The organism is Bacillus cereus group sp. MYBK30-2, assembly GCF_051915945.1.
Classification (GTDB): domain Bacteria; phylum Bacillota; class Bacilli; order Bacillales; family Bacillaceae_G; genus Bacillus_A; species Bacillus_A paramycoides.
On record NZ_JBQAFR010000001.1, the window covers coordinates 631,430 to 746,772 of the forward strand.

The following is a 115,343-nucleotide window of genomic DNA, read 5'->3' on the forward strand; positions in this document are numbered from 1 at the left end:
ATATGACCTACTCCTAGAATAATAGGCCTTTCAAATCAATATAGTATCATAAAATATAAAAAATAGTCGAATTTATTTTTTCTTTTGACTATTTAAAAGCAAGTCAAATAAATTAATATTAAGATTTTTAAATATTAATAGGTTTATTATATAAAAATAGTGCTTTCTAATTAACTTTTACTAATAGAAATGCACCATTTATAAAATTATTATTCATTTATTCTTTTGCGCCTTCAAGTCGTTCCTTCGTATTAATTTCTTCTCCCTTTATACGCTTTTCAAACGTCTTTCTCCAACTAGCTGAAAGTGCATTTACTTCTAAAATTCTTTTGAGTCCTTCAAAGTTTTGTTTTTCTTTATGCATTATGCGATTAGCAAACGAAACTGACACACCTTTTGGATCAGACTTCAACAACTTTAAAGTATCAACTGGCGATATCCATCCTTCTTTTAATACTCGAAAATAAAACCCTGTATATCCTGTATCTTGAAAATATAATGGTAACTTTGGAATGTTATATTTCTTCGCTAATTTAAAACATGGTTGTCTTGGCTGCGTTATTTGTACAGTCGCTTTTCCAAATTGAAACGTGTCCCCGATACAAACATCCTCTTCACGCATTCCTCTTACTGTTATGTTTTCACCGAAAGCCCCATATACAAGTTCTTGATTCAACTCTTTTTCCCAGTACGGATAGTGGTCACCAGAATAAACACAAACCGCTTTATCTACCCCTCCATGATGAACTAAATCCGCCTGTCCATCTCCATTAAACTTTAAAAATGATAAAAAAACAGGTTCCTTTACTTGCTTTTTATTTATCCCTGTTTGAATTAACTTCCCACCATACATAACCCCTTTTGGCAGTCCTATATTTAGAGATAATACTTCATACGCTTGAGGAAAAAGAATTCTTTCGGGGAATTCGTTAAATTGTTACTTTTGTATATATAAGGAAAAAAACAGCTAACTGAATAAAGATGAGAATGTTTGGAACTACAATAAACAGGTCAAATAATAAAAAGGCAAACAAAATACACATAAATAAACCTAAATGGTAAATCTTCAGTCGGTTCTTGACAAATCGATATTTATGAAAAACAAACGTAGTTGACAAGAAATAGATAAAAGTAGATACGAAAACTAAAATTACTAAAAATAAATAATGAATATCCTGCGAAAACGCTAATTGAATAGCCGACGCAATCATGCTTAAAGACATATAAATGAATAGGTGCCCATAAATAATTGCTTGCCCAGTAGTTTCCATTTCTTTATCAACCTTTTTTTCAACATTATCGAAATATTGCCACCACATGGTAATAACAATTGTAAATGATACAAGCACAAAGCTAATTGCATCCCAACTCCCTTTTTCTGGGCGCAAAACAGCAATTAAGCTGACAATTGATTCTCCAAATAAAATAATGGTAAAAAGTCCAAATCTTTCTAATAAATGCGGGGTATTTGTCGGTGCTTTAATCAAGTATCTTCGACCGAAAATAGGGACAATGGTATCAATAAAAATCCCCAGATATAAAATAAGATATCGAACCCACGAATCAAGGAAAATAGAACATAAAGATACTGCAATTCCTATTAAAAATCCATATCCTAAATATTCAGCTGCCTTTTTACGTGAGCCATTTTCTTGCTTGCTAATCCATATATATTGCATAGATGTAAAAAATCGAATGCCAACATACCCTATAAGGAAGGAGACATAATACTGATCAAAATTCACAGATAGGCTGGCCGTCATTAAAATGATAAAAAGCATTTGCATAATCATAAACCATCGTTGAGCGACACATTCTTTACCAAACCTGTTAACGTATAAAGATTGACCTACCCATGCCCACCAAATAGGAACGAAAATTAATACAAATTTTAACAAATATTCGAATGGAATAATTCCATGTTCCAAATGGAGCAACAAATGTGTCGCTTTTGAAATAGCAGCCACAAAAATCAAATCAAAAAACAGCTCCAGCCACGTTACTTTTTTCTCTTCCATCAATGCTTTCCTCCTACAAAATTTTTATGCCTAACCTTTGATCGATACATCAAGAGAACTTATTTCCCAAAACAGAAAACATTGTAGAACAGAAATGGCTCTTCAGATTCATCATGGGGATATTGGGATAGTGATAATGGGTGTGATAGTAGTAGTGATAGTGGATGTGGCAGTTCAGGAGATGGCGGAGGCGATAGCTGCACCAGTAGGTGGTCATCTAGCTGATCGTGGATGGACTCGGCTTGCCACTGGGATAGCTCTCGCTGTTGTTATCGTTTCTTTATTACTACCACTCATGATTCAGGGTAGTTCACCCGTTGGAATAGCTGTTTTAGTAGTTGCAGCTATTCTTTTGGACATGGGAGTATCCGCAAACCTTGTGCTTAGTCAACGTTTGATTTTCTCTTTGAAGCCAGAAATTCGTAGTCGATTAAACGGGTTATTCATGGCTATTTTCTTTTTGGGTGGTGCTGTAGGATCCTCTATCGGAGGATGGGCATACGCCTCAGGTGGATGTAGTTTAGTATTATGGATAGGAATCACTTTTCCGGTCATAGCACTGCTTTATTTTGCCACAGAGAAATAGTTCTTTAATCAAACTTTAGCAGTCAGGATTCGTCTGACTGCCTATTTTTTGTATGTCCGGGCTTTAAAGATTAATTGCAATTGTTTTGAGGTTTTTGCAGCAGAACCAGATTTTTTGTCTCTATCGCTGTAAGGAGACAAAGCTCACCATTTGACACTCGCACCCCTAAAGGGGCAAGCTGACTAACGTCAGTGGGATTCTTGCTACCAAAGACGAAGTCCATTTCTGGTATCGCTGACGCGCAAGATTGCGGTGTGCCATCACCACTCTCACGACAGACCGTATAGGTGTATAGGTTCGTGAGCTACGGTACTATAACCATACCGTACAGATCGTTGCGTGTTCATATGTTTTAGCGTCTTGTTCTTGACGACACATATCATTTTACCGATAGCGTGAATTCGGCTATCGAACTCCATATGATATCTTGTTTTCAAGGAACACATAGGCGTTTTAAAGACTTGTACTTGTCTATAGTTCAATTATAAACAAAAAACAAATGTTTTTCTATGAAAAAGCGATACTTTCATCCCATGCCTAAAGGCGGACTAAAGTCCGATATGTACTTTCCCGCATCGCGAAATCTGTAAAATGTGTTCAAATTGTATCTAAACGTTATGGAGAGGCCTAGTACGTGGAATTGAAGCCATACATATGATGAAAAAAGAGTAAGTTCATCAAGGGGGAAGTCTGCCCAAAATCGAAAAGAATTCATTGATAAACTGTTTGGCATCGCAGCATACTCCGTAAGTTAGCAAGAAATTCATGACCTATGTTTTTTTGAAATCATCTTTGTACCAGAACCTTTCCGAGTAACGGTGTTTCTTTAGTACCAAACTGAAACGAGCATTAAGTTCTTTGACTTAATGCTCGTTTTTGTGATCCTATTACCATTACTATTTGGGTCCATCCTCGACCCCAAACCCTTATTAGAAAGCAAAGCAAGTACAACCAATACCCCATTTAGTTCCATCTTTTCCTATTACGGTATGAGTGTGTTGATGGAGAGGGTTACTACAACGATGTGACTTGTGATCATGGGCATCGCGAGAAAGTATATTGTGGGCTAGATTAGCCCCACCATAACCATATACTCCCGTCGGTGCCCAATCAGGTGATGCTGGCGGTAATTCAGGTGACAAATTTTTAAATTCATCATTTCCATAAACAACCTGCCCACCCATAATGGTGAGTAATGATTCAAGGTCTTTGATTTCTTCTTCTGGCACAGTAAAATAGTCAGCAGACAATACAGCAATATCAGCAAACTGACCTACTGCAAGGCTTCCCTTTTTCCCTTCATCACCAGAGAACCACGCACTTCCTTTGGAATATAGCTCCAGGGCTACTTTTCTGTCAAGTTTATTCTTTTCATCGTATATCGAAAGACCACCAATGGTTTTTCCGGCAACCATCCAGTAAAGAGCAACCCAAGGGTTATAGCTAGAAACTCTGGTTGCATCACTACCGGCGCCAACAGGTATACCCAGGTCTAGCATACGATAAATCGGAGGAGTACGCTTTGCCGCTTCCTTTCCGTATAGATCAACAAAGTATTCACCTTGGAAAGCCATGCGGTCTTGTATGGCAATACCTCCATTTAAAGCCTTAACACGTTCCATACTACGATCTGAGATTGTTTCTGCATGGTCAAACCACCACCGTAGACCATTAAAAGGAATTTCTCTGTTGACTTCCTCAAAAACATCTAAGAAACGTGTTATTGACTCGTCATAAGTTGCATGTAAACGGAATGGCCAACGGTTTTCCACCAATAGAGAAATTACTTTCTTTAAGTCAGCTTCCATCATCGTAGTTAGTTCGGGCCGCGGCATTTGAAATTTTTCAAAATCGGCTGCCGAGAATACTAACATTTCTCCGGCACCATTCATTTTATACTTATCATTCCCTTGACCCGGAGAAACAATTTTGGCCCATGAAGCAAAGTCTTCATATTCATGATTTGGATTTTGCGTAAATAGATTATACGCTATACGCAAAGTTAATTGATCCTTCTCGGCTAAATGTTCAACAACTTTGTAATCATCAGGATAATTTTGGAATCCACCACCTGCATCAATGGCGCTTGTGATACCTAATCTATTTAATTCGCGCATAAAATGGCGAGTTGAGTTAATCTGGTCGTCAAAATTAAGTTTTGGTGCTCTACCCAAACTTGAATAAAGAAGAGCAGCGTCAGGATAGGCAAGTAAAAGACCCGTTGGATTACCTCGTTTATCCCGCTCAATTAAACTGCTCGGAGGGTCTGGGGTATCTTTTGTGTATCCCAGTGCGCGCAGCCCTGCACGATTTACAAGTGCTCTATCGTATAGATGTAGCACAAAGACAGGCGTGTCTTCAGAAACAGCATTAATCTCTTCCAAAGTTGGCATCCGTCTTTCTTTAAATTGAAATTCAGACCAACCTCCAACTACTCTCACCCACTGAGGGGCAGGTGTACGCCTTGCCTGCTCTCTAAGCATTTCCAGAGCAATAGCAAGTGATGGCACACCTTCCCAACGCAATTCCATATTATAATGAAGACCGCCACGAATAACGTGTATATGAGAGTCATTCAAGCCCGGAATAGCTCTCTTTCTTTTAAGGTCTATTTTTTTGGTTTTTTCTGTAGCACTATTAAGAAGCTCATCTCCACCTACGGCAGTGACTAAACCATCAGTTATGGCGATAGCCGATACCTCAGGTTGAGATGGGTCAAGGGTAGTGATTTTTCCGTTATATAAGATCATATCCGGTAGATTCATGTTCACACCTCGTCTACTTCCTATTATTTTGTAACCAGGGATGAAATATTTTAGCGAGAATCGGCATTACTACCCATGATAGCAAGGACACTATACATGCAGCCACACAAAAAGCTGACAAAATGGTATTCATGTTTATTATAATAGGCCCTAACAACATAGGAACCAAAATGCTAAGAGGCCATACACCAAGAAGGGTAACAATAGACATTTTCCATGTTGGCGGTGGAACTGGCGTTTTCGGAGTAACAAACCAATACGCCAAACTGCTTTCAGTTTTGTAAGTTGGATTAATAGCTTGAAATCGTTCTGCCTTTTTTAACAAATCTCGACGAATATCTGATTCTTGCCAAGCACGTAGATGCTCATACGTATCAAAGCGAAATACAACAGTATACTCTCTGGATCCGTTATTGGGGACTATTAGATTTACGCCCAAATGCCCAGGAAATTTAGTAGCGACAGCTTCGATTTCATGTCTCCACGCTTCAAACTGTTTTTCTCTATCCTCTTGAATTTCCCATGTAACAATCGTTGTTACTGGTCCGCCAACATCCATCGTGTTCCCTGTATGAGCTACTCCTTCTTGTTTCACTTTTTTCTGCTTGCAAGCGCACCATGTACCATAGTATATGCGTATTCCACGCCTTGACCATAAGCGCCCGTGTGCTCTTTCACAATTTCCATAACATCATCATAAGTGTCTTTGCGTGCCCAGTCACGTTGGTATTCAAGTAAAACTTGAAGTGCTGTCAATGGAATTGCCCCAGCTTGTTCTACACGACGCATAGCAGCGTTATGCGCTGTCAAACTAGTACCACCTGAAGCATCTTCAACTGCGTAACATTCATAGCCAGCTTTAATTGCTTCAAGCACAGGGAATGCAAGGCAAACTTCGGTCCAAAGTGCTGCAAATATCAATTTCTTTCTACCTGTTGCTTTAACTGCCTCAACAAATTTTGAATCTTCCCAAGAGTTCATTGAACTACGTTCTATAAGGTCATGGTTTGGGAATATGTCAAGAATTTGTGGCCAAAAATAACCAGAAAAGCTGCGTGTTTCAACTGTAGTAAGAATAGTAGGTACGTTAAAAATTTTTGCTGATTTAGCAAGCAATATAACGTTATTAAACAATGTTTGTCTGTCAATGCTTGCAACTCCAAAAGTCATTTGAGGCTGAAAATCGATCAAAATTACTGCACTGTTCTCCGGTGTTAACAATTCTAAATTACTCATAATAAAACACTCCTTTTTTAATTTTGTTTCAAACTTAATAGTTTTTTGGAACAAAATTGTTCTTAAAGTAATTATTTATACATTAGAAATCCAATAAATTTGAAGAACAGTAGTTTAAAAACCTAAATGAATTCAGAGATATTATTGAATCATGGCGAATTGAGTACACTACCGTTCGTCTACATAGCTCTTTTAGTGTTATTTTACTTGGCTAAAATCTCTTTGAGCTCCCCTATAGCTTCCAATGATATTTTGATAACCGGGAAGATTGTTAGAAAGTAAGGCTCCAAAGCCTTCCACGTCATTTCGCCAGTCACGTTGTAATTCTGCTGCAATGCTAAACCAGTTCATTAATTGGACCCCTCCATGAGCCATACGTATAAGGGCAGAATCTGCAACTTGTTTACTGAAAGTTCCTGATGCATCGGTTACAACGAACACCTCATATCCCGCGTTTACAGCCGATAGTGCCGGGAACGCAACACAAACATCAGTAACAACTCCTGCGATAATTAATTGTTTTTTACCTGTCGCTTCAATGGCTTTAACAAACTCTTCATTGTCCCATGCATTAATTTGTCCAGGCCGAGCTATTTTGGGCGCATCAGGAAAGAGCTCGACCAATTCTTGCATTAACGGGCCATTAGGTCCATTTTCAAAGCTTGTCGTTAAAATAACTGGTAAATCAAAAAACTTAGCGGTGTTAGCAAGAGCCAAAACATTGTTCTTGAATTCATCAACACTATAGTCACGCACCAAGCCGGAAATAAGACCAGTTTGATGATCCACTAGAAGAACAGCTGCATCATTTTTATTAAGACGAGAATAAAGATCAGACATTTTATAATCCCCCTTTAATTAATATAATCGAAGAAAGTTTATATATCGGTAAATTCACCTTAAACTCCTTCATTTATAACCACAATATCCTTATTGTATATTGTTTTCTGTTAATTTAGAATATTAATGACATTATTAACGATTATATCTATATTGAGAAATTTATTGGAAAATTAATTATAAATATTTAAAAAACGAAAGTAAACTTTTACATATTAGTTTACTTTCAATACACTTGTTAACTAAATATTTTTCAGCAAAATAAATTGATTTTTTTCTATCCCTCGTGAATTTCTTTAATACTTTTTCCTTCTAAAAACGCATGTCCCGTTTTAATTTTTTCTACTGTTTCAAATCCATACTTTTCATACACTTTTTCTACTTTTTCGTTAATTGGGATCACCCAAAGATTATCTAGTCCTCTATTCATTACTTCACTTTGAATAAAGTGAATAAGTTCACCTATTAACCCTTTACCTCTAAACTTTTCAATTGTAGCTACACTTTCCATTCGGGCTTGTTTTTCATGTTCAAAAATACAAGCGATGGCACATGCTACTCCATTGTATCTAAGTAGATAGTGAGTGAATGCTGGATGTTGGAATTCATCTTGAAAAACTTTTTTTCTAACTTCGCCCCCTAACTCTTTTATACTACATTCAATATCTAAAGCTTCATCAAAATTTAACTCAGATACCTTTTCAATAGTAACTTTTTCATTTTTATCTTTTTTAGTTAATTTCTTGTTCCATAATTGGACTGGACTTATTAATTCTTCAAATCCAAAATTCTTTATTTGTAATTCAGAAATCAGTTTTTCTTGCATATCTAAGTTGTATATATAAAATCTAGGTACTATATTTTTAGTTTTATAAAAATGCACTACTTCATCTACTATCATTTGTGGATTTAAACTTATTACACTTACATGTGCATGATTTGCATCATAATAATATGGGTTACTTTCATTACAAAATATAGACTCCCATGATTTCTCTATTCGGCTAGTAAAGGTTTCAAGATATGCAAAATCAAGCTCAAGAACATTTTTTAAACTAGTCATATGATATTCCCTCTTCTCTATTTATTTCTTCAATATCTTCTTTACTTTATTATACATTCAAATATTTTAATTTTCAGTTTTTTTGATTAAAATATTTCCAAGAAAAAATGAATGTAAACTTTCAACTATTAGTTTACATTCAAATCCCTTTGAATATTGAATTTCCGATGTTTTTCCGTATTTCGAAGAAAACACCAACAAAAGTATACATTCAAATCGTTAGCTTTATTGATCTTATGAAATGATGCTTATTTCCGTTCGTTGTGTTCGTTTGTTTTGTTAGCACAGATTTAATTTATCAATTCTATTAAATATGTATATTTAACTATTACGTATTTAAAACGAATTCATATACTCTAGTAGACTACTAGAAGGGAGGCGTATACATGACAAGCTGTATTCTATTCATAAATGGCCAACCTTTTGTAGTTCCCTCAGTAGCTGGAATCAAAATTGCTAGACTTGAGATTTCTCTTGAAATAGCATTGACTTTAATAGCATTAGGAATTCCAATTTCTTCTTAATTAACCGATTCCGATTCCAAAAGAGGGCTTCTGCTCTCTTTTTTTATTTATCCTTATCTTCCCTTAACAAATAAGACCAAAAAATTCTTGAACAAAAAAAAGTGCTTTTCCCCAAAGCACTCTTCCAAAGGGATTTACCAATCCCAACGGTCATCGCGATCGAAGTCACGATCACGGTTACGTCTGCGACGACATTCATCACAATCGCAGTCACGATCACGTCTACAACGACGATCATCAAAATCGAAGTCACAGTCACGGTCACGTCTGCGACGACATTCATCACAATCGCAGTCACGGTCACGTCTACAACGACGATCATCAAAATCTCTGAAGTTCTCAAAACGACAATCATCTCTCATGAATATAAGTTCCCCCCTCATATTAAATAGAATTTATTATATTCTATGTTTAAAAGTAGAAAACAGCTTGTTTACTAGTCTATCTTCTTTCTCTATTTTCATTAACAACAAACAAGGCGTCACCCAGATCAAGGCAGCACCTACGATAATTGCTATTGGGGGTTACCATACATGCCCATCAAGTTAACATAACCCCACTTATCAGTAGTTCATATATCTAGAAATCTAGAAAAGGTCGCTTCAGATTTTCTGAAGTGACTTTTCGTTCACATAATCAGTATTATCAGTAGTTAGTCTGCCTAATTTCAAATGAGAATAAGCTCTTTTATTTTCTTTAAGCATAACATGTAAAAGAATATAAAATATTTATAAAAAGTAGGTGCAAACATGACATTAGATTCTCACCGTATTATAGGTTTCCCTGGAATGGGTATGGGCGGTTTCCCTAGAATTGATATACCAGCTATCTATAACCTTGATTTTTAATACCTTATATTTGAATGTAGATGACAATAGATAAGATTAACCCTCGCATCACCTGTTAGAGTCATCTTACCTATTGCCATCTATTAACTTGTACCAACTTTTTTACATAACATCACTTATTGGGGTAGTAACAGGGTTGCTGTCATAGACCGCAAAGTATAATCCAATAAAATTATAAAAAGTTTATGGTAATCATTTTGGCAATTATTTTTAGTAAGATTGTATGCCATTGATATCAAAAACTTTAATTAAGATTAAATTAGTTACAAAAATTATGGTTTTTGGTAACCAATTCACTTATTTTATATGATTTGAAGAGTTTACTTTGCGGTTCATAGCAACAACCTTGTCATTACCCCCTATTGAGGGAAATAATCCTTCTGATGTATCGAAGTATATTGCAGTTATAGGCTCTATAACTTGGAATGATTACGATCTTTGGTGGGCATCAATGGTTACCATGAGAATAAATTTTAACTACGATTACTATTTAACTTCTAGTGGTCAGAAAAGATTTACAGGAGCTTCAAAAATTAATTCATTTCACCTAAATCATTGACTTCACACCAATTCTCCTGATATCTTCAAAATTATCAAGAAAAGTATACATTCAAAACACTATAAACAAAGAGATCAAAACCATATCTTATTGATGTCCAACAACATTATATAAATTAATAAACATATCTACTTTTAAAAACAAAATAAGATAAAAGTCCTCTTCTCTTATCTTATTTTATTTTTAAAAGGCATTAAGAAATTCGTTGAACACTAATAACATCTAGCCTTGTCACATTGAAGTTTGCATTATTATCAACCCAAATAAGAAATCCATCTTCTACACGAATAAAAACTCCTGTTCCATCAACCTGATCTCCACCTGAAAAGACTCTGATTTTATCACCTTCTCTAAAACCATTTAATCCTCTTCTTCCTAAATCACCCAATCTCCCCCCTTCAAAATTTCTATTTTTTTTATTCGTCTTCGTCTATTACATTCATCACATTCACATCTATCCTCAAAAGACATCTAACATAACCCCATTTCCGATAAATTTATTTACACCATATTCTATGAAATTCATAAATTAATTGATTAGGCTTTCTTCCTCTATTAAATGTCTAGTTTATTAATTTATTAAAAATAAAATATATTAATTATGATAATTGTACAAGCTATTTTTTAGTACTTACATAAGCTATCAATAGGATGATAAACATCCCAACATAACCCTTTTCCGGGTTCTGGTGCAAAAATAAAATAAAAGAGAATAAAGCACATATATCCCTAACGGAATCGTATCTTATGGTGCAAGTCCAAACAATTGATGGATGAATTCTTTCTGATTTTGGACAGACTGGTCCCGTAAATCAAGCTGTTCTTTTTTAATCATATGCATGGCTTCTACCCCAGAAAGAATGGATGTAGCTGTGTCAAAATATTTGAGCCCTAGCATAGAACGGATTCGCTTCTTTATAAAGCGATGATCTTGTTCTACTATGTTATTCAAGTACTTTTGTTGTCTAAGTTGCATACCATCAGGTATGCTTTTTTCTTTTTTTAACTGTTCAATCGCTATAGGATAAGCTGGGTTCTTATCGACAGTTATAACACGCGGCTTTGAAACATGAAAAGACCGCAAAGCTTTCTTGAAAAAGCGCTTTACAGCCTTTTGGTCTCTTGTTTTGTTTAGGAAAAAATCAATTGTGTTTCCTTTCGAATCAACAACACGATACAAATACATCCATTGACCTTTTACTTTGATATATGTTTCATCGACTCTCCAAGAGTCATTTGTTTGTTTGAGGTGACGACGAATTCGTTTGTCCAATTCAGGACCATACTGATGAACCCAACGCATAATCGTTGTATGAGAAATGGATAAACCCAGTTCTTCTAGCATTTCCACCAAATCACGAAAACTGAGGTTGTACCGTAGGTACCATCTTACCGTTAACAAAATAATATCAGGCTGATAATGCTTCCATTTGAATACATTTTCCTTTTCCATACCAATCACGCACTCTTTCTAAAGTAATAGTAACAGTATATCCAAGATTTATAGATTCATTGCAATTGTCCTTAAGTTTTTGCACCAGAACCCTTGATATTAATGCGGAAAGATCCTTATATAATCTCGATATATTGCATTATTTTCTAATTCTAAAACAGTTTAGTTATTGAACTTTACTTGATTAAATTTGGTAATAAATGCTTTTAATTTCCATTTATAAATTGACTATGTATCTATTTAAGAGTAAAATCATTTATGGATAATCATTATCCATAAATGATCATGTTTTAAGGAAGGTTAACTTATGCGAATAAAATCTGGAATGGAACAAGCTGTTTATACTTTACTTTTATTAACAAGGGTGCCTGACCGTACTACTCTAACTTCAGAAGCAATCAGTGAGCGTTTAGATGTATCCCCATCCTATTTGAAAAAATTGATGAGATCGCTGGTACAGGCAGGGTTAGTAGAATCAATAACAGGGACGAAAGGAGGATTTTCATTAGCAAGATCTCCAAAAGAGATTAATTTGTATGATATTTTCCAAGCAGTCGAAGGAAGAGGTTCTTTTTATCAGGGAAAAGGCATGGATATAGCTGTCTTTGATTCGAAAAAATCCCATCTCCAGGAAGACTGTGTTTTAGCAAGGGTTATGAAAAAAGTAGAAGATAAGTGGGCTCAAGCAATGAGTGAAGAAACCTTAGCAACATTAATGGAACAAATCGAAGGATTTTATGATGTAGAAATAGTGGACAAGTGGATTCGAGAGAAAACTTTAATGAATTAAAGTTTTCATAAAACCGAATCGTAACTTTATTTTTAGGAATCTATCGTAGTTTTTTCTTAAAAACTCGTGAGTTGTGATGCAATCCAAACGAAGTGAGAATCGCCCCCCTAATAAATTAATCTTTATAAATATACAAATTGTTGTCTTAACTTCACAATTTGTATATTTATTACTGTTTTATAGTGTAAAGATCTTAAATTTTAATTCACCTCGTGAAATAAAATTTTTATAAACCTAAGAAAGCAACTGAATGGAGGTTTTGGTTAGAAATGAAATTACAGCGTACTGATGATATAAACCTGGAAGCATCCGAAATTCAAACACAATCTTCTACTGGTATTTGGAAACTTGTTGTCCTAGCAATGGGGTTTGTAATGGCAACACTTGATACTACAGTGGTAAATGTCGCAATTGCAGATATTCAAAACTCCCTTGAAATTAGTTTTACTGGAATCACCTGGGTTGTTGATGGCTATATTTTGACATTTGCCTCTTTTTTACTTGCGGGAGGTTCACTAGCCAATCGCTATGGTGCAAAAAATATTTACATACTTGGTTTATGTTTCTTTGTACTTGCATCACTATTATGTGCTGTGGCACAGACTGCCGATGTTCTTATAGCAGCCCGTCTTCTTCAAGGTGCTGGAGCAGCTTTATTTATGCCAAGTTCTCTTAGTCTACTTGCACTTTCTTATACAGATGAGAAACAAAGAGCCAAAATGTTTGGTATCTGGGCAGCCATAGTCTCTACATCTGCAGGCTTAGGTCCTTTTGTTGGTGGGGTACTAGTAGATATGACTGGATGGCAAAGTATCTTTATTATTAATCTCCCTATCGGTATGATTAGCCTCTTTTTTACTTACCGAATCATCGCTCAGTCACCTCGTGTACAGGGTAAATTAAATTTTACTAGTCATGGTTTAGGTATTATCACATTAGCATGTTTTTGTTTTACCCTAATTGAAGGTCCTTCAATGGGTTGGTTCTCTCTTCCAATTGTTAGTTCAACCAGTATAGCGGTTTTGAGTGCAATCCTTTTTATTGCAAGAGAACGGAAAACAGAAAATCAAATTATTCCAAGTCAATTATTTAGGGATTCTCGTTTTTCTGCCGCAAATATGGTAGGCTTTTTACTCAATTTTTCTCTTTTTGGTGGAGTCTTCATGCTGAGTCTATTTTTGCAAGAAGCTCGTGGTGCAAGTCCTTTTATGGCCGGATTACAGTTATTGCCTATGATGGCGGTCTTTGTGGTGGGCAACCTTCTGTTTGCTAAAGTAGCTACCCGTCTAGGTTCAAGACTACCTATGCTCTTGGCTCTATTTACAGCCGGACTTGGATCATTGTTGTTAGTAATTTTCATTTCTCCATCTATGCCATATTGGTTATTAGCAATTATTTTCTCAATAATCAATTTAGGAGTAGGTGTCACGGTTCCTGCAATGACTGCAATCGTTATGCAAGCAGCAGGACCATCCCATGCAAATATGGCTGGGGCAACCTTGAATGCAAATCGACAAATTGGTGCTTTGGTTGGTGTGGCAGTTATGGGTGTTGTCATTCATTTATCAGAAGGCTGGTATAATAGTGCAAGCAATACATTCATAACTATGACTATTGCTTATTTAACAGCATCACTTTTAGTATGGCGGTTCATTCGAACAGAAACTAAAACATAATTCAATAACAGTATTAAACCATTTCTTAAATATTTATATTATAGGTGCTAACCTAATGCTCATCAAATCAAGAAAAAAAGTCATCCCCAAAATGATAAAATAGGCTTCTTTGTTACAAGAAAGCCTGAAAATTTCGTTCTAGGGGTGACCTGTTTCCTTAGCTTGATAGCGATGTGGCGGTACCCCATTGTCAAAACTTTAACTTTAAACCGAAACCAATTTTAGAAATTAGTACGATGGAATCTTTGATTCAAATGGTTTCAAAAGGTATGGGAATTACAGTGTTACCAAAACCGTATATAGACTTTTTGCAAAACGAACACATTCAGGCCATTAAAATTGAAAACCCCATTCCAACAATAGATATAGGACTTATTTTTAGAAAAGATAAATATATGTGCGCTGCAACCCGTGAATTTATTGAACAACTAAAAATAACAGTACATTCTCTACAAAAATAAACATAAAAAAAAGATTATTCTATGAAGCTGATGCACAACGACTTAATAGAATAATCTCTTTTCATTACGAAATAAAGTGAAACTTTAATCAGTGGGGGTTTTGTTCATCCCCCACTGATTATTAGCCCACACCAATCAGGATTTTTCGGGCAGCCCGATTCCCACCTAACTTCTTTGCTTTACAGGCGAATTTTGAGGTGGGGGTCTTACGGATAAAACTGATACGTATAAATTCATATAATTTTAGTGTACCTTTTTAGAGATTGGAATATATTTTGTAAAATATGCCCCCACTAGCAATAATACGATTGAAAATAGCCAAGTAAAAACACCTCCAAAATGAAGCCAATATGCAAACAAATTTAAGATTGCAATTAAAAAGCAACAAATAGAAGTTAATGCACTTTTCAATCCTTTTATCCCTGCTTTTTTTCTTTTTTGATAAGTTATATACATCGAAGCGACTAGAAAAAAGATAAGAACAATTGGTAACATAGCTTGTAGCAATAATAATTCCTCCTGTCTATTTCGCCCCTTCATTTTACCATCTTATTCCTTTTTAATCTTTAGGAATCCATTCATTTTTGTCTTCTCTCCAAAAATCAGTATATTTACTATTTTTAAAGTTCACATTCACCTCGGAAAACGGAAGGCTCTCTCCAACTTTCAATGAGTACCACTCGTTCAAAAGTGGCGATCCGAAGCAAATATTCAATGTACGATCCTGTAAATCAAATAATACAGAATGCAAAGTCCCGAACCACTCTTCATAATTATGTACTGTCAGCCCTTTAGGATATTCACATTCTACCAAACTTTTTAAAGAATCTGTGCTAATTTGTTCACCTTGATTTAAATAGTCTTGTAATATTTGATATCTCTTAGTAGACTGTTCTAGCCTTCTATTATTTAACTTTTTAATGGATGAACTAACCGCATGATTCGTAGATACAATAAAAGCATGATTATTATCTTCAATTGTTGTTATGGATATATGCCCGTCAAATATTTCAATATGTGCTGCATTTAAAGGATCAGCTACAATAATATTAATATTACTTGCAATTGGCATTTCGTCTATTAGTGACTTAGCCTCCTGTACATTTTTGCATTTCTCCAATAATACTCGAATTACCGCAAAACATTGTAAACCACTTACCATTGACTTTCTTAAACCTTCAATATTTCCTACTGGTTGCCCACATGCTGAAAATGTAACAGATAACCCATGCTCGTTAACTCCTTCTGTTCGTCCGAAATATTGAGTAGAAAAACCACTATGTACATACGCACCTTCAACATGCGTCGAGCAAAAACGCATATCATCTATTTTTGGTGATAAATCATAATTTCTTAATACATACGTATGCTCTGAATCCGTCTTTTGTGGTAATACTGCACAATGACTACAACCTGCCTTTAATAGTGTTTGATAATAATACATCATATTTCTAGAAGGAATTTTTAACACTTCACAAAACCCTTCAATTTCTTCATTAATTCCTGAACAATATTGATTTAATACATTTCTAGATTCTGTCCAGTGGTTATCTGATATTAAATGTTCTTGCTGTATAAATTGTGGAATGAGATACGGATGATTTTTCACAAACTCCCCTTGCTGTTTTCCAATTTCATAATTACTTCCTTTTAGCGATGAAAAGTACCCCTTTACTTGATATTCCATAATATCCCCCTCACATTGAATATATCCATATACTACCAAAATACTTTTGTTCATTCTTGATGTTTTTTGCTATTCCTCCATCACAACCACGTTTTTCCTTTTCAAAAGGCATTATTTGCTGTCTAATTAAAACCTTGTTAAGATTACCTTAAGAACAAATTTTTAAAGAATTGTAAAGATAAATACAACATTTCAAAACTAGATTAAATAAATTCAAATGGATAATACTCTACATTGAAACTTCTTATTGGCAATCAACTATTTATTGAAACGAGCAAACTTGTATTTATAGGATTACAAATAGCCGCATTGTACAATTAAAGAATAAGTTGTTTTAATCATCCATTTATCAGGAGAAAAGGAGTACTTTTTAATGAGTAATAGCAAACCAATTGACGAATTAACTATTGAAGACTTAAAACAAAACCCAATATGGGAATGGGCAATAGATGAAGAGGAAAACGAAGAGTGCGATGAGACGTGGGTAAAACCCGTGGAAACAATAAATTTTACAGAAGAGTTAAACGGTTCAATAGTATCGGGAGAATTAATACTAAATAATGGAGAGAAATTTCCTATGATGTGTAGTATTGATATTGAAAATAACGAGGTATTAATTAGTTCCGTTGTTTTTTATAACGAACAAGCAGATGAGTATATTGCTATAGAAGATGTAGTAAAAAAGGTCGAAATGCCTTTAACAATTAATATTAACCTTACAATTAACGGCAAGCCTAGAGCTTTAAAATTCTCTGCAGATAAAGTTGATATTTATAAAAATACTATAAAAACTAACTTCAATTAAAATTTAATTGAAGTTAGGAAAATACTCATTAAGAAAAAAACTGGGAAACCATAATAATTAACGGTTTCCCAGAAACTCTTACAGTTTCTAATTTCCAAATAACCCCACGCTAAATAATGCCCTTTTCCACCAATGTTTCTGCGATTTGGATTGAGTTCCAAGCGGCACCTTTTAATAAATTATCAGAAACTATCCAAAGATGGAATCCTTTTGGTGTATCAGGATCTTTGCGTATTCTACCTACAAATGTTTCCCTTTTCCCCTCTGCATATAATGGCATTGGATAAATTTGTTCACTAGGATTATCTTGTAAAATAACACCTGGTGCATTCAATAGTACTTCTTTAATTTCTGCAACGGTCGCTTCTTTTTCAAGTTCAATATAAACCGATTCTGAATGCCCAGATACAACTGGAACTCGGACGCAAGTGGCTGCCATTCTTAAATTTGGATCTTCTAAAATTTTCTTCGTTTCTTGAATCATCTTTACTTCTTCGAATGTAAAATCATTGTCTGTAAATAGATCCACTTGAGGCAATACATTAAACGCAATTGGATAATGTTTTTTATCTTTTTTTACGGGCAATATATCGCTCTTCACCTCATCACCTGCAAGTATTGACTTAGCCTGTTCTTTTAATTCATGAATCGCATGAATTCCTGAGCCTGATACAGCTTGATATGTGGAAACGATTATCCGTTCTAAACCGAATGACTTTCGAATCGGCTGAAGGGCCGTTACCATCTGTAGCGCTGAGCAATTCGGAACTGCAATGATACCTTTATGCTCCTTTAAAGTGTGTGCATTTACTTCTGGAACAACGAGCGGTACATCATGTGCCATTCGGTACTCACTTGTGTTGTCAATTACGATCGCACCGCTAGATACTGCGTGATTTACAAATTGTCTAGAAACTTCTCCACCAGCGCTAAAAAATGCAATATCTACCCCTTCAAAACTAGTTGTTTTTGCCTCTTGTATAATAATCTCTTGCCCTTTAAATTGTACTGTTTTACCAGCAGAGCGTTTTGACGAAAGCAATGTAACTTCTATTATATTAAACTTTGTTTCTCGTTCTAACAGTTCAATAATTTTTTGACCTACTGCACCTGTAGCCCCAACTATAGCTACATGATAGCCCTTTTCACTCATGTTTTCTCCTCCAATATCGCTTGAATGAATTTCTCCACAATTTAATTTTAAAAGAAATTTAATCATTTGAAAAATTGAAATACATGATATAATCATTCACAAATCATGATAATAAAAGAGGTATCATTTATGGAAATAAGGCATGTTAAAACATTTTGTGCCATTGTTAAATATGGTGGGTTTTCCAAAGCTGCTCATGCATTAGGTTATGCGCAATCTACTGTTACAGCGCACATTAAAGCATTAGAAAATGATTTACACATTCCTCTTTTTGATCGTTTAGGGAAAAAAGTACTTCTTACAAAAGCAGGTCATCAATTTCATCCGTACGCATTAGAATTACTTACTATTTATGAAAAAGCGCAAGAAATCCCTCAAAGTAATGATTATTTGGAAGGGACATTAACTATTACGTCTAACGAATCATTAGCAGTATATCGTTTACCACCATTATTACGTACTTACAAACAGGAACATCCGAAAGTAAATATCGTTCTTGAAACAAATACAAATGAACAAGCAATGAAAAAACTACATGAAGGAGAAACCGATATTATCTTCTTAATTGGAGAAACTATAGAACATAATGATTTTATTACACATACTTTTTGTAATGAAGTATTTGGATGGATTTTACCTGCTCATTCCCCTGCCAACACTGATCCATTCCGTTTATTACAGGAAACTCAGTTTATATTTACAGAACAAAGTTGCGGCTATAGACCGATGGTAGATCGTTATTTACGTCAAAGCGGGAATATTCCTGATAAAACATTTGAGACTTCCAATGTTGAAGTGATTAAACAATCCGTTATGTGCGAGTTAGGAATCTCTATTCTCCCTTACATCGTTGTAAAAGAAAATTGTCAAAAAGAGCAACTATATTTTCACCCTATCGAAACTCCAGCAGTCATTCAAAGTCATGTGATCTATCATAAAACTAGATGGATATCACCCATTTTACAATCGTTTCTTACACTATTAAAAAAGATATAAGTATAATAGAAACAGTATTAAAGAAAAAATGAGTTGATACCCTTTGAAGAATATCAACTCATTTTTCTAAAAGATAACTTAGATACTCATCTTCTTTTTATTAGATGTTTCCTTTTCTTTAACTAGAACATATACGATTGGAAGAACAAGTAAACTAGCAATTGCACACATTATTCCTAAAGAAGAAAACGGTAATCCATTACTTACAGCAAGTGAAGCTACTCCCGAAGCAATAGTCATACCAATATACATGGCAGAACTATTTAATGCCATAACAGTCCCTCGCACGGCTGGTTTTAATTCTGAAATTAAAGCCGTTAATGAAGCTTGACCAAATCCAATAAATAAACTCCAAATTATATGTACAGCAATTGCAATTCCCAACTTTTCTATAGAAAGTGAGAATATCATCACGCTAATCGAAACTACAATACTAGCAATGGAAACAACGTTTCTTTTCCCAATTTTATCAGCTAACTTTCCCCCAAGTATATTCCCAGCCACACTACCTACTCCAGCAAGAAAAATGACAATACCAATTTCGCCAACGGATAATCCAAAGTTTTTCCCATAATAAACACCTATGTATGAAAACATTCCATGCAATCCAATTGTCCATAGAAACGTTGCTAATAATGCATATAAAACAGGTACATTTACTATAACCATTTTTAATGATGCAATCATCGCTTTCATTGCAGAAACACGCACCTCATTTCTCGGTTTTTCATTTTCCAATAGCTGATTTACTAGTAATGCAATAAATAAAGTTACTATTCCTACACTATAAAATGTCCACTGCCAATTTCCTATTTCAGATAAAAATGCCCCTATAGGTACACCAATTACTGTCGAGCCTACCATTGCTCCCATAATCATTCCCATTGCTTTTCCCCTTGACTCATATGTTACTTTATCTCCTACTAATGCAAATATACTTGGCATAACCATCGCGCCGGATAAACCTGTTAAACCACGGAATATTAAAAGAACTTCAAAACTCTTTGCTACTCCTGTACAAAATGTAGAAACTGAAAAAATAACAAACCCAATTACAATCATACGTTTCCTTCCTACTTTATCAGACATAGGCCCGAATAAAGGTGCTGTTATTCCATAAAAAAGAGCGTAAATAGTAATTAAAAGTCCTCCACTCCCATCAGGAATACTCATTGTTTCTGTAATAGTTGGTAATAAAGGTGCCACAAGCAATGAATCTAGCCCAATAAAAAATGCCACAATTGCCAAAATACGTATCATTGAATTTACTTCCATATAATACTCCCCCTTTATTTCATATATGAAATAAACATCTATAATTACCCTCCTTCTTTTTGTTGCATCAGTTATTATTTCATATATGAAGTATTTATATAAATAAAAATGCAACAGAGTGTTACATTTTTATTATATTTAATTCAAATGCTTCTTCCACTTTATTAACAAAGCTTCCAAATGCTCTTCTTCCTCTTTCGTAAAACAACCACAGTTCTCTTTTAAAAAATCACCATATTGCACATCTACTTGATTTTTTGTTTCTTCACCTTTTTTAGTTAAATAAACAAGTGTTTCACGTTGGTCATTTGGATTCTTCTCTGTCATAACATAACCATCCCGCTTCATCCGTTGAATCATTGTTGTCATATTACTTGGAACACATCCCATGTTTTCAATTAACTTAGACATAGAAACTTTCCCAGATTTCGCAAGTACTTGAATTACTCCAAATTGAACATAACTTATATCATACTGTTCAATTGCTTTATCTAAATTTTTTTGTAGTAGATGGTAAACATCACGAATATTTCCGTATAACTCCCTGTTATTCATATGTATTTTATAAGCCTTTCTATATTATTTCATATATGAATCATATTCCCATTTATTTCTAATGTCAATAAAAAACACCTTTGCGCTTTTAACAACAAAGATGTTTCAAAATCGATATGTATCTTATTTATTAGGTTGTCCCCCACCTGCAATTAATTTACTTCCTGAATATGTACCTTTTTGCATAAATACTTGATTAATTAATTCTTTTTGTTCCGCTTGTGACATAATTCCTTTTCCTTCTCCTAAATTCCCGCTTTGCAATTTCCAAATCTTGTTGTGATCAGCATCGACCTTTTCATATTTTCCTTGTTTCCATCGTTCTAAAATATCTATATATGCACTTCTTTGTACAAGATCATTGCTATTTACAATATCAAGTAAACTTTCAATACGTTCTTGTGTGATAAAAATATAGCCCCACTTTTGATCTGCTTTCGTTTTTTGATGTGTCATTTCATGTAATGCAGTCTGTATGTTCTCATCAGTCCATTTAAAATTTTTATTAAATCCACTGTTCGGTAACGAATAATTCCCATTTTCTAAAAGCTTTGCATCTTCCGCTTTTACATTACTATCAGCTAACACTTCTACTGCCGGAGCTGCCGGCGATGTCTTTTTTGCTGTCGGTTTACTATGATTCATATAATACAGCATACCATACGTTAAACCTACTCCAACTACCGCCATCCCAGCTATAATCCCTAATATTTTAAATAGTGTTTTCATCCCGCTTGTTTCCTCCCAAATATCCCTATTCATAGTTTATATCTATCAAAAACAGATGTAGCATCTCTTTTTTTACAATTTACTTCCATTCATTTCCTCACACTAATTAACATAAACAAAATTATTACTTTCCAAAAATGTAGCAACGCCATCCTCATCGTTACTTTTTGCAATAAATTTAGCGACTGATTTTAATTCCTCAACAGCATTGTTCATCGCTACACCAATACCGCACTTCTCTATCATTTCCATATCATTATAGTCATCTCCAAATGCAATTACGTCAGATTCTTCACAATTAAGGTGCTGAAGAACATGTTGAATACTATTCCATTTTGAAACTTCCGCATGCATAATTTGACACAATGTTCCGTTATCTGTAATGACTGCATTACATTCGACAGGAAGTTCTTTAATTAAATTCTTATTTATTGAATCCTTTGTACAAAGAATCACTTTAAAAGCTTCTTTGAAGTCTAGCTCTCTTACATCTATAACTTCATTCGGCACATTGCCAAAGTAATCAGTAACATCAAAATTTGAGTACAGCTTATCATTTATTTCAATGCAAATATTATTTAAGTTATACTTTTTTGCTTTTTCTATAATTTCTAAAATGACATTTCTAGAAATCTCCTTTTTATACAAAGTATCATTACCTTTAAGTACAAGAGCCCCGTTATAACAAATGATAATATCATTCTTTAGTATATTAGGAATATACTGGTTAATGGCTCTTGGAGGTCTTGCCGTGGCAAAAATCAGTTCACTCCCTTTATTTTTACATTCCCTCAAAATATTAATAGATTTCTCTGAAATGGTTTTATCACTTCTTAATAGAGTCCCATCTAGATCCGAAATAATAACTTTCTTCATGCTTAAATTTAGTCTCCTTTCACCAGTAATAATTAGTTACTTTAATAGAATTATTTCAATAAACCTTTTAATACTTTTGATACACCTATTCCTCCTAAACTACATAGCAAAGCTTTTATAGATTTCCTTATATTGTATTTCTTTTCTAAGTAAATTAAAAGATTATTCTGTCGAATGACCAAATTTTATTTCTTACAATTATACTTACTTTAACTTTATGCCAGGTTAATACATAAAGTAGATGTATACATATTGCATTTAAATAAAAAAACAACGGGTGCCTTATAAGACACCCGTCGCTTTTTAATATGCACGATTCTCTTTTAACCACTTCGTAATAGCATCTAGCCTCGAAACATCAAAACGTCTTTCTTCATTCACTTTCAAGTCCTTTAACCTTTTCACAATTTCCAATTCATTATTTCTTACGCTTTTCGCTTCGATTAACTTGCAGCACCCTTCTGTAACGTTATTTAAATTTTCATAATAACGCTGGAACGGTTTAGCTATATGTAAATGTTTTTCAAAGTTGCTTCTTTTTCTCCTCCTATCAGACTCTTTCCGTTTTCTAAGCTCTTCATCACTCGTATATAAATAAAAATATTGATCCGGAAAACCAATTTCTTCATTAATCATCTTTTCTTTATAAAAGTTTTTTATTAAAGATAACGGCTGATTAAATATATCAAAATGGAAACACCAATTATAACTAAGTGGCTGATAAATATCCCCATCAAGTACTACTAACTCATATTGCTGCGACTTCTGCATTGCTATATTCCAGCGCTCTACTTGTTTTTCAAAATACCATGTTCTATGTTCATTTTTTGGTCTTTCAAATAAAAAATTAACCTCAGGTATAATATAAGCACCATAATTTTTTTCTAATTCACGACACGTTGTACTCTTACCAACAGCACTAGCTCCTTCAAACGCTAAAATCCCCATAGTTTCTCCCACTTTCATTAACTAAAATCTCGTTGTTTCGCTTTTCTACCCCATAACTGTCTCCATAAAACAATTGAAGCGATAGAGAGCATAATTGTTGTAATAATACTACCTTCAATTCCGAATGAGCCTCCATGCAACATTTCTGGTCCATTTGTTATAGACTTAAAAATTGGAGTGGAATATACAGTTGTACCACTAACCGCAAAACCATATACATTATATTGAGCCCAGTTCCAAATTGAGTGCCATGCACATATTCCCCACAGGCCATCTTCTTTCAATACGTATAAAGCTGCGAAAACACCAACTAATATTATATTCGATATAGATAATATTGTAATTCCTGGATTGAGTAGATGAAGAAACCCAAATAAAAAAGAAGTAACAATTATTCCAACCCATATACGACTTCTAACAGAAAGAACCGGGAATAACCAACCTCGTACAATAATTTCTTCCGTTGCCCCTTGTATTAAAAATGCAACTAAAGATCCTACTATTCCTACTATCACTGTTGAGGTAATATGTTGTACTTGTAATTTTACACTTCCCATTAATAGTAGTAAAATAACTGGTATTGAAATAAATACAAACCCTATTAACGCACCTTTCAAATACTTTCTCATCCATTGCTCTTTCCAAAAACCAATGGACGAAAAAGGTCTTTTTTCTACAAAACGAACCCATATAAATAAAATGAATATAGCTCCTCCAAATGTTAACAGCATTCTAACATTATCATAAATCCCTTTCATGAATGTCGTTTCAGCCTTCGGTAAAAACAGCATAAACAGCATAAAAAATTCGCCCAAAGTCAAAAATATAATAGCTAATATTACAGCAAAAATAGGGTGTACTTTTCTCTTCCCTATTTTTGCTGCCTCAATGATATTAAATGAATCATTTTTCAACTCTCTCTCCTCCTTTTATAATATTTAATTACCACCAATAGATAAACCATATTTTACCATAAATAATACATTATTAATATTTGCTCTACATTTTTTCTTACATCAATTTTTTGCATAAATTCAAATTAGGAATAATATATAAATAAAAAAGATGTCTTTGTGCCTTTTGCTATAAATCCACCTGTTTTTTCTTGATTTTTCCAACACTTGCTATTTCACACCATTTGTTGTAAGATAGTAATTAAGGTCAATTTAACACTATATTTTCTTTGCATATTATCAAGTATCAATCAGGGATATTTTGTACTCCTTATGGGTTTTTGATAATATGTGAACTTTTATTTTCATTCAAATAAGGCCGATCATATTGTAATCTTTTTAAATTTTAGGAGGCATTACCATGACATTAACAGGTAAAGTAAAATGGTTTAACAGCGAAAAAGGTTTCGGTTTCATCGAAGTTGCAGACGGTAACGACGTATTCGTTCACTTCTCAGCTATCACTGGCGACGGCTTCAAGTCTCTTGACGAAGGTCAAGAAGTTAGCTTTGAAGTTGAAGACGGTAACCGTGGACCTCAAGCTAAAAACGTTGTAAAGCTATAATTTAAACAATAAAAAGGTTGTTACCAGCTCGGTTAACAACCTTTTTAATATATAACTAAAATTTTTTACATAAAAGGAGTGGTTACATGTATCGCAATCGAAAGAACGATGTAGCAGAAGTACCACCAGAACAAACCCCTGTCTGGGAATGTGAATCAGAGGATTGTTTAGGATGGATGAGAAAGAACTTTTCATTTGAAGAAGAGCCTAAATGCCCTTTATGTAAAAGTAGCATGAAAAGCGGAGAACGTTTATTACCTAAGTTAGGTTAATTTTTACATGCCCCTCTTATTTTAATAAGAGGGGCTTTTTATTAATAATGAAAATCCTCAACATCTGTTCTTACAATAGAATACATTAATGCATCATGCTGTTTATTTCCTTGATGAATATATCCACGTAACAGCCCTTCCTTTTGGAAACCTAATTTAGATAACATGTTACACGAAGTTATATTTTCAGGATATGTAATAGCTCCAATTCTAAATAAACCTAAATCGCGAAATCCATAAGTAATAATTTCTCGAGCAGCTTCAGAAGCATAACCATTCCCCCAATAATGAGGATGCAAATCATATCCAATTTCTGAACGTTTACTCCAAAGTTGTAAATTATTTAATCCAATTGTCCCTACTAAAGTATTTGTATCTTTTAATACAATCCCCCAACGTATTGCCTTTTTCTCAAAGTAATTTTTCGAAAAAGATTCAATCATACGTGAAGCTTGTCCAAACTCAGTAAAAGAATTCATACCGTAATAACACGTTACCTCATCCAATGAAAATATTTCATATATTTTTTGACAATAAGATTGTTCTATTTCAACTAAGCGCAAGCGTTCTGTTTCTAACATAGGAAATGCCATAGGATCACTCCTTTCTCTCTACTAATTTATTATAGCAGAAAAAATATTTATAATTAGGAAAGTCCTCAATGTCCCACTAATCAAACATTTTTAATGACGTTTATCCTTTTTATTCTATATGAACTAATGGTATACCTTCTTGCCCTTTGATTACCATTCAGGCCGCATGCTATACTTTAATTATCAAGAACTGTAAAGAGGTTGTTTTTATGACAAAATATAATTATTTTACATACGCTCTCATGAACACAATTATCTTTTTACCTTATTTCCTTTTTATCATTATTGGAAATTCATACAACACAATTTTATATAGATGGTTCCCTCTCATTATCTTCTACACTTTTAAATATACAGGCGCTTTTCTTATTCATTCTTTTAAAACAAAAATAAACGCACGTGAACAATTATTACACTTTCTTGCGCTTGCGATAATCGGAACTTTTTGCGGATCTTTAGCTACTTTTTCAACAATTTGGATTGAACTCTCTGCCCTTTTTATGGGAATCGCATCAAGTATTTTATTACCACTTTATACAACAACTCAATATCATGAAAAATTTTTATTTGGTAGTAAAATGAAAATGAATCAATATCTTTTTGCGCTATTAACAGTTATATTGATTGTTCCACTTATTTTATTTACTGCTAATTCTAATCATCCAAGTTTAGCTTTTATATTTTACGGAATCGCTCTTTGTATTTGTTACTTATCCTTAAGAAAAATGCCAACATACGAAGTCACAATAGAGAACTCATTCTATTTTTCAGTGCCTTCATTTTTCTTATTCATTCTCTTTACTACGCTACTTTTCCTTATGAAAGCGACTCGTGAAATAAATTTACAACTGCTACTTGTACTATTAATCGTCACCATCCTTGTTGCAATAGCACTACTAACTGTATACATCACTAAAGTAAAATTTCAGTTTCAATTACCTAAGTTTATTTATTACTTTGGATTTACACAAGGAATGATCGTTAATTTTTTCTTATTGTACGGCACATTCTTTGCACTGTCACAGGAAAGCAGCACTTTCATGATTTATGGCGTTTATTTACCATATGGAATCGGGATTATTTTATCCTTATTTTTAGGATCCAAACTATTCCATCACTTTAACTCTTATCACCCGATAACAGTAACAAATGTGGGCGCATTATTAGGTATACTATGTACAATACTATCATGGACATTACCAATCGGTGGTTTACTAGTCGGTTTCTTCTCATCTTTACAAGCAAGACAATTAAATCGTTTCGCATACGCCGCTACTAGTTCCCTTAAAGATTCTAGCTTATTACTTCGTAATCGCTGGTCTAAACTAGGAAGTATGATAAATCAAATTTTATTAATTACGTTTATATTAGTACTTAGTTTCATTTATCGTATACCATTAAATGACGTATTCGTAGTCCTTACTGGGAAAGGAATCCATAACGAAATTCCGATGTTCCCTGTTTTAATAACAGTCAATATTGTCATTTGTTTTATTATTGGTAGCTTATTAATATTTGGCTCTTGGAAATTAGAAAAAACAAAGAGATGATTTTCTCTTTGTTTTTTCTTTATACGCAACTAACACCCAATAACAACGTGCTGTTTGTCTCCATTCTCACTTAAAAATCCGGTAAGTCTGAGAAGTGTATCTAACTCATTAACGAAGAGATAGACACAGGTGTATTTTTCCCCTGCAAAAACAACCTCCTAAATTATAACATATACTTTTATGTTATAATTTAGGAGGTTGCAACTCTTCTTACGGAGGTGTATAAACTTTATGTATATTTTCATTGGCTTAGCACTTCTATTTATTTTACTCATTTTTTTATTCGCAAAAAAATTCACACCAAACTCATTCATGATGACAAGTTTTAAAGGAAATAGCTTTAAGACATTTTCAATTGGTATTTTAATCGCTGCCGCACTTTCTCTTTCATACGGAATTTATCACGCAGTAACGTATCAACCTAGTCATTTAGATATACAATTACAATTACAAAATCACACTGTTTTCGGTAATGTTGGCGAATTCGGTTATTTCTCAGAAGAATTACTGAAAAAAGATGTAAAAACTAAAGTGTATTTTGTTTCTTGGGAACCAATACATTTAGAACACCCGCAAATAAAAATCGACTATCCTTCAGGTAAACAAGAAATTTGGACACCTACTATATCGTCCATATCTACAAGTAAGTTAAAAGAAAAACATAAAATTGAAGAAATTTATCAACTATCACCATACACCTTTAAAGAATCTGGAAAGGTAACATTAACAATTCAGCAAGATAACAAAACAAATAAAAAAATAATACTTACCGTAAAATAAAAACATCCCTCTTTTTTTACTGGAGGGATGTTTTTGTTTATGTATTTTAAAACTACTCATTATGCGTTTCACTTAATTTTAGCAATTATTTCATTGGCCGTATTCTTTCCGTTTCCAATACAAGCACCAATTCCTACGCCGTAATATGAAGCGCCAGCTAAATATACATTTGGATAAAGAGCTGCTAATTTTTCTTGTAATGCTTGAACAGCTTGGTTATGTTCTAAATGATATTTCGGCATTAAATCTTTCCAATTTGTAACTTCAATTACTTCCGGCTCGCCTTTAATTCCGAGGCTCTTTTCAATATCATATAAAGCAACTCGTACTAATTCTTCTTCACTATAATTTTTAATCGTTTCATATACTGGATTTGTGCTCTTATAAAACATTCTTACTAACAATTTTTGTTTACTAGACGTGTGTTTCCACTTCCGACTCGTCCATGTACAAGCATCACAATGCAAATCACTATTTTCTGAAACGATAAACCCTGTACCATCTGCCGGTAGTTGTTCATCTGGTATGTCAAAACCTAAGTAAATACTAATAAGAGACGAGTTTTTAAACTTATTAAACTGCTCATTTAACTCATTAGAATGTAATAAGGTTTGTGCGATATCATGCGGAGCTGCTAAAACGACATAATCCGCTTGTATTGCCTCATGATTTGCAAAAGAAATCTCATATTGATCATCTTTTTTACTTACCGTTGTCGTTACAACGCCTTTTTTAATTTCAGTTTCATTAAGCACCTCTTCTAAGCGATTAATAATCACAGAAAGTCCACTTTTAAATGATACAAACTTCTTATTTCCTGCTGACTGAAACTGTTTTTTATTCTCTTCAAAACCTTTAATAATACTTCCGTATTTATTCTTATAGTCCAGTAAATAAGGCAATGTAGATGCCATTGTAAGCTCATTCAATTTACCAGAATATACACCTGAAAGCACAGGAGCGATTTGTTTTTCAACTAACTCTTCCCCTAAGAAACTTTCTAAAAATACAGCAAGTGATGTATCCTTCGTAAACTCTTTATTTTTCGTTATAAAATCTTTTAAAGCAACAATTTTCCCTTTTGTTGAGACTAGCGTACTGCTAAATAATGATTCAACACTCATAGGGATCCCAAATATAGTGTCAGACGGAATGGGATGTAATATGTTATTAGAATATATGTAGGAAATACCTGTTTCGTTATATACCATTTCATCTTCTAGATTCAATTCTTTTACAAGCGGCATAACATATTCATTACGAGCAACGATAGAATCTGCCCCTGATTCCATAATAAAATCATTTTCTTCCACACTGTGGATCTTACCACCTAAATACTCTTCTTTCTCAATAAGGATTAAATTCAAATCTATATTATAATCCTTCTTTAATTTTTCTAAATAAAACATAGTAGAAAGTCCAGTAATACCTCCACCGATGACAACGACTGTTTTCATATATGCTGCGCTCCTAACCGATACAATTAATAAATCCTATATTATTATACCCAAAAATCATCATACTCGACTAGCAGCTTGCGCATTCTGTAAGAAATTAGACAATATATTCGAATACATTTCTGGTTGATTGCTATGTACTAGATGACCTGCAAACGGAATAACCGCAATATGTATATTATTATTTAATTGTTTAAAAGTTGTAGCAGCTATAACTTCATCTTCCGAATCTCCTCCGACAATACACAGTGTAGGTACTTGAAGATTAGCTACATCACTCGTATCATGGAATGGGTACCAATCCTTAACTTGCCACGATTCAAGTAATGCTTTCCAATCGCTTTTCACATGAATTTGATTCATATATGTTACAAATTCTTCATTTTCAAACAATCGCTTATGATATTTCGCCTCTTGTATCTCGCGTTCTTCCCAATTTTCTGACTTAACTGGATATATACCTGAAAATGTTAATGTTTTTACCTTATTCGGATATTTCTTTGCAAATAGTAATGCTACTAATCCCCCCAATGAAACGCCTGCTATATGACAGCTACTAATTTGTAAAGATTCTAGCGTATCATTCAAATCATCAGCAGAGCAAAGAAAATAGTTATCTAATGTACCTCCTGATTCTCCATGCCCTCTCAAATCAGGACGGATTACTTTATACTGTTTTTCTGTAAAAAATTCTGCCTGTTCTTCAAACTCTACTAAACCTGTCATTCCACCTGAATGTAAAAGCACAATTGGTTCACCTTCGCCTGAAATATGCGTATGTAAAATCATTTATCTCCCTCCGTTTAGATGGAATATTCTGTTTATTGATAGTATATCGAACATATTTCTAAATTACCATATAAAAAAGAACTATAACATATACAAACCATGTCATAGTTCTTTCTATTTTAAAAACATAAACCAATTTATTAATTTGTCAATTTCTTGGCTAAGTGCTATTACTTTTTCGTCTTGAAGTCCATAATTTGAGACTAGATTCAATAATTCTTCTTTTTTCACTTCAATTACTTTCTCTAACTTTACTATTTCCATTTCGTCTTTATTCGCTCCAATTTCAAAATATATGTATTTTAGTATAGCCTACTTACATAGTAAGTAAAAGTATAATGCATATGTAAAATATTACATTTTTGAAAAAAATACACTAAAAACAAAAAAGAGATTTACACTAAGCCCCTTATTACAGATCATTATAATTTTCTACCATATTTAGTATGTAACAAATAATGTACAATTTCGATACGTTTCACCTCTGCCAAGGCCTTAAAAATTTTCACTCTTTGTTCATCTGAATTTTTTGTTTGATAGTCATGGAACTATCTTATTTTTGTTTATTTCTTTTATCAAATTTTTCGCCTTTAAATATTCTCATTATTTCGTTTTTTATTGACGAAAATGAATTTTAAGTGTATATTTGCCTTAGGTAAACAATATTTACCTAGCGAAAAAAATACACACGCATATTTAGGTACTTCAAGATTTCTATCATGTTATTCCTTTGTAGCCCTCTATAATTTTAGAGGGCTACTCCCCATTTTATTTAATATTTTTAACTTAATGACGGGGTTAACACAAATAAGATGTGGTTCATTTCATCACTTTTATTCAAAAAGCGATGTTTCACATTAGGAGGAATACGTACGACATCTCCTTCCTCTAAAAAATATTCATTCCCTTCTAATTCAACATATACTTCCCCTTTCATTACAACAGCAATTTCTTCCTTATCTTCGTGGGAATAGTGACTTTCTGTTGTATTTGCATATCCATTTAAATCCATCATTAACATTTCAATACGAGCTTTCATAAAATCTGGTGTTAATACATCGTAAACAATGTGATCATTATTTTCTCGATAAACCTTTTTACGATCCTTTTTCTTTGAAATGAGCGAATCTGTATCAATATCGTTAATAAAAAGAGTAAATAATGGTACATTTAATGCTTTCGCTATTAATTCCAATACATTTAAAGAAGGATTTGCATGTCCTCTTTCAATTTGACTAATTAGTGAAGTACTGATTCCTGCATAATCAGCAAACTCACGAATTGTCATATTATTTTTCTTACGATAACTCAATACAGTCTGTCCGAGTCGATAATGTATCATAGTAAAAACTTCCTTTCGTCCATCATATTGTATGTTTCGTTCCTTATGTGCTGACATACTAAACAAAAACAAATAATCCTTCCTTATCTCATCCAAGACTTATATACTTACTTTTGTACATTATATCTTATTTAGTTTATTATAATAAACAATCTATCGGAGGGACAAACTATGAGATCCCCTTTTCTTTCATATTTTATATTATTTTTCGGTGTATTCGCCTTATCAACTTCAGCAATTTTTGTAAAATTAGCGGATGCTCCTGCTGCAATCATCGCATTTTACCGATTATTTTTTGCGACGCTAATTCTTTTACCGTTTCTCATGTTTAATACAAAAAATCGAATTGAACTGTGCTCATTATCAAAAAAACAATGGGGATTCGGTCTTTTATCAGGACTATTTCTAGCTGCACATTATGTACTTTGGTTTGAATCATTACAGTATACTTCTGTAGCTAGTTCTACAGTTATCGTAACTTTGCAACCTTTATTTTCAATGGTCGGAGGTTATTTTTTATTTAAGGAAAGGTTTACGAAAGGTGCAATTATAGGCTGCCTCATTGCAATTTCAGGAAGTATCGTAATCGGATGGCAAGATTTCCAAATTAGTGGCGAAGCTTTATATGGAGATATTTTAGCTTTTATAGCAGCCGGAATCATAACAGCTTACTTTTTCATTAGTCAACACGTTCGTAAAAATTTATCTCTTATACCCTATTCAGTAATAAGTTATGGCAGTAGCTCACTCCTACTCGGCATATTTGCTTATACGCAGCAGTCATCTTTCTTCAATTACTCTGCACAAACATGGTGGTCCTTTTTAGGTCTAGCATTCATTGCGACGATCTTAGGACAAACAATTTTCAATTGGTTATTAAAATGGATGAGTACTACAGTTATTTCAATGAGTATATTAGGAGAAACGATTGGAACTTGTATATTAGCATATTTCATTTTGAATGAAACGATATCATTGCAACAAGGTACAGGGATTTCACTTATTTTCATTGGTTTAAGCTTATTTTTACTTCAGCCAAAGTTACCGAATCGTGATTAATAATAAAAAAGCATGACATAGATTTGTCATGCTTTTTCTTGTACTAAAATTGACATTTTATTGACTATGTACAATCAAACCATTTGGTCTAAAACGACTCATCATAATTTCATTAACAAATTTCCCATGAGCCTTCAAATTCCCAATCTTTACACCCTCTTCAATAAATCCAAACTTTTCATATAATGCTTTCGCTCCGGGATTCGTGTCTAATACCCCAAGTTCTACTCGCTCTAACATTAACCAATTGTCAGCAAGGTCAAGCATTTTTGTAAGTAACGCTTTTCCAATTCCTTTATTGTGATATTCGCTATCTACTCCAATGAATAAATCTCCCGAGTGAGATCTACGTCCTGGACTTTGGGTTAAACCGACAAATCCAACAACTTCTCCATCATATTCTGCAACAAATTCAAATTGGTTCGGTGCTAAATTTCGAATTCTATTCTCCATCGCATCTACACGCATACTAGGTAAGAAAACCATATAAGGTAACACATCATCATGAATGCATATACGATGAATTGCTCTAGCATCTTGTATTTCTACTGCTCTAATGTTAATCCCCATCTTTTCCCCTCCATTCAAATAATCATATGTACATTCTAATACGCAATGTAAAAATCCTTTTTTACCTCAATTAATCATGTCATTTTTATATAATTATTTCAGTATAATAACGTTTTTCAAACCCAGCACTCTTAGCTCTACCACTTAGAAAAATCCACGCGACCTTTATTTTAACTATTCACCCGATTATACAATTCAAGTAGTTCCTCTACAGGAATATTATTTATTTTCATACCGGTTATATCACTATTTTGTATTTCAACATTATTAAGATTGCAATTAATTACTTTACTACCTTCAAGATCGCATCTTTCAAAAGAAATTGACTCCTTCTCCTCTCCAAGGCTTGTATTTTTAAATTGAACTCCACCTAAAGTCACCAAATTAAATTTACTGCCTGAAAGATTTAAATCTGAATATGAGGAGTTCCTTAGATTAATATTTTTAAACTTTGATTGACTTAAATTACAATTACTCATGTTCATATGCATTACATTGCTATTAATGAATGAGCTATCTTTTAAATTCACTTGATAATACTCTGTATTTGCCAAATTACAGTTTTCGTATTGTCCACTTTTCATATCTTTATTTTTAACTAAGTTCTCTTCACTTGAAGATGTATTTATTCTTTTTACATAGCAAAACTCATCTTCCATTTCAAAAATTGTTTCATAGCCCATTTTTTTATAAAAATGGTGATTATTAATTTGTCTACTAGACGTCTCAAGATCCCAAATCCTTACGCTTGGAAACTCTTCTTCTATTAAATCGATAACTTGTGATCCAATTCCTTTCCCTTGATGAATAGGATCTACAAATATACGATCTATTCTACCGTAAGACTTACCAGAAATCGTAACTATAATTCCACCGACAATTTCTTCATCCAGTATAACTTTAAAATAATTCAATTCTTCAATCGAATATATAGTCATCTCAACTGAAGAATATCCTGGTGGTTGAATGTTATAATCTATAATTTTCTCTTGATCAGGCAACCATTGTTTTGCTTCTTCATCGAATGTTCTTTTCATTATTTCTGTTAACTTTTCAGCATCTAAAATTGTAGCTTTTTCAATAGATATTATCGTCATTTCATTTTCCCCTTAATTTTCATAAATAACTTATGTGAACAAATTAGTTACTAGTTTACTTTCGTTTTAATAGCTTTCCCCATTATTACATACGGAGCATTATCTTTACTTGGATGAAATGGTTCCAATACGTTCACCCAATCTAATTTTTCATATAAAGAACGCGCCTTTTGATTGTTTATTTGTGTAGTTAATACACTCGTTCTATTTGGAATTCCTTCTAATAATCCATTATGTAATTTCGTCCCAAGCCCCTCATTTCGATATTTTGGGTGAACTGCTAACTCTACAAATTCAAAACAATCTTGTAGCCATCGTTCTACTTGTTCCGAATTTAATGCTTCTCTCATTAATTGATTATAGTACTGTCCTTCCAACGAGCGATAACCATAAGTAAAACCAATTACTTCATTTTCATCATTTATTGCTACTGCTCCTTTAAAATCTGTATATCCCATATGTCTTATAATTCGTTCTACCATTTCATCAAAATTTGTTTTATCAAATACTTTACAATATAGTTTTGCCATATTAATAATTATGGCTTCATCTTTTCGTATAGGTAATATTGTCATTTTTCCACTCCTATTTTTAGTGATTGTATTTACCAACACTTGTAAATAATTATAAAATAAAGAATATTAAAACGGAATATTTATCTTCTTATTCATTTACAAAATACAATAAACCTGCACAATAAAAAGCCCTGGAGCATATTCATAAAAAAATTCATGCTTCAGAGCTTTTGTATATTTCATGTTATTCATTCATTAAGCGCCTTCTGTACCATAATCTTCAATTGTTAACTTAACATTATATTTAATTGGAGTCTTACTAAACACTTTATCCCAATCCTTTTCAACTTTCTTCCATACTTTTGGATACTTGATTTTCAAACTAGTATTAAAGCCAGCAACATCAGTTTTATATTCCTTTTGAATTTTTTGTAATGTATGCTTCACTAACTGCCTCACTTCCTGTTGGGCAGCTTGCTCCGCCCTTTTGAGAAATGTATTTTTAAAAGTTTCCTCTGACTCAGCCCAGTTTTCGGATAATCGCCCCACAGACTGAATATTTACATCAAAAGAGATTTTATTTCCTTTAACATGGGGCTTAATTTTACTTTTCATAGATTTCACTTCATACATAATAAGTTTTTTCGTCTTTTTATCAAAACTTTTCACCAGACCACTTTTCCCTTTTCCAGTTATCCACATTAAGCCTTCCAATTCATTCTCGTTTAAAAAGCCACGAAGTTTTTTTGTACGCCCCTTAATTACAGCAGCACCAATATATTTCACTTCTCCATTTATGGAAATTACATTCGGTAAAAGAAAACTCGCCCCAGATTTCACCTTTCCTGGTAATTTAGCAAGCGGCATAGGTGGTAAAATTCGTGAGGATCTATATTGATTATCCTCAATTTCAATTAAGCGAAATGCTGGAATTTCCCCTGATTCTTTTGATTTTAACGCATCACTAGCCTGTCCTCTACTAACCATAACAAAACAACTAGGTCTCATCTCATTATCCCGAATATAGATGTCCAATAACTGTGTTAAATTATATGTTCGGGCAATACTTTCGCTTACCACTATCACTTTCGTATGATGAAAAATGATAGGCCTTTGCCTTCTTAACGCAACTTCACGAATTGATTGATGAAGTGAATCTCCTGTTTCTGCAACATTCATGTAAGCTTTTTGTTGTGATACTCCACCTTTTCCTCCGTCAGACGATGATTGTGCTTTAACGAATTGAAAGGTGGTTGTTATCAAATTCTTCTTCTTATATCCTCCGCCCTTTTCTTCGATTTCTTTCTCAATCTTTGTTTCTTTTTCTTTATCAATTGCTAAACCTACAGCGAAACCTAGTTCCTCAATTTCATGACTACTCCAGCATCCTGTAAGTAATAGGAGAAAAGCAATTAACGTGAATCCTATAAAAAATTTTCTATTTTTAATACTTTGGCTCATGCCTGTTTTTCCTCCCCTTCGAAATCATAAAGAGAAGAAATGGAAGAATGCCAAATAAAATTATCGCTGCATTACTAAGCATATTTCCAAATTCAAATAACTCATTGATATTTTTCGGAATTTCAGCAACAAGATATATTACTGGGAGTAATCCATACAAAAAAGAATGAATATTTTTATTAAAGAGCTGCGCTAACCCTAAAGCAGCTGCATAATAGCAAATTGTATACGTTGCAAAGATTTGCATAATCCATATCACTAGTAACAAAGATTCAAACCGTTCAAAAATTAAGCCTTGAATTTCAAAACTTCTCATAAGGTCAATTGTCGGCCATGTTCTCACCAATACACCATCGATAGAAAACGCTCCTATAACCATTACAACTGTAATAACATAAAAAAGTAAAGGAATCGTAGTGCCAATTATAACAACTTTTACAGCTTGAGACGGTTTCTTCATAAATGCTAAAAGTAACAACATAATTTCTGCTCCCGAATATGCCATAGTTGTTGTTTTTAGACCTTTTAGTACAGGAACAATCCCTAATCCTAATACAGGACGAAGATTATCGAGTTCAAATATTCCAATGCTCATAAAAGATGTCACTAAAAATATAAAAACTGTAATCGGAAAAATAATTTCAAATAAACGTGCTATCGCATTTATTCCGCCTAGATTTAAATAAAGACTTATCCACATGAATGGCATAAGAATAGCCCAGTCAGGCGTACCTTCTAGTAGAAAAAAACTTGTTATACCTTCCAACGTTCTAAGTTCAAATGAAGAAAGTGTAAAAAAGTAACTAATAATCAATAAACTAAGTAACACCCCAAACCATTTTCCTACAATTTCTTGACTATACTGATAAAATGTTTTTTCAGGAAATTGTTGACTTAACTTTACGATAATTACACCCGCAACCATCGCAATTAATCCACCTAAAATAACAGTTATCCAAACATCAGGTGTTTGCACTTTCTCAGCCGCGGTTCTAGGCAGGGTGAGAATTCCGATAGCAAGTATATAATTGATAAGAATAACAATTGCTTGGGAAGTGGGAATTTTGTCCTTTGAGTTCGTAATCATTCCTCTTCACTTCCTTTCCGTACATAGTCTTTTAAATTCAACATTTTCGGACGCCGCTTCATCATCTGAATTGGCATACGAACCATAAAATCCTTCCAATCAGTAAATTGATATAAGACAGCCGGGCTAGCATAAGGTACACCAAAACTTTTAAGCCTTGCAATATGACTGCATATAAAGAGGAAAAACAGAATAACTCCATATAATCCAAATATTGCGGCGGAAAACATTGCTACAAAGCGAAGAATACGTAATGGAATTGCTGTACTATAATGCGAAAGTGCAAAAGAAGAAATAGCTGTGGCCGCCACAACAATTACCATTATTGGACTCACAATTCCAGCTGATACAGCAGCTTGCCCAATGATTAATCCTCCTACAATTCCCATCGCTGAACCAATCGGCTTAGGTAGTCGTAACCCTGCTTCTCGTAAAATTTCGATAGCAATCTCCATAAATAGCGCTTCTATAATTGCAGGAAACGGGACGCCTTCCCGCCCTCCTATAATTGAAATTGCTAACTTAGTCGGAATCAATCCAGGATGAAATGAAATAAATGAAATGTACAGAGCGGGAGCAAAAAGAGAAATAACAGCTGTTCCAAAACGTAATAAACGAATAAGCGTACCTGGAATCCAACGTTCATAATAATCTTCTGGTGATTGCATCATCATACTAAATGTAACCGGAACAATTAACGCAAAAGGTGTTCCATCCAATAGAATTGCAACCCTTCCCTCCATTAGTGCAGCGATTACTTTATCAGGGCGTTCCGTACTCTGTACTTGCGGAAAAGGACTAAGATAATTATCTTCAATAAGTTGTTCTACATAACCTGACTCTGGCACATTATCAATATTAATTTTCTGAATTCTCTTTTTAACTTCCTCTACTAATTCCGAATCAGCAATCTCTTTCATAAAGGCAACAACCAATTCTTTTTTTGCTCGTTCTCCCACATGAAACTTTATTAAAGATAATCCTTCGTTTTCACCATGTAACCGTAACAAAGCAGTATTATCCGACAAAACTTCTGTGAAACCTACCCGTGGACCTCTGACCGTCCCCTCTGATATCGGCTCTTCAACATTGCGTGTTTTTCCTTTTTTTGTATTAAGTATTAATACATCTGATAGTCCATCAATTAATAACGCCGTTGAACCCATTAACACCTTTGACATCATTTTTTGCACAGATTGCACTTCTTCTACTCCACTAATAGGAAGAACTCGATTTTTAATAAACTCTTTTGAAACACTATCTTTCATATTAGATGATTCATCTTTATACTCATCAGGAAAATTACACATTAATGATTTCATAATGTGCATATCAATAAGATCTTTATTTGACAGCCCTTCTATAAAAACAAGAACTGCTCGAATGTTTGTCCCACCTATGTTAAAATCTCGACAATAAACGTCCGAGTTATCAAGTGCTTCTTTTTTTATAGTCTCCAAATCTAAGTTAAAATCACCTGTAAAGTAGTCTTGAGAAACTTTAGTAGGCTTATCCTCATATGTATTACCCTGTCCTTGTGTTTGATTAGCCATTGAATCCTGTGCTTTCACCTTCATCACTCTTTCTCTAAAAAGCTTCCAGTTACATTAGAACCTATTAACTTTTTTTCCTAGTACTTCCCTTCTTTGAGTATCCATATTTTTTCTTCGATTGAATCTAATATTAATCCCTCAATTAGTTCGTTGTATTATTCTTTTTCTAATGTACGAATCCAACTGAAAAATCTTGAAATCATATATGGAATAACAAGTACGATAAAGGCTTGTATAAAAATTTTCCACTCTGGAACATAAAAAATAATTGTTTCCCACATTTTAATCATCCTATAACAACATATAATATAGAAAATTTCCCACTCAATGGAATTTCTTAAAAGTTATTATGTCTGATAAGAAAATTTTAATTCACTTAGCACTTCGTCATTCATAGTTTTCATTATTTATATTGAATATTCAATATAAATAATAATTAATCTGCCCTAAATATAATTAAAAGGTTGCCTTAAAATCAGTTTCACTGACTTAGTCGGCAACCTTCTTTTTATAAATTATCTTCTTTTTGTAATCGCTTTTCTTCTTTCCAAAGTTTTCCTGGCCAAAAAGCAAAACGTCCTAATACAACTGTAATTGCTGGTACTAATAATGGTCTTACAATAAACGTATCTAGTAATATGCCAATTGCAGTCACAATTCCGAATTGAACAAGAACTTGGATTGGCAACGTACCTAACACTGCAAAAGTTCCCGCTAAAATTAAACCTGCTGATGTAATCACACTTCCTGTTTGCATAACACCATTTTTCACTGCATCTAAATGATTTTGTTTTTTTCTGTTTTTCCATATTTCAGAAATCATAAAGATGTTATAGTCTTCTCCTAAGGCAACTAAAAATACAAATGCATATAACGGGATCGCACCTTGTATTGCAGGAGCCCCCATACCAAAATGAAGTAAAATCCACCCTGCTCCTAAGGCAGAGAAAAATGATAAAACAACTGTTACAATTAAGTAAATCATCGCAACGATTGAACGTAAATACACGAGTAAAAGTAGAGCTATGATACTAATCATAACCGGAATAATTACTGCTTCATCACGCTCAGTAATTTGCTTTGTATCATATAAGGAAGCTGTTTCTCCTCCAATCCACAAATGATTCTTAGCGTTAGAAATGCCTTCTTCTTTTAATACCTTTTCTACACTATTTTTTAATTTAGGGATTTGATCTAATGCTTCTATAGAATATGGATTTTCCGCTAAAGAAACTTCATACATTTGCAATTGATTGTTCTCTTTTCCCCTCATTGGTTCTTTCACTTTATTAACAAAAGATAATTTCTCTAATTCTTGTTTAATAGATAAATCTTTTCCTTTTGAATCAACTACAATCTTTACTGGTGCTAATTCTCCAGCTGAAAAATGATCAGAAATTAATGTAAATCCTTCGCGTGATGGCATATCTTTCGGGAAGGATTCTAACAAATCGTATGTGTATTGAATACGTGGTACAAATGAAGCCAATCCTCCTAATAAAAATACGGTTAGCATGATAATTGTCCACGGTTTACGTACAACAATATCGCTAAGCTTTTTACTAAAGGCCCCCTTTGTAATTTTTACTTTTACTACTTTCTTTTTTTTATTTGCATACTCTTCATTCATTTCATCAGTTCTCGGTATAAATGGGAAAAATGCAGCTCTACCGAAAATTAATAATAATGCCGGAAGAATTGTTAATGCAGCAATTCCCATGATGAAAACAGCGACACTAAATGGGACTGCAAATCGATGAAAAGCTCCATAATGTGCAAGTAATAATGTTCCTAACCCTAGTACTACAGTTAGTGCACTCATGATAATCGCTCCGCCTGATGCTTTTATCGCAAGTTGCAATGCTTTATATTTACTTTTCTCTTCTAATAAGTACTCTCTATACCTTGAAATAAGAAATAAACAATAGTCCGTTCCTGCTCCAAATAGTAAAACTGTCATAATCGATATAGCTTGTGCATCAACTTTAATCCATCCATTGTCTGCTAAAAAGCCCAGTGTCGGACTGATAATTCCATATGCAAAGCCCACAACAAGTAAAGGTAAGATTGCTAAAATTGGAGAGCGATACAATAAAATTAATAAAACCAACACAAGTAGTACAGTAGCAACTAATAATTTCACATCAGCTTGACTAAATAAACTTACCGCATCCGTTTGAATACCTACAGGTCCAGATAATCGAACATGTAAGCCAGAGTCACTAATTTTTTGTTTAAATGGATCTTCATCCACCTTACTATTCACTATTTTTCGTAACTCTTCTAAATTACCTTTTAATACATCCGTTCCAGCAGTTTTATTAAAGAATACTGGTGTGACAAATGATGTACCATCTTTTGATGCACTTTTTGAAAGTACTTGCTCAGGGATTGTATCAAATGGTGGTAACAATGATTGTTCTTTTAAAGGATCAATTTTTAACTGTTTATAAACGTCCTGTATTAATTTGTAGTCTTTTGACTGCAATCCACCATCTCTATGCCATACAATTAACAACGGGTTTCCTGCATTATTCGGAAACTCTTTTTTCATAAGTGCTTCCGCTTGTTGTGACATAGCTGTTTCAGGTAGATTCTTCGGATTAGGATCCTTTGTACTATTTACTTGGGGCAACGTAAATGAAAGTACTAATGTAATAAGAATCCATACCGCTAATGTTATCCATTGCGTATGCTTCCCTGCTACAAGCTTCCCTAACGTGCTTAACTGGTGTTTTTTCATAAAAACCCACCTTCCTTTTTTCTCCCACTATTAATTATATATACTGGTCAGTTAATTAATCAAGAATGCTTAAAAATTATGTTATAATAACCTCAATAATTAATGTCAGGAGCGAATGTATTTGGAACAAAAACAGCGTCCTCTCGGAAGGCCCCGTCAAAATAAAAATACAAAGGCTACAAAGGAACTAATTTTAGAAGGTGCAACTCGATTATTTCTCACACAAAATTATCAAGTAGTTTCGATGGATGAGGTCGCGAAAGAATGTGGCGTTACAAAGGCAACTGTCTACTATTACTACTCAACAAAAGCTGATTTATTTACCGCTACAATGATTCAAATGATGGTGCGTATAAGAGAAAATATGGATCAAATACTCTCTACAAATAAGACTTTAGAAGATAGATTATTGGACTTTGCTAAAGTATACTTACACGCAACGATGGACATTGATATGAAAAATTTTATGAAAGATGCAAAACTCTCTTTATCTGAAGAACAATTGAAAGAATTGAAAAATGCTGAAGATAAAATGTATGAAGTATTGGAAAAAGTAATCTATAACGCAATGCACAATGAAGAAATACAAAAAGGAAATCCTAAATTAGCTGCTCATGCTTTCGTAGCATTATTATCGATTGGAAATTATAAGGATGAGAATCACAATCCTATTCTTGTAGATATAGATGACTTAGCAAAACAAATTGTTTCGTTTTATTGGAATGGATTAAGTAACTAATATCGAATTAAAAATAGTTTAAGATTTACTTAATACAAAAGTAACTGTTTGCTTAAAACATGATTTGATTAATTAAATGTTGTTAACTTAAATAAAAGAGCATGTTATTGAAAAGTAATGTTCAAAACATGCTCTTATTTATTGTAATTAATAAGTTTCTTTATATAAAAAGTTGTTCATTGTTAATAATAACTTCACAAGAAATGATAATTTGTTATTATCATTCCCTATAATCTTTGGATTTGCTCATTAATTCCCCCCCTACTTAACCCTCCGTGGTAACAAACTACTGATTCAATATCTAGATCTAAATATTTCTTCAAAGACTGTTGTGCTTCTTTTATATCCAAAGTAGTTTGGGCATGAACTCCCCCTAGAACACCGTTTACACTATACATTGAATCCCCAGCAATAAGAATTTTACTTTGTTTCAAGTATAAGCTAATATGCCCAGGAGTGTGTCCCGGGGTATGAATAATAAGAATCCCGCCACAATACGGAAGTTCTTGACCGTCAATCAAAGTATCACTCACTTTTCCTTTCGGTGGATTCTCTACGTTTGCACCCTTCAATAAATGTAAATCCCCCTCAATATAAGGCTTATCTAGCCCGTGAGAATAAACTTTAATATTGCTTCCACAGTTTTGTAATAGTTCAGGAAGACTACCTATATGATCTATATCCTGATGCGTCAAAATCACGACGTTAAGTTTATCAAGCGGCACTCCAACCTTATCCATTGCTACTCGTATATCTTCAATTTGTCCAGGGAATCCAGTATCTATTAAAACTGCCATATCATCATCCCACAAAAGAATTGGATGAATAATATACCCATGAAATTCAAGATGCAACATCTCTACTCCCTTAGCAATCTCCATAACTTTAGTCCCCTTTATAATTAGATTTTTGAACTCTAAAAATAGTTTTGACTACAAAAAAATTTATTAAATAAAGCCCCCTATCGTTTAATATATTTCGTCATTCCAATCGAAAATTCCTCAAATCCAATAGATTCATAGTACGGCTTCAAATCCTCAACACACATAAGTTGAGGAATAACTCTATTTTGTTCACAGTACCTGTTTAATCGTTCTACTATTTCCTTTCCAATTCCTTTGGACTGATATTCCGGTAATACACATACTCCGCAAATAATACCAGTAATTACACCATCTGATATAACGCGCCCCATCCCTACTAATTTTTTGTTATCATAAACATAAATTGCATACCAACTTTGTATACACATTCGTTCTAACTCGTTAACCGTTAATTTAAGAGAATTCCACCCCAAAGATTCATACAAGGCTAATAATTCATTAAAATCTTTATGGGGTTCAATTGTGTACTTTAAAATAGTTTTCATGTAAATACTCCCTATTATCCTTTGGCTTCTATTCCACTAAATTACTCTGTAAAAACTCTTTTGACCGGCGTTAAACTGACTAGAACAATACTTCAATAAGTAAAAATAAAATTCCTTCTCTTTAAAAACACAATGAACTAAATACAATTGATTCCATATATATTTCTCTATTTATTATTTGTTTAGTATATCGTGAGTGTAATTATCAGTTTTAATCTGGTGAAAAAGGTATATCAAGATTTACGAAATTTTAGTTTCAGTAATAGTAGATAAACGGAACTGACATATAGGACATGTAATAACCATTCTTAATATGAGCGGTGACAAAGGGAAAAGACTCCTTGTAAAGAAATTGGATACTATCTAGCTTCTCATGGTGAGCGAGTGCTTTTAATTGATGTAGACCCTTAAGCAACCCTAACACAATCAATCTTTTAGAAAATTAGTATAAACATATCTATGGATGTGAAAGTGAATAAAACAAGAATTTTCACGTTTGTACGTCTAGTATTAATATGGTGATTATATATTTAAAAGTTGCACATTATTATTGGTTAGAATATTGAGAGATATTAATAGGGCAGCATAATGGAGGAATCTTTACCGCAATAATTACAACACAAACAAAAAAAGCCGCTTTTGCGACTCATGAACTTATAGAACTAACGCATGTGTTAGTTGAATTACTTATCGTTTAATCGCATCAACAATTAGTGATGGAAAACCAAGTTTATCTCCTTTATTTCTAGAGTCATACCTTTTTGAACGGAAAATAACACCATCGTTAGCATCCCATTCGTTGTAAAAAAATTGTCCATTTTCATCACAATATTCAAGTAAAACTACTTCAAATCCAGCAGTTTCAAACATTTCAGTTAATGTTTTATAATTATGAACTATTTTATGGCTTGCAGCTGGATGGTCTTTAGGTCCAGGTCCGCCTACTTTAACGATATTTTGGTAGGTTTCATCTGGGAAAAATGCATCAGGGACACCACAACGAATATGGCCTGATGGTTTTAAAAATTCATAACAAATTTTAGCCGCTTTTACACCTTCTTCAAAAGTAAGATGTTCCCATACATGCTCAGCTAAAATGGCTGTAATAGAATTATATTCAAATCGTTCTTCCCAAGTAGTTTCAATTAATAAGTTAAGTTCATCTTCTTTAGTTTGAATCCAACCTGGATTATTGTTAAATGCTCCAGCTCCAACTACTACTTTAATTTCAGTATGTTTTATTGCCATCACTTTCACCTCATATGTACTTTAATTCATTAAATATTTTCTATGTTTACTATAAATTTTCCTTCTTCAACTAAGCTGCCGGCTAGTTCAAGAAAAAATCGATTACAATGAAAATCGAAATTACTATTAAATGAGCTTAGGATAGGATAAACAAGCAGAGCAATTTGGGTATTACTACAAAATATTAAATTTGACTTTGTGTTTTCTTCCCCGCAAACAAGAGCGATTCAAACTGCAGAAATGGCTACTAATATAAAAGCTATTCCAGATACAAGATTATAAGAAAAAGAAGGTATCTCACCTTTGTGAGATACCTTCTTTTATATCAATCTATCATTATATTATCCACCAAAAACTATACAGCTACATACTATAAGAACAAACAACACTAATAAACTATTTGAGAAATGACCCATAGAATACTACCCCTTTATTTAATTATGTAAAAGATTTTACCATAAAATTATTTACAGCATAATATCTGAAAGAGACATTAGATTCATTAGTTTTTTATGTATAAAGTAATATTTTATAATCTTTACATTCTCCTCACATAAAAATACTTTAACTTTTCCTCTACTGCATTTCTCACGATTTAAATAACATCTTATTAGTAAATAAATATTTACTAATACCAATAAAATCATTTGATTTTAAATAAAAATAGTAATAAAATAATTACTAAATCAATAAAGGAAGCGAAAAATAATGACCAATAAAGAATTATTAAACGAATACATGAATTTATTATTAAATATGTCAGGTACTTTCAAACTGTTATCTGAGAAATCCTCTGAATTTACACATTTAGAGCAACACGTAGTTGAGTATATTGCCCAGCAAAAAGTCGCTGTAAATTTGAAAATGATTGCAAGTTACTTAAACATACCTAAACAACAATTAAGTGTAACAGTTCGTAATTTAGAGCAAAATAGATACATTGTAAAAAAACAAGACACAGTAGATAAACGAGCCGTTTTAATTTCCCTAACAGAAAAAGCTGAAAAAGTACATTATGAGAGATGGAAACAAATTTATAATAATTTCACAGATAGTCTTGAAAAACTAAATGAAGAAGATCAACGTGATTTAACTTACGGACTTTATAAAACAAATAAAATGCTCTCGAAAATGCTAAATAACGACTAAACGGATACAATAATTTATTGTTTATTATTAAACGGAGGATGTTTCATGATTAAAGAAATAGATTTACATTCAGTCCAAGGTACTATGCTTATTCCACTTTGGGGACGAGCGAACGGAAGTGAAAAAAATAAAGATATTTTAGATGATATGGAGGCTATTCGAATTATTAAAGATTGCGATTTTGATTTCTCTAGAATAGCTGACACCTTTGGTGAATACGGATGCATAACTTACATTGCCCGCGCACGAAAAATTGATGATACTATAAAACAATTTATTAGTAAACATCCGAATGCTACTATTGTAAATATCGGTGCTGGACTAGATACTACATTTTCAAGAGTTGATAACGGTACAATACATTGGTATAACCTTGATTTGCCCGATGCAATCTCTTTTCGTAAAATATTAATTGATGATTCACCACGAAATATAAGCATCGCTAAATCATTTTTTAATACTTCTTGGTTCGACGATGTAAAGTATGATCCAAAGGACGGAATCCTTTTTATATCCGCAGGTGTTTTTTATTACTTTAAAGAAGAGGAACTTAAAAAAATCATTGTCGCTATGGCAAAGCGTTTTCCTGAAGGAGAGTTATATTTCGATGCGGAATCAAAGTTTGCACTAAAGCTTTCCAATGCTACTGTAAAAAAATCTGGTAATAACAGTGCTATGATGCATTTTCATGTCAATAATCCGAAGGCAATAGAAAAGTGGTCTTCTAATATAAAAGTGTTAAGCTGCTCCCCCTTCTTTAAAGATATACCTACAAAAAAAGATTGGGATGGTAGTACACGTATAATGATGCGGATTGTAAATTTAATAAAGATGTTGAAGTTTGTTCATTTGCGATTTGAAAAATGATCAATCTATAGCTTATATATTATATCGTATACAAAAAAGACCTCAATATAATAAAATCGAGGTCTTTTTTACTTATTTTTCAACTAAGCTAATTGCTAACTTATGTAGAAACAACATTTTTCACTATACTTTTTATTCCTCTAACGACTAGATACCTTGTTTATTCTTAAATTTCGAACTCAACTCGCTCCATACATCAAATTTATTACCATCCAAATCATACAAAACAAAATTTCTACCTACATGACCTCTATTTTCAATTTCACCAACTTTTATCCCTTTTTTAATAAAATCAAGATGCAATGCATGTAAAGTATCTAATCCATCCACTTCAAATGTAATTGAAAATCGTTCCTCACCATTAATATCATAAAAATTCGAGCTTTGATTCTCTTTTGATTTCACTAAAAAAACACTTATATTTGCTAGATTAATAATCGCTTTGTCTGAATCCTGATAGCTTAACTCCGCACCCAACTTTTCTACATACCATTTTGATGCATTAACCGTATCAATTACAGGTAAGTATGTAGTTCCTATCCGTATTAATTTATTATCCATTTTATTAGCTCCCTTTACAGTATGGGGTTAACAATAAAGCCGAACGTATATTCCTGTTAAATATATTCTTTCTACACATACATTATCCTTTAAAAATTTTAATTTTTCACAACGGCATACAAAACAAATTTATATAATCCTTTCTGTTTAAGTTTTTGTCATTATATCGATAGTAGAAATCTCTTCGTTAGTGAACATTTTGTGAATGTTCTCAAAGCGATTTCAGACATCTCCCCTTTTTCACTCAAAATTCTCATGTTTAATAACTTTATTTTTCATAAAGGTTTTATATATCCCAATGTTGTATTACTACATATACCATTTTTTCGATATCAATACTTAAAAATAAGGAGATTAAATAATGGAACAAACCATTCATATTGACGGTTTCGTCAAACCTGGGTTTGAAAAAGTTAAGGATGCATTTATAGAAAATTTTACAACTCGTGAAGAATTAGGGGCGGCATGTTGTATCTATTACAATGGTGAGTGTGTTGTTGATCTATGGGGTGGTTATCGTGATCACCAAACTAAGGAATTTTGGACAGAAGATACAGCAGTTCTCATATTTTCTGGGACAAAAGGGTTTGCTGCTCTTGCATTAGCTTTAGCTCATTCAAAAAGGTATATAGATTACGATGAAAAAGTATCTACTTACTGGAATGAATTTGGGAGAAATGGAAAAGAAAACATTACAGTCCGGCAGTTACTTGCACATACAGCGGGATTATGCTGTATTAATGAATTACCATTACATACACTTAGTGACTTTGATACAAAAAACGTTGCCCCGTATTTAGAAACTATGAAGCCAGCTTGGGAACCTGGTACAAAACATGGTTATCATACTTGGACAATAGGCTGGTTTATAAGTGAGTTAATTCGTCATGTAGATCCAAAAGGAAGAAATCTTACTCAATTTTTCAATGAAGAAATTTCAGGGCCCTTGCATGCCGAAATGTATATTGGCATCCCCTCTTCTCTTCCAGATGAACGAATTGCGACTATTAAAGGAATCCAATCTATATTTGCTATATTTAAAAACTTCAGCTCTTTTCCTAAAAGCTTACTATGGGCATTTATGAATCCAAAATCATTAGCAAAACGTAGTATGTTAGATCCAAAAGGATTATTAGCTCATGATAATTTCAACCGAAGAGAATTACGAGAAGTAGAATTCCCATCTGGAAATGGTATTGGGGTAGTACGTGATATGGCCAAAATATATAGCGAATTTGCTAATGGTGGTCCTCACTTAGAAATAATCCCACATACATTAGATGAATTGTCCAAACCACCTATCCAAACGAAAAATGGCTGGCGTGATGTTGTCCAAACCGTCGACACGGCATTTTCATTAGGATTTTTCAAGCCGTTAACAACCGGTTCTAATTATGGAAATTCTTCATGCTTTGGTCATCCAGGGGCAGGTGGCTCTTTATGTTTTGCTGATCCAATAAATCGAGTTGGTTTTTCATATGCAATGACACGGGTTGGTATGCAAATGTTTGATGACCCTAGAGAAACGGCAATCCGTAAAGCTTTTTATAAAATAATTCTATAATTTCCGTTTAGGTATATGAAAAAACGCTAGGAGGAAGATTATGAGAGAGAATGAATTGTACGCTTATCACATTGTTACTAGAAAAAAAATGAACCTCGGACAAATCATAAACTTTGACAAAAATCAAACTAATACGCTATATCACTTCTTTTTTGAAAGAGAACAATTAAATTCTAATGGTGAAGATTCCATTCAAATTTTAAAAAATCATTATACCGATGAGGAATTACATATAAATATTGAAAATGCTAAAGTAGTTATGAATTATATGGACCATACAATTAGAGCGATTAGAGAAACTATTGTGGAAATGGTTAGGCTGCAAGAATTTCCTGAATATCCTTCAAGATTGTCTTGCTTATATGCTTCCAAAAGCTATGAAGATGCTCTGAAATGGAAAGAGCTGTTTGATTCTTACAATCGAGAAGTTTTGCAGATTGTTAAACTACGAGTGATTGGCAGTTCTTTTGAAGGTGACGGAAACCTTTTACCGAAAGAAGATGGTATTCCTTTTTCTCAAAAAATTGAACAAGCTAGAGAGTATTGGCAAGGAAATGTTAGAAATGAACTTCCTGAGCTACTGATTAATGGAAAAATTGAAGTGATGGAAATTATAGATGATTTTTCACCAATTCGTATTTAATTCTTGATTAAATATTATAGGACGGAGATTACAATGATGAAAAAAGTGTACTTCAATCATGATGGTGGTGTAGATGATTTAGTTTCACTGTTTTTATTACTTCAGATGGACAATGTGGAACTTACCGGGGTCTCTGTTATACCAGCAGATTGCTATTTAGAACCAGCAATGTCTGCAAGTCGTAAAATTATCGATCGTTTTGGTAAAAGTAGTATTGAAGTAGCAGCATCAAACTCTCGTGGAAAAAATCCATTTCCAAAAGACTGGCGGATGCATGCGTTTTATGTAGATGCTTTACCAATTTTAAATGAGTTTGGAAAAGTGATAACACCCACGTCAGCTAAGCCCGCACATCATCATATAATAGAGACCCTTCTACAAACCGATGGAAAAACAACTTTATTATTTACAGGGCCCCTAACTGACCTTGCCCGTGCATTATATGAAGCACCTGTAATCGAGGAAAAAATTGAACGTCTAGTTTGGATGGGGGGTACATTTCGTACTGCAGGCAATGTGCATGAACCTGAGCATGATGGAACAGCCGAATGGAATTCATTTTGGGATCCTGAAGCAGTAGCTCATGTATGGGGAGCAAAAATAAAAATTGATTTAGTGACGCTAGAAAGTACAAACCAAGTTCCGCTAACATTAGACGTACGTGAACGCTGGGCAAAAAATCGTAAATATATTGGTGTCGACTTCCTTGGTCAATGCTATGCGATGGTCCCCCCTCTCGTTCACTTTTCAACTAACTCTACCTACTATTTGTGGGATGTATTAACTACTGCACTTGTCGGAAACACTGATCTTGCAAAAACTCAAACGATTAATAGTATCGTTCATATATCCGGGCCCAGCCAAGGACGTACAGTGGAAACGGCTAATGGACGACCAGTAAATGTCGTTTATGATGTAAAACGTGATGTGTTCTTCGAATATATTACTGATTTAGCTAAAAAATCTGCTAATCGAAACCCACACTATATGAAAAATAACTTTTAAGATTACAAAACTTATATTCTAAAAAATCCCCCCTAAAAGTAACGTGTTATAAATGAACTCTTGTTTAAGGCTAGAAATTACAACGAAAAACTTATTAAAAATGATATAGATGCTCCAATAGTTTATCTAAGTCACGAGGATGGAGAAGGACACGGATATAAAGTTGCGAATAATTTCATTGAATTCATTGAGAATTGGTCAAGGATAGCTTTTGTAGGATGTGAGGATTCAACCAGTCCTGAAAGTTGTTTAAATTCAGATGATGAGCCCGCAAAAAGATTTAGAAATTGGTTGGGACTAGATATTTAATTATTAAAAAGAGTATTGAATTAACTTTCAATACTCTTTTTGTGCAGTTAAATTGTTTTGGGTCAAAATAAGTTTCAATTTAATTAAAGTTAGGTTTTACAGATTAACCATTTCATAACCATTTACAAAGTATGTTATTGTTTCTAGTTCATCTTCATTTAATTCTCTATCTAGTTCTTGTTTATACGCTTCCTTTATCTTCTCTACATTACCTTTATGTATCTCCGTATATGTTCCTACTGTTTTTAATAAACGAATTTCTTGTAAAAATTCAGCCCGATCTATAGCTTTCCCATGTGAAAGAATATATGTCTCGGCATCAAATCCCTCTAATTCTTGTATCAATTTAAACGTTCGTTTCGTCGTATAGTTCCACTTCGAAGAAAAAATATCTGCATAAATACAGTCTCCTAAAAACAATATCTTTTCTTCTTTAATATAAATGACAACGGAGTCTTGCGAATGATCTCCACCCACATGTTTTAACACACACGTCACTTCACCAAGGTCTAATTCAAGTTGATTCTGGAACGTTAAGGTCGGCGGAATAATTTCAATATTTCTCGGTTGTTCATTGAACTCTTTTTTTATGCACTCCGCACAAAATTCAATTTCTGTACCTTCCTTCACTCGTGCATCCAATGCCTCATCTGTCCATTCATAAGAAACAATTGTGTTCATCTCTTTTTTTGTTTCAAAATGTGCGATAGACAATGTATCTTGTAGTACAGGCAATCCAAAAATATGATCCCAGTGCCAATGCGTTAATGCTACCAAATCAGGATTTGAGATATTTTTCTCTTTTAACATTTCTAAAAACAATTGTGCATGTGCTTCTGAATTACCTGCATCTATCATCAAAGTCTTTTCTTTTCCAACAACCATTCCTAAGATTGGTCTATCCGTCTCCGAAACAGGTGTCATATACCAAAATGAGTTTCCTATTTTTTTAATATGCTGCATAACTATTTCCTCCATTTACTATTACGCTCTTGAATTATTATCTGTAAAACCTTCATCCAGCACATAGCACGAAATAATATATATTGCTTTCTTTAAAACGTAGTCACTTCTTCTATCCATTTAAATAAGCATCCCAATCATAGTCTTCAATTTTATAGAATCTACCTTCATCATTTCTTTCATATGCACATAAAGGTGGTTCCTCAAGAAATTTTAAAATAGAATCATCTATATTCAATATGACTCCAACTGAAATAATTTGAAAGTTTTTAGGATCATTTACAAAGTCATCACTTTCATAGCCACTTAATATTGACCAACCAGAGTCACCTTCTTCTCTTGAATCCTCTTTAAGCATAAAGTTAAATTCTCTTTTTTCAAGTACATCATTACTAACAATTACCTTTGTATCAAAATAAAAATCCCAATCTTTTGAAGCTGGATCGTGATATTCCGTATCACATATATTTTCAATTCCAAATGAAATTTTATCACCTATTTTTAAATCTAAACGATACGGATTATTGTTGAGTTTCCCTACAAACTTCTTCTCATTTCTTTCAGTGATTTCCACCCACATTCTTTCACCATTAAACCCATCTTCTTCCTCATTTTTAGTTACAAAAATTAACTTTACCAAATCTCCAACCTTTAATTTCTCCAACACTTCTGAGCTAGGAAGGTAGAATGTATATGGCGCTCCTTTATCTAATTCATAAACATTATCTAAGTACCAAGACATCTTTTTCTCTCCTTAAAAGCTTTTTACACTCATATTTTTAAAATAACACTATTTTTTCTTCCGGCAAACTACTACCATAGAATAGCAATCTTCCCCTAACTCATTTCCTTCCCAATCATTATATATATGTAATAATTCAAAACCATTAGCTACTAGTAATCTTTCTAACTCCTGCGGATACGTATAGCGAAGATCAATCGTTGTTTTCAGTTCCTCTACTAGCACATCATCCTTATAAAACCTTCTTGTTGTTATGTAGTGCTGTATTTGCTGAATTGAATCATATGTCATTTCAGTATATAAATCACATTTTCTTCCCTTTTCATCACTAATAGTTGTCCAATATTCTTCTGTAGATGGTTGTATTAATTCTTCTTTTGAAGGAAATCGTGTATCGAATATGAATATACCATTCTCAGTTAACACATGATGAATAGATGTTAATAACTTATTTTGATCTGTATTCATAAGAAAGTGCTGGAATCCATGGCCAACCATAAATGCTAACGGAATCGTTTCTTCAATCTTCAATTGTAAGCAGTCTTGTTGTAGCCATTTTACTTTTTTACACTCCGTAGATTTTCTCTTCGCTTCAGCAAGCATTCCTTCATGTATATCTACACCAATCATTTGATATCCGCTTTCTATAAATGGAATTGTAACCCTTCCTGTTCCACAAGCAATATCTAGAATCCATTCATTTTGTATACTTAGTTTTTGTGCCCATGATAGTAAAAACGGAAAATCTGACAAACTTATATTTTCTATATCATATCGTTTTGGATTTTCATATTCTGATAGACTCCACTTAGTTTGCAAACTTATTCCCCATTTCATATTTCCACTTAAATTTAATATATAAATTATAACGGATTAACAGATTTCTCTCCATAATCAAACACGATTATTTGGACTAATCTGCCTCTCCCATTAGTAAGCTAAAAACAAGGGTATAGAATCGGAGTGTGATAATATGGAACGTTTATGGATTCCAATGATCGTTACGTTTTTTTCGTTCGGTGGGTTATTATTAGGAGGCGCTGTTGGATTTGCAACACGCCAACTAATTGAAGAAAAGATGCATCGCTTATACGCATTATGTGGTGGTATTTTACTTGGATTATTATCCCTTGAAATTATTCCTGAAACATTTTCAAGCTATGAAATAATTGGTCCTATACTTGGGATTGCTATCGGAGTATTAGTTATGAGCTTATTAGATAATTATTGCCATCATCCAATGATACATAAAAAAGATCAACAAGCATGGCAAACCTTCCTTTTTCTTTCTTTCGCTATATTTATTCATAATATGCCGAGTGGCTTTGCGTTAGGTACAGCTTTTATAAATCATAATGACTCTGCCATTCCTTTCTTACTTGCGATTGTTATTCACCATATTCCAGAAGGATTAGCGTTAATCATTCCATTTCTTTTTACAAAGCATAAATACATTTCATTTTTATTAACAACTTTATTACTTTCCCTAATTCTAGGTACCGGTACTGTTTTTGGCATTATGTTGGACGGGAAAGCCCCCCTTTTACAAGGACTGATTATGGGAAGTGCAATTGGTTCCCTAGGTTATGTCACAATTCATGAAATGCTTTGGAAAGCAAAAAAACAGTTAACTTTCCTTGCGTTTCTATCATGGTCTATTAGTGGCTTTTTACTTATAACAGTCCTCGCCCTTTTTACTGGTCATCATTAAAACAAATATGTTTTATTATTTGTATATTTTTCCTTTTTCTCCAAAACATAATAGTATCTACCTATTACAAGGAGGAACGATTATGTTTGGAAAAACAGCCGGTGAAGCACTAGTTGACCTATTAATTGATTGGGGTGTAGAGCATATATATGGTATGCCGGGAGATTCCATTAACTCTATTATTGAGCCTTTAAGAAAAAAACAAGATAAAATCAAATTCATTCAAGTTCGTCATGAGGAAGCTGGTGCACTTGCGGCGGCAGCCTATGCGAAGTTAACGGGAAAACTTGGCGTTTGTATGGCTATTGCTGGACCTGGAGCAATCCATTTACTCAATGGTTTGTATGATGCGAAACTCGATCAAGCTCCTGTACTAGCAATTACAGGACAAGTTGAAAGCGATTTACTTGGAACGGGATTTTTCCAAGAAGTAAACTTGGAAAGAATGTTTGATGATGTTGCGGTTTATAATCAACGAATTATGTCAGCTGAACAATTACCTGCTGTGGTGAATCAAGCAATTCGAATGGCATATACGAAAAAAGGTGTATCTGTTCTTACCATTCCAGATGATGTTCCGAAGTTTGAAATAAAAGATGGTGCTCGTATTACAAATTCATCTTTTACTTTACCTGAATTATTTCCGCAAGATGAAGATTTAACTTTAGCCAAACTCGCACTTAACGAAGCGAAAAAACCTGTTATTTTAGCTGGTAAAGGCGCAAAACATGCGAGAGAGTCTTTGCTTGCATTTGCTGAACATATCGGTGCTCCAATCGTACTTACATTACCCGCTAAAGGAATCATCCCTGACGAACACCCTCTTTGTATTGGGGGATTAGGGTTAATCGGAACGAAACCATCTTATGAAGCAATGAAACATGCGGATACTTTAATTATGGTTGGTACTTCTTATCCGTTTACTGGTTTCCTACCCGAAAAAGCAAAAACACTTCATATTGATACAGACCCTGCTCAAATCGGGAAACGTTATGCGACAGATATCGGATTAGCTGGTGATGCTGATAAGACATTAAAATGGTTAATTGCAAATGTAGAAAATCATGAAGACCATTCGTTCTTAGAGCACCACCAAGAAATGATGAAAAAGTGGGAAGAAAAATTACACAATCAAGAAGAAGATTCTTCGACTCCAATTAAACCACAGCGAGTTATGCATGCTCTGCAGAAAGTAGCAGAAGATGATGCAATCTTATCTGTCGATGTCGGAAATGTAACAGTGTGGATAGCAAGGCACTTCCGTATGACAAACCAGCAATTTATCATTTCTAGCTGGCTTGCCACACTTGGTTGTGGCTTACCTGGTGCACTTGCTGGAAAAATTGCTTTCCCGGATAAACAAGTGTTTGCAGTTTGTGGTGACGGCGGGTTTGGAATGACAATGAACGACTTTGTAACAGCTGTTAAATATAAACTGCCAATCGTTGTCATCGTATTAAACAATAATAAGATCGCCATGATTAAATTCGAACAAGAAGTTATGGGTAATATCGAATTCGGCACAGACTTAACGAATCCTGATTTCGCTAAATACGCAGAGGCTTGCGGTGGAATTGGATATCGAGTTGAGAATTTAGATGAACTACTCCCTGCTTTTGAAAACGCAGTAAAACAAAATAAACCGTGTATTATTGATGTAGTAGTAGATGTAAATGAAGCACCAATGCCAGCAAAAATCACATTTGGTCAAGCGGCCGGTTATACGAAACATATGATAAAAGAATTATTTGAAGAAGGTAAGATTGATCTACCACCACTTTAAAATATAAAAGAAAGATAGCTAAAAACAATTTGTCTTCAGCTATCTTTCTTTATTTTTGTACCTCTCTATAGAAAGAAAAATCATTCACAGTAGGTTGTATTTGTTTCTCTACTTTCACTTCTTCCTTCTTCCGATTCGCTCTTCTAACATTTCCTAGCTTAATCGCATCTTGCATACTATTACTAATAAGATTTCCTGACAAGATTGTCATACTATAGAAGGCGATTGGTATAAGTACAATCCATGTATGTGTAGTTAAGTGACGGAAATTTTGACCAATTAAGCCTGTCCATTCTTTCGTTACACTATCTGGATCCATTCCACTGAAGGTTATTGTTCCACCAAAAAATAATTGCAACAAACCAAGGTGTAAGAGAAGTAATAACGTACTCACAAATTGTTGGGCTACTAATAAAAGAAATGATGGTAACAGATGCGGCCATATATGGCGCTTCAACCTCTGCCACTTACTTCCACCGAGCACAGTGGCTGCCAATATAAATTCTTCTTTCTTAATACGTTTTACCTCTTGCGCTATATACAACATAACTGTTGGTACAGCAAGACATGCAAGAACTATAATTTGAAATGCCACTCGCAAATACAGCGGCACAACTTCTTCTCCACTATCAAACGTTAAAACTTCATTTAACATAAAATAGGAAATCATAACCATTGGTACAATACTAAAAGGATCAAAAAAAGATGAAATAACTGGAAATGATCTTTTACTGTACATTCCTAGTAATAAGCCAATAACTCCACCAATTGCCACACGTAAAAATGCGATAACGATACTTGCACCGACTGTCCATTTCGCTCCTTCTATTATTAACTGGACAAGGTCGCGTCCTTTCGCATCACTACCGAACCAAAATTTACTCGATGGTGAAAACGGAGCTGCCTCTAGTTCTCCTTTTTCGTTATACATCATCGTAAGTTCACGAATATTCCCATCGAAAAACAACGTATTCCCAATACTAACAATCATAAGTGCGCTTAAAAAAGTAATACCTAGCCAAAATCTCACATCTTTTTTTACAACTTGCCACATATTATACACGCTCCTTTATAACATTTTGTAAGAACGTATGTAATAAACGAAATAGTATAAAAAGCGGTACGTATAATATTATTAAACTTACTGTAAATATTTCTAATTTTGAATTTTCTTTTACAAAAACAAACATGCCGTACGTATTAAATATCCATTCAATAATATATAAATTTGATAACATGAATAAAATATTTGTTTTTGCATAATAGATTGTTGTTAACAAGACATTTCTTGAAATATGATGTGTTAAAATATGTCGTAAACTAAGCCCTTTACTTTTAGCAAATATACTATACTCTTTCTCTAATTCTTCTCTGAAACGTAATAGTAGTAACTTAATAAATAATAATGTTGTAGGTAAAGTTAAACATATTATTGGCAACAGGCGAGCCCTTTCCTCCCCAATTCCCGCAAGTTTCACTGGCATAAAACCTGTCTTTTGAAAGATTATTACTACTAGAAGTTGAGATAATAAAATTATTAAAATATCTGGGATGCTTTCAAGTGCGACAAAAATCCCATTCCACATTCGTTGCTTTGATTGAGACCGTTGTAATACCCACACAACGAGAAGATACGCAATAAATAAAGACAGTAAAAATGCCGAAATAAATACAAACATTGTCTCTAAATAATGAATCCAAATTTGTGGAAATAATTTTCTTGATTCTCGAAATCCATATGTAATTTCACCCGGTTGAAGTAACTTCCCTCCAAGAAACACAATCGTGTTACCAAAACCGATTAAATCAATTTGCAATCCTTTAAATAAACGAGGGAGTGCACCTAGGCAGAGTATACACAAAATTGCAGCAAATAACTGTAAACAAGTAATCCCACACCATCTAACAATTCGCATCAACATAACTATTACCCCTTGATTTCTTGATAGAATATTCAGAAATAAAAAACCAGATATATTACATCTCTTCAGTTACATCCTGCACTCGCTTTTTCCCATTAGGTAAAATAGCTTGATATAAACACGTAACAAATAATAATAAACCAAATAAAATAATATACAATGTATCTGCACCAATCCATTTCGGAAACAACATTGCTATTGCGCCAAGAGATAACAGTTGGAATCCGGTCGTTAATGGGCTAAGTAAACTTTGAACGCGCCCCATAAATGACTCTTCTACAATTTTATACATCCAGCCCGATAATGCAATATTAATAAACGGTAAAAAGAAAGTCGCAAAAGCTATACATACATAAAAAGACCATACGTGATTTACAAAGTAGCACATACCGAAGAAGACTCCTGAGCCGGCCATCCCAAAAACAATAATAGATTTTGGGGCATATTTCTTACCTATACTCGTTGCTACTACACTCCCGACTAGTAATGAGATTCCTCCAACTACCCCACCTACCATTGCTAAACTTTCATACGTTTCTGGAGCTAATTTGTATTTTAATATGTAAGTAGTCGATACGCTTAAAATGCCATTTAATAGTCCAAATACGATAAATCCTAATAGTAACTTTTTTTAAGTTTCATTTTGGTATATATACTTGAGTCCTTCTTTAAACTCTGTTATTAACATCTTTAAGTTAACTTCTTTCCATTTTGTTCTACCATTCGGCAAACGAACACTTTCTGGAATTGAAATCGTTTGAATTAAAATACCACTCGCAATAAAGGTGAGCGTATTTACTAAAATGCTCCCGTAAATTCCAAATGTCCAATATACCATTGTCGCAATTCCTACACCAAATAAAGCATACAAACTATTTACCATTTGATTAATACCCGCTGCTGCACCGTATTGATCTGATTCTACTACCCCTTGAATCATAGCCTGTTCAGACGGGGAGAAAAATTGAATACATGCATTTTCCAAAAATAAAAATATAAAGACAAGTATAATCATCCCGTAATAAAGCGAAATTAGAATTCCGATATTACAGAGAGAACAACATATATTACTTACCGTACAAATACGTTGTCTATCAAAACGATCCACTACTGTCCCTACTAATAGAAAAAAGATTAGTGCAGGTAATGCAATCATAATTTGCGTCGTCGTTGCGTAAACTGGCTGTTTTCCGTATTGATCTAACAAATAAAACATTAAAGATATTCCAGCAATCATAGAACCGAGTCGCTCTAAAATATTTGCTAGAAAAAAGCGTACATAAATTTTGTTGCGAAATAACTGTAGCATTTCTTTCATACGTAATATCCTTTCCATCGACAAAATATTATTATTTCAGTCATTTCTCGGAAGTCATATTATATTTTTTCGACCATTATCCAATCTTTTCCTTCTTTATAAAAAACAACCTAAAAAAAGACCCTTGTTCAATAATACAAGAGTCTTTGCATTTCTCTTCGCTTCACGAAGTTGGAGTTGATATTTATCTAAAATCTCTAAACCTTTTCGCTAATTATTCTAACTATTTATTTCATCCCAATCTTTTTGTACATTATTAATTTCCCATACACTTCTTAACTTTCTACTACAATAATCCTTAATATTTTCTGAACATTCAATATCACCCGTGGATTTAAATCATTAAAGCTTGATAACATCTCACGTACACGTCTTTATATAAACACACATAAAAAAGCCCTTGTTTTCATAACAAGGACTCTTTTACTAAACTATTTCGCTACCTCTTCTTTCGGCATTACCATACCTTTATAAAGTTGGACAGTAATCCAGTAATAAATGAAATAAATTACTAAAAAGATTCCTATTGGCATCCATACTTTTACAAACGGGTCAACTAATATAAAGCTAAATAAGTTAAGACCTACTAACACGTGGGAAATTCCAATGATCGCTGGGAAGATAAATAAATATGAAATCTCTTTATATATACTTTTTGTTAACATACTACGTCTCACACCGATTTTTCGTAACATTTCATAACGTCGTACATCACGAGAAGCACCCGTTAATATTTTGAACATAAGGGAACTTGCCATCATTGCTAAAAATGCAATTCCAAGGAAAAATCCCATAAACATTGTTCCGCTCATGAAGCTATTCATGAATTGATATATCGTCATTTTCGTAAACAGATTTACTTCTTCACCAGTTGTTTTTTCAATCATTTCTTTTTGTCTTTTATCTATATCAATCAACAACGGTTTATATTTTTTCATATCATCTACTTTTGCTAATGTTACAGTATGTTCAGTTCCTTGAATTCCTTTATAATGCTCTTCGTCTGCAATTCTTACAGGTTTTCCGTTAAATTGATTATGGGTAATTTGTATCTCTCTTACAATTGCATCCTCCCAATCTTTTGGCATACGCGGAAGTTTATTTGCTACATCCGGAGCTTCCAAAGCAGAATATACAGGTTCAGTTAAAGGCTCATTTACACGTTTACGAGCAGGCTCTTTTAAAGTTTTTGTATCAAAATGATCGGAAACAAGTGGTGGTTTCGCAGTTAAATCGTTACGTAAATAATACACTGCTTCTCCATCAACTTTATACTTATATTTTCCTTCTTCTATAATATTCATATCTTTTAATGCCGCTTCATCTTTTTCATTTGGATCATGTATTACGACATCATATACACGTGAAAAGTCTGTCATAATGCCTACATTCTTTTGAAACGCCATACCTGCTGTCATCGCACCTGCACCTAATGCAATTAACATCGCTACAGTGCCAAGTACTCTCGATAAACTAGTTACTCGAAAACGTAACTGTGCATAAGTAAAACTATTTAATCCCGTTTCATTTCGTTTTTTATTCCCCTTAATTTTCATCACAAAAAGTGGAAGTAATGAGCTGAAAATGAAATACGTTCCTAATGTCGTAACAATTGTCGCTATTATAAATCCTAGTTCAGCAAATAGTTTTATATTTACCATAAAATAATATCCTGTACTTACTAGCAATACACCTAGTACTGTCATAATAACAGTGCGGGTTTTACTTTTCTTAACCTCATCTTGCGTTTCATCTTCACGTATTAACTCTAATTCTGTTTTACGTAATAATCGGAAACTATTCATTAAACCAGTAATGAAAAATAATATTAAGAAGAAAATAGATGTAACTAATATAGCTGGTGTGTATACAGATGCATAATTACCTTTTGCTGAAATTTCCATTCCGTTCATTAGAAAATTCCCCGCTACACTAGCAAGTACTATTCCTACTAGAATACCGATAATAATACTGACAATACCCATACCAAAAGTTTCAACAAATAATAATTGCGCTACTTTTTTCTTTTTCGCTCCAAGCATCATATACATACCGAGTTCTTTCCTTCTTAATGTAAGTAAAAAAGAATTGGCATATATGATGTAAAAAACTGTAATGAAAGAAAGTAATATTGCACCAACCCAGAAGACGAGCCTAATACTACTAATGAGACTATTATCTTTTGTAAATTCACTATTCATTGCCATCGTTTGGAACATGTAGAAAATACTAATACTAATCACTAGACCAATCAGTAAAACCATATAGTCTTTTAACATCTTTTTCATACTATGACGTGATAATTTGAATAACATAGTCTTGCCCCCTTACTTAGACTCAGCAGCTGAGCCCATATGAGCAAGCACACCTAAAATGTCTTGATAGAAATTTTCTCGTGTTCCTTGACGCTTTAACTCTTTATATAGAAGACCATCTTGAATAAATAAAATACGCTCACAATAACTCGCACTAAACGCATCATGTGTAACCATTAAAATACTTACATTGTGATTTTCATGTAAATCTTGCATTGCCTCTAATAAACTTTTTGCATTTTTACTATCAAGTGCGCCGGTCGGTTCATCTGCTAATACAATTGCTGGATTATGTACTAAAGCACGTGCTGCCGCTGTTCTTTGCTTTTGCCCTCCAGAAACAGCGGTCGGATATTTTGTTAATATTTCAGTAATCCCTAATTTCTTTGCAACCTCATTTACTTTTCCAGTAATCTCACTTGACGGTACGCCTTGCAGAGAAAGTGGTAAAGCGATATTTTCATAAATTGATAAGTTTTCTAGTAAGTTAAAATCTTGAAAGATAAACCCTAATTTTTGAGAGCGAAAATCCGATAATGCATTACCCTTCATAGAAGTAATATTTGTGCCAGCTATTGTAACGCTACCACCTGTCGCTTGATCAAGTGTACTAATCACATTAAGTAATGTCGTTTTTCCAGATCCAGAAGGACCCATAATCCCGACAAATTCTCCTTCTTTAATACTTAACGATACACCCCTTAACGCTTTTGACTGATTCTCATTCCTTTTTCCATACGTTTTTTCTACACTTTCTACAGTAACTACATTTGTTGACATCTCTTTCACTCCATCCCTTTTGTATAATATTAATTTCTCATATATTTCTTATCTTTTTCTCATGTAAATCCTTAAGAATTTTTTAATTTTTCAAACACAAAGAGATACATAAGTAGCATGAACCTTTTCCTACTTCATCTTCTCACTTTTCTAAAACTCGTTCATTCGATTTCTCTTACATTTACCTTACATTTTTGTAAGGTAAACAAGAAAACACACCACTTTATAATGGTGTGTTTTCTTATCAACTCTATTTTCTATTTTTTATTTCCTTTTTCATACTTTCCACAAATACATCTAGTGCAACAATTTCTGACTTCTCCTCACCATATTTTCTCACATTTACAGCTTTGTTTTCTATTTCCTTATCCCCAATAACAAGAACATAAGGAACTTTTTGCATTTGCGCTTCTCTTATTTTATATCCTAATTTTTCTTCTCGCATATCTCGTTCAACACGAATACCAGCTTGAGCTAATTTATCTGCAACCTCATTTGCATATTGTACATGGACTGCATTTGAAACTGGAATTACTTTCACCTGAACTGGTGCCACCCATGCCGGGAACGCGCCTCCAAAGTGCTCAATTAATATTGCTAAAAAGCGGTCTAAAGATCCTAAAACTGCTCGATGAATGACAACTGGTCTTCTCTTTTCATTATTCTCATCAATATAATTTAAATCAAATTTCTCTGGCATTTGGAAATCTAATTGGACTGTTCCGCATTGATGACTTCTATTTAAAGCATCTTTAATATGGAAATCAATTTTCGGTCCGTAAAATGCACCGTCACCTTCATTTAGTCTATATTTATAATTTAATGATTGTAATACATTTTCTAATGCTGCTTCTGCTTGCTCCCATAATTTATCGTCTCCCATTGAATCTTCTGGACGAGTAGAAAGCTCTACTTCATATTCGAACCCAAAAGTTTTGTAGACGTAATCAATTTGCGCCAGAACTGATTTAATTTCATCTTCAATTTGTTCTGGTGTTACAAATAAATGAGCATCATCTTGGCAGAAAGTACGAACTCTTAATAATCCGTTTAAAGCGCCACTAAATTCATGTCGATGTACTTGACCGAACTCACACATGCGTATCGGTAATTCACGATAAGAATGCAATTTATTTTTAAACATAAGCATATGCCCTGGGCAGTTCATCGGTTTTAATGCAAAACTTTTATGATCAACCTCTGAGAAATACATATTGTCTTTGTAATGTCCCCAGTGCCCTGACTTCTCCCATAATTCTTGGTTCATCATAAAGGGAGTACGCACTTCTTGGTAATCATACTCTTTTTGAATTTCTCTTAGAAACGATTCTAACTCATTTCGAATAATCTGCCCTTTCGGTAAATAAAACGGCATTCCCGGAGCCTCTTCAGAAAACATAAACAATTCAAGTTCACTACCTAATTTTCGATGATTTCTCTTCGCAGCCTCCTCAACAAAATGCAAATACTCTTCTAATTCTTTTTGAGAAGCAAATGCAACACCATATATACGTTGAAGCACTTGATTGTTACTATCCCCTCGCCAATATGCACCTGAAACGTGAGTTAATTGGAATGCTTTCAAATAACCTGTAGATGGTAAATGTGGTCCTCTACATAAATCTACAAATTCACCTTGTTTATATAGTGTTACACTTTCCTCATTAGGAATTGCTTCTAAAAGCTCTAATTTCAAGTGATCGTTCATTTCTTGAAATAATTTTTTTGCTTCTTCTCGAGAGACCTCAACTCGTTCTATCTTTACATTTTCATTTATAATATTTTTCATTTCTTTTTCGATTTTCAGTAAATCTTCTACGTTTACACTACTTGGAAGATCCATATCATAATAAAATCCATTTTCAATAACAGGCCCTACTCCAAGGTTTACATTACCATAAATTCTTTTTACAGCTTGCGCTAATATATGTGCCGCAGAGTGTCTTGAAATTTTCACCCCTTCATCTGAATCCATAGTAATGATTTCAACTTTCGCATTTTCTTCAATGTTTCGACGTAAATCAAAAGGCTTTTCATTAACTTTTCCTGCGACTGCTTTCTTTTTTAAACTACTGCTAATCGAGCCTGCAATTTCTTCTAAAGTAATTCCTTTCACAAATTCTTTAACACTACCATCTGGAAATTTAATTTCAATCATCTGTTCTTTCATTTTTCATCTCTCCATTTCATAATAAAAAGCACACTCATCCCTAAAATAGGGACGAGCGTGCTTATACCCGTGGTTCCACCCAGATTCCCATCACAAATTGTAACGGCTTCTTTTACGGTAACGTCGCTTACACGGCACTAGATACTTGATTTCCCCAGTGCAGCTCTAAGGTGGTAAGTTATTTTTCTGCGTTAGGAAGTTCTCAGCTTTCCTTCCTTCTCTGTATAACCGATTAAAATAACTCGTGTCCTTTTCTTTGCTTTTAAAAGTACATCCATTAATTGTTATTTAATATATCTTATTCATTTTATTTTTGCAAGTGTTAAATAATATTATTTATTTAACTTAAAAAAGTGACACCAAAAAAATTTTGGTGTCACTTCTCAATTTTACCAATCTTGTGGTTCGTAATTTAAGTCTGAAAATAGGCGTTTTTTCTCTTTTTTCGTTAAATCTCTCCACTGTCCAACTGGTAAATTATTCAACTCTATATTCATAATTCTCGTACGTTTTAACGTGTATACTTGATAACCTAAAGCTTCACACATACGGCGAATTTGACGATTCAGCCCTTGTGTTAAAATAATTTTGAACTCATATTTTGATAACTGTGTGATCTCACAAGGAAGCGTTTTTGTTCCTAAAATTTTAACACCCGCTGCCATTTTCTCTAAAAACTCAGGTGTAATCGGCTTATCTACTGAAACGATATATTCTTTCTCATGTTTGTTTTCAGCACGTAAAATTTCATTAACAATATCACCATCATTCGTCAACAAAATTAAACCGTCTGAGTCTTTATCAAGACGTCCAATGTGACTAATTCGTAAAGGATGATTCACTAAATCGATAATATTACCTTTTACTGCTTTTTCACTTGTACATGTAATACCTACTGGTTTATTTAAAGCGATATACACATGGTCTCGAGCAATACGAAGTTGCTCTCCATTTACTCGTACATCATCACCTGGATTTACTTGGTCTCCAATTTTTGCAACCTTACCGTTAATAATTACTCTTCTCTCATTAATTAACTTATCTGCTCCACGTCGAGACGCTTTTCCAGCTTCACTAATAAATTTATTGATACGCAAGTTAGGCACATCCTTTTCATAAAAAATTTCAAGCTCACACTGCTTCTACCGTACAATACAAAAGGGTAAGCCTCCTATTTTAACTTAAATATATTAACATGAAAGGGTATATGACGTCTTCTATTAATTTCTTGTTTATAAGAAAATATCTTTATTATACATTCATTTATGCACTTTTTGCGCACTTAATATACAAGCCATTCTTCCTTACAAACCACTTGTTTTCCTTTTATCTCTTCTATATCTTCATGAGTGTTAGCTAATTTATATAACTCAGGAAAAATCTCTTCCACATAATTTTGATGCGCCATTTCATTTTTCCAATAAGTTAGCACTATGTAACGATTTTCATTTTTTAAAGACTTTCCAACTACTCCACCTAACATTCCATTTGCATTTTCCGTTCCTTTATTCCAAATTGTTTCTTGTATAAATGAAAAATGCTTCTCTTTCCCTTCTTTCACATCACAAATTGCAACTCTTACAAATGATCCTTGTATAATTACATCTTTCAAAGGCGTTTCTGTTATATCATACAACGTTTGAAACATCTCAATATTACAGGAAATATATGTACCTTCTTGATTACTATTTAGAAAAATTGTATCATGAGCATCATTCATGAACGATTGATATGCATTTCTATCTTCCCATAAAGTATATACACACGCCTCATCTTCATTCCACCCACCAAATTGTCCATGAAATCCATCTAAATGCTGCAAATCACGCCATTTTTCTTGCGCCTCCGAAAACATTTCCCTTTTCTCTTCTTCCACCTTGCAAAATATTGTTTTTAGTAACATTTCTAATCCCCCTTATGATACGATCCATTTCCCACTTGCAATACTTTCTACTTTTCCACCTACACGAACATTAGTTTTACTCTCTACTACTTCAGCTTGTATATGTATTAAAGAAGGCCTATTTATCTCATATCCTTGTTCAACACGCATATTTATTTTTTCTGTTCCAAAATAACGATATTTTAGAAGATACGCTGCTAAACAACCGTTCGAACTTCCAGTTGCTGCATCTTCTGGTATACCATAATAATCTGCAAAATCACGAACATTAAGATTATTTATTTCCTCATACGTTTCAGAAGTAAATACCATGATGCCTTTCGCCGCTAGATTCTCTATTAAATGAAAATACTTTTCTTTGTTTATATTTACTTCTTTTACTGCTGCTAACGATTTTAATGGCACAACAATTACAGGTAAACCAGTTGATACCTCTTGAACTGGATAACGACAGTCTATATTAGAAACATTAATATTTAATACGTTAGCTATAATATCCTTATCAATTTCCGATCCAAAATTAGGTTCATTTTGATTCATCCATAACACACCGTTGTCATTATGAAATATGACTTCGGCAGAGCCACCTTGAAAATGTAATATCACACTTTTCATTGTAGTAAGTTGAAGAATTTCTTTTCGTAATACAAATGCTGTTCCTAAAGCTGGATGGCCGGCATAAGGAATTTCTTCATTAGGTGTAAAAATACGTACATCATACCCATTATCTCTTCTCTTGCCAGATATGATAAAAGCTGTTTCTGCAAAATTCATTTCTTTTGCTATTGACTGCATTTCCTCACTAGAAATTTGATGACCATCCATAAATACTGCAAGTTGATTTCCTGTATACTTACCTTGTGAGAAGACATCTACAATATAAAAATCCAAATCCCTCGCCTCTCTTCTTTACTTAAATACCTTTTGTTTACATAATAAAATTATGAATCATTAAAATCGTATATTATTCAAATAATCCTCCGCTCTTTCTATTAACCAATCACCAAACGTATCTAAAAACGATAAAATTTCTTCTATATCTTTTATAGGCTCAATTACATATTGTAATGCCTCCCTCATATTCTTTTCTTGCTCGGGAAAATGTTTACTAAATAACTTATATGCTGGATATAAGTCCCTGGAATAAAGCCCTTCTCTATCAATTGTTAATGCTAGACCTACTCTGACTACTATCTTCATAATCCAGCGACAGCAATCCTCTATATCATCTACGTCCTTATTATGAATTAACTCTTCGTGTGCTTGTTCAATTTGTTTCCGTAAATGAATGAGATGTTCATACGCTATCTCCTGACTTACTTTATATTTAGGTAAATATGCTTTTACGTCTTTACCAAATATACATACACTATGTGTCTGGATCATAAAGCCTACAAAAGAAAAAAACTCTGAATTTGTTACTTCTTTTTCACTATAAAAACTTAACTCCACTCCTGAAATACAATTAAACTGCTTTGCAATTTGGACTTCTAACTTCTTTCTCCAGCTTAGGTTTATTGCTTTAGGGTCCTTTCGAACTAATATAATCATATCTATGTCTGCAATCCCTTCTATTCCAATCCCTCTTGGAATAGAACCCCTAATATAAACACTATGCAAATCATCCCGCAACAATTGACAACAAGTATCCTTTATTTCTTGTATTACCTCCAAAAACACAGGCTGAATTTTATCAACATGTGCATCATTTATAATAAATCCTTCAACATCCACAGGACAAAAATGCCCTATTTTTTTTATTCTTGGCAATTTATCAACTCATTCCCCTTCAAAATATTGTTTTACTCCACATATAACATATATTATAATTCGAATAATTCAGAATTAAAAACAAAAAAATAGGACGTAAACACTCCTATAGGGTCGTTTACGTCCTATCTCTTTTATCACCATTCATTTTTCAAATAAATAATAACTACTCCGTTCCGAATCATGTGATATTATTAAAACTTCATTATCCTGGTAAATATGTATTACTGATATTAGTACTAGAAAATCTTAAGCTACATTTACACATATGGAAGTACAGCGAAAAACAAGATAAATTAAAGATGTGCGAGTTGTACACTGACAAATTTGTTAGTATTCGTAGAAGTCCGCCACTTCAAGTGTAGATAAGTAACAGATAGTTCAAGATACTACTTTTATATTGATAATCTACATAAAATCAGCATCTTTCAAATTATTCCGCATATCTTTCCATATGCTGTCTATATAACTTCCACCCATCCATTTCTTTCTTAAAAACTTCCATCGCTAAAACTGATGCTACTTTTTTATCCTGCAAATAAAAATCTACAATAGCAGATAATATCAGTTCGTTCTCCATTCTTAAACTATGTGTTAAATCTTTATATTTCCAATAAGGTTTTTGTCCTTCATAACTTTTTAATGTTTCAATATTATCTTCTTTATATGTATCGCCTCGGTATACCTCATAGTCTCTATCACTGTAATACCCAAAGTAACCATTGAACTACTCACCACTTAACATCCTCACGGACTGTTTGAAGTGGGAGATTCCTAAGTACAGAAACCTAACGGTTTCTAATTCATTAGGCTATCCCCGTAGTTCCTACGGTTAAGAGACGAATTGCTTCGTTTCTAAGATTGAGCGCTGCATTTCGATCTCTATCGTGATGTGCGCCACAAGAAGGGCAATCCCACTCACGAATTGTTAGATTTTTAACGTCTTTGTTTTTGTATTCACAATTGGAACATAATTGACTAGAAGCAAATGTTTTAGATACCATAACAACTTGCTTGCCATACCATTTTGCTTTATATTCCAACATAGTCCGAAATTGTGACCAAGACACTTCACTAATCGCTTTTGCAAGCTTTCTATTTTTGAGCATGTTACTGACTTGTAAGTCTTCCATACCGATAACATCGTGGTTTTTGATGATTTCAGTAGAAAGTTTATGTAAGTAATCAGCTCTTGCATTTGCAATATGTTCATGGATTCGTGCAACTTTCACACGTTGGTTATTCCAGTTCGAAGAACCTTTTGTTCTTCTAGAAAGGATACGCTGTGCTTTCGCTAACTTTTCTTCTAATGTACGGAAGAATTTAGGGTTCTTGTATATTGTGCCATCAGAAAGAATGGCAAAATCTTTTAATCCGACATCGATTCCACAAGTGGATTCAGTTTTAGGTATTTCTTGTACGTTTGTTTCAACAAGGATAGATACAAAGTATTTACCACTTGGGTTACGACGAATCGTTGCATGCAAGATACGCCCTTCTACTTCACGACTTTTAGCAAAGCGAATAAGGCCAAGTTTCGGTAATTTTATTGCGTTGCCTACAATTCCAATATTTCCGTTTGTTTGCTTAGTTGTGTAGGATTGAACTGTATTCTTTTTAGACTTGAATCGTGGCATATCATTCTGTTTCTTGAAAAAACGTGAAAAAGCATCTGCGAGGTTTTTTAATGTGGATTGAAGAGCGATACTATCTACTTCTTTTAACCAAATCGTATCCTGTTGCTTCTTTAATTGAGTAAGCTTGGCAGAGCAAGAGAGATAGGTTAACCCTTTTCCAGCTTCTTTATAAGTATCATTCCAAAGGGCAAGGAAATGGTTAAATACAAAGCGACTGCAACCGATCGTTTTAGCAATTAATATTCCTTGTTTCTTATTCGGGTAGATACGAAATTTATATGCTTTTTTTACTAACATAGGTTGCACCTCACTTTTTCATAGTATATCTACAGTATACAAAAAAACGTAGGCTTACGCCTACTGACATTCATCTCCCACCTAAAATTGGTGTTTCACACCTTCACATTTTTGAGGAAGGAGTCTTCTGTCAGAAAACGATAAAATCATCTGATACCCAACTATTTATTTTCTCAATGTTACCAGCATTTAAATCTTTACGATATTCCTCAACCGCACGTATGGCTTCGTTCTTCATAGAATATATCCCCTTATATTTTCTTATACCATTTTTGTATTCTCTTCTATAAAACAAAACACCTTCTTATTATAGATTGAACTTAAATTTTCAATGTTTTTCTAAATACAAATAGCCATAAACAACTTAGTAAAACCGCATTGTCTATGGCTCATTCCATTTACTTTTCAAATAAGTAATAGGTAATTTCTCCTGGATAATGTAATACAGTTACTATCCGATCCCCTTTTTTAAAACTAACAGTATGCCCGTTTTCCCCTAAGTTCTCCCATCCACTTGCCTTCGTAATAGGCATTACACTTATATATTTATAATTCTCTTCGTTATCATCGTTAATATGTATTGCAGACATTGGTACTGGAAAATCTTCAATTATTGATTCTTTGTTCATATATATGAGCGCAAATAAACCAACTAATAAAATGACCATTGCAATACTCGAAGCTCGTCTTTTTCTTTTCGTTTCCACTTTAAATCCCCTTTTTTCACATATTATCTTTATCATTTTACTACTTTTAACAACATTATTGTTATATATTATAATTATGAGTTTTTATAATTTGGAGGCGTTACACCTTGAAGAAATTACTTTTTAACAAATGGTTGCTTTTTGTTTCTATTGCTATTATTGTCGGTACTATTGTCTACACAACTAAAAATCAAAAAAGCAATGAAAAAGTAACTGTAGAAACCGTTGATACAACAACTTTCCGGACTACATTGCAACCTAAAATTAATGAATTGACTACTAATTATAATACTGTAATTGAAAAAGATTGGTTGCCCGCTTGGGAAGAGATTAATACTTACGGAGATTCAGTAGACAAAAATAAACTATTAGTTACAATGAATGCTATTTCCAAACAATATGAAGTAATAATTAAAGAAATAGACAGTATAAAAACTGAGGAAAACATAACAGATGCACATATACAAGAACAACTAATTTATTTCACAACTGAATTTAAAGCTGCATCGAATTTCATGAAAAATGCAGCGGGTTTGATCATAGATGGATACAATAACTCTACTCCGGTCAATGAAACAATTGAAAATACTAAACATGCTTTAGGGCTTGCTGATCAACATATTGTCATTGCATTATCTACATTAAATGAAATAGAAGATAAATTAGGGATATCAAAAAAATAAGTTTGTTTACTATTTTAAAATAAAAAATGATTGCAATTCACTTATTGTGTATCTATAATGTGTTTATTGATTATATATACTTATAATCAATGCATTTAGTTATTAATTTTATAATTCGGATGAACCATTCAGGAGAAGGTCTATTGATCTACCGACGGGGCAAAAAGTTGCTGAACCAACTTTGAAACTCTCAGGTCTTGGTTACAAGTAGAACTGCATGGGGACGAATCTCTGGAGAGACTCCCTCTCGCTTTTGTATAGCGCGGAGGAAAACGAGCACCGAAGGAGCAAATCCGCTACATTAGCGGATAATCTCTCAGGTAAAAGGACAGAGACAAGCGAAAGAAAATGCCGATTTGTATCGGTTTATTTTTCTATCCCTTGTTTCTCCAGAGACCATTTCATTTACTTGAAGTGGTTTTTATTTTTTCTAAAAAAGGAGAATAAAGATGGAGACAGTAAGTAAAGTATTAGAACAAATTAATCAGTATGTGTGGGGATTACCGACTTTGTTATTACTCGTTGGTACGGGTATCATTCTCACAATGCGTTTAAAAGGTTTACAGTTTAGTAAACTATTATACGCTCACAAACTAGCATTTAAAAAATCAGAAGATACATCATCTTCTGGAGATATTAGTCACTTTCAAGCGCTCATGACAGCTATGGCCGCAACGATTGGTATGGGAAATATAGCCGGTGTAGCAACTGCTGTTACAATCGGTGGACCCGGCGCAATCTTTTGGATGTGGATTACCGCTTTATTTGGAATGGCAACAAAGTATGCCGAAGCAATCCTTGCGGTGAAATACCGTGTTAGTAATGAAAATGGTGAATACTCCGGTGGACCAATGTATTATTTAGAACGTGGTTTAGGCAAAAAATGGCTAGCTGTTTTATTCGCTATATTCGGTACAACTGCTTCTTTCGGTATCGGTAATATGGTTCAATCTAATTCAGTTGCAGAGGCAATGCGAATCAACTTCTCTTTCCCTCCTGCATTAACTGGTATACTCATGTCATTCTTAATCGCTATCGTTATTTTAGGCGGTGTAAAAAAGATCGGTAAAGTTACTGGATATATCGTTCCTATTAAAGCTTTCTTTTATATAATCGCTGGCCTTATTATTATCTTTTATCACTTTGATCAAATCCCAGAAGCATTTTCACTTATTTTTTCTGGTGCATTTCAAGGGACAGCGGCGGCTGGTGGTTTTATCGGAGCAACTGTTGCATCTGCAATTCAAATAGGAATGGCGCGCGGAGTATTTGCTAACGAGGCTGGTTTAGGTAGTGCACCAATTGCTGCTGCGGCTGCAAAAACAGATTCCCCAGCAAAACAAGCTTTAGTTTCTATGACTGGTACCTTTCTAGATACATTTATTGTATGTACAATTACAGGACTTGTATTAATTACAACAGGTGCGTGGAAATCAGGTAAAACTGGCGTTGAAGCTACAACATTAGCATTCCAATCCGTATTCGGCACTGCTGGTAGTATGATTCTCGGTATCGCCATTATATTATTCGCCTACTCTACTATTTTAGGTTGGTCGTATTACGGTGAAAAGTGTGTAGCTTATTTATTCGGACAAGGTGCTGTACGATATTATAAAGCAATCTTTATCGTTATGATTGCTATTGGTGCTAATTTAAAATTAGGTGTTGTATGGACTTTTGCAGATATTGCGAATGGACTTATGGCGATTCCAAACTTAATTGGTCTAATTGGATTAAGTGGTATCGTTGTCGCTGAAACCAATCGCTTTTTACAAGCAGAGAAATTGAAGGAATTTAATAAAAAACGTGCAAGTTAATTTATTTCTACAAGGAATGGCTCATAAAGTGAGATCATTCCTTTTTCTTGTTATGCCCCTCTTTATTGTATAAAATATATCGTTTGCTTCTGAACTGATTCTCTATCAGCTTTTGCAATCCCTATTTCTTCAATTAAACGCTTGCTTATAGCTTTATATTTTACATATGTTTCAAATTCCTTTTCAAATGGAAATGGCTTAACTCGAATTGTTTGTTTATCTGTCCATTCAGCAATTAAACGCTTATCATTATTTTCATTGAACATTTCTGTTCCCTCAAAACCCTCTTTAAATAAATCAATTTCATCTTCCTTTTTTACACCTGGCCTATTCATACATGTATATAAAGATAATTCATCACAAAACTTTAATAGTCTATAATGTTTATCAAACATAACATGTTGTTTTTTTGTTAGCATTTTCAAAATTCTTTTTTGTCGATCCAATTCTTGTTTATAAAAAGACATCATCACTTCATCTTCCTCATTTAGTGGAAATGACAAAAAGTGTTTACTACAAAGCAACGCCCCGTATGGATTTGAAGCCTCAATTTCATTCAAACCGATTGTATAGAACACAAAACGTAATGAACTTGGACAATCCATAAATGTATATGGAATATTTTTTTCGTCATTCAAAATCGGAACTTTATCTAGTCCAATCCATCCTCTATCATGTTCATAAATCGCATTTATACTTTCTTTTAAATATAGCTTTTCTTCAAAGAAGTCATCTTTCACATAGCTTGCAATTTCTCCAGCTAAAAATCCATGATCATGTTGGCGAATTAATATCATCTCTTTCTCATTCTTCTCACGAAAAATCATAGATATACTCTCCCCCTCAACCTCATTTAAAAACTTTTTGTATACATCAATTCATAATAAATTCCCTTATAATTGCAGGGATTCAATTTCTTTCAACGAAATTAAGATAAATATAGGATTCAGCATTTTTTCTATTAGTGAAACTTATTCCTTTCTTTCTATTTATTATACTAAAACTTTCATTCAAAAAATTTTATTATGAGGTGAAAAAATGAACAAAACAGAACTAATTAAAAACGTAGCACAGTCAGCTGATATTTCTCAAAAGGAAGCTTCTGCAGCTGTTCAATCTGTATTTGATGCCATTACAAATGCACTACAATCAGGTGATAAAGTTCAACTTATCGGATTTGGAACATTTGAAGTACGTGAAAGATCTGCTCGTACAGGGCGTAATCCACAAACTGGAGAAGAAATTCAAATTGCTGCTGGAAAGGTACCAGCATTTAAAGCAGGAAAAGAGTTAAAAGAAGCTGTCAAATAAACAAGACACCAGCCTATAAAATGGCTGGTGTCTTGCTTATTTCTTATTTAAGCAATTCCTTTATATTCTCTGCATGATACACTTCACAAATATAAAATATACATTTGCAGTTACTTACAATTTGATATTTTCTAGTTGGATAAACATTCGCCGCAACAGAACATCCATCAAACAATTCGATAATATTTCCAGATGGTTGATACCCTTCATATAATACGTTTCTTCTTACTTCCATCTTTTCTATAAGCTTTTCAACTGGAATATTTCCACTCTCTAATTCACTCTTTATTGTATCCGGTAAAAACGAAGTGTCCACAAAAATTAGATTTTCAGATAACACCTTACCTTTATAACTAACATTAGACACGCGATAAAGAAATGTTCCGTTTTTATCAAAGAAATTCTTTGCTTCTTTCGGAATGTACTGTCTGTCAAGTACCTCTTGTTCGAGAACATCAAACTGAACTGTATCATTCAAAAGCTTTTCCAAAGCAATAATAGATGATGTAACTCCAGAAAATAAAATATTTTTAATTGCTTGTACATTATAAGTTAATTCATTTTTTCTATTTTCCGCTACTAACATGAGGAACACCTCTTCTATAAGATATTTTATTAAACTTATTTATAATTTAAAAGCGATACCGCGTCTAATTGCATAATTTCAGTCACTTCTTTACTGAATATTGCGATTGCAGCCATATAATCTACACATGGCCTTACATCTTCGATTATTGTATTTTCTACTAACTCTTGCTTATCCTTAAAAACTAACAATTTTGGAGGATCACTTGGAGCTGATACTGTAATATGTACTGTTGGAATCAATAGTCCTTCACCTGTCGCTTTCAGCACTGCTTCTTTTCGAGTCCAATATGTTAAAAATCCTTCTAGTCGCTGTTCATCAGGTAATTTCATAACTTGTGCTATTTCAATGTCTGTTAATACGCCCTCTGCCATTTTCATAACATCTACATTTGGATTCATTTGTTCAACATCAACGCCAACAGGTGCAGATTTTGTAAATGCAACGACAACCCACTCACCTGAATGTGAAACTGATAATTGCGGCATACCTTCTGGTAATTGCGGTCTACCATGTTGCAACTTACATACCGGACACATTCGATCAATCGGTACTTGAACTGGCAACATGGAAAGTATCTTTCCGAGTACTAATCTACTAATTACGCACCCTATTATAAAACGTGCACGATCTGCCGAATGATGATATGAATTTGCTTTCTCTCGCTCTACATCATTTAGTAAATTGTAGTGCCATGATTGTAAATCTGAAATTCTTGCCCACCAAATTTGACAACCATTCTCATTTAGAGTTGGTACAGAATCTACACCTTTACTCTCTATCATGTAAACTCTCTCCTTTTAAATACCAATATAGCTTTATTTTAAAAGAGTATTAGCGTGCTGCAACTCATTTATTTACAACTTCTTTCTCTTCTTGTAATACAGATAACGGCTTTTTATTCTTCTTTGACATTACCTCTTTATCGGAAATACGTAAAGAAAATAGTAATGCTATGAGTAAAAATATTGCTGATCCAATTAATGCCGCTTGATATGGCAAGAAATCTGATTGAGCATTATTCTGTACATTATTACTTCCAAAACCAGATAGTATACTAGCTAAAACAGCAACTCCTATAGCAGATCCTAATCGGTTTTGCACATTGAATATAGTAGTTGCTCTTCCCATAGAAGGTGGTGCGATATTGTTAAAAACAGAAAATTGAACTGCACCGACAGACTGACCTAAGAAAATGCCTATGCCAAACAATAATGCCCGTATTTGCCATGGATTCGTATCGTGATTTACAAAACTTAATAAAACAAATATAACCGCGGTACATATTAATCCAATAGAGATTACCTTTCGGGCTCCTAATTTCTTATAAGACCATGGCACAATCTGTGAAGAAATCATTAATCCAATCGCCTCCGGGAATGTCGTAAGACCTGATTCTAGCGCGGAAACTCCTATCACATTTTGATACATAAGTGGAAAAATAAACAACATTCCTAGTAACCCAGCTGATGAAAACAATGAAATAAGACTCATTTTTCTAAAGACCGGTTCTTTTAATAAGCGTAAATCTAACATCGGTTGCTTTACTCTAAGTTCTACAATTATAAACAATGTAATGAATATAGTCCCAGCTATCCCGGTACTCATAATTTCTGGAGAAATCCAACCTTTTGATGGCCCTTGACTAAGTGCATAGATGAGCATCGCAAACCCTGGTGCCGAAAGAACAAAACCGATAGAATCAAAGCGACCAGCTGATTTTTCAACATGCTCTGTTAAAAATAGAAGACCAAATAGTAATGCAACGATACCAAACGGTAGATTAATATAAAATGCCCAACGCCAAGACATCTGCTCTACAAAGAAACCGCCAATAATTGGTCCTATCGCTGGTGCCACGGCAATTGGAAGTACAATAAATCGAGAAATTTTGGGTCTTTCCTCTGGTGAAAATGTTCGAAATAACATCGCCATCCCGACTGGTGTTAAAAGTCCTCCACCAGCACCTTGAATGATACGAAAAATATTTAATGAAGTAATATCATTTGCAATTCCACATAATGCAGATGCAATTGTAAATACAAAAAGAGCAGTTAGAAATACTCTTTTTGTACCAAAGCGATCTCCTAACCAACCGGAAATCGGAAGGAAAATAGCTAAGCTAACTAAATAACCAACATTTACCGTTCCCATTGCAAAGGGAGGTACTTGTAGTTCTTTACTTATCGTTTGCAGTGCTACATTCACAATTGTTGCATCCATTGCAGCCATAAACATCGCTGTTATATAAACGATACTTACAACTACTTTTGGATCTATCTTTGTTTTCATTATCGTTTTCCTACTAATGTTTTTTCGCTAACTTGATTACTTTTTGGACTCAAATCTTTCCAGTTAAATTCAACATATTCCAAGCAAACCTGCCTACTAGCTTCTTCATGTACGACATTCCAGCCAATAGGTACATCGAGAAAGACAGGCCAGAGTGAGTACTGGCCCTCCTCATTTTTTAATACTTTATATTTGTAATTATCATTTTCAAACGGATTCGTCATACTCTACTTACCCCTTTCTTTTTCTGCAAATATTTCGCTAGCACTTGCCCAATTTCTGTAAGCGGGCCTGGCTGACATAAATCTTTATGTCTACAATTAATGTCATGCTGCACGATTTCCCCGTCTAAATAATTTAGCCACGTATTTGGAGAAATAGGATCAAACCAGTCTGGTATAACAGTAGATCTAAAGAATAAAATATCCCCGTTGTAAACTTTCGGTACGTATTTCCCTAACAACCCTACCGAATTCACATATGTTTCTTTCAAGTTCAAAATAGTCTCTTCTTCAAGACTCGCTAACGCACTTCCATCATTACGAAGTATTTCAACCGCACTTTCCATGGTAAGTGGTTTACCATCCATGTTATCTGGATCATATCCACCTAAAGCAAGTAATGCGATTAACGCTTCTTCTTCAGTAGGTGCTTCCGTATTCGGTAAGAAGTGACCAGGATAAGAATCAAGCATAACGAGTAATTCTACTTCTTCCCCTTCATTTTGAAGTTGCGCCGCTATTGCATGAACAACATTTCCTCCAAGCGACCAGCCTAGTAAACGATATGGTCCGTGAGGCTGTACTTCACGAACGTGTTTCAAATAATCCGCCGCCATCTCCTCTAAGCTTTTTGGAAGTTCTTCATTTTTAGCGATCCCACGTGCTTGTACACCATAGATTGGATAATCTGTTCCTAAAGATTTCATAAGTCCTGCATAACACCAACTTAATCCACCTGCTGGATGTACACAAAATAGTGGTAATTGGTCTCCGCTTGCTCGTAATGGAAGCAACACATCAAGTGCACTTTGACCATTCCCCATTTCAAGTCTTTCAGCAAGCCCTGCAACAGTAGGTGCTGCAAATAAAGTTCCAATATTCAGTTCAACTCCAAGTGCCTCTTTAATGCGACTCATAAGCTGCACTGCAAGAAGTGAATGACCACCAAGATCAAAGAATCCGTCATCAATTCCAATTTGAGGCACACTTAAAACTTCTGTAAACAAGTCACATAACATTTCTTCTTGTGGTGTTCTTGGTCCGCGACTAGAAGATGATGCAATAAATTTTGGAACAGGCAATGCCTTTCTATCTAATTTACCGTTTGGAGTTAAGGGTAACTCATTTACTACTACAAAAGCGTACGGAACCATATAATCTGGCAAACTACCTCCAGTATGCTGACGCATTTCATTCGTATCAATCGTTTCATTATTTGATGCGACGATATAAGAAACTAATCGTTTATCCCCTGGCTGATCTTCCCGTACAATAACAGCTACTTGTTCAACTTGAGGATGTTTCATTATAACCGCTTCTATTTCCCCTAATTCAATTCGGAATCCACGAATTTTAATTTGATGATCTGCACGTCCTATATAATCTAACGTACCATCTTGACGCCAACGTGCTAAGTCTCCTGTTCGATACATTCTTGTACCTGACTTACCAAATGGATCTGCGATAAAACGTTCAGCCGTTAATCCGAATCTTCCTAAATACCCACGGGCTAGTCCAGCACCTGCAACATACATTTCTCCAACTACCCCTGGTGGCACTGGTTGTAAATAGTTATCTAGTACGTATACTTTAAGATCCGGTATACTGCATCCAATTAAACTATTTGCTCGTAAAGAGACAATAGTTTCATCTAACTCAATATAGCTAACATGTACCGTCGTCTCTGTAATACCGTACATATTAATAAGCTTCGGTGAGTTATGAGGATGACGACTATACCAATCTTCTAATCGACTCAGTTCAAGAGCTTCTCCTCCAAAAACAACATATCGTAAAGATAGTTTTTGACCGATTTCTTCATGTTCGCGATCCGCTTGCATCAATTGATAAAAAGCAGATGGTGTTTGGTTTAAAACAGTGACCTTTTCCTTAACAAGGAGCTGTAAAAATTCTTTCGGCGAACGACTAACAGCGTGCGGTACTACAACAAGGCGTCCCCCGTATAATAAAGGTCCCCAAATTTCCCAAACTGAAAAATCAAAAGCATATGAATGGAACATTGTCCACACATCTTCCGAATCAAATTGGAACCAATGATCTGTTGCCCCTAAAAGTCTTACTACATTTTGATGTGGTATCATAACCCCTTTCGGTCTACCTGTTGAGCCTGACGTATAAATAACATACGCAATATGTGAAGGAGATAAAGGCTTAATGCGCTCCATTTCATCAATATTGTCTTCACTATATTTCTCTATTTCTCCTATTACTTTCACATCATCAACTAAAATCTTTAGTTCCTCATCACATTCAATTTCCACATCTGAATTTGTTAAAACACATGATGGTTTCGCATCGTGTAGCATAAATGAAATACGATCTGACGGATAATCCGGATCTAACGGAAGGTATCCGGCACCAGCTTTAAGAACAGCTAGTAAGCTCACAACCATATTTAAAGATCTCGGCATCGCTAAAGCAACGAGTTGATCAGGACCGACCCCTTTTGCTATTAACAAACGAGCTATTTTATTCGCTTTTCTATTTAACTCTTTATAAGTTAACTTTTCATTTTCAAAGACGACAGCAATAGAATTTGGACTTACATGAGTTTGCTTTTCAAATAATTGTGGCAATGTCATTTCAGGTACAATTTGAAAACCACCATTCCACTTTTCTAAAACTGTATTTCGCTCTGCTAAAGTTAAAATTTCTAATCTGCCAATTGATTGATCCGGGTGATTCGCTGCGTCATCTAGTAGCAGAATGAATCGTTCTACTAATTTTTGAACCGTTTCACGTTTGTATAAATCAGTACTAAACTCCAACAAACCTTGTAAGCCGTTTGGAATACCATCAACTCCGGTACTCTCACTAATTTCAAATGTTAAATCAAATTTTGCAGAGCCAACGCTTTGAATTTCAAGGGTCGCTTCTAAATCTAGTACATCAAACGTTGCTTCTGGCGTATTTTGGAAAGCTAACATAACTTGAAACAGTGGATGACTATTTCGAGTACGTACTGGATTTAACACTTCAACGAGTCGTTCGAATGGAACATCTTGATTTTCATAAGCTGCAAGGTTTACCTGCTTCACTCTATTCAATAATTCTTTAAAGCTTGGATCTCCTGATGTATTCGTACGTAACACTAATGTATTTACAAATAAACCAACTATATTTGATAGCGCATCATCATTTCTTCCGGCAATTGGACTTCCGATTGGTATATCAGTACCAGCACCTAATCGTGTAAACAGCGCACTTAGTCCTGCTTGCAACACCATAAACAAACTAATTCCATTTTTACGAGCGAGCCCTACTAACCTACTATGCATATCTTCATTTATATGAAAATGAATTGTTTCCCCGCGATAACTCGTTTCAATTGGACGCTGAAAATCTGTAGGTAACTCCATTTGATCTGGCAAACCTTTTAGCTCTTCTTTCCAAAAATTTAATTGTGTTGAAATAAGACTCTCTGGTGTAGTTTCATCACCTAGTAGTTGCTGTTGCCAAAGTGAATAATCTGCGTATTGAACTGGAAGTGTTTCTAGTTGGACACTATCACCTTTACACCTTGCTTTATAAGCTGCTGTAAAATCTCTCGTTAACGGTTGTAATGACCATCCATCTCCAACAATATGATGCAAAAGAATTAGTAATACGTGTTCGTTTTCACTCACTTTAAAAAGTTGTAAACGAACTGCTGGCTCAACATCGAGGTTAAAGCTATATCTTACCGCCTCTGAAAGCACACTTTCTAATTCATCTTTACATGTTTTTGTTATAATCATTTCTAGATTTAAGTTTTCCATCTCTAAAACTTTCTGATATGAACTACCTAATACGTTAGGGAAAATTGTTCTAAGTGTTTCATGTTTCTTCACTACATCATAAAAGGCACCTTGTAAAGCTTCTTCGTTCAATTTTCCAGACATACGAATGACTAACGGAATATTATAAGTAGGACTTGGACCTTCTAAACAATTTAAGAACCATAACCTGCGCTGTGCAAATGAAAGCGGAACTTCACTTGGTCTACTTCCTTTCTTAATAGCTGGTCTTGCATTTTTTGCACGATCCAATTGTCTCGCTAATTCAGCAACAGTTGGTGATTCAAATAGTTTTCCGATTCCTAATTCCACACTTAACGTTTCACGAATTCTTACCATTAAACGAGATGCAAGAAGCGAATGGCCACCCATTTCAAAGAAATTATCATCAATGCTAATATGCGAAACACCAAGTACCTCTGCAAATAAATCACATAGTATTTCTTCTTTCGGGTTTCGTGCAACTCTCTCATTGTTCATTCCATTAAAATCTGGAGCAGGTAATTTCTTTCTATCAACCTTACCATTTGGTGTTAATGGTAATTCTTCTAGCACAACAAATGCCGATGGCACCATATAATTCGCTAAACTTTCTGAAACATAAGAACGAATTTCTGAAAGACTAATCGTTTCCTTCTCTTCGGCAACGATATACGCAATGATTCGTTTATCATTTGGGCGATCTTCTCGTACCATTACTACCGCTTGTTGAACATTTTCATGTCGTTGTAATACCGTTTCAATTTCAGCTAATTCAATTCGGAAACCACGAATTTTAATTTGATGATCTGCGCGACTCATGTACTCTAACACACCATCGTTACGCCATTTTACAAGATCACCTGTGCGGTACATACGTGCTCCCGGTTTTCCATAAAGATTTGCAACAAACCGTTCAGCCGTTAACTCAGGTTTTCCTAAATATCCGTTCGCAAGCCCTTTCCCTGCAATATATAATTCACCGACAACTTCAGGTGGAACTGGTTGTAACCCTGCATCCAATACATACACTTCTGTATTCCAAATTGGCTTTCCAATAGGAGGTATACCATTTTCACTTTCATCAATATTCATGAAAGTAGACCAAATAGTCGTCTCAGTTGGTCCATATAAGTTAGTTATAGAGCAACCTAATTCTTTTAATTTATTTGCTAAATGTGCTGGAAAAGCTTCACCACCAACGAGCACGTTTAGTCCTTGTAGCCTCTCTGGATATTCAGTTACTAACGCCTGCCACAACGTCGGTGTAGCTTGCATAATTGTCGCTCTTTCTTCTTGTAAAAGTGTCGTTAACGCAGCAGGTTCTTGGATTACCTCTTTTTGAGCAATTGTTATACTTGCACCACTAATGAGAGGTAAATAAATTTCTAGAGCAGAAATATCAAACGCAAACGTTGTAACTGCTAATAAATGATCGTTTTCATTTAATGAAAACATATCTTGCATAGCTAATAAGAAGTTACTTAAACCTTTCATAGGAACAATTACACCTTTTGGATTTCCTGTTGATCCTGAAGTGTAAATTGTATAAGCTGGGTTTAGAAGTGATCCATCATTCTTAAATGGTATATTCATATGAGAATATGTTTTTAACGCTAGTTTTGTTTCTTCGCTATCGAATACTATTTTTTTAATATCATTTTCTATAACGAAAGCGGATGAAACAGCTGAATGTGTTATGATACAAACTGGTTTTGCATCATTTACTATATAATGAATTCGCTCGACTGGGTATTCTGGATCTATTGGTAAATATGCTGCACCAGCCTTTAGAACAGCTAGCATACTAACTACCATTTCTATTGATCTTGGAAATACTAAAGCTACAAACTGATTTGGTCGTATTCCTTCTTCTACTAAATAGTGTGCTAGTTCATTCGCTCTTTCATTTAGCTCTTTATACGTAAGTTTTATTCCGTTACAAGTAACCGCTATTTTATTTGGATTTTTTTGTACTTGTTTTTCAAATAATATAGGTAAAGTGATTAGCTCTTCAGTTTTCTTTGTTTCATTCCATTCCAATAAAATTTTATGACTTTCTTCAGGAAGAGTAATGTTTATTTTTCCAATCGACTCGTCTTTTTGATAATTATTTATCACTAATTCTAATAAATTCATAAATCTTTCTTTATGCAATGCTAGTTCCGTGACACTATATACTTCCGGATTCGCATCAAAATGAATCATTAACTCATTTTCATCGAAGCGTTTATATACATTTATCGATAAATCATCGACAGGTCCTGCTGATAAGTTATGTGTAACACCACGATTTCCAGCAAAGTTAAGCCCGTAATCAAAAGGCATAACATTCACTAACGGCCCAAACAACCTTTGATTTTCACCTAGTAACTTTAAGTCTCTTCTTAATTCCTCATGACGATATTTATGATGACGACGTACGTCTCGAATTTCTTTAGATACTTGCTGTATTAATTCCGCAAGAGTTATATTTGGAGTTACAGTGAGACAAAGTGGAACTAAATTCATTACCATACTTGGAGTGTGAATGGATACAGAACCTAGACGCCCCATCATCGGTAAACCTAAAACAATATCAGTGGAACCTGTTAATTTATGCATATAAATACTTGTTACAGCGACAACAAATTCCGGCCAGCTCGTTAACGAAATATTTATATCTTCTAGTAAAGTTTTCGTACTGGAACTAGATAAATAAGCCGTTTCTCGTAAAAATCCATTTGAAGTTCTCGGTGCTCGTTCTGCCAAACTTACGACTTCCGGTTCATCTGCAAACTTTTCTAGCCAAAAAGTATGATCTTCCTGAAACTGTTTAGACCCTCGATACTCATTATCTTCTTCTACAATTTTCGTTAGAGAACCATATGGCTTTTCATTCTCTTGTCTATCATCTATAAGTGATGTATATACTTTGGCTACCTTTTGGCTAAGAAGTGAAAAGCCATAGCCATCCATCACAATGTGATGGATGCGCTGATACCAAAAGAAACGATTATTTTCAATTTGAATAAGTGCTTCAGTATATAATTTATCTTCTGTTAAATCCACGGGCATAGATAAATCATTTTTCATCCATACCTTAGCAGCTTCTTCAGGATTTTTTTCTTTACGAACGTCAATAAAATGCATATGAAACTTTGACGATCCCTCAATAACTTGCCATGGGCCGATTTCATCCTCTTCGAAACGAACATGAAGTGCTTCTGCTTCCGTTACAACTTTACGTACAGCTAATTCGAAAATTTCTTGATTAATCGTTCCGTTTATTTCTACATATTCCCCAGTATTATAAATCGGATTAAGTGGATCTAATTGCTGCGCAAACCACATACCAGACTGCGCAGATGATAACGAATGACGAATCTTTTGACTGTTAGGCATTCTTTACTACCCCTTTATTATGTAATCTGTTTGTTACAGCACCTGTTCTGTTTGTAAAGATACTAAGCGGTACCAATCGGCAACAGTTGGACGTTCTGCTAAATCTGCAAAAGTGATTTCCTTCCCTTCGCGACGCCACTTCTCTACTAAACTCATAATTCTGACCGAATCAAGTCCTCTATTTAATAAATCTTCATCAACCTCAATACTCTCTACTGGCTCACGGAGTAATTGTGCAACTAGTTCATGCACTTCCTGTAAAGTGATTCCTTCACTCTCATCACCTTTTATACTTTGTAAATCTTTTAACAGTAAGTTTGTTGCAGTCGTTACTGCACATCTATCAGATGCATACTGCAATGCTTGTTTATGATGCTCAAGTGAAAAATCAGCTACCGCATCTGCTACAAAGAATGGCTGAATACCATCCATAAACGCTTCACAAGCTGTTAAAAGGCAGCCAATATGCGCATAAATACCGCAAATGATAAGTTGATCTCGTCCTTGTTCATTTAAAATTTCTAATAGATTTGTCTTTTTAAATGCACTATATCTCCATTTTGTTAGGAATATATCATTTTCATCAGGAGTAAGTTCATCAACAATTTTCTTTTTATCTGGTCCAGCAGGGATACCGTCACCCCAAAAATCTTGTAATAACCCCCGCTGCTCTAACGTTTGTCCACCAGGTTGTGCTGTATAAACAACTGGTATACCAAGTTCCTTACATCTTTCTCTTATCACCTTAATATTTAAAATCAGTTCTACTTTTGGCGATTCTTTATCACTATACGCATCAAGAAAATACTCTTGCATGTCATGGATTAAAAGAACGGCACGTTTCGGATCTGGTGTCCAATTCACTTTATTTTTTGGTAGTTCTGATTCAACTGGCATTTTGTATACTGAAATAGATGGGATAGCCATCTAATCACTTCCTTCCGATTTTTATTATTGTTTTACTGTTCTAAGTTTTTCAGCAATGACTTTACGTAATTCTTTTTTACTTACTTTTCCAACACCTGTTTGCGGGAATGATTCAATAAATTCAATTCGATCTGGAATCTTATAAGCTGCTATACCTCGTTCTCTTAAAAATATTTTTAATTCACTTACAGTTGGGGCTTGTCCACGAGCTATGACAAAAGCGCAAGTACGTTCACCTAAATAATCATCAGGCATAGATACAATTGCTACATCATGGACTGAATCATGTGCTAATAGATGATTTTCAACTTCTTCCGCAGCAACCTTCTCACCACCACGGTTAATTTGATCTTTATCTCTTCCTTCTACAATGATGTAACCTTGTTCATTGACTTTTACAAGATCACCTGTGCGATAAAAGCCATCCTTTGTAAATGATCGTGCATTATGCTCCTCCGCTTTATAATAACCACGAATTGTATATGGCCCTCGTGTTAATAAACTACCTACTTTCCCAGGTTTTACATCGTTATCATATTCATCAACAACTCGGACTTCATCGAATGTAGACATCGGTCTACCTTGTGTATGAATAATGACTTCTTCTGGATCATCTAATCTTGTGTAATTTACTAATCCTTCCGCCATACCAAATACTTGTTGTAACGTACATCCGAATGTAGGGCGTATACGCTTTGCAACTTCAGCGCTAAATTTCGCTCCACCTACTTGAAGTACTTGTAGACTCGATAAATCGTTAGTACGCGAATCTACTGCATCAAGCCAAATCATTGCTAATGGTGGAACGAGAGCTGTAATCGTAACTTTTTCTTTTTCTATAAGCGCAAACGCCTCATCTGGGCTACCTCCATTTGCCAACACTACTTTTCCACCAGCATAGAAAGTTCCAAATGTTCCTGGAGAACTCATCGGGTAATTGTGTGCTACTGGAAGAACTGCCATATAGACGCTTTCTGCATTCAAATTACAAATTTCAGCGCTAACACGTAAACTATAAATATAGTCATCATGTGTTCTAGGAATTAATTTAGAAAGTCCTGTTGTCCCTCCTGATAATTGGAGAAACGCAACATCACTTGGCTGAACTTCTGATAATGGAACCGGATCCATATAAAGATTACTTATGTTCACAAATTCTTCTTCTTCCCCTACTACGATTACATGTTGTAAAGTAGGAATTTTCTCTTTCACTTCTCTTGCTAGTTTTCGGTAATCAAAGCCAAGTGCCTTATCTGAAATGACATAAGCGCTCGCCTCACCAAACTCGCAAAAATAACTAATTTCACTATTGCGATGTGAAGGCAATGCAAAAACGGGAAGTGCTCCAATTCGAAATAGCGCGAAACATACTTCAAAAAACTCTATAATATTAGGTAACTGAAGAACAACTCGGTCCTCTTGCTTTATTCCTAAATTCAGTAAACCAGCAGCCAAACGATCTACCTTTTTATCAAGTTCACTATACGTTATATGTGAATTACCACTTACAATCGCAATTTGATCTCCATGTTTTTCAGCGCGTTCTCTTAACATCGCGCCAAACGTCTCTCCAAGCCAACATCCTTCTTCTCGATAACGACCTGCCAATTCTTTTGGCCATTCCGTATAACCTGCTAACATTCATTCTTCCCCCTAGTTGTCATTCAATGAACTATCACTTAACCCTAAAGCTTTCAGCATTGTTTGAAATTTAGCTGACGTTTCTGCTAACTCATCTTCTGGCTTTGATTCAGCAACAACTCCAGCGCCTGCATATAATCGAAGTGTATTTTCTTGCACTTCAGCACAGCGAATTGTAACAATCCATTCGCCGTCTCCATTTAGATCGCTCCATCCTAGCATTCCTGTAAAGAATTCACGATCAAATGGCTCAATTTTTTCGATAGCCTCTCTCGCTTTTTCCATTGGAGTTCCGCAAACTGCTGGCGTTGGATGAAGGGCAATTGCTAATTCTAAAGAAGACGTATTTGGATCCTTAAGTTCACCTTTCACTTCTGTAGATAAGTGCCACATCGCTTCACTATGAATGACAGATGGTTTTTCTGGAACGTGTAATGTATGACAATACGGACGAAGTGCAACGGCAACCGCTTCAACTACTACCGCATGTTCATGTAAATCTTTTAGAGAAGAAAGTAATTCTTCCGCTCTTCTTTTATCTTCCACTGGGTCTCCACTTCGAGGTCTTGAGCCAGCCAACGGATTAGAAATTACTTGCATACCATTACGTGAAACAAGCAATTCAGGACTTGCTCCAATTAACGTCTTACTGTTCCCGTTTTCATCTTTCGGCAAATTAACGGCAAATGTATATCCGTGCTTATTATGTTCTCCTAATTCACGAAGTAGTTTTTGTTTATCAATTTTCTCTGTAGATTTAACATCCAACGATCTAGATAGAACGATTTTCTTTAAATCTCCGTCTTGTATTTTTTCAATCCCTTGCTTCACACCATTCATATAAACTTCAGAATCTGGGACTGGTGTCATTTCAAATGCCAGTTTCTCATTTCGTTTTATCTCATTTGTTTTCTCTAACTGTAAACGCTCAGTAATTCTACTATGTTCTGGTACAATAAGTTGAACTTCTTTCCTACGATCAAATGGTAAAGCACCTACAACGATAGGATTTGGATTTCCAGCTTGTTTTGCATTACTTAATACCGCCTTTACAAGCTCTGGAAAGCTTTCGATTTCACTATGTTTTACTGTAGTAAACTCTCCTTCTGTCAATATCGTTCGATTTGGTGAAGCGAAAAAGAATGAAGATTCAGTCTTATAATCTTCTAAAAGTTTTTCTGACAGTTCCTTTACGGCTGTAAGTTCATTCATAATATATTAACCTCCTGAATTTTTTATTAAACTCCTAATGTAGCTCCGCCATCGACACATAAATTGTGCATTGTAATATGACTTGCTTTATTTGAAGCTAAAAACAATACTGCTTCAGAAATTTCTGAAGGTTGTGCAATTTTTTGTAATGGAATTCCGAGTCTATATGTATTTTGAGAACCAGCAATTATATTTTTAGCTCCATTCTCATCAGCCCATAGTAATCGTTGCATTTCAGTTTCAGTAGAACCAGGAGAAACTAAGTTACAGCGAATATTGTATGCTGCAAGTTCTAATCCTAAACATTTCATAAACATCGTCGTTGCAGCTTTTGATGCAGCATACGCAGCCATCTCCATTCTCGGAGTATTTGCCGCATTTGAACCAACTGTAACAATTACCCCCGACTTTCTTAACATCATATGTTTACTTACTGCTCGGGACATATAGAAAACTCCAGTAGTATTTACAGAGAATGTTTTATTCCAATCTTCGTCACTAAAAGAGTGAATCGCTCCCATACGTAAAACCCCTGCAACATTTACTAATATATCTATTGGTGCTATATCATTTTCAATACGGTTTACTCCCTCTTCAACAGCGGCACTATCACTCACATCTAAATAAAACGTCTTAATACGTGTTTCATTTGATGCATAATGATTTAAGTACTTATTAAGCCCTTCTGCATTTTGATCAACCGCAAAAACTGTAGCTCCTCTTTCTAAAAACATTTTTGCTACAGCCATACCTATACCTTGGGCTGCGCCAGTTACTAAAACGGTTTTCCCATCAAATTCCCCTAAGTTCATTTCCTCTATCCTTTCATATAAAAATTGATCTAATTAAGAAACAGAATCGATAACGATTTTCATTATCAATTATGTTGTAAAAAATAATACACTTACTAAACTAATTGGTCAAGTGTACTTTTCATCAAAATCAAATTCATTGATAATAATTTTCATTTACTGTTCTTACACTGAAATGATAATGTTTCTCAATAAACTTGTCAATCTTTTTTTATTTTTCAGATAAAGTGTTTTTACGTTTTTATATAAGATTACATTTATAAGCATTAAAATGTACTTTAATTAAAAATTCAATCCATAATTCCTTCTCATCTTTTTGGAAATTCAAAAAGAAAAACTGTATATCTCTTCATCTATAATACATTATCGAAATTTAAGTTTTCTTTTCTCAATATTTTTCTGAAAATATCTCATTTTACATCTTGTATTTCTCGATGAATGTCATGTGTATAATCTAAGATTTAGTAAGAGGTTCATACATTATGCATCACTTTATAATATTCCAATATAATCCAATTAAATATTTCACTCGCTTTTTGTATCAGGAAAATTCCGAGGATTATTAAGCCTGGTTAGGGAAAAACAATTTATAAAATAGTTCATAAAGAAAAAAGGAAAGTGGTTTGGCATCCACTTCCCTTTCGTAATTTTATTATGTATCGTAAAAAAGTACCCTATTAAATTTAAACATATATAACAACTAAACACTGAAATTAAGAGTCTATATCTTCAATTACCTAGTAATTATCGATACAGGCTCTTTTGTTTACAAATAATGAAGTTGTTTCATTTGTCAGTGTAAAAATAAAAGCTTTGCTACACTTACTTATATAACAAAGCTTGTCATTTATCTCTCTTCAATGGCATTTTCTTTTTTTATTACTAAATTTTTTATATTTCCAGCTAATAACACACTTCCCACCATTAAAATTACAGTCCCCCAATGTAAATAATAACAGGGAAACGATCAACAAATTTAATAAATAAACTGCTCCCTAAAATTACAATAGGAATACTAATTACTAATCCTAAAAGCACTAATAGAAAGTTACCATGTGAAGCACCTGCTACTGCTACTACATTATCAAGACTTATTAAAATATCTGCAATGATAATGGCTCGAATTGCTGTCCATAAACATTTTTGGGATTAACATTATTTTCTTTTGGATTTTCTGTTAATGCTACAAGTTTAAAAGCAATCCAAAGTACTAGTGTCCCTCCAATTAACAAAAGACCTGGAATTTTTAATAACCAAACAGCAAGTATACGAATAATAATCGCTCCAACTGTTCCGAAAAAAATTGCTTTTTTCTGTTGTTTTTTTGGTAAATTTCTTGCAATCAAACCAATTACAACAGCATTATCACCAGCAATTACTAAATCAATGATGACAATTGAAAATAAAGCTGAAAAAAAACGCCAATGTATTCACCTTAATTTGTACTTAAAGCAAATTGTGTACAGCGATTAATAATAATATAAACCCACTTAATGCTGTGCTAAATTGTCCTAATGTCCAAGATCCAATTTTTACATTTGCAACCTTTTTTCCTAATTTAACTCCTAACCAAACAGTTAAAAAACTGAATATGGCTGCTGATAATGAAATAGCGAATGGAGATAATTTTAATAACCCTGCACCTAATCCATTCGTTAAAGCATTCATAGATATAGCAATACCAAGAACAATAGCCTCAAAAAAATTAATATTTCCTGATTTATCGAGATCGGCTTTTTCAGGAGATTTTAAATATCCCGTGATAACATTCGAAACAGATTCCTCTTCATCAAGCACTTCTTGATGAACTTTCTTTTTTCTTGGAATTGTCATTAAAATAATTCGTAAACCAATTACAAACAAAAACAATGTACCAATAACATCAGATAATGTACCAGGAAAAACTTTTGAAATATATTGTCCAAATAAAATACCCATTTCACTAAAAACAAAAGCGATAATCGCAATTATAAAATTAGCTAAAAAACCTATACGAATATTACGAATACCATAAGATATCCCTACTCCAAAATTATCTATACTAGAGGATAATGAAAGTAACAAAATCGTAATTAAGGCTGTTATGGTCATAATTGTCATACTCCTTTTTATAAGAAATAGCAAGTAATTTTCTGGGTTATTGTATGATATATCAAAAAAAGTGTTCCTACTAAAGATAGGCACTCTTATGAGTGTCTTTTCTTTTTTAAAAGGACCTGCCCATATAGTTTTTAAAAACATAAAGTAATGTGAAACTGCAAAAAACATGTGTATCCCAATGTTTTCCCCTCCTGTTTAAAGGAGGAACCATTATGGGCTTTGGTGGTAGTTGTGGTTTTGCTGGAGGCTTCGCTTTACTCGTTGCCCTCTTTATGGGAGAATGTATATTCCACAGGAATCGAAGCACATGGCGTAAATCCTAATGCTATTAAAGCTATGAAAGAAGTAAATATCGACATAACAAAGCAAACATCAGATATTATTGATCCAAACATTTTAATGTAGGTTTGAAACAAAGTTTGATTAAAAACACCTCTCAAATCGGTATTGTACGATAAATAAAAAGAATCCATTTTGAAAAAAGATTGATTAAAATGGATTCTTATCTGGCATATTTAAGGTTAGTTTTTATAAAAAAGTTTGATCAAAATCCACCTAAATTTCCTTGCTTGAAGGGGTAAAGTCTCACATCTTTTTTTATAAACGGTACGACTCTATTTCAAATCCACATCATAAACGCTTAATTTATAATAAACAAGAAGAATCCACTAAAAGAAGTTTTATCAAAACGGATTTCTTTTTAATTACTTTTCTCTTTTTTTAAATCGATTTGTTTTAGTATTTCATCTTGTGCCTCGCCGCTCATTTCATAATGAAACATATGAGGCCAGTATTTCTTTGTTAAAGATACAACCTCATATCATTTATCCTTTATTGCTTTTTCTTTATGAGATATTGTCATTTAGCTACTAATTCCCTTAAATACACTTAAAGTCAAGGCCATCGAACCCTCGTTCTATGGAGTGCTATCCTCGCACTGAGGCTACGTCCTCCACTAAAAGTAATACACATAATATTCAGACAATATCGTAAGTTATCTATTATTGCTATGTATCTTTAATTTTAATTTAAAGATACAAAAAGATAGTAAGGATAATCAATCCTTACTATCTTTACTCTTGGTATTTATATATCTTTAAATTTAATAGGTTACTTTTTAGTTATAGTAGTGTAATAGAAGATTTAAATACTTATGCTACGCTGCGATATTCTTCTTTTTCTTTTTTCTCATTTGGTGCTTGAATTAAAATTGCGATAATAAATGACACGACACATAATACGCCAATCACCATGAAAGTTGGTTTGAATCCACCTAGAATTGCACCGATAAAGGAACCTGCAAGCGCTCCAAAGCCGAATCCTTGATACACAATTCCGTAGTTTTTACTATGATTTTTCATGCCGAAGAAATCACCAACAATAGCTGGGAAAATAGTGATATTTCCACCAAAGCAAAACGCTACACTTGCTACACAGACGAAGTAGATACCATAATTTAAATCTACGAAACTTAGGACCAAGACTGAAGTCGCCATAGCAACAAAAGTACCAGTAACGATTTTTAAACGGCCGATTTTATCTGATAACGGTCCCAGAATAATACGACCTAATGTATTGAAGATTGCAACCATAGCCACCGCATTAGCTGCTGTTGCTGCGCTAAGCCCTACAAGTTGAACACCGATGTCTTTTACCATACCGATTAAGTATAAGCCACTCATACATGATGTAAATAGCATAATAAATAACAAATATACTTCTTTTGTGCCTAGCATTTCTTTCGTTGTATATTCCTGCGTTTTTGTTTCATGAACTGCCCGTTGATCAGCAGCTTGATGGATTAAACAAGCGCCAATCACAATCATAGCTGTAACAATTAAGCCCCAGTATATAAACGCTTGTGATACACCAACTGATTCAATCAACTGTGCGTTAATGTATTTAAAGATTAGGCTACCCGACCCATATGCAGAGACAGAAATACCAGCGATTAAACCTTTACGCTCTGGAAACCACTTTATTAAATTCGATAGTGAAGTGATATATGCTGTACCATCTGCATAACCTACGACAACTCCTGCTAGTACATAAAGCAATATTAATGAGGAAGCTTGTGAACTAAGTATTAATCCTAGTCCTAATGCTAGTCCAGCTATCATAATGAGTTTACGAAGTCCCCATTTTTCTTGCAATTTACTCGCAAACAAAGTTGAAAATGCTAAAGAAAGGCTAGTAATTGAGAAGGTTATAGCAACAGCGTTAAGACTCCAACCGTATTTACTCACTAAAGGCTGATTGAATAAACTCCATGTATATATCGTTCCAAGCCCCATTTGTACTATGACTGTGCCGAGGACAACAAGCCATGGATTAACAGATGATTTTTTCATACCATCCCTCCTCCTTTTTTTATTTCAATGCTATTCGCTAAATATGCTTTTTTTGTGTTCATTTTCGCCACCTCTTTCGATTTAACAACTTTATTGTATAGGATGTTCTTGTGTATGTAAGCACTTACAAGATAGGGCGTCAAATATATGGAATCAGTTACAGAAAACGAAGGATGAAATACAAAAAACTGCTTGTTAAATGCGTAACAACTTTTTGTATTGTTTTGCATAAGGGCGACTTACAGGTACTTTTAAAACGCCTTTCATAAAAAGTTATGTGTAGAGTTACCCCATGGTTGGACTTCAGAATTTTGATTACTATGTACAAACAAAAAAACACCCTAATCAATATATAACTTACTCTCGAAGTTACAGGGGATTTAAACGAACACAAAAAACCATTACATTAAAAATGTAATGGTCACAATCCTATAATGTTCTCTTTAGTCTCGAACTAAATTTTCATCTTTAATCAGTTCATCAAAAATATTACTTTCAAAAATCCGCCTATATAGACATCTGTTTAAAAAACCGTCTAAAACATCAGAGCAGAAATTAAATCAGTCTCAGCCTTTGTAAATGAACGTACTATTTGAAATATTGTTTTATAATCTTTCTCAATATCCACTATAGGATTTTCCGAATTTTGGATAGCTAATTCTGAAAAATTTTTCTCTGCATATAATAAACTTAAATTACATTTAACTTTTATTATTAGTTGTTCTTCTCTAAAGGTTGTAAATGTATTCATCGCCGATACTAAATATTCTTCTGCAAGTTCATATTGTCCTAATGCTATACAACGCATTCCTAAAGTATTTTTACACGCTGCAGTTTTAACTTCATACCCTAAACTCTTACAAAAAAATCTTACGCTTTCAAAGCATTAGAAATCGCTAAAATCGGTTGAGATAAACAATAATGAAATAACGCCACTCGATAATTAAATTCAGATTTCTCCGCTTCATCTGATATTGAAGCCAGCAAACTCTCAGCAATTTTATAATATTGTTTTGCGTTACTATAATTCTCTATCTCCATAGCATAAATAAATTCAAAATAATGATAATAATACTGCAAAAATGAATCAGTTTGTTCTGGAATCAAATTGAAATTAGTTTCCTTACTATCAAATTCTCCAATCAACATTTTGAATCAAAAACTAAGTAAAAAATAATAAATTAAGATTTTTTGATCTTCTTCTATATTATTAATTTTACTGTCTATTTCTTTTTTTAACTCTGCAGCTCTACTTACATGTTGCAGCCGTATTTCTTGAAACCAGTCATTTAATAGTCTTATAATCTGGCTTTTCATTACAATGCTTGTACTCAAATACCCCTCTCTTTGTTCTACATATTAATACAATTATTAACAGAGAATAAAGTGTATTTCCACTTTCACTTTCTTTATTTTTCTAGCAAAATATTTGGAATTGCCGCGGCGGATTTTTACAATTTTCTACACATAAATAGAAAATTTACAATTTATTATCATACTGTTACTCTATTATTTTTTATTAAATAACAAATTTTTTATTGATAAACAAAACTAAATATTCACTAATATAACTATACGTGGTTTAATATATATAATAAACAAATATTTCTGTCTTTTATGAGGAGGTACTATGAAAGCAAACGTAGGGGATACTATACTTTTTCAACGAAATAACTTAAAAATTACTGGATCTGTATTAAAACTGTACACTGAATCGGTCTTAGTTGAAATTACAGATGTAAATGGTGGTACTTTTGAATTTGATCGAACTATTGTGAATCATAAAAACTATAAAATCTTAAATACAAACAAATAATGAAATACAAAATAGTCCCTCTGTTATAAAGCAGAGGGACTATTTTGTACAGAAAAAATTCCATTAGTTTATGTATCCTAATACACTAACAATCTTACTTGCTTTTAAATTATTAATGTAATAATAAATTTCTAATCCTCTTCTCTCTGCTTTTAGCACTTTACCTTTCATTTTTGATAAATGCTGCGAAACAGTCGATTGCGGAATATTTAATATCTCTGTTAATTGCGATACATTACAAGTTTTACGGGCACTTAATTCATTTACAATTTGTAAACGTATTGGATGCGCCATAATTTTCAAAATATCTACATCTTCTTCAGTAACTAAAGTTTTTTTTATCTCGCTCGTATATGTTGTCATAAGATATTCCCCTTTTATATTAATTCCTTTTTATTAAGATCCATCTCTAAAGAAAGATACACTCCTGATTACGCAACCAAAACCCTTATATAGGAATAATAGGATTTTAATTCTTTAAAAATAGAAATGCTATATTCATTTTATTTATTTGGTACATATACATATTACAATTTCAATTTGTGGTGTATGTGAAGTTGGCATAAATTTATGGTGAAGATTGTTCAAATAACTTAGAATCCAATCTAGTTTAAAAGAACATTTTACATTTCTCTATAATTAATTTATAACAATATTAACATTTAAAGAAAGAAGGATGGAAAATACCAAATTTAGTATGCTTTAAAATTGTAAATGGCCAATATTTCTTATTTGTCGAAGGTATTCAAATTCCTGTACCCATCCCTGCTGCTGTTGCAGGTCTTTTAATTGGTTTAGGATTAGTTCCACTTTGTTCTTAATATAAAAAAAGACGACAATTTTCAAATGTCGTCTTTTTTGTATAAACTTTAAAGTGAATTATCATATTACCTTATGCACCAAAGCCCCTATCATTATCTCAATTCAAATCCAGTAAAAGCTTACACTGTTTTCCATAATGATAAAGCATAAATCCAGTTTGGATCCCCATTTCCCTGATAATTCTGAACCGCTTCATACATTTTGCCTTCGTGTACAACTCTATCTCCCTTTTTATATGCCTTCTTTGCATCCCAAGTTTCATATGAAACGCTTTCATCTTTCGTAGTAACTGTGAATATATCACTCTGAGCTGATTCGTTTCCAGCTACATCAACAGCTTTAACCGCATATTTATATGTAGTATTAGCAAGCAAATTTTTGTCCACATGAGAAGTAGAATTAGATGTTCCAACTTTCTTCATTACACCAGAAATTTCTCTGTAAATATTATAATGGTCTACACCGACATTATCGTCAGATGGACTCCACATTAGATCAACACTTGATGTGGTCGTTCCCATGCTGTGTAACCCTTTTGGCTGTGTAGGTGCTTCTGTATCAGGAGTCACTACTGCTGTTTTCACTTTAACTGCTGTGCTTTCTTTTGATACATTTCCAGCTGCGTCAATCGCTTTTACAGTATAAGAGTACTCAGTACTTGGTTGTAATTGTTTATCAATAAAATGAGTGCCTGGTACTGTATCAATAATCTCTCCATTACGTAGAACTTGATAACCTTTTACCCCTACATTATCCGTAGAAGCGCTCCATGTTAGTTCTACACTATTTACTGTAACTTTTGTTGCCTGAAGCCCATTTGGATTACTTGGTGCTTCTGTGTCTGGTTTTAAATTATTAACTAGATTTACATCGATTACATTATAGAATGCATTTGCTGTATCAGCTACATCCCATACCGCTAAAATCACATGGTATCCACTGCGATCAGTAGGCACGTTGATTTTGTGAGTTAAATTGTTTGAAGCTGCAGAACCATCATGTTGCACAGTTCCAATTAGCTCAAAGTCAGCTCTTGTTAGCGGTTTATTTGGATTCCAATTATTTTTCGTAATGTAGTATTGCCATTGGCTAGTTAAGTGGGGAGCTGTATATTTCCATGTAAACGCATTCTCTCCACCAGTTATCGTATTTTTAAACCAACGATTTGCTGTTTGTTGATCCAAAATACCATCAAATTTACCACCTGCCGAAGCAATTTGCCCATCAACTGGACCACCTTGTGGAAATCCTTTTGGAGCTTCTAAACTTTGTGGTTCATACATAACACTTCCGCAGTTCACGTTTAGTGCACCGTAAGTTTGGCTACATAAAGCAGAACGACTTCCAGGTTTTTCAACGAAACCGTGCGCATATGCATTTTGAGGAATAAGAGTCGTACCGATGACTCCAGCCGTCAATGCAACGGCTCCTAGACTTTTCTTATTCATTTTCATGTTTTGTAGGTGTTTTAAAATTCGATTTTTCATGTTCATGTCCCCTTCTTGTTATACTTCGTAGTGTGATGAGGGCTTTGATGCAAAAGAATAACAATAAACACACTTAATAATGAACGAATGTTTCAATCATTATTATTAAATATTTCACTTTATGAATATATCATGACATATAAACTACTAAAACTTATGCAGAAGCTGTGCAGAAACGTTGAACTTAATACTAACACTGGCCAAACATTAAATTCACCTAGATGCTTATACATACAACTTCTTCATTTTTAACACATGTTAGGCGTTTGTATATACTATTTACAAAACAGATTTTGTTAAGGAGGAATTCATATGCCTACAATGTTACAAGAAGAAGTTGAAGAAGCACGAGAAACATATGTCAGTCGTATCATATTAGTTGGTGGATCAGCATTATTTTTAGCGGGTGGTGTTATATCAGCAATTTCTGCTTTTAAAACTTATAATCGATTATCACATACGCCGCCTTCTTCAGATAACTCATAGTTGTATCATTTGTTCTTTACAAGCATTTAAACGCCGTTTCCAATAAAGAAACGGCGTTTTATTTTCAATGAAAATCATTAATCTATACAACTTTATTTAAATTCAACCGTAAATGCTTAATCATAATACACAGCATTTGGATTCACGGTATATAGTTTTTTATCTCCGAATGTCGTTCTAAAGACCTCTACAGATTCTTCTTCTTTATCATCTAATACAAGATAATCAAATGGACCGCCTTTTTCTGACGCAGTTCCTTGTAAATATATTCTAGGAGGCGTTACAACGACTTTTTCCAATTTTGCATTTGCACGTATAGTGCTTAAATCTTTATTGACATTAATTTCTTTCTCACTTTTTTTGCTGGTATACTTTGAACAGGTAAATCAAAATTCGATTTACCTTGAGGCTTTCCTTCTCTTCCACCCAATCTATCAACATTAAGAGACAGAGTAAAATTATTTGCTATATTAGACACTTGAATTCGATTTCCATCTCCCTCTCCTTCCAAACTTCTGTAAAAGATACCATAAAAAGGTTCGGATTTTTATTAAAAAAATTTAAAATACCAAATTGTTTTTTAAACTAGAAAGAGTCGATGATTCACATTAGAATTTTATATAAATAAGCCAGTGTTACTTCGAAGTGCAATCGTACTTCAAAATAACACCGGCTTGATGCTAGTTCTTTCTATAAAAATAAGGGTATCGATAGAGCTCCTACTCTATTTTCCAAACTTACTTCACCACAAACCTAGTCTGACTACATCCATCCTTTTGCTTCGTTACTTCTAATACAGCTGGCATTGCGTTTTTCAGCTCTTGAACATGTGAAATAACACCGATAAATCGGCCTGATTTTTGTAAGTCAATTAAGGCGTCAACTGCTTTTGTTAATGACTCCTCATCTAATGAACCGAATCCTTCATCGATAAACATCGTTTCAATGGAAATACCGCCTTCATACGCTTGGATTACATCTGCCATTCCAAGCGCTAAGCAAAGTGATGCGTTAAATTTCTCACCACCAGATAATGTTTTTACATCACGTGTTTGGCCAGTGTATGCATCGTATACATCTAAGCCTAATCCACTTTGACGATTTCTCTTTTCAACTCGTTCACTTCGTTTTAAATAGAATTGTCCATTTGATAATTTACGTAGTCGTTCGTTTGCAATTTGAACAATTTGTTCTAAATACTCAATTAAGATGTAACGTTCAAAGGATATACGACTATCGTTATCCCCTTTCATTACTTCATATAAATCAACAAGTTCTTGGAACGCTTTTTCTTCGTCATAAATTTGTTCATCAATTCGTCTAATGTTTTCATGTAAATCAGAAATATATGCTACTGCATTTTGAGCGCGTTGACGTTTTTCTTTTATAATATCTAGGTTAATTTCCAATTCATTTATTTGTTCACCTAAGAAAGTAATATCCATATACTCTTTATCTTTTAATTCAATACTTAATTCTTCAATTTGTTTTACAAGCACTTCAAGAGACGAATAATAACTTTGAATTTCTTGTTGTAATATTTCCATCTCAGCGTCTTTTAATTTTGCTTCTGTATACGTTTGTTGATCTGTAAATCCGCTTTGTTCTAGCTCTTTCATAAAGCGTGTGAAAGTCTCTTCCTTCTTCTCTTTTGCACTATCAAATTGCTTAGAGGCACTATCATGTTCTGCTTGTATACGTATATTTTCATTTTGCCAATGTTGATATGCTTCTTGAACTTTCGCCCACTCTTCTTCCATAGAACGAAGCTCTTGCGTAGCATGATCAAACTGTACTTTCCAAGCTTCTACTGTTTGTAAGTTTTCAGGAATACTTTTCTTATCATGTTCATAAGACGTATGAAGTTGTAAACATTCCATTTCTGTGCGGTGCATCATTGTTTCTGCTTCACGTTTTTGAACTTGCAATTTGTCGATTTTTTCTTCTACACTTTTTATATTCGCTGCTAATTGCTTCCGCGCTTCTTCACTTGCTTTTAACGTATTTACTTCCGCTGCCAATTGCTTTCCTTTTTGAACGAGTGCACTGTATGTTTCAACTAATTTTTCTGATTGGTATCCACGCTTCAGTACCTCTTCTATCACTTGTTCATATTGTGATCGATAGAAATTCCATTTCTCTTCTAATTGAACATGCAATTTCTCTGCGACATTTTTCTTTTCTCTTAAAACGTCTAATTCTTTTTCATCGATTGTATCACCTTGCTCTGTAGCTTTTTTCGGGTGATTTGTACTACCACATACCGGACAAGACTCACCATCATGTAAGTGATGAGCTAATATACCAGCTTGTTCATTTAGCCAGCGGCGTTCCATAACTTCATATGAACTAACTGCCATTTGCCTGCTATTATAAGCAGTTTCTTTTTCTTGTCCATATTTTTGTTTTTCTTGCCAAACATCGTATGCTTGCTTTAATACTTTTGCATCTTCTCGCATATTCGTTAGTTCTTCTACTTTAGCTACATATTGCTCTAGCGCTGCTTCTAATTGCTGTAATTCGCCAGACATTATTTGTTTTTTGCTCGTATGCTCTTCTAGTTGTTGATCTAGCTTCTGCATACCTTCTTTTAATTTTCCTATTTGGATTTCAGCATTTTGTAAATTCAACTTTTTCTCAGATAATGATGCAATAATTGATTGTAACTCTTCTAATCTTTGAACTTGCTTTTTCGCATCTTCTCGCTCAGATTCCTTATACTTTAATGCCTCATATTTCTCCTGGGCGAGTTTGAAGTTTTTCATAATTTGTTCTTTATTTGCTAGTATTTGTTTCAATATGCTTTCAGATTTTTGCTCATTTTGCATCGCTTCCTCATACCATTGCTCAAATGGTAATAATCGCTTCGCCTGCTCCGCACGTTTAAAAGACTTTTCTTTCATTTCGATTACTGTACGGTTTTCTTGTAAATTGTTATATTTCTCATTCTTTTGTTCTAAATCGTTAAATTTCTCATTAACAGATTTTGCTGCATGAAAACGTGTCTCTGCTTCTTTTAATTGCTTCGTTTGAGTATTTTGTTCTACTTGTAATTGCTCAACTTCCGCTTTATACACAGTAGTTTCTTGCTCTAATGCCTCTATTACTTGATGTGTATTAACATGCTCTTGCTCTGCTAACGACTCTAATAATGCTCCATCACGTATTGGTAATTTAAAGACATTACGGAAATATAGCTCTCGTTCTTTTTGTTTTTCTTGTAAGACGTCTTTCCATTTTTTGCGTTTTTGATCAAGTAAGTCACGCATTAACTTATAACGATCTGTTTTAAAAATGCGACGTAAAATCTCTTCTTTGTTTTCTGTTTCAGATGTTAATAGTTTTCGGAACTCTCCTTGCGGTAACATTACTATTTGGCTAAATTGATGTTTACTTAATCCAATTAAATCTTCAACTTTTTTATTTACATCCGTTACATGGAAACGATCGACGCAAGGAACCTTTTCTTCATTAATTACTTCATATAATTCGACTGCATGTCCTGTAATTGTTTTATTTCCTTGTTTTTTATGACCCAGTTGTCGTTTTATTTCATATCTTTTCCCTTTTAATTGAAAGGTTAATTCCACACTTGTATAAACATTGTCATCAGCGAATTGACTACGAAGCATGCTTGTATCACTACGCTCTTCTCCACTAGCTTCTCCATATAACACATAACAAATCGCATCAAAAATCGTTGTTTTTCCGGCTCCAGTATTACCTGAAATAGCGAAAATACGATGCTCTCCAAGGTCGTTAAAATCAATTACTTCTTTCTGTTTATATGGACCAAATGCCGTCATAATAAGCTGAATCGGTCTCATCCTCGCTCACCTTCCCGTTCTTGCACTGTTTGCAACACATCTAAAAATAGACGTTCTTTCTCTTCTGATAACTCTAGCCCTTTCATTTCTTTATAAAAAGCTTTTAAAAGAGATAAATCATCCGTTTTATGTCTTGAAACAGTTACTTCATTTTCATCTGTAAACTCTCGTCTTTGAATAGATCTTTCAACATGCATTGCATTTGGGTATACAGAACGTATTTTTTCCATCGGCTGCAAGACAGGATTTTCATCTAATAATTTCACAAATACATAATCTTCATTTACTGGATGATGCAATAAATCGTCTATTTTTGCTTCTACTGTACGCATTTTACGACGCGGTGTAAGTAAACGTTTTTCAATTGTTGCTTCACCTTTTTCATCCAGTTCCACAATATAATATCCTTTTTTATGTTTTTCTTCAGAAATAGAATATGCAAGTGGCGAACCTGAATAACGAATTGTCTCATTACGTACAAAATGCGCTTGATGTAAATGGCCAAGCGCCGTGTAATGAAACTTATCAAAATAATGGCTATTTACATATTCAGCACCACCAATTGAAAGTGGGCGTTCCGCATCACTCGTATTTTCCTCTGCCTCTCCTGAAGAAGTTACAAATGCATGACCTACAAATATGTGTCTCGCTTCTTTATCCATCGTTTCTGAAAGTTCGTTCATAAAAATACGCATCGCATCATCATGAGAACGAACATCTTCATTTTTCAATACATGTCTAACAATACTTGGATCTGCATACGGAATGAGATGGAAATGAACCTCGCCGTATTTATCATTTAAAACAACTGGATTATATGGAAATTGAAATTGTCCAACAATATGTAATCCTTGTTTTTTCATTAAATTACTACCAAAATGTATGCGGTCCGGACTATCATGGTTACCTGCCACTGCGATTACTGGTGTTTGTAAATCAATAACTATCTTCTGTAATACATCATTTAATAAGTCTACTGCTTCTGTAGGTGGAATTGCTCGGTCATATAAATCTCCTGCAATAATTACAGCATCCGGTTTTTCTTCTTCAACAGCTTGTACAAACTGATCTAAAACAATTTTTTGATCTTCAGTCATATACACACCATGAACAAGCTTTCCTAAATGCCAATCCGCTGTATGAAAAAACTTCATATTTCCCTTCTCCTTTTAATTTACTGATTGTAGTGAAACAAGCTGATAGTTTAGTGTAGTTTTTCCGTTCTCCCACTCTAACTTTTGAACAATTGCACTACCTATTCTTTCCTGATTTGATTTATATAAAGGTAATATTTCTTGAACTGTAAATAGATGATAACCATCTAATATTAATTGAAATAGATTTTCTTCTATATGTAATCTGATTTCTTTTTCATTCGAAATAATTTTCGTGTGCATCTCAAATTTCATTCTAGATACAACCCCTTTTTTCTAATCTCTACATTTTAATAGTATAGTGGCTATGCAAGATTGACAAGTATATACAATGCGATGTACATACTTTTTTAATTATAAACATTTTAATTTTTTCATATAAAATACGGTATGTGAAATTTTTATACTTACAAAAATAAAAATGCTCTTTCAAGCATCCTTATTTTTGTAAGTACTCTTTCATTACATAGTACAATACAGTTATTAAAACAATCGCTACAAAAAACGCGAATACGGCCACAATATACCCATCTTTATTCAGTAAAAAGCATATGGAAATAGATACTATAAAAATCGGAAATACGAGACGCACCTTATCCTTCACTTCTTCTGTCGTATCTGTATGATGAAAATACTGTGTAATTCCTACCATAAGAGAAGACAAAATAATAACTGACAACAGTAAAGGTCCTGGCATTCCGATCTCCCCTTTCTCTATTTCTAATTATATACAAACTTCCCACCCTTTAAAAGTTAGACAATTCAGCTATTTCCACTTTTTCTACATCTACTCTTCAATTGTTTGTTATGCCAGGTGCAATAACTCAATATAAGTTATACATATAATAGCGCCTTTAACACCATGTTTTCAAATAATTGCACTTACAGTAATGTTGTAATATTCCTCTTCCACTACTGAAATCCTGCAAATATAACTCGTCAAAATATGCGAAATACATATAAACACTTAATACCAGCTTTAGACAAAATTTGTCCCGATATTTGCAGGCAACTATACTCCCACCTAAAAATTCGAAGGAGGCAAATAAGTAGGCGGGAGATAGATTGCCCGTAAAAATCCGATTGGTGAGGGCTAATAATAAGTGTGATGGAAAAACCTCTACCGATTAAAGTTTCACTTTATAAAGGACATTACAGTATGTATCAAGAAATAAGAATAGGAAGATATATAAGGGAGGATTTATAATGACTGAACACGTTTTATTTTCTGTTAGCGAAAACGGCGTTGCATCTATTACTTTAAACCGTCCAAAAGCACTCAATTCTTTATCCTACGACATGTTAAAACCAATTGGACAAAAACTTAAAGAATGGGAGCAAGATGAGCGTATTGCACTCATCGTTTTAAAAGGAGCTGGAACGAAAGGTTTTTGTGCAGGTGGTGATATTAAAACGCTATATGAAGCACGTTCAAATGAAGTTGCATTACAACATGCAGAGCAGTTTTTTGAAGAGGAATATGAAATTGATACATATATTTATCAATACAAAAAACCAATTATCGCTTGTTTAGACGGAATCGTTATGGGCGGTGGTGTCGGGCTGACGAATGGTGCTACATATAGAATTGTTACAGAGCGTACAAAATGGGCAATGCCAGAGATGAACATCGGCTTCTTCCCAGATGTCGGTGCTGCTTATTTCTTAAATAAAGCACCTGGATATACTGGCCGATATGTTGCTTTAACAGCATCTTTATTGAAAGGTCCTGACGTATTATTTATAAACGCTGCTGACTACTTTATGACATCAGATACATTACCAAATTTCCTTACTGAACTTGAAAGTGTAAATTGGCATAAAGAAGATGTACATACTAATTTAAAAGAAGTCATTCGTACATTTGCAACTGCTCCAAACTTAGAAAGCGAGCTTGCTCCTTCATTAGAGGTAATCAATTCACATTTTGCATTCGATACAATTGAAGAAATCATCCAATCATTAGAGAAAGATCGAAGTTCATTTGCTCTAAAAACGAAAGAAACGCTATTATCAAAATCCCCTGTTTCACTAAAAGTAACATTAAAACAATTTATTGATGGACAAGATAAGTCTGTTGAAGAATGTTTCGCAACAGATCTTATACTAGCTAAAAACTTCATGAGACATGAAGATTTCTTTGAAGGAGTACGCTCCGTTGTAGTTGATAAAGATCAAAATCCAAATTATAAATATAAACAATTAAGTGATGTTTCAGAAGAAGATGTAAATCGTTTCTTTAACCTACTTAACGCATAACAGTGAGGCTATAGTAGTAGTGTATTCATAACTGCTACTATAGCCTCTTTTCTATTTAATATTCTTTAATAAAATTTAATTTTATTAAATCGAAATTTATGCTACACTGATTTTAATCAAATATTCTAAAAATACAAAAAGGAGGAGCGACTATGATAGAAAATTATTTTCTTTTCATCATTATGTCTATTTGTCTAATCATTTTACCTGGACCTGATACAGCAATGGCTACGAAGAACACATTGGTTGCTGGTAAAATGGGCGGTGTTAAAACAGTGTTCGGTACATGTGTTGCACTTTTGATTCATACATTAGCTGCTGTAATTGGTCTTTCCGCACTTATAGTAAAATCAGCTCTTTTATTTTCTATTTTCAAGTATGTTGGGGCTCTATATTTAATCTATATCGGTATTAAAGCACTTTTAGCAGTAAAAAACCAAGAAGGTGTAAATACAAATGATGTATCTATGAATACTGATAACGAACATACTCCTTGTTTTCGCCAAGGTTTTCTTACGAATTTATTAAACCCTAAAATTGCAGTCTTCTTTTTAACTTTTTTACCGCAATTTTTAAATCCAAGTCATAATACACTTATTCAGCTTCTCGTAATGGGCCTAACTTATCTCGTTTTAACAGTCATTTGGTTCGCTTTTTATATATTTTTAATTGATAAAATTAGTGCTTTTATGAAGAAACCAAAGACGCAAAGTTATATTCAAGGACTAACAGGAATCGTTTTAATTGGATTTGGTATTAAACTAGCATTTGAAAAAAGTAATTAGTTAAGCAAAAAACACCACATCTTAAAGAGTGGTGTTTTTCATTTAACAATATATCTGGCTGATTCGAGCTAATAATCAGTGGTGGATGCCCCCCAACTGATTAAAGTTTCACTTTATTAAAACCAGCGCTCAGTTACAACTTTTTTGCGTGTATAAAATTGAACGCCATCCGTACCATTTGTACCAAGATCTCCAAAGAAGGAAGCTTTGTTTCCTGCAAATGCAAAGAATGCCATTGGTGCCGGAACATTTACGTTTACACCAATCATACCAGCATCAATATTGTCACGGAATGTTTGTGCGTGCTTACCATTTGACGTATAAATAACAGCACCATTCGCAAATTTCGATTGATTTGTAAGTTTAATACCTTCTTCTAAATCTTTTACTCTCACAATACTTAATACTGGAGCAAAGATTTCATCTTGCCAAATTTTCATTTCTTGATTTACACCATCAAAGATCGTTGCACCAACAAAGTAACCTTCTCCTACTTCTTCATTAATCTTGCGGCCATCTACTAATAAAGTTGCTCCATCTGCCACCCCGCTATTAATATAGCCTAAAACACGTTCTTTATGAGATTCACGGATTAATGGTCCAACGTAATTATCTTCGTGGAAACCATCACCCACTTTTAATTTTTTCGTCTCTGCTACTAGTACGTCAATGAATTCATCAGCGATTTCGTCTACTACTGCTACGACAGAGCATGCCATGCAGCGCTCTCCACTACTTGCAAACGCAGATCCAATTACACCTTGTACCGTTTTCTCAAGGTTACAATCTGGCATAACAACCGCATGATTTTTCGCACCTGCTAACGCTTGAACACGTTTTCCATGTTTCGTTCCTGTTTCATATACGTAACGCGCCACCGGCTCAGAACCAACGAACGAAACTGCTTGAATATCTCTATTCTCTAAAATACTATTTACAACATCTTTTCCGCCTTGTACTAAATTTAATACACCTTTTGGAAAACCAGCTTCATAGAATAACTCTACAAGTCGCTCTGCTAAAAGTGGCGTTCTTTCAGATGTTTTTAATACGAACGTATTACCGCAAGCAATTGCAAGTGGGAACATCCATAATGGAATCATCATTGGGAAGTTAAACGGTGTAATCCCAGCAACAACACCGATTGGGTAGCGCCATATCGACCCATCAATTCCGCTAGCAATATTCGGAAGAGCTTGTCCCATCATTAAATTTGGTGCCGATGTTGCTAATTCTACCGCTTCAATACCACGCTGTACTTCGCCCGTTGCATCTGTTAGCGTTTTACCGTTTTCTAGCGTAATGATTTTTGCAAGCTCATCTTTGTTTTCTTGTAAAAGCTGTAAATATTTATATAATTGTCTTGAACGATTCGGAACTGGTACTTTAGACCATTTTTCGTATGCCACTTTTGCCGCTTCAACAGCTTTTTCTACATCTTCTTTTGGAGAAAGTGGAACGTAAGCGATGATTTTTCCAGTTGCCGGATTCGGAACTGCTTCTACTTCAGTACCAGTAGATTCTACCCATTCGCCATTAATATGATTTTTTACTCGTTTAATTTCAGTTGTAATCATTATATTCTCTCCTTTTTTATGATTTTTATAAGTCTACTATTTTTGATTAGAAATTAATTGTTCGCTAACTTTCTTATATAAAGCAGCCATGTCGTTTTCACCATATCCTGCCTCACTCGCTTCTTCATATACGTTTAATAGCATTTCGCTTACTGGCAAGTGAAGTTCGCTTTCCTTAGCTAAATCAACTGCAAAGCCTAAATCTTTTTTTAATAGATTTACAGTAAATCCTGGCTCGTAGTTTTCTGTTGCAATGAAACTTTTATAATTGCGCTCATAAATTCTACTTTGACCGTAACTTACATTTAAAATATCAAACATTTTATCTAAGTCCATATTGCTCTTTTTCGCTAATGTTAAAGCTTCACTCACACCAGCTGTATAAAAACCAATTAATAGATTGTTAATTAATTTAACAGTTGTACCACTATCAATTTGTTCACTAACGTGGAAGATATTCGCTCCTAACACTTCCATGACAGATTCAGTTTTCTCATATACCTCTTTTGATCCACCAACCATAAACGTTAATGTACGGTTTTCTGCTCCAATTACCCCTCCACTAACAGGCGCTGCTAAAAAGTCTACTTTCTTTTCCTTTGCAGCCTCTTCTAACTGTTTGTTTAATTGTGGAGATACTGTACTAGTATCAATTAAAACTACATTAGGGTGGCTATTTTCAAATAATCCTTCTGCTCCGAAATATACCGCTTCAACCGCACGAGGTGATGGTAAACTTGTAAAAATCACATCACATGTCTCTGCTAGTTTTGAGATTGATAAACCGATAATTCCGCCTTCTTTTTCAAAAGAAGCTTCCGCCTCCTTATTCAAGTCCACTCCGTATACTGTATAACTTGATTTAACTAAATTTTTAGACATAGGAAGACCCATGTTACCTAAACCTATAAAACCAATCTTTTTCATATCGCTTTCCTCCTATTTACACAATATATTTCCCGCGATTAATAATGACTTTCGCAATATCTCTCTTTTTCGTAAATAAGTTCGTGTATAAAGGCACTAATAATTGACGGATTTCAGCTAAAATTACGTGTCTATGTTGTTCTTCTGTGACAGCCGCTGAAAGTATAGAAATCGCCGCTTCTTCTACTTTACGATAGCCTTCTTCACAAATAACATCAGTTATCATTTGTTTCGTACGCTCTTTTTCTTCACCATTTTTACTAATTGCTTTACTCGTACGTAAAAATGCTGATTCCATGACGTACACGTCCGTCAACATATTTGATAATACACGTGAATATTCTTGCTCTTGATCAATTTTTAAGCCTGGAGTTTTAGAGAGCGTTTTTAAAGATTGTTTCAACAATTTTTTCGCTAATAAAATGTAACGATGGTTTCTTTCTACATTTGCTACATCAATTTCTATTTCAGTATCTTCTATTTGTTCGATTTGCTTCATTAACATTTTAGCTACTGTTAATCTGTTAATTTCGTTCGTTCCTTCAAAAATACGACTAATTCTAGCATCACGATACAATCGTTCTACTTCGTATTCCTGCATATAACCGTAACCACCATGAATTTGTACAGCTTCATCTACGATATGACCAAGTGTTTCAGAAGCGTTTACTTTATTAAGTGCACATTCAATTGCAAATTGAGACATTTTCTTCATAAGATCCTCATCACTCTCATGAATTGCAGCATCAATTACACCTGCTGTACGGTAGGCTGCACTTTCTGCTCCATATGTAGCAATGATCATATTTGCAATTTTCTCTTGAATCATCGTAAAATCAACTAATTCCGTTTGGAACTGTTTTCGCTCTTTTCCATATTGTACTGACAAGCCAATTGCTTGTTTTGCTGTTCCAATATTTCCAAAAGCAAGTTTTAGTCTAGCGAAGTTAAGAATATTAAGAGCTACGTGATGCCCTTTCCCAACTTCCCCTAAAACATTTTCAGCAGGGATGACAACATCTTCTAGAATAAGCGTAGCCGTTGAAGAACCTTTAATCCCCATTTTCTTTTCTTCTAATCCAATTGATACACCTTCACATTTTCTTTCGACAATAAACGCTGTCATTCCTTTATTTGTCTTCGCAAAAACAACGTATACATCTGCCATATGAGCATTTGTAATCCATTGCTTTTCACCATTTAACTTCCAAGCAGTACCCTCTTCATTCAATACTGCACTCGTTTTTGCACTTAATGCATCAGAGCCAGCATTTGGCTCAGTTAAAGCATAAGCCCCAATCCATTCTCCTGACGCAATTTTTGGTAAATATTTTTCTTTCTGTTCTTTCGTTCCGTAATATATGTAAGGCAATGTACCTACACCTGCGTGTATATTAAAAGAAACACTAAATGCACCAGCGTAACCCATTTTCTCTGCTACAAGCCCTGAGACTGCCTTTCCTAACTCAAACCCGCCGTATTCTTCCGGGACCTCGATACTCAACAATCCAAGTTCCCCAGCTTTCTCAAATAATTGACGAGAAACTTTATAGTTATGTTGTTCAATGTTCTCAACTTGCGGAACAATTTCTTGCTTAACGAATTGTTCTGTCGTTTTTGCGATTAAATCTTCATCCCCTGAAAAATCTTCTGGTGTAAAGAAAGTATTATTCACATCTTTATTGAGTGAAAAAAATTCCCCCCATGGTAACTTCGTTTTCTCCATCTGAATCCCCCTATCATTTCGGCCTTCATTGCTTTTTGCATATGCTCGTCTACGATGAGTGGAATATCTTATTATTGAAAACAGAAGGCGATGAATTTTCACATCAAGCATTTCATTTTGCCAAAGATGTATTCTCATCGCCTTAGTCCTTCTACCTATTGATCTTCAGATAATACTGTTTTTGCAATTCCAGTATCTAATTCTTCAAAGTCATGATATGAAATTGTTTCATATAACTCACTTCTCGTTTGCATATTAGAAAGTGCATCTTTTTGTGAGCCAGTCTCTTTAATTAATGTAAATACATTCTCATATGCTTTTGCAGCAACGCGAAGTGAAGTTACAGGGTAAATCACCATTTGGAAGCCCATATTTGCAAATTCCTCTGCACTATAATATGGTGTTTTCCCGAACTCAGTCATATTTGCTAGTAAAGGTGCATTCACTTTGCTAGTAAATAATCGGAATTCTTCTTCCGATTGAAGCGCTTCTGGGAAAATTGCATCTGCCCCTGCTTTTACATATGCGTTCGCTCTTTCAATCGCTGCATCTAATCCTTCTACTCCGCGAGCATCTGTGCGCGCTACAATATATAAGCTTGGTGCAACTTCTTTAATCGCTTTAATTTTTTGAACTAATTCTTCTGTAGTAACAAGTTTCTTACCATTTAAATGTCCACATTTCTTTGGTAATTGTTGATCTTCAATTTGAACAGCCGCTACTTTCGCTTCCACCATTTCTACAGCTGTTCTCGCTACGTTTAGTACTCCACCAAATCCTGTATCTATGTCAACAAGAACTGGTAAATCTGTAGCTCTTACTAGATCCCTTGCTCTCTCTGCTACTTCAGTAGACGTCACGATTCCTAAATCTGGTAGCCCTTTACTTGCAGTATAAGCAGCTCCAGATAAATAAAGAGCTGAAAAACCTGTATTTTTCGCAACAAGAGCAGCCATTGCATCATGAGCACCTGGAATTTGCAAAATTTCATTTGCTTCTACTAAAGCTCGGAAGCGATTCGCAAGCTCCTCTTGTGTTGACTGTTTATTCACAACCCAAGCCATTCTAAATTCCCCCTATTATTAAATTAAGAATAGATCTACAAATTCGTTGACATTCATATTTTCTAGTTTCTCTTCATTTAAACAAGCTTCATGAATTTGTTCTTGCTGCTTACTAGCATAATGACCAGCCATATTTGCAGTGAATTTTTGAACGACTTTTGGAATCGCTTCGTCTCTACGGAAACGGTGACCAAGTGGGTATTCACATTCCACATTTTCTGTTACAGTACCGTCTTTAAAATGAACTTGAACAGCATTGGCGATTGAGCGCTTGTTCGGATCAAGGTAATCTAAACTGTACTGTTTGTTTTCAACAACAACCATCTTATTACGTAATTCATCTACACGCGCGTCAGCTGCTACTTCATCCTCATAATCGTCCGCAACGATATCACCTTTTAATAAACCGATTGCCGTAATGTATTGTAAGCAATGATCACGATCAGCTGGGTTATTTAATGGACCTTCTTTATCGATAATACGAATTGCTGATTCATGAGTTGTAATTGTAATACGATCAATTTCATCTAATCTTTCTTTAATTTCCGGGTGCAACTTCACTGCACATTCTGCAGCTGTTTGTGCATGGAATTCTGCTGGATATGACACTTTAAATAATACATTTTCCATTACATATGACTCTAGTGGTCTAGCTAATTTTAATTCTTGCTTGTTAAATAATACATCTTGGAATCCCCATCCTGGCGCAGATAATGCTGTTGGGTAACCCATTTCACCTTTTAGAGCAGTCATTGCAAGATGAACACCGCGGCTCGTCGCATCACCTGCTGCCCATGATTTACGTGAGCCAGTATTTGGAGCATGACGATATGTACGAAGACTAGAATTATCAATCCATGCATGTGATAATGCATTAAAGATTTCTTCACGTGTTCCACCAAGCATTTTCGCAACTACAGCAGTTGTTGCTACTTTTACGTATAATACGTGGTCAAGACCAACACGGTTTAAACTATTTTCTAAAGCAAGTACACCTTGAATTTCATGTGCTTTAATCATCATTTCTAATACTTCACGTACTTTTAAAGGTTCTTTTCCTTCTGAAATACGAACGCGACTAATATAATCTGCAACTGCTAAAATTCCGCCTAAGTTATCAGATGGATGTCCCCATTCTGCTGCAAGCCATGTATCGTTATAATCTAACCAACGGATCATACATCCGATATTAAAGGCACCTTTTACTGGATCTAGCACATAAGACGTACCTGGTACACGTGTACCGTTTGGCACGATAGTTCCTGGTACAACTGGTCCTAGTAATTTCGTACACTCTGGATATTGTAGTGCCAAAATTCCGCATCCAAGCGTATCAAGTAATACGTAGCGAGCAGTACTGAATGCTTCTGCACTTGTAACCTCTTTATTTAATACATAATCCGTAATTTCTTCTAATAATGCATCTTTTTGTTTAATTTCGTTTGTTTTAATCATGCTATTCTTCCCTTTCTGTCGAAAATTCGTTATTATTAATGATGGGTGTCGGTCAAACACCCATCTGGCGGGCGGCGCTAACAACTCCCCAGTTGTTCTTATTTACTAAGCACATGTCGCTCGCCAATGTAGTTTACACGCGGACGGAACAATCGGTTGTTCGCATGTTGCTCAATAACGTGCGCACATAGTCCTACTGTTCTAGAACTAAAGAAAATTGGTGTGTAAAGTTGAATCGGAATACCAAGCATCCAATATACCGGAGCAGCATAATAATCAAGATTCGGATAAATTCCTTTTTCCTTCTCCATAATCTTCTCTCCAGCTTCACACATTTCATATAGTGTATAATCACCTTTTACATCACATAACTGCTTTAAAGCTTCCTTCATCATAAGTGCTCTTGGATCTATCTTCTTCATATACACGCGATGTCCAAAGCCCATGATTTTTTCTTTGTTATAAAGTTTTTTCTGTAATAACTCTTCAAATTTCTCAACATTACCAGCTTCTAATAGCATGTACATGACGGCTTCATTCGCACCACCATGTAAACTTCCTTTTAAAGATGCAACTGCACCTGTTAAAGCACCATATAAATCTGATTGTGTTGATGCAATTACGCGAGCGGTAAATGTAGAGTTTGGCATTTCATGTTCACTATATAAAACAAGGGAACGATCAAAGATCTTCTCCTCAAGTTCAGTTGGTTTTTTCCCAGTTAACATATAGTAGAAATTCGCACTATATGATAATTCCTGAAGAGGTTCGATAGGCTCCTCATTATTTAAAATATGATAGCTATTCGCCACAATGTTAGGGACCTTACTTAAAAGCTTGTACCCTCTACTTTTATTTACTTCTAACGCGCGGTTTTCGATATCATTATCGTAACCAGCTAATGCAGACACACCTGTACGTAATCCATCCATGGGATGCGTTTCTTTAGGCAATGCCTTTAGCACGTTGAATACACCTTCTGGTACTGCATATTCTTCTTTTAATTTCTTTTCAAGTGTTGCTTTCTCATCCTCATTTGGTAGATGTTCTTCTAATAATAGGTGCACAATGTCTAAATACTCTTTTGTTTTTGAGAGTTCGATTAAATCATACCCTTGAATTACAATTTCACCTTTTACTGTGT

General features: G+C 34.0%; 104 protein-coding genes, 9 pseudogenes, 1 riboswitch and 1 other annotated feature (1 of these 115 cut by a window edge). Of the genes and pseudogenes, 31 read left to right on the plus strand and 82 right to left on the minus strand.

Annotated features, from left to right (window positions below; genetic code table 11):
* Positions 1-217: 217 nt before the first annotated feature.
* The gene (locus tag ACTFQM_RS03325; RefSeq protein WP_440033436.1) at positions 218-853 is read right to left on the minus strand and encodes an MOSC domain-containing protein; all 636 of its coding nucleotides are present in this window, start codon (positions 851-853) and stop codon (positions 218-220) included.
* Positions 854-929: 76 nt separating this feature from the next.
* The gene (locus ACTFQM_RS03330) at positions 930-2,018 is read right to left on the minus strand and encodes a low temperature requirement protein A (RefSeq protein ID WP_440033437.1); all 1,089 of its coding nucleotides are present in this window, start codon (positions 2,016-2,018) and stop codon (positions 930-932) included.
* A gap of 190 nt (positions 2,019-2,208) precedes the next feature.
* Here ACTFQM_RS03330 and ACTFQM_RS03335 point away from each other — a divergent pair.
* Positions 2,209-2,604: pseudogene (locus ACTFQM_RS03335) on the plus strand (MFS transporter); the annotation flags it as partial.
* A gap of 929 nt (positions 2,605-3,533) precedes the next feature.
* Here the strand turns inward: ACTFQM_RS03335 and ACTFQM_RS03340 are convergent.
* The 5 genes from ACTFQM_RS03340 to ACTFQM_RS03360 form a co-directional block, all read right to left on the minus strand.
* Entirely contained in the window at positions 3,534-5,369 is a 1,836-nt protein-coding gene (locus tag ACTFQM_RS03340) for an amidohydrolase (RefSeq protein ID WP_440033438.1), read from the minus strand.
* A 13-nt stretch (positions 5,370-5,382) separates the two neighbouring features.
* On the minus strand, positions 5,383-5,964 hold the full coding sequence (locus ACTFQM_RS03345; protein ID WP_440033439.1) for an antibiotic biosynthesis monooxygenase: 582 nt from the start codon (positions 5,962-5,964) through the stop codon (positions 5,383-5,385).
* Positions 5,961-6,605, minus strand: coding sequence for a hydrolase (locus ACTFQM_RS03350; RefSeq protein WP_440033440.1), 645 nt, complete (start codon positions 6,603-6,605; stop codon positions 5,961-5,963). Before ACTFQM_RS03350 ends, ACTFQM_RS03345 begins: the two co-directional genes overlap by 4 nt.
* A 198-nt stretch (positions 6,606-6,803) precedes the next feature.
* Entirely contained in the window at positions 6,804-7,445 is a 642-nt protein-coding gene (gene ycaC / locus ACTFQM_RS03355; protein ID WP_440033441.1) for an isochorismate family cysteine hydrolase YcaC, read from the minus strand.
* Positions 7,446-7,722: 277 nt separating this feature from the next.
* On the minus strand, positions 7,723-8,508 hold the full coding sequence (locus tag ACTFQM_RS03360) for a GNAT family N-acetyltransferase (protein ID WP_440033442.1): 786 nt from the start codon (positions 8,506-8,508) through the stop codon (positions 7,723-7,725).
* A gap of 386 nt (positions 8,509-8,894) precedes the next feature.
* Between ACTFQM_RS03360 and ACTFQM_RS03365 the strand changes: the two genes are divergently transcribed.
* Positions 8,895-9,032, plus strand: coding sequence for a DUF3956 family protein (locus ACTFQM_RS03365; RefSeq protein WP_440033443.1), 138 nt, complete (start codon positions 8,895-8,897; stop codon positions 9,030-9,032).
* A 134-nt stretch (positions 9,033-9,166) separates the two neighbouring features.
* On the opposite strand, the gene ACTFQM_RS03370 is transcribed toward ACTFQM_RS03365, so the two are convergent.
* The 3 genes and pseudogenes from ACTFQM_RS03370 to ACTFQM_RS03380 form a co-directional block, all read right to left on the minus strand.
* Positions 9,167-9,394: a hypothetical protein gene (locus ACTFQM_RS03370; RefSeq protein WP_440033444.1), complete on the minus strand. Its 228-nt coding sequence runs from the start codon at positions 9,392-9,394 to the stop codon at positions 9,167-9,169.
* Positions 9,395-10,632: 1,238 nt separating this feature from the next.
* Positions 10,633-10,910: pseudogene (locus ACTFQM_RS03375) on the minus strand (hypothetical protein).
* Positions 10,911-11,184: 274 nt separating this feature from the next.
* Positions 11,185-11,892, minus strand: coding sequence for an IS6 family transposase (locus ACTFQM_RS03380; RefSeq protein WP_440033445.1), 708 nt, complete (start codon positions 11,890-11,892; stop codon positions 11,185-11,187).
* Positions 11,893-12,199: 307 nt separating this feature from the next.
* On the opposite strand from ACTFQM_RS03380, the gene ACTFQM_RS03385 reads away from it, so the two are divergent.
* The 3 genes and pseudogenes from ACTFQM_RS03385 to ACTFQM_RS03395 form a co-directional block, all read left to right on the plus strand.
* Complete coding sequence (locus ACTFQM_RS03385) at positions 12,200-12,682, plus strand: Rrf2 family transcriptional regulator (protein ID WP_098481615.1); 483 nt, start codon at positions 12,200-12,202, stop codon at positions 12,680-12,682.
* 269 nt (positions 12,683-12,951) lie between these two features.
* On the plus strand, positions 12,952-14,358 hold the full coding sequence (locus tag ACTFQM_RS03390) for an MFS transporter (protein WP_440033446.1): 1,407 nt from the start codon (positions 12,952-12,954) through the stop codon (positions 14,356-14,358).
* 182 nt (positions 14,359-14,540) lie between these two features.
* Positions 14,541-14,819, plus strand: a pseudogene (locus ACTFQM_RS03395) (LysR family transcriptional regulator substrate-binding protein); the annotation flags it as partial.
* 243 nt (positions 14,820-15,062) lie between these two features.
* Here ACTFQM_RS03395 and ACTFQM_RS03400 read toward each other — a convergent pair.
* Positions 15,063-15,326: a hypothetical protein gene (locus tag ACTFQM_RS03400; RefSeq protein WP_440033447.1), complete on the minus strand. Its 264-nt coding sequence runs from the start codon at positions 15,324-15,326 to the stop codon at positions 15,063-15,065.
* A 52-nt stretch (positions 15,327-15,378) separates the two neighbouring features.
* Positions 15,379-16,506 (minus strand): C45 family autoproteolytic acyltransferase/hydolase, encoded by a 1,128-nt coding sequence (locus ACTFQM_RS03405; RefSeq protein WP_440033448.1) that lies wholly within the window; start codon positions 16,504-16,506, stop codon positions 15,379-15,381.
* A 373-nt stretch (positions 16,507-16,879) separates the two neighbouring features.
* Here ACTFQM_RS03405 and ACTFQM_RS03410 point away from each other — a divergent pair, with 373 nt between their 5' ends.
* Positions 16,880-17,311: a hypothetical protein gene (locus ACTFQM_RS03410; RefSeq protein ID WP_440033449.1), complete on the plus strand. Its 432-nt coding sequence runs from the start codon at positions 16,880-16,882 to the stop codon at positions 17,309-17,311.
* A 109-nt stretch (positions 17,312-17,420) separates the two neighbouring features.
* On the opposite strand, the gene ACTFQM_RS03415 is transcribed toward ACTFQM_RS03410, so the two are convergent.
* Positions 17,421-18,464 (minus strand): aspartate-semialdehyde dehydrogenase, encoded by a 1,044-nt coding sequence (locus ACTFQM_RS03415; protein WP_440033450.1) that lies wholly within the window; start codon positions 18,462-18,464, stop codon positions 17,421-17,423.
* Between the two features lie 105 nt (positions 18,465-18,569).
* Here ACTFQM_RS03415 and ACTFQM_RS03420 point away from each other — a divergent pair, with 105 nt between their 5' ends.
* Positions 18,570-19,460, plus strand: a complete 891-nt coding sequence (locus ACTFQM_RS03420; protein ID WP_440033451.1) for a LysR family transcriptional regulator — start codon at positions 18,570-18,572, stop codon at positions 19,458-19,460.
* Positions 19,461-19,538: 78 nt separating this feature from the next.
* Here ACTFQM_RS03420 and ACTFQM_RS03425 read toward each other — a convergent pair whose 3' ends face one another.
* The 6 genes from ACTFQM_RS03425 to ACTFQM_RS03450 form a co-directional block, all read right to left on the minus strand.
* Positions 19,539-20,735, minus strand: coding sequence for an MFS transporter (locus ACTFQM_RS03425; RefSeq protein WP_440033452.1), 1,197 nt, complete (start codon positions 20,733-20,735; stop codon positions 19,539-19,541).
* A 138-nt stretch (positions 20,736-20,873) separates the two neighbouring features.
* Positions 20,874-21,290 (minus strand): MarR family winged helix-turn-helix transcriptional regulator, encoded by a 417-nt coding sequence (locus ACTFQM_RS03430; RefSeq protein ID WP_440033453.1) that lies wholly within the window; start codon positions 21,288-21,290, stop codon positions 20,874-20,876.
* 123 nt (positions 21,291-21,413) lie between these two features.
* A complete protein-coding gene (locus ACTFQM_RS03435) occupies positions 21,414-22,019 on the minus strand; it encodes a PRK06770 family protein (RefSeq protein ID WP_071719840.1) in 606 nt (201 codons plus the stop codon).
* A gap of 102 nt (positions 22,020-22,121) precedes the next feature.
* Positions 22,122-22,895 carry an HAD family hydrolase gene (locus tag ACTFQM_RS03440; RefSeq protein ID WP_440033454.1) on the minus strand — a complete coding sequence of 258 codons (774 nt, stop codon included), beginning with the start codon at positions 22,893-22,895 and terminating at the stop codon, positions 22,122-22,124.
* A 303-nt stretch (positions 22,896-23,198) separates the two neighbouring features.
* Complete coding sequence (locus tag ACTFQM_RS03445; RefSeq protein ID WP_440033455.1) at positions 23,199-23,861, minus strand: chloramphenicol acetyltransferase; 663 nt, start codon at positions 23,859-23,861, stop codon at positions 23,199-23,201.
* Complete coding sequence (locus ACTFQM_RS03450; protein WP_440033456.1) at positions 23,861-24,757, minus strand: CPBP family intramembrane glutamic endopeptidase; 897 nt, start codon at positions 24,755-24,757, stop codon at positions 23,861-23,863. Before ACTFQM_RS03450 ends, ACTFQM_RS03445 begins: the two co-directional genes overlap by 1 nt.
* A 400-nt stretch (positions 24,758-25,157) precedes the next feature.
* Between ACTFQM_RS03450 and cspD the strand changes: the two genes are divergently transcribed.
* Entirely contained in the window at positions 25,158-25,361 is a 204-nt protein-coding gene (cspD, locus tag ACTFQM_RS03455) for a cold-shock protein CspD (RefSeq protein WP_000176365.1), read from the plus strand.
* An 86-nt stretch (positions 25,362-25,447) separates the two neighbouring features.
* On the plus strand, positions 25,448-25,633 hold the full coding sequence (locus tag ACTFQM_RS03460) for a cold-shock protein (protein ID WP_000286203.1): 186 nt from the start codon (positions 25,448-25,450) through the stop codon (positions 25,631-25,633).
* Positions 25,634-25,674: 41 nt separating this feature from the next.
* Here ACTFQM_RS03460 and ACTFQM_RS03465 read toward each other — a convergent pair whose 3' ends face one another.
* The gene (locus ACTFQM_RS03465; protein WP_440033457.1) at positions 25,675-26,226 is read right to left on the minus strand and encodes a GNAT family N-acetyltransferase; all 552 of its coding nucleotides are present in this window, start codon (positions 26,224-26,226) and stop codon (positions 25,675-25,677) included.
* 209 nt (positions 26,227-26,435) lie between these two features.
* On the opposite strand from ACTFQM_RS03465, the gene ACTFQM_RS03470 reads away from it, so the two are divergent.
* Both ACTFQM_RS03470 and ACTFQM_RS03475 read left to right on the plus strand, forming a co-directional pair.
* Positions 26,436-27,776, plus strand: coding sequence for a hypothetical protein (locus tag ACTFQM_RS03470; protein WP_440033458.1), 1,341 nt, complete (start codon positions 26,436-26,438; stop codon positions 27,774-27,776).
* Positions 27,777-28,007: 231 nt separating this feature from the next.
* Positions 28,008-28,556, plus strand: coding sequence for a hypothetical protein (locus ACTFQM_RS03475; protein ID WP_440033459.1), 549 nt, complete (start codon positions 28,008-28,010; stop codon positions 28,554-28,556).
* A 68-nt stretch (positions 28,557-28,624) separates the two neighbouring features.
* Here the strand turns inward: ACTFQM_RS03475 and ACTFQM_RS03480 are convergent, their stop codons facing one another.
* From ACTFQM_RS03480 to ACTFQM_RS03495, 4 genes are all read right to left on the minus strand, one after another.
* The gene (locus tag ACTFQM_RS03480) at positions 28,625-30,013 is read right to left on the minus strand and encodes a protoporphyrinogen oxidase (protein ID WP_440033460.1); all 1,389 of its coding nucleotides are present in this window, start codon (positions 30,011-30,013) and stop codon (positions 28,625-28,627) included.
* Positions 30,014-30,073: 60 nt separating this feature from the next.
* Positions 30,074-30,802, minus strand: a complete 729-nt coding sequence (locus ACTFQM_RS03485) for an alpha/beta fold hydrolase (RefSeq protein ID WP_440033461.1) — start codon at positions 30,800-30,802, stop codon at positions 30,074-30,076.
* 114 nt (positions 30,803-30,916) lie between these two features.
* Positions 30,917-31,066 (minus strand): aspartyl-phosphate phosphatase Spo0E family protein, encoded by a 150-nt coding sequence (locus ACTFQM_RS03490; RefSeq protein WP_002171929.1) that lies wholly within the window; start codon positions 31,064-31,066, stop codon positions 30,917-30,919.
* 517 nt (positions 31,067-31,583) lie between these two features.
* Positions 31,584-32,216 (minus strand): helix-turn-helix domain-containing protein, encoded by a 633-nt coding sequence (locus ACTFQM_RS03495; protein ID WP_412675993.1) that lies wholly within the window; start codon positions 32,214-32,216, stop codon positions 31,584-31,586.
* 99 nt (positions 32,217-32,315) lie between these two features.
* Between ACTFQM_RS03495 and ACTFQM_RS03500 the strand changes: the two genes are divergently transcribed.
* Entirely contained in the window at positions 32,316-33,203 is an 888-nt protein-coding gene (locus tag ACTFQM_RS03500; RefSeq protein ID WP_440033462.1) for a DMT family transporter, read from the plus strand.
* 57 nt (positions 33,204-33,260) lie between these two features.
* Here the strand turns inward: ACTFQM_RS03500 and ACTFQM_RS03505 are convergent, their stop codons facing one another.
* The 8 genes from ACTFQM_RS03505 to ACTFQM_RS03540 all read right to left on the minus strand — a co-directional run bounded on the left by ACTFQM_RS03505 (position 33,261) and on the right by ACTFQM_RS03540 (position 42,229).
* Positions 33,261-33,773, minus strand: coding sequence for a GNAT family N-acetyltransferase (locus tag ACTFQM_RS03505; protein WP_440033463.1), 513 nt, complete (start codon positions 33,771-33,773; stop codon positions 33,261-33,263).
* A gap of 170 nt (positions 33,774-33,943) precedes the next feature.
* Positions 33,944-34,870: a GNAT family N-acetyltransferase gene (locus tag ACTFQM_RS03510; protein WP_440033464.1), complete on the minus strand. Its 927-nt coding sequence runs from the start codon at positions 34,868-34,870 to the stop codon at positions 33,944-33,946.
* Positions 34,871-34,920: 50 nt separating this feature from the next.
* On the minus strand, positions 34,921-35,445 hold the full coding sequence (locus ACTFQM_RS03515; RefSeq protein WP_440033465.1) for a GNAT family N-acetyltransferase: 525 nt from the start codon (positions 35,443-35,445) through the stop codon (positions 34,921-34,923).
* A 195-nt stretch (positions 35,446-35,640) separates the two neighbouring features.
* Complete coding sequence (locus ACTFQM_RS03520; protein ID WP_440033466.1) at positions 35,641-36,846, minus strand: Ger(x)C family spore germination protein; 1,206 nt, start codon at positions 36,844-36,846, stop codon at positions 35,641-35,643.
* Positions 36,830-37,933, minus strand: coding sequence for a spore germination protein (locus ACTFQM_RS03525; protein WP_440033467.1), 1,104 nt, complete (start codon positions 37,931-37,933; stop codon positions 36,830-36,832). Before ACTFQM_RS03525 ends, ACTFQM_RS03520 begins: the two co-directional genes overlap by 17 nt.
* The gene (locus ACTFQM_RS03530; protein WP_440033468.1) at positions 37,930-39,510 is read right to left on the minus strand and encodes a spore germination protein; all 1,581 of its coding nucleotides are present in this window, start codon (positions 39,508-39,510) and stop codon (positions 37,930-37,932) included. The genes ACTFQM_RS03525 and ACTFQM_RS03530 overlap by 4 nt, the downstream gene beginning before the upstream one ends.
* Before the next feature lie 131 nt (positions 39,511-39,641).
* On the minus strand, positions 39,642-39,767 hold the full coding sequence (locus ACTFQM_RS03535) for a hypothetical protein (RefSeq protein ID WP_440034417.1): 126 nt from the start codon (positions 39,765-39,767) through the stop codon (positions 39,642-39,644).
* A 227-nt stretch (positions 39,768-39,994) separates the two neighbouring features.
* A complete protein-coding gene (locus ACTFQM_RS03540; protein WP_440033469.1) occupies positions 39,995-42,229 on the minus strand; it encodes an MMPL family transporter in 2,235 nt (744 codons plus the stop codon).
* Between the two features lie 121 nt (positions 42,230-42,350).
* Here ACTFQM_RS03540 and ACTFQM_RS03545 point away from each other — a divergent pair, with 121 nt between their 5' ends.
* Positions 42,351-42,968, plus strand: coding sequence for a TetR/AcrR family transcriptional regulator (locus ACTFQM_RS03545; RefSeq protein ID WP_440033470.1), 618 nt, complete (start codon positions 42,351-42,353; stop codon positions 42,966-42,968).
* A gap of 227 nt (positions 42,969-43,195) precedes the next feature.
* On the opposite strand, the gene ACTFQM_RS03550 is transcribed toward ACTFQM_RS03545, so the two are convergent.
* From ACTFQM_RS03550 to ACTFQM_RS03560, 3 genes are all read right to left on the minus strand, one after another.
* Positions 43,196-43,849, minus strand: coding sequence for an MBL fold metallo-hydrolase (locus ACTFQM_RS03550; RefSeq protein WP_440033471.1), 654 nt, complete (start codon positions 43,847-43,849; stop codon positions 43,196-43,198).
* Positions 43,850-43,929: 80 nt separating this feature from the next.
* Complete coding sequence (locus tag ACTFQM_RS03555) at positions 43,930-44,337, minus strand: GNAT family N-acetyltransferase (RefSeq protein ID WP_440033472.1); 408 nt, start codon at positions 44,335-44,337, stop codon at positions 43,930-43,932.
* A gap of 687 nt (positions 44,338-45,024) precedes the next feature.
* Positions 45,025-45,585: a class I SAM-dependent methyltransferase gene (locus ACTFQM_RS03560; RefSeq protein WP_440033473.1), complete on the minus strand. Its 561-nt coding sequence runs from the start codon at positions 45,583-45,585 to the stop codon at positions 45,025-45,027.
* 198 nt (positions 45,586-45,783) lie between these two features.
* Between ACTFQM_RS03560 and ACTFQM_RS03565 the strand changes: the two genes are divergently transcribed.
* From ACTFQM_RS03565 to ACTFQM_RS03575, 3 genes are all read left to right on the plus strand, one after another.
* On the plus strand, positions 45,784-45,867 hold the full coding sequence (locus ACTFQM_RS03565; protein WP_244158166.1) for a hypothetical protein: 84 nt from the start codon (positions 45,784-45,786) through the stop codon (positions 45,865-45,867).
* Between the two features lie 426 nt (positions 45,868-46,293).
* Positions 46,294-46,734 carry a MarR family winged helix-turn-helix transcriptional regulator gene (locus ACTFQM_RS03570; RefSeq protein WP_440033474.1) on the plus strand — a complete coding sequence of 147 codons (441 nt, stop codon included), beginning with the start codon at positions 46,294-46,296 and terminating at the stop codon, positions 46,732-46,734.
* A gap of 45 nt (positions 46,735-46,779) precedes the next feature.
* Positions 46,780-47,601 (plus strand): class I SAM-dependent methyltransferase, encoded by an 822-nt coding sequence (locus ACTFQM_RS03575; RefSeq protein WP_440033475.1) that lies wholly within the window; start codon positions 46,780-46,782, stop codon positions 47,599-47,601.
* Between the two features lie 147 nt (positions 47,602-47,748).
* Here the strand turns inward: ACTFQM_RS03575 and ACTFQM_RS03580 are convergent, their stop codons facing one another.
* Positions 47,749-48,162, minus strand: a complete 414-nt coding sequence (locus ACTFQM_RS03580; RefSeq protein ID WP_440033476.1) for a VOC family protein — start codon at positions 48,160-48,162, stop codon at positions 47,749-47,751.
* 361 nt (positions 48,163-48,523) lie between these two features.
* On the opposite strand from ACTFQM_RS03580, the gene ACTFQM_RS03585 reads away from it, so the two are divergent.
* From ACTFQM_RS03585 to ACTFQM_RS03600, 4 genes and pseudogenes are all read left to right on the plus strand, one after another.
* Positions 48,524-49,726, plus strand: a complete 1,203-nt coding sequence (locus ACTFQM_RS03585; RefSeq protein WP_440033477.1) for a serine hydrolase domain-containing protein — start codon at positions 48,524-48,526, stop codon at positions 49,724-49,726.
* A gap of 40 nt (positions 49,727-49,766) precedes the next feature.
* Positions 49,767-50,369, plus strand: a complete 603-nt coding sequence (locus tag ACTFQM_RS03590) for a DUF2441 domain-containing protein (protein WP_440033478.1) — start codon at positions 49,767-49,769, stop codon at positions 50,367-50,369.
* Positions 50,370-50,402: 33 nt separating this feature from the next.
* Positions 50,403-51,374 carry a nucleoside hydrolase gene (locus ACTFQM_RS03595; RefSeq protein WP_440033479.1) on the plus strand — a complete coding sequence of 324 codons (972 nt, stop codon included), beginning with the start codon at positions 50,403-50,405 and terminating at the stop codon, positions 51,372-51,374.
* Positions 51,375-51,467: 93 nt separating this feature from the next.
* Positions 51,468-51,683 (plus strand): annotated as a pseudogene (locus ACTFQM_RS03600) (SMI1/KNR4 family protein); the annotation flags it as partial.
* A 96-nt stretch (positions 51,684-51,779) separates the two neighbouring features.
* Here the strand turns inward: ACTFQM_RS03600 and ACTFQM_RS03605 are convergent.
* The 3 genes from ACTFQM_RS03605 to ACTFQM_RS03615 all read right to left on the minus strand — a co-directional run bounded on the left by ACTFQM_RS03605 (position 51,780) and on the right by ACTFQM_RS03615 (position 54,225).
* Complete coding sequence (locus ACTFQM_RS03605) at positions 51,780-52,646, minus strand: MBL fold metallo-hydrolase (protein WP_440033480.1); 867 nt, start codon at positions 52,644-52,646, stop codon at positions 51,780-51,782.
* A gap of 112 nt (positions 52,647-52,758) precedes the next feature.
* Positions 52,759-53,388 carry an immunity protein Imm33 domain-containing protein gene (locus ACTFQM_RS03610; protein ID WP_440033481.1) on the minus strand — a complete coding sequence of 210 codons (630 nt, stop codon included), beginning with the start codon at positions 53,386-53,388 and terminating at the stop codon, positions 52,759-52,761.
* Between the two features lie 48 nt (positions 53,389-53,436).
* Complete coding sequence (locus tag ACTFQM_RS03615) at positions 53,437-54,225, minus strand: class I SAM-dependent methyltransferase (protein ID WP_440033482.1); 789 nt, start codon at positions 54,223-54,225, stop codon at positions 53,437-53,439.
* Positions 54,226-54,361: 136 nt separating this feature from the next.
* Between ACTFQM_RS03615 and ACTFQM_RS03620 the strand changes: the two genes are divergently transcribed.
* Together ACTFQM_RS03620 and ACTFQM_RS03625 are read left to right on the plus strand one after the other, a co-directional pair.
* Entirely contained in the window at positions 54,362-55,099 is a 738-nt protein-coding gene (locus ACTFQM_RS03620; protein WP_440033483.1) for a ZIP family metal transporter, read from the plus strand.
* An 82-nt stretch (positions 55,100-55,181) separates the two neighbouring features.
* Positions 55,182-56,882: a pyruvate oxidase gene (locus tag ACTFQM_RS03625; RefSeq protein ID WP_440033484.1), complete on the plus strand. Its 1,701-nt coding sequence runs from the start codon at positions 55,182-55,184 to the stop codon at positions 56,880-56,882.
* Between the two features lie 49 nt (positions 56,883-56,931).
* On the opposite strand, the gene ACTFQM_RS03630 is transcribed toward ACTFQM_RS03625, so the two are convergent.
* The 13 genes and pseudogenes from ACTFQM_RS03630 to ACTFQM_RS03690 form a co-directional block, all read right to left on the minus strand.
* On the minus strand, positions 56,932-57,936 hold the full coding sequence (locus tag ACTFQM_RS03630) for an ABC transporter permease (RefSeq protein ID WP_427355702.1): 1,005 nt from the start codon (positions 57,934-57,936) through the stop codon (positions 56,932-56,934).
* 1 nt (position 57,937) lies between these two features.
* Positions 57,938-58,804 (minus strand): ABC transporter permease subunit, encoded by an 867-nt coding sequence (locus tag ACTFQM_RS03635; protein ID WP_440033485.1) that lies wholly within the window; start codon positions 58,802-58,804, stop codon positions 57,938-57,940.
* A gap of 55 nt (positions 58,805-58,859) precedes the next feature.
* A pseudogene (locus ACTFQM_RS03640) lies at positions 58,860-60,122 on the minus strand (MFS transporter).
* Positions 60,123-60,553: 431 nt separating this feature from the next.
* Positions 60,554-62,437 (minus strand): ABC transporter permease, encoded by a 1,884-nt coding sequence (locus ACTFQM_RS03645; RefSeq protein ID WP_327917192.1) that lies wholly within the window; start codon positions 62,435-62,437, stop codon positions 60,554-60,556.
* Positions 62,438-62,449: 12 nt separating this feature from the next.
* Positions 62,450-63,217 (minus strand): ABC transporter ATP-binding protein, encoded by a 768-nt coding sequence (locus ACTFQM_RS03650; RefSeq protein WP_000106429.1) that lies wholly within the window; start codon positions 63,215-63,217, stop codon positions 62,450-62,452.
* A 250-nt stretch (positions 63,218-63,467) separates the two neighbouring features.
* Positions 63,468-65,387, minus strand: coding sequence for a threonine--tRNA ligase (thrS, locus tag ACTFQM_RS03655; protein ID WP_440033486.1), 1,920 nt, complete (start codon positions 65,385-65,387; stop codon positions 63,468-63,470).
* Positions 65,388-65,431: 44 nt separating this feature from the next.
* Positions 65,432-65,653: a binding site (T-box leader), on the minus strand.
* A 123-nt stretch (positions 65,654-65,776) separates the two neighbouring features.
* Positions 65,777-66,484 (minus strand): 23S rRNA pseudouridine(2604) synthase RluF, encoded by a 708-nt coding sequence (gene rluF, locus ACTFQM_RS03660; RefSeq protein ID WP_025150719.1) that lies wholly within the window; start codon positions 66,482-66,484, stop codon positions 65,777-65,779.
* Positions 66,485-66,669: 185 nt separating this feature from the next.
* Positions 66,670-67,290 carry a DUF4937 domain-containing protein gene (locus ACTFQM_RS03665; RefSeq protein WP_440033487.1) on the minus strand — a complete coding sequence of 207 codons (621 nt, stop codon included), beginning with the start codon at positions 67,288-67,290 and terminating at the stop codon, positions 66,670-66,672.
* Between the two features lie 12 nt (positions 67,291-67,302).
* Positions 67,303-68,181, minus strand: a complete 879-nt coding sequence (locus ACTFQM_RS03670) for a PhzF family phenazine biosynthesis protein (RefSeq protein ID WP_440033488.1) — start codon at positions 68,179-68,181, stop codon at positions 67,303-67,305.
* A gap of 60 nt (positions 68,182-68,241) precedes the next feature.
* A complete protein-coding gene (locus ACTFQM_RS03675) occupies positions 68,242-69,060 on the minus strand; it encodes a nucleotidyltransferase (protein ID WP_440033489.1) in 819 nt (272 codons plus the stop codon).
* A 433-nt stretch (positions 69,061-69,493) separates the two neighbouring features.
* Positions 69,494-69,640 (minus strand): hypothetical protein, encoded by a 147-nt coding sequence (locus ACTFQM_RS03680; protein WP_440033490.1) that lies wholly within the window; start codon positions 69,638-69,640, stop codon positions 69,494-69,496.
* Between the two features lie 226 nt (positions 69,641-69,866).
* Positions 69,867-70,994 (minus strand): IS200/IS605 family element RNA-guided endonuclease TnpB, encoded by a 1,128-nt coding sequence (gene tnpB, locus ACTFQM_RS03685; protein WP_440034379.1) that lies wholly within the window; start codon positions 70,992-70,994, stop codon positions 69,867-69,869.
* A gap of 398 nt (positions 70,995-71,392) precedes the next feature.
* On the minus strand, positions 71,393-71,737 hold the full coding sequence (locus tag ACTFQM_RS03690) for a hypothetical protein (RefSeq protein WP_142322863.1): 345 nt from the start codon (positions 71,735-71,737) through the stop codon (positions 71,393-71,395).
* 71 nt (positions 71,738-71,808) lie between these two features.
* On the opposite strand from ACTFQM_RS03690, the gene ACTFQM_RS03695 reads away from it, so the two are divergent.
* Positions 71,809-72,384, plus strand: coding sequence for a hypothetical protein (locus ACTFQM_RS03695; protein ID WP_328064750.1), 576 nt, complete (start codon positions 71,809-71,811; stop codon positions 72,382-72,384).
* Positions 72,385-72,605: 221 nt separating this feature from the next.
* Positions 72,606-72,726: riboswitch (glycine riboswitch) on the plus strand.
* A 107-nt stretch (positions 72,727-72,833) separates the two neighbouring features.
* Entirely contained in the window at positions 72,834-74,201 is a 1,368-nt protein-coding gene (locus ACTFQM_RS03700) for an alanine/glycine:cation symporter family protein (protein ID WP_025150724.1), read from the plus strand.
* A 62-nt stretch (positions 74,202-74,263) separates the two neighbouring features.
* Here the strand turns inward: ACTFQM_RS03700 and ACTFQM_RS03705 are convergent, their stop codons facing one another.
* Complete coding sequence (locus ACTFQM_RS03705; protein ID WP_440033492.1) at positions 74,264-75,028, minus strand: DUF3891 family protein; 765 nt, start codon at positions 75,026-75,028, stop codon at positions 74,264-74,266.
* Positions 75,029-75,239: 211 nt separating this feature from the next.
* Between ACTFQM_RS03705 and ACTFQM_RS03710 the strand changes: the two genes are divergently transcribed.
* A complete protein-coding gene (locus ACTFQM_RS03710; RefSeq protein WP_002171895.1) occupies positions 75,240-75,512 on the plus strand; it encodes an HU family DNA-binding protein in 273 nt (90 codons plus the stop codon).
* Positions 75,513-75,555: 43 nt separating this feature from the next.
* Here the strand turns inward: ACTFQM_RS03710 and ACTFQM_RS03715 are convergent, their stop codons facing one another.
* The 11 genes and pseudogenes from ACTFQM_RS03715 to ytaF all read right to left on the minus strand — a co-directional run bounded on the left by ACTFQM_RS03715 (position 75,556) and on the right by ytaF (position 92,454).
* Complete coding sequence (locus ACTFQM_RS03715) at positions 75,556-76,098, minus strand: cold-shock protein (protein ID WP_429700047.1); 543 nt, start codon at positions 76,096-76,098, stop codon at positions 75,556-75,558.
* A 35-nt stretch (positions 76,099-76,133) separates the two neighbouring features.
* The gene (gene sfp, locus ACTFQM_RS03720; RefSeq protein WP_400559830.1) at positions 76,134-76,883 is read right to left on the minus strand and encodes a 4'-phosphopantetheinyl transferase Sfp; all 750 of its coding nucleotides are present in this window, start codon (positions 76,881-76,883) and stop codon (positions 76,134-76,136) included.
* Between the two features lie 64 nt (positions 76,884-76,947).
* Positions 76,948-78,390, minus strand: a complete 1,443-nt coding sequence (locus ACTFQM_RS03725; RefSeq protein WP_440033493.1) for an MDR family MFS transporter — start codon at positions 78,388-78,390, stop codon at positions 76,948-76,950.
* The gene (locus tag ACTFQM_RS03730; RefSeq protein WP_002171891.1) at positions 78,390-78,614 is read right to left on the minus strand and encodes an MbtH family protein; all 225 of its coding nucleotides are present in this window, start codon (positions 78,612-78,614) and stop codon (positions 78,390-78,392) included. The genes ACTFQM_RS03725 and ACTFQM_RS03730 overlap by 1 nt, the downstream gene beginning before the upstream one ends.
* Positions 78,611-85,771: an amino acid adenylation domain-containing protein gene (locus ACTFQM_RS03735; RefSeq protein ID WP_440033494.1), complete on the minus strand. Its 7,161-nt coding sequence runs from the start codon at positions 85,769-85,771 to the stop codon at positions 78,611-78,613. The genes ACTFQM_RS03730 and ACTFQM_RS03735 overlap by 4 nt, the downstream gene beginning before the upstream one ends.
* Before the next feature lie 33 nt (positions 85,772-85,804).
* Complete coding sequence (locus tag ACTFQM_RS03740; protein ID WP_327917201.1) at positions 85,805-86,698, minus strand: isochorismatase family protein; 894 nt, start codon at positions 86,696-86,698, stop codon at positions 85,805-85,807.
* A gap of 24 nt (positions 86,699-86,722) precedes the next feature.
* Positions 86,723-88,339, minus strand: coding sequence for a (2,3-dihydroxybenzoyl)adenylate synthase (locus ACTFQM_RS03745; RefSeq protein WP_440033495.1), 1,617 nt, complete (start codon positions 88,337-88,339; stop codon positions 86,723-86,725).
* 12 nt (positions 88,340-88,351) lie between these two features.
* Positions 88,352-89,551 (minus strand): isochorismate synthase DhbC, encoded by a 1,200-nt coding sequence (gene dhbC, locus ACTFQM_RS03750; protein WP_440033496.1) that lies wholly within the window; start codon positions 89,549-89,551, stop codon positions 88,352-88,354.
* Between the two features lie 26 nt (positions 89,552-89,577).
* The gene (locus ACTFQM_RS03755; RefSeq protein ID WP_440033497.1) at positions 89,578-90,363 is read right to left on the minus strand and encodes a 2,3-dihydro-2,3-dihydroxybenzoate dehydrogenase; all 786 of its coding nucleotides are present in this window, start codon (positions 90,361-90,363) and stop codon (positions 89,578-89,580) included.
* Between the two features lie 939 nt (positions 90,364-91,302).
* Positions 91,303-91,793: pseudogene (locus ACTFQM_RS03760) on the minus strand (YjbE family putative metal transport protein); the annotation flags it as partial.
* Positions 91,794-91,809: 16 nt separating this feature from the next.
* Positions 91,810-92,454, minus strand: coding sequence for a sporulation membrane protein YtaF (ytaF, locus tag ACTFQM_RS03765; RefSeq protein ID WP_002171883.1), 645 nt, complete (start codon positions 92,452-92,454; stop codon positions 91,810-91,812).
* Positions 92,455-92,675: 221 nt separating this feature from the next.
* On the opposite strand from ytaF, the pseudogene ACTFQM_RS03770 reads away from it, so the two are divergent.
* Together ACTFQM_RS03770 and ACTFQM_RS03775 are read left to right on the plus strand one after the other, a co-directional pair.
* Positions 92,676-92,738 (plus strand): annotated as a pseudogene (locus ACTFQM_RS03770) (YjcZ family sporulation protein); the annotation flags it as partial.
* Between the two features lie 7 nt (positions 92,739-92,745).
* Positions 92,746-92,862: pseudogene (locus ACTFQM_RS03775) on the plus strand (arsenate reductase); the annotation flags it as partial.
* 752 nt (positions 92,863-93,614) lie between these two features.
* Here the strand turns inward: ACTFQM_RS03775 and ACTFQM_RS03780 are convergent.
* The 5 genes and pseudogenes from ACTFQM_RS03780 to ACTFQM_RS03800 form a co-directional block, all read right to left on the minus strand.
* Positions 93,615-94,814, minus strand: coding sequence for an L-lactate MFS transporter (locus tag ACTFQM_RS03780; RefSeq protein WP_440033498.1), 1,200 nt, complete (start codon positions 94,812-94,814; stop codon positions 93,615-93,617).
* Positions 94,815-95,009: 195 nt separating this feature from the next.
* Positions 95,010-95,152, minus strand: a pseudogene (locus tag ACTFQM_RS03785) (DNA-binding response regulator); the annotation flags it as partial.
* Between the two features lie 197 nt (positions 95,153-95,349).
* Positions 95,350-95,622, minus strand: coding sequence for a hypothetical protein (locus ACTFQM_RS03790; protein ID WP_440033499.1), 273 nt, complete (start codon positions 95,620-95,622; stop codon positions 95,350-95,352).
* Between the two features lie 62 nt (positions 95,623-95,684).
* Positions 95,685-95,921, minus strand: coding sequence for a hypothetical protein (locus ACTFQM_RS03795; protein WP_440033500.1), 237 nt, complete (start codon positions 95,919-95,921; stop codon positions 95,685-95,687).
* Positions 95,922-95,969: 48 nt separating this feature from the next.
* The gene (locus ACTFQM_RS03800; RefSeq protein ID WP_440034380.1) at positions 95,970-96,131 is read right to left on the minus strand and encodes a hypothetical protein; all 162 of its coding nucleotides are present in this window, start codon (positions 96,129-96,131) and stop codon (positions 95,970-95,972) included.
* 313 nt (positions 96,132-96,444) lie between these two features.
* Between ACTFQM_RS03800 and ACTFQM_RS03805 the strand changes: the two genes are divergently transcribed.
* Positions 96,445-96,630 carry a YkvS family protein gene (locus tag ACTFQM_RS03805; protein ID WP_002148107.1) on the plus strand — a complete coding sequence of 62 codons (186 nt, stop codon included), beginning with the start codon at positions 96,445-96,447 and terminating at the stop codon, positions 96,628-96,630.
* A 63-nt stretch (positions 96,631-96,693) separates the two neighbouring features.
* Here the strand turns inward: ACTFQM_RS03805 and ACTFQM_RS03810 are convergent, their stop codons facing one another.
* Both ACTFQM_RS03810 and ACTFQM_RS03815 read right to left on the minus strand, forming a co-directional pair.
* Complete coding sequence (locus ACTFQM_RS03810; protein ID WP_002171877.1) at positions 96,694-96,993, minus strand: ArsR/SmtB family transcription factor; 300 nt, start codon at positions 96,991-96,993, stop codon at positions 96,694-96,696.
* Positions 96,994-97,571: 578 nt separating this feature from the next.
* Positions 97,572-98,939: a lytic polysaccharide monooxygenase gene (locus tag ACTFQM_RS03815; protein ID WP_440033501.1), complete on the minus strand. Its 1,368-nt coding sequence runs from the start codon at positions 98,937-98,939 to the stop codon at positions 97,572-97,574.
* A 312-nt stretch (positions 98,940-99,251) separates the two neighbouring features.
* Here ACTFQM_RS03815 and ACTFQM_RS03820 point away from each other — a divergent pair, with 312 nt between their 5' ends.
* On the plus strand, positions 99,252-99,425 hold the full coding sequence (locus ACTFQM_RS03820) for a hypothetical protein (protein WP_002171875.1): 174 nt from the start codon (positions 99,252-99,254) through the stop codon (positions 99,423-99,425).
* A gap of 116 nt (positions 99,426-99,541) precedes the next feature.
* Here the strand turns inward: ACTFQM_RS03820 and ACTFQM_RS03825 are convergent, their stop codons facing one another.
* From ACTFQM_RS03825 to ACTFQM_RS03845, 5 genes are all read right to left on the minus strand, one after another.
* Positions 99,542-99,724 (minus strand): hypothetical protein, encoded by a 183-nt coding sequence (locus ACTFQM_RS03825; RefSeq protein WP_440033502.1) that lies wholly within the window; start codon positions 99,722-99,724, stop codon positions 99,542-99,544.
* A gap of 438 nt (positions 99,725-100,162) precedes the next feature.
* Complete coding sequence (locus tag ACTFQM_RS03830) at positions 100,163-103,252, minus strand: AAA family ATPase (RefSeq protein ID WP_440033503.1); 3,090 nt, start codon at positions 103,250-103,252, stop codon at positions 100,163-100,165.
* Positions 103,249-104,406 (minus strand): exonuclease SbcCD subunit D, encoded by a 1,158-nt coding sequence (locus ACTFQM_RS03835; RefSeq protein WP_440033504.1) that lies wholly within the window; start codon positions 104,404-104,406, stop codon positions 103,249-103,251. The genes ACTFQM_RS03830 and ACTFQM_RS03835 overlap by 4 nt, the downstream gene beginning before the upstream one ends.
* Positions 104,407-104,421: 15 nt before the next feature.
* Entirely contained in the window at positions 104,422-104,661 is a 240-nt protein-coding gene (locus tag ACTFQM_RS03840) for a DUF2584 family protein (RefSeq protein ID WP_002171871.1), read from the minus strand.
* 184 nt (positions 104,662-104,845) lie between these two features.
* Positions 104,846-105,103 carry a hypothetical protein gene (locus ACTFQM_RS03845; RefSeq protein ID WP_071719897.1) on the minus strand — a complete coding sequence of 86 codons (258 nt, stop codon included), beginning with the start codon at positions 105,101-105,103 and terminating at the stop codon, positions 104,846-104,848.
* Between the two features lie 509 nt (positions 105,104-105,612).
* Here ACTFQM_RS03845 and ACTFQM_RS03850 point away from each other — a divergent pair.
* Both ACTFQM_RS03850 and ACTFQM_RS03855 read left to right on the plus strand, forming a co-directional pair.
* Entirely contained in the window at positions 105,613-106,665 is a 1,053-nt protein-coding gene (locus ACTFQM_RS03850) for an enoyl-CoA hydratase/isomerase family protein (RefSeq protein WP_440033505.1), read from the plus strand.
* Between the two features lie 152 nt (positions 106,666-106,817).
* Positions 106,818-107,450, plus strand: coding sequence for a LysE family translocator (locus ACTFQM_RS03855; protein ID WP_002171868.1), 633 nt, complete (start codon positions 106,818-106,820; stop codon positions 107,448-107,450).
* Between the two features lie 116 nt (positions 107,451-107,566).
* On the opposite strand, the gene ACTFQM_RS03860 is transcribed toward ACTFQM_RS03855, so the two are convergent.
* The 6 genes from ACTFQM_RS03860 to mmgD all read right to left on the minus strand — a co-directional run.
* Positions 107,567-109,027, minus strand: a complete 1,461-nt coding sequence (locus ACTFQM_RS03860) for a CoA-acylating methylmalonate-semialdehyde dehydrogenase (protein ID WP_440033506.1) — start codon at positions 109,025-109,027, stop codon at positions 107,567-107,569.
* Positions 109,028-109,063: 36 nt separating this feature from the next.
* Positions 109,064-109,954, minus strand: coding sequence for an NAD(P)-dependent oxidoreductase (locus tag ACTFQM_RS03865; RefSeq protein ID WP_071719901.1), 891 nt, complete (start codon positions 109,952-109,954; stop codon positions 109,064-109,066).
* 16 nt (positions 109,955-109,970) lie between these two features.
* On the minus strand, positions 109,971-111,680 hold the full coding sequence (locus ACTFQM_RS03870; protein WP_400486270.1) for an acyl-CoA dehydrogenase family protein: 1,710 nt from the start codon (positions 111,678-111,680) through the stop codon (positions 109,971-109,973).
* A 155-nt stretch (positions 111,681-111,835) separates the two neighbouring features.
* Positions 111,836-112,744, minus strand: coding sequence for a methylisocitrate lyase (prpB, locus tag ACTFQM_RS03875; RefSeq protein WP_002031847.1), 909 nt, complete (start codon positions 112,742-112,744; stop codon positions 111,836-111,838).
* A gap of 18 nt (positions 112,745-112,762) precedes the next feature.
* The gene (prpD, locus tag ACTFQM_RS03880) at positions 112,763-114,199 is read right to left on the minus strand and encodes a 2-methylcitrate dehydratase (RefSeq protein ID WP_440033507.1); all 1,437 of its coding nucleotides are present in this window, start codon (positions 114,197-114,199) and stop codon (positions 112,763-112,765) included.
* Positions 114,200-114,297: 98 nt separating this feature from the next.
* A protein-coding gene (mmgD, locus tag ACTFQM_RS03885; RefSeq protein ID WP_141548710.1) for a citrate synthase crosses the window boundary here: on the minus strand, positions 114,298-115,343 show its 3' portion. It continues 76 nt past the right edge of the window; only the last 1,046 of its 1,122 coding nucleotides appear in the window; its start codon lies off the right edge, out of view — the gene reads right to left on this strand; its stop codon occupies positions 114,298-114,300.

Coding starts and splice junctions, on each gene's coding strand:
- ACTFQM_RS03350 (WP_440033440.1), bottom strand. CDS start 6,605: ATGAGTAATTTAGAATTGTTAACACCGGAGAACAGTGCAGTAATTTTG.
- ACTFQM_RS03390 (WP_440033446.1), top strand. CDS start 12,952: ATGAAATTACAGCGTACTGATGATATAAACCTGGAAGCATCCGAAATT.
- ACTFQM_RS03590 (WP_440033478.1), top strand. CDS start 49,767: ATGAGAGAGAATGAATTGTACGCTTATCACATTGTTACTAGAAAAAAA.
- ACTFQM_RS03475 (WP_440033459.1), top strand. CDS start 28,008: ATGTATATTTTCATTGGCTTAGCACTTCTATTTATTTTACTCATTTTT.
- tnpB (WP_440034379.1), bottom strand. CDS start 70,994: ATGTTAGTAAAAAAAGCATATAAATTTCGTATCTACCCGAATAAGAAA.
- ycaC (WP_440033441.1), bottom strand. CDS start 7,445: ATGTCTGATCTTTATTCTCGTCTTAATAAAAATGATGCAGCTGTTCTT.
- ACTFQM_RS03385 (WP_098481615.1), top strand. CDS start 12,200: ATGCGAATAAAATCTGGAATGGAACAAGCTGTTTATACTTTACTTTTA.
- ACTFQM_RS03645 (WP_327917192.1), bottom strand. CDS start 62,437: ATGTTATTCAAATTATCACGTCATAGTATGAAAAAGATGTTAAAAGAC.
- ACTFQM_RS03630 (WP_427355702.1), bottom strand. CDS start 57,936: ATGTGGCAAGTTGTAAAAAAAGATGTGAGATTTTGGCTAGGTATTACT.
- ACTFQM_RS03800 (WP_440034380.1), bottom strand. CDS start 96,131: ATGAAAAGCCAGATTATAAGACTATTAAATGACTGGTTTCAAGAAATA.
- ACTFQM_RS03830 (WP_440033503.1), bottom strand. CDS start 103,252: ATGAGACCGATTCAGCTTATTATGACGGCATTTGGTCCATATAAACAG.
- ACTFQM_RS03835 (WP_440033504.1), bottom strand. CDS start 104,406: ATGAAGTTTTTTCATACAGCGGATTGGCATTTAGGAAAGCTTGTTCAT.
- sfp (WP_400559830.1), bottom strand. CDS start 76,883: ATGATAGAGAGTAAAGGTGTAGATTCTGTACCAACTCTAAATGAGAAT.
- ACTFQM_RS03605 (WP_440033480.1), bottom strand. CDS start 52,646: ATGCAGCATATTAAAAAAATAGGAAACTCATTTTGGTATATGACACCT.
- ACTFQM_RS03490 (WP_002171929.1), bottom strand. CDS start 31,066: ATGGAAATAGTAAAGTTAGAGAAAGTAATTGAAGTGAAAAAAGAAGAA.
- ytaF (WP_002171883.1), bottom strand. CDS start 92,454: ATGACCATAACAGCCTTAATTACGATTTTGTTACTTTCATTATCCTCT.
- ACTFQM_RS03410 (WP_440033449.1), top strand. CDS start 16,880: ATGAGTAATAGCAAACCAATTGACGAATTAACTATTGAAGACTTAAAA.
- ACTFQM_RS03580 (WP_440033476.1), bottom strand. CDS start 48,162: ATGGATAATAAATTAATACGGATAGGAACTACATACTTACCTGTAATT.
- ACTFQM_RS03790 (WP_440033499.1), bottom strand. CDS start 95,622: ATGCGTTGTATAGCATTAGGACAATATGAACTTGCAGAAGAATATTTA.
- ACTFQM_RS03570 (WP_440033474.1), top strand. CDS start 46,294: ATGACCAATAAAGAATTATTAAACGAATACATGAATTTATTATTAAAT.
- ACTFQM_RS03500 (WP_440033462.1), top strand. CDS start 32,316: ATGAGATCCCCTTTTCTTTCATATTTTATATTATTTTTCGGTGTATTC.
- ACTFQM_RS03855 (WP_002171868.1), top strand. CDS start 106,818: ATGATAGAAAATTATTTTCTTTTCATCATTATGTCTATTTGTCTAATC.
- ACTFQM_RS03705 (WP_440033492.1), bottom strand. CDS start 75,028: ATGATTTTTCGTGAGAAGAATGAGAAAGAGATGATATTAATTCGCCAA.
- ACTFQM_RS03820 (WP_002171875.1), top strand. CDS start 99,252: ATGCCTACAATGTTACAAGAAGAAGTTGAAGAAGCACGAGAAACATAT.
- ACTFQM_RS03730 (WP_002171891.1), bottom strand. CDS start 78,614: ATGACGAATCCGTTTGAAAATGATAATTACAAATATAAAGTATTAAAA.
- ACTFQM_RS03520 (WP_440033466.1), bottom strand. CDS start 36,846: ATGAGCCAAAGTATTAAAAATAGAAAATTTTTTATAGGATTCACGTTA.
- ACTFQM_RS03735 (WP_440033494.1), bottom strand. CDS start 85,771: ATGCCTAACAGTCAAAAGATTCGTCATTCGTTATCATCTGCGCAGTCT.
- ACTFQM_RS03380 (WP_440033445.1), bottom strand. CDS start 11,892: ATGGAAAAGGAAAATGTATTCAAATGGAAGCATTATCAGCCTGATATT.
- ACTFQM_RS03525 (WP_440033467.1), bottom strand. CDS start 37,933: ATGATTACGAACTCAAAGGACAAAATTCCCACTTCCCAAGCAATTGTT.
- ACTFQM_RS03805 (WP_002148107.1), top strand. CDS start 96,445: ATGAAAGCAAACGTAGGGGATACTATACTTTTTCAACGAAATAACTTA.
- ACTFQM_RS03810 (WP_002171877.1), bottom strand. CDS start 96,993: ATGACAACATATACGAGCGAGATAAAAAAAACTTTAGTTACTGAAGAA.
- ACTFQM_RS03415 (WP_440033450.1), bottom strand. CDS start 18,464: ATGAGTGAAAAGGGCTATCATGTAGCTATAGTTGGGGCTACAGGTGCA.
- ACTFQM_RS03555 (WP_440033472.1), bottom strand. CDS start 44,337: ATGAAAACTATTTTAAAGTACACAATTGAACCCCATAAAGATTTTAAT.
- ACTFQM_RS03755 (WP_440033497.1), bottom strand. CDS start 90,363: ATGAACTTAGGGGAATTTGATGGGAAAACCGTTTTAGTAACTGGCGCA.
- ACTFQM_RS03715 (WP_429700047.1), bottom strand. CDS start 76,098: ATGTTAGTAGCGGAAAATAGAAAAAATGAATTAACTTATAATGTACAA.
- ACTFQM_RS03690 (WP_142322863.1), bottom strand. CDS start 71,737: ATGATAAAGATAATATGTGAAAAAAGGGGATTTAAAGTGGAAACGAAA.
- ACTFQM_RS03595 (WP_440033479.1), top strand. CDS start 50,403: ATGATGAAAAAAGTGTACTTCAATCATGATGGTGGTGTAGATGATTTA.
- ACTFQM_RS03405 (WP_440033448.1), bottom strand. CDS start 16,506: ATGGAATATCAAGTAAAGGGGTACTTTTCATCGCTAAAAGGAAGTAAT.
- ACTFQM_RS03585 (WP_440033477.1), top strand. CDS start 48,524: ATGGAACAAACCATTCATATTGACGGTTTCGTCAAACCTGGGTTTGAA.
- ACTFQM_RS03680 (WP_440033490.1), bottom strand. CDS start 69,640: ATGGAGAACGAACTGATATTATCTGCTATTGTAGATTTTTATTTGCAG.
- ACTFQM_RS03610 (WP_440033481.1), bottom strand. CDS start 53,388: ATGTCTTGGTACTTAGATAATGTTTATGAATTAGATAAAGGAGCGCCA.
- ACTFQM_RS03420 (WP_440033451.1), top strand. CDS start 18,570: ATGATAATAAAAGAGGTATCATTTATGGAAATAAGGCATGTTAAAACA.
- ACTFQM_RS03725 (WP_440033493.1), bottom strand. CDS start 78,390: ATGAAAACAAAGATAGATCCAAAAGTAGTTGTAAGTATCGTTTATATA.
- ACTFQM_RS03360 (WP_440033442.1), bottom strand. CDS start 8,508: ATGACTAGTTTAAAAAATGTTCTTGAGCTTGATTTTGCATATCTTGAA.
- ACTFQM_RS03850 (WP_440033505.1), top strand. CDS start 105,613: ATGACTGAACACGTTTTATTTTCTGTTAGCGAAAACGGCGTTGCATCT.
- ACTFQM_RS03700 (WP_025150724.1), top strand. CDS start 72,834: ATGGAGACAGTAAGTAAAGTATTAGAACAAATTAATCAGTATGTGTGG.
- ACTFQM_RS03620 (WP_440033483.1), top strand. CDS start 54,362: ATGGAACGTTTATGGATTCCAATGATCGTTACGTTTTTTTCGTTCGGT.
- ACTFQM_RS03870 (WP_400486270.1), bottom strand. CDS start 111,680: ATGGAGAAAACGAAGTTACCATGGGGGGAATTTTTTTCACTCAATAAA.
- ACTFQM_RS03325 (WP_440033436.1), bottom strand. CDS start 853: ATGTATGGTGGGAAGTTAATTCAAACAGGGATAAATAAAAAGCAAGTA.
- ACTFQM_RS03445 (WP_440033455.1), bottom strand. CDS start 23,861: ATGAAAGTGGGAGAAACTATGGGGATTTTAGCGTTTGAAGGAGCTAGT.
- ACTFQM_RS03530 (WP_440033468.1), bottom strand. CDS start 39,510: ATGAAGGTGAAAGCACAGGATTCAATGGCTAATCAAACACAAGGACAG.
- ACTFQM_RS03710 (WP_002171895.1), top strand. CDS start 75,240: ATGAACAAAACAGAACTAATTAAAAACGTAGCACAGTCAGCTGATATT.
- ACTFQM_RS03340 (WP_440033438.1), bottom strand. CDS start 5,369: ATGAATCTACCGGATATGATCTTATATAACGGAAAAATCACTACCCTT.
- ACTFQM_RS03635 (WP_440033485.1), bottom strand. CDS start 58,804: ATGTTGATGCGAATTGTTAGATGGTGTGGGATTACTTGTTTACAGTTA.
- thrS (WP_440033486.1), bottom strand. CDS start 65,387: ATGAAAGAACAGATGATTGAAATTAAATTTCCAGATGGTAGTGTTAAA.
- ACTFQM_RS03560 (WP_440033473.1), bottom strand. CDS start 45,585: ATGGCAATAAAACATACTGAAATTAAAGTAGTAGTTGGAGCTGGAGCA.
- ACTFQM_RS03465 (WP_440033457.1), bottom strand. CDS start 26,226: ATGGCATTTCCTATGTTAGAAACAGAACGCTTGCGCTTAGTTGAAATA.
- ACTFQM_RS03485 (WP_440033461.1), bottom strand. CDS start 30,802: ATGATTTTACATACGCATATTTCAGGCGAAGGTGAACCAATTGTGCTT.
- ACTFQM_RS03650 (WP_000106429.1), bottom strand. CDS start 63,217: ATGTCAACAAATGTAGTTACTGTAGAAAGTGTAGAAAAAACGTATGGA.
- ACTFQM_RS03330 (WP_440033437.1), bottom strand. CDS start 2,018: ATGGAAGAGAAAAAAGTAACGTGGCTGGAGCTGTTTTTTGATTTGATT.
- ACTFQM_RS03845 (WP_071719897.1), bottom strand. CDS start 105,103: ATGCCAGGACCTTTACTGTTGTCAGTTATTATTTTGTCTTCTCTTATG.
- ACTFQM_RS03815 (WP_440033501.1), bottom strand. CDS start 98,939: ATGAAAAATCGAATTTTAAAACACCTACAAAACATGAAAATGAATAAG.
- ACTFQM_RS03840 (WP_002171871.1), bottom strand. CDS start 104,661: ATGAAATTTGAGATGCACACGAAAATTATTTCGAATGAAAAAGAAATC.
- ACTFQM_RS03460 (WP_000286203.1), top strand. CDS start 25,448: ATGTATCGCAATCGAAAGAACGATGTAGCAGAAGTACCACCAGAACAA.
- ACTFQM_RS03745 (WP_440033495.1), bottom strand. CDS start 88,339: ATGTTAGCAGGTTATACGGAATGGCCAAAAGAATTGGCAGGTCGTTAT.
- ACTFQM_RS03440 (WP_440033454.1), bottom strand. CDS start 22,895: ATGAAGAAAGTTATTATTTCGGATCTAGATGGGACTCTATTAAGAAGT.
- ACTFQM_RS03780 (WP_440033498.1), bottom strand. CDS start 94,814: ATGAAAAAATCATCTGTTAATCCATGGCTTGTTGTCCTCGGCACAGTC.
- ACTFQM_RS03615 (WP_440033482.1), bottom strand. CDS start 54,225: ATGAAATGGGGAATAAGTTTGCAAACTAAGTGGAGTCTATCAGAATAT.
- ACTFQM_RS03510 (WP_440033464.1), bottom strand. CDS start 34,870: ATGACGATAATATCTATTGAAAAAGCTACAATTTTAGATGCTGAAAAG.
- ACTFQM_RS03860 (WP_440033506.1), bottom strand. CDS start 109,027: ATGATTACAACTGAAATTAAACGAGTAAAAAATCATATTAATGGCGAA.
- ACTFQM_RS03505 (WP_440033463.1), bottom strand. CDS start 33,773: ATGGGGATTAACATTAGAGCAGTAGAAATACAAGATGCTAGAGCAATT.
- ACTFQM_RS03370 (WP_440033444.1), bottom strand. CDS start 9,394: ATGAGAGATGATTGTCGTTTTGAGAACTTCAGAGATTTTGATGATCGT.
- ACTFQM_RS03480 (WP_440033460.1), bottom strand. CDS start 30,013: ATGAAAACAGTCGTTGTCATCGGTGGAGGTATTACTGGACTTTCTACT.
- ACTFQM_RS03470 (WP_440033458.1), top strand. CDS start 26,436: ATGACAAAATATAATTATTTTACATACGCTCTCATGAACACAATTATC.
- cspD (WP_000176365.1), top strand. CDS start 25,158: ATGACATTAACAGGTAAAGTAAAATGGTTTAACAGCGAAAAAGGTTTC.
- ACTFQM_RS03665 (WP_440033487.1), bottom strand. CDS start 67,290: ATGTTACTAAAAACAATATTTTGCAAGGTGGAAGAAGAGAAAAGGGAA.
- ACTFQM_RS03550 (WP_440033471.1), bottom strand. CDS start 43,849: ATGGAGATTGCTAAGGGAGTAGAGATGTTGCATCTTGAATTTCATGGG.
- ACTFQM_RS03740 (WP_327917201.1), bottom strand. CDS start 86,698: ATGGCTATCCCATCTATTTCAGTATACAAAATGCCAGTTGAATCAGAA.
- ACTFQM_RS03515 (WP_440033465.1), bottom strand. CDS start 35,445: ATGACAATATTACCTATACGAAAAGATGAAGCCATAATTATTAATATG.
- ACTFQM_RS03535 (WP_440034417.1), bottom strand. CDS start 39,767: ATGTGGGAAACAATTATTTTTTATGTTCCAGAGTGGAAAATTTTTATA.
- ACTFQM_RS03575 (WP_440033475.1), top strand. CDS start 46,780: ATGATTAAAGAAATAGATTTACATTCAGTCCAAGGTACTATGCTTATT.
- ACTFQM_RS03865 (WP_071719901.1), bottom strand. CDS start 109,954: ATGAAAAAGATTGGTTTTATAGGTTTAGGTAACATGGGTCTTCCTATG.
- prpD (WP_440033507.1), bottom strand. CDS start 114,199: ATGATTAAAACAAACGAAATTAAACAAAAAGATGCATTATTAGAAGAA.
- ACTFQM_RS03625 (WP_440033484.1), top strand. CDS start 55,182: ATGTTTGGAAAAACAGCCGGTGAAGCACTAGTTGACCTATTAATTGAT.
- ACTFQM_RS03425 (WP_440033452.1), bottom strand. CDS start 20,735: ATGGAAGTAAATTCAATGATACGTATTTTGGCAATTGTGGCATTTTTT.
- ACTFQM_RS03430 (WP_440033453.1), bottom strand. CDS start 21,290: ATGAATAACAGGGAGTTATACGGAAATATTCGTGATGTTTACCATCTA.
- ACTFQM_RS03540 (WP_440033469.1), bottom strand. CDS start 42,229: ATGAAAAAACACCAGTTAAGCACGTTAGGGAAGCTTGTAGCAGGGAAG.
- ACTFQM_RS03435 (WP_071719840.1), bottom strand. CDS start 22,019: ATGAAAACACTATTTAAAATATTAGGGATTATAGCTGGGATGGCGGTA.
- prpB (WP_002031847.1), bottom strand. CDS start 112,744: ATGGCTTGGGTTGTGAATAAACAGTCAACACAAGAGGAGCTTGCGAAT.
- dhbC (WP_440033496.1), bottom strand. CDS start 89,551: ATGAATGAACTTACAGCCGTAAAGGAACTGTCAGAAAAACTTTTAGAA.
- ACTFQM_RS03365 (WP_440033443.1), top strand. CDS start 8,895: ATGACAAGCTGTATTCTATTCATAAATGGCCAACCTTTTGTAGTTCCC.